Below are 113,280 nucleotides of genomic sequence, written 5' to 3'. Positions count from 1 at the left end.
CGGGCACGCGTGCTGGGGGTGCAGTGCGCGTGCCCGCCAGGCAGGCGTTGCGGGAGCTCTGCGAGATCGGCGTCACCGCCCCCGCCGGGAGATCGGGTTCAGACCAGGTCGAACCGATCGAGGTTCATCACCTTGTCCCACGCGGCCACGAAGTCACGCACGAACTTGTGTCCCGCGTCCTGGGCCGCGTAGACCTCTGATACGGCTCGGAGCTGGGAGTGTGAACCGAAGACGAGGTCGACCGCGGTGGCGGTCCACTTGAGTTCGCCCGTGGCGCTGTCCCGGCCCTCGAACACGTTCTCGTCCGACGTCGACGCCTGCCACTCCGTGCCCATGTCGAGCAGGTTGACGAAGAAGTCGTTGGTCAATGTCTCCGGCCGGTGGGTGAAGACACCGTGTGGGGATCGCTCGAAGCCCGTGTTCAGGATCCGCATGCCGCCGATCAGCACCGTCATCTCGGGAGCGGTCAGTGTCAACAGGTTGGCGCGGTCCAGCAGAAGTGTTTCCGGCGCCAGCTTCTCTCCCGCCCGGAGGTAGTTGCGGAACCCGTCGGCCCCGGGTTCGAGCACGGCGAACGACTCCACGTCGGTCTGTTCCTGCGAGGCGTCCGTGCGTCCCGGCGCGAACGGGACGGTGATGTCGTAACCGGCGTTCTTCGCGGCCTGCTCGACGGCTGCGCATCCGCCCAGGACGATCAGGTCGGCGAGCGAGACCCTGGTACCGCCGGCCTGTGAGTGGTTGAAGTCCTGCCGGATCTGCTCCAGCTTCTGCAGCACCTCGTCCACCTCGGGCAGGCGGTTGACCTCCCAGTCCCGTTGCGGCGCGAGGCGGATCCTTGCCCCGTTGGCCCCGCCCCGCTTGTCGGTGCCGCGGAAACTCGCCGCGGACGCCCAGGCGGTGGTGACCAGTTGCGAGACGGACAGGCCCGAGGCGACGATCCTGCTCTTGAGAGCGGCGATGTCCCCGTCCACGACGAGGTCGTGATCGACCTCGGGGACGGGGTCCTGCCACAGCTGCGGCTCGGGAACCCACGGGCCGAGGTAGCGCGTGACGGGCCCCATGTCACGGTGCAGCAGCTTGTACCACGCCTTCGCGAAGGCTTCCGCGAGTCGGTCCGGGTTCTCGTGGAAGCTCTTCGAGATGGGGCCGTAGACCGGATCCAGCTTCAGTGCGAGGTCCGTCGTCAGCATCATGGGAGCATGACTCCGCGACGGATCATGAGCGTCGGGCACCGTGGCCCTGGCCGAAGGATCCGTGGGAGTCCACTGCTTGGCGCCGGCGGGGCTCGTCGTCAGCTCCCATTCGTACCCGAACAGGTTGTCCAGGTACCCGTTGTCCCACCGGGTCGGCTCGGAGGTCCATGCGCCCTCGAGCCCGCTGGTGAGCGCGTCGGCGCCCTTGCCGCTGCCGTACGTGTTGCGCCAGCCGAGACCCTGGTGCTCGACGGGTGCGGCCTCGGGTTCCGGGCCGATATGCGCGGGGTCGACCGCACCGTGGCACTTGCCGAACGTGTGGCCGCCGACGATGAGCGCGACCGTCTCCTCGTCGTTCATCGCCATGCGCCCGAATGTCTCGCGAATGTCCCGGGCGGCGGTCAGCGGATCCGGATTGCCGTTGGGCCCCTCCGGATTGACGTAGATAAGTCCCATCTGCACGGCACCGAAGGGAGCGGTGAGTTCCCTGTCGCCGCTGTAGCGCTCGTCTCCGAGCCAGATGTCCTCGGGCCCCCAGAAGATTTCTTCGGGTTCCCAGATGTCCTCTCGCCCGAATCCGAACCCGAAGGTCTTGAACCCCATTGATTCCATGGCACAGTTACCGGCGAAAACCAGAAGATCGGCCCAGGAGATTTTCTGTCCGTACTTCTGTTTGACCGGCCACAACAAACGGCGCGCCTTGTCGAGGCTCGCGTTGTCCGGCCAACTGTTGAGCGGGGCGAAACGCTGAGCGCCGCTGCCGCCACCGCCCCGGCCATCGGCGACACGGTATGTACCCGCGGCGTGCCAGCTCATCCGGATGAAGAGCGGTCCGTAGTGGCCGTAGTCAGCAGGCCACCAGTCCTTCGATGTCGTCATCATGTCGAAGACGTCCTGCTTCAGCGCGTCGAGGTCGAGGGTCGCGAACTCTCTCGCGTAGTCGAAGTCCTCGTCCATGGGATTGGAGCGGGGCGAGTGCTGGTGGAGAATTTGAAGGTCCAGCTGATTCGGCCACCAGTCCCGGTTGGTCCTGGGCCGAGTCGGTGTGGGGGTGGGGGAGGGGATTGCCGGATTTTCGCTTTCACTGCCGGACACGTCGTCCTTCTTTCTGTCTTGGTGTTTCCCTGCACCATGTCGATGAATGTGATGTCGGTGTCCGTATGGTCGCGCACCGCACACGGCACCGCGACGAAACACGCAGGGCACGACCGCATGACAAACGTGCGAGGAACGCCTTCTTTTCGTGCCGGTCGCGACGAGCTCGGTGTCGCGGAGTTCCTCGCCCGCCGCCCGGGAACCCGTCGGACCAGTAGGAGAAGAGGTTCCGGTCCTCGGTGGGCGCGCCGAGCCAGGTCACAGATGACGTGGGCCGGCGGCGGGAAGCCGAATGAACCCCTTGGAGAGCCCGGCCGGGTCGAGCGGACCAACGACGTGGTGCCGGCGTGGCCGACGCTGCCGTAGCACTCGCAGCCCCGAGCGATGGACCGCCCGGGGCTGGGCCTGCGGGCCTCGCAGCACCGAGAGTTCCTCCGCGAGCACCCGCAGCGTCGCCGTGGGGAACAGGGCGGCGAGGGAGCCCAGCCGTCCGGAACGCCCACTACTGCACGCTGGCGACGGCGTTCCGACGACGACGCCACCGTCCGCCAGGTCGCGGCCCTGCTGGGCTTCCTGTTCGGCATGGAGAGCCTGACCTAGTCCCTCGGCTGCGACCGCGCCCAACCCAACTCGAACTCGTCCTCGCCCCAGTCCCACCCGGTCGAGCCCTCCGCACCGCACTGCTCCCTCCGATGGAGCTCCCCGAATGCTCCACATCGGCGCAGGGTGGCGTGACCGCTCTCGAACACGATGACCACGCGCAGCAGTTCGCGCACCGCTTCAACCTTGTCCCAGTCGATGCAGGTTTGAGCCCCGCAACTCCAGGAGCCACCGGTCGGTCTCCGGGGACTCGCTCGGGTCGAAGCGGACCGTCAGCGGGATGGCGCCCTCTGCCTTCGGGGGGCGGGTCGCGAAGCGGTTGCGCTGCGAACGACGGCACCGTCGCGGTCGCTGCCGTCACCGCAGTCGCACGGGCCGCTGTCTCCCGCGCCTCCAGTATTCCCAGCACCGACGCCACCGCGCACCCCTCAACCACGAAGCGGAAACAAGACGCCGCATGCCTCCCTCTCTACGAGCGAAACCATGCCTGACCAGCAGAGATCAAGCGATCATGTTCGGTTGAGACCGGGATGAGTTCGCGGAACTGTCACACTTCCGGACGGACTTCTACGGGTGTCTGTCGGCGCGGTCGGACGCCTTCTTCGAGCTCACCGATGCCCTGCTGTGCGCGGACGGGCCGGTGAAGACGCCGGTGGAGCAGTCTCTGCTGGCCGAGCACCGTCGAGGTTACGGCTCGCTGTACGGTGCGCTGAATCACGGCCGCCTGGACGTGCACCGGCTGCGGGGCCTTCTGGTGTCGCTGCCCCTGCCACGCTTCAGCGGGCGGCTCGTGCTCACCGTGGACGTCTCCCCGTGGCTGCGCTCGGACGCCGCGTGCTCGCCGGAGCGGTTGTTCTGCCACGTCCACGGCCGCTCCAAGGCAACCGCGCAGATCATCCCGGGCTTGGCCGTACTCTGTCGTCGCCGCCCTGATGCCGGACCGCACATGCTGGACCGCAGTGCTGGACGCGGTCCGCCTGGGGCCCGCCGCCGATGCGGCGGCCGTCAACGACCCAGCACCCTCTACGAACGAGACCAAGCCAAACGTTAAGGATCAAGCTCAGGCGGCGGCCTAGCTGACAGGATGGTTTGCCTGATTTGCACCAGCCTGTACCGATGTGAGTCTCATCGGAGTTGGCGTTTCTCATCAATGTCTGCCGTGACCGATGAGTTTTGTGCGGATCCGTGGTCGACACGGCTGGATACACCGACAGCGGTGGGCCTGTGCTGGGGACGTTCCAGCGTGGGAGGAAGCAGATGGAGGCTGTGATGAGCGTCGACGACTCCGAGCAGGAGCACACCATCCGGACTGGCGAGTCGGGGACGCGGGTGAGCAGTCCCAGGGTGTTGGTGGCGGGAGCGAGTATCGCGGGACCCGCGCTGGCCCACTGGCTGCGCCGGCGGGGGGCTGAGGTGACCGTGGTGGAGCGGGCTCCCGAGCTGCGTCCCGGCGGGCAGGCGGTGGACGCGCGCGGGGTCGCCAAGGAGGTCATCGGGCGCATGGGGCTGGACGCGGCGGTGCGCGCGGCGTGCACCGACACCGCCGGCGCGCACACCGTGGACGCGGACGGGCAGGTGCTGGAGACCTTCCGTGCCGACGATGACGGTGGCGACGGGTTCATCGCGGACATCGAGATCCTGCGCGGGGACCTGTCCCAGGTGCTCTACGACGACACCCGCGACGGCGTCGAGTACGTCTTCGGCGACCGAATCGCCGAGCTCACCCAGGACGCGGACGGGGTCGACGTGGTCTTCGCGGGCGGCAACCGGCGGCGCTTCGACTTGGTGGTCGGGGCAGACGGGCTGCACTCGGAGCTGCGAGCGATGGCCTTCGGGCCGCACGAGCGGTTCCTTCGCCACCTCGGGCACGTGCTGGCCTTCTACAGTGTGCCCAACGAGTTCGGGCTGGACCGCTGGCTGCTGGAGTACCAGGATCAGGAGTCCGGGCGCTCCGCCCTCCTGCGGCCCATCCAGGACGCCACCCGGGCGATGGCCATGTTCTACTCCGCCTCGGCTGACTTCGACGTCGACCACCGTGACGTCGCGGCCCAGAAGGTCCTGCTGCGGGAGCGGATGGCGGGCCTGGGCTGGTTGACCCCGGACATCCTCGCGCACCTGGACGACACTCCGGACTTCTATCTCGACCAGGTCGCCCAGGTGGTGATGGACCGCTGGTCGAGTGGACGGGTGGGGTTGCTCGGGGATGCGGCGTTCAGCTCGTCGCCGATGTCCGGGCAGGGCACCGGGCTGGCCCTGGTCGGTGCCTACCTGCTGGCCGGAGAGCTGGCCGCTGCCGGATGGGACCCCGACGCCGGGTTCGCCCGCTACGAGGCGCGGATGCGCTCGTTCGTCGAGGCCAACCAGGAGATCGGCCGGTTGAACGCCCGCAGCCGCGACGTCCCCGGGCCAGACGCCGAGCCGCGCCCTGATTTCGCGGGCGAATGGTTCACCGAGCTGGTCGGGCGCGCGATCAACGGCGTCGAGCTGCCCGACTACGCGGGGGTGCTGGACTCCGCAGCCCCGGCCGGATCGCCGATCACCTCGTCGGCCAAGTCGTAGGTGTCACATAACGTGTCGAGAGGGAGCACGCTTCGGTAGGGCACCGCCGGACGGCCTCCGCTCATGCCGCATGGTGTGCGTTGGAGCGCCCGTTCGGCGGCCAGGCCACGTTCCGATGAGGCGGTGTCGGTTCGGAAAACTGACAAGATCGATGAGATTCCACCGCGCGGGCTCTCTGTGGTTCTGTCACTTGCCTGGTCGGCGCTCACCGGAGCTGACAAGGCCATTGGGACATCGACCCCGTGACGTCCAAGCCTATTGATCCCCAGCCGGATCGCTCGCCCGTCCTGTCTCAAGGCAGTTGTCAGTGCACAGCTCGCCGACCTGGCTCCCTGACACGATGGATGAGAACGGAAACAGAGGGTCGACGGCCCGAGCCGCCCAGCGCGCACGGTCGAGGAGACGACACGGGCGCGAGACTCCAGCGTCCGACACATCGTGAGACAGCGGATGAAGTCGCAGGCCCATGAGGGCGGCATCCGACACGAGCGGCGAGAACCTACACCTGTGTGGGATCTCAAGTTCGGCTGCACAATCTCACCGCCCGCTCCACATCGACTGCACTCTCCGTGTTCCTCGACAAACTCGACCGTCTCACTCTCCGCGCGCGGATCATGGGTGAGCTATTCTCCGCGCATGCGCGGACAGTTCACCGGCTGGCCGGAGCAGGCCATGGACGTCTTGTGGCAGCTCCAGGGCGAACCGACCCACGCGACCCGCGAGCTCTACCGCGCGGACCGCGAACGCCTTGTCCGGCAGCCGATGATTGCCCTGCTCAACGAGGTCGCGGACACCGATCCCCGGTACGAAGACTTCTCCGTCTGGCACTACCGCACCGACTCCTGGTGGTGGCAGCACCAGGGCGCGGTGATCCGGCTCGGCCGCAAGATCGAGATCGGTCTCCGGTTCGCCCTGGAAGGCCTGCGGATCCAGGGCGCCTGGTGGTACCCCGACCCCGGCCAGGTGGACATGTTCCGCAAAGCCGTGGCCTCCGAGAGGAGCGGCCGCGAACTGTCCGCCATCGTCGAGGACGTGCGGAAGAAGGGCTACGACATCTCCGGGGACGTGATGAAACGCCCCCCGCGCGGCTATCCGACGGACCACTCCCGTGCGAACCTGCTGCGCCACCGTTCACTGATCGCCGCCCGGCCCCTCGGCTGCGAGGAGTGGCTGCATACCCCCGAGGCGGTCGACCGGGTCCTCTCGGCCGCCGCCGACCTGGACGCCCTGCTGATGTGGCTGGTCCGCCACGTGAAGCGCACCGCCTGACATCACGAGGGCGCCGCGCGGCACGGGAGGAACCACACCCGGGCCGCCAGCCCCCGCCCTCAGAAGACGCACACCTTCAGCGCCGACAGGTCGTCCATCGCCCGATAGCCGTTCGGCACCTCGGCCAGGGGACCCAGCACGGTCGAAGACCGGCCCCGGACCGAGGACTCGCCCGGCCCCTGAGCATGGGGTGTCGGCGGCGAGGAGATGTATGCCGTCCCAGTAGGAGTCGGTTCCCGCGCCATCGCAGGCGGTGAGCTTGCTGCCGGTTGAGTCGTCGCCTGTCGAGCCCGCAGCGCTGAGTCCCGTTGTACCAATGGGTGGAGGCGCAGTTCGCCAGTCGCTTCACCTTCGTCTGGGCCCAGCTGAAGTCGCCGCTGCACTTCGGCGCGGCTGCCAGGGCCGTTCCGGCGGTGATACCGAGCACGAACGCCACTGCGGTTACCACCGTGCCGAGGCGGATCCCGAAGCTGTGGACGGTCGAGCGCACGCTGGGCCGACTGGTGTTCCACCGACGCCTCCGGTACGACGTCGATCAGCCCCTTCGACCGCAGAAGCGCCCCGATGATCGTCGTGGGAGAGCACGCGCACACGCGCACTCACGCGACTTCAGCGAGGACGCCTACGATGCCGAAGGAGCTCCACGTCGTTCCCGACGCCGGCCACGTGGATCACTTACGACAGGACGGACCTGATCCCGTTCGACAAGGTGCCAGAGTTCTTCAGCAAGAACCTCGCGTGATCCCCTGCCGGCGGTCCCGGCGAGCGGTCACCGTCCGCCATCACCAGGCGCGAGCAGGCCGGTGACCTTAGCCGGGATAGCCGAGCAGGGTCGGACCAGTCAGGGTGTGGAGGGACAGCTGGTCAGGTGGAGCAGGATGAGCTGTTCGGGGTGGAGGCCGGGGATCCGGATGCCGACGTGTCCCAGGACGCTGCCGGGCAGGGTGACGCCGTCCTTGGTGCACCAGGCGGGTGTTCCGCGTTCCATGCCGGGGGCGTCGTCGGCCGGGGGCAGCGGGCGCAGGCGGTAGGTGGTGTTCGGGTCGAGGCCGGGCAGCCGTAGCGTGCCGGGTTGGGCGGCGACGGACGTGGCCACGGCATTCAACGCGAAGACGGCTTCTGTCCGGTCGGGGGAGATGACGCCGTGGGCCCACAGGGCCGGGTCGGCATGGTCGACGCGGACGACGCGGCCGGTGTGCAGCAGGCCGCGCAGTTGCTTGTGGAGAGTGATCCAGCGAGCGAGTTCGGCGCGGTCGCTCTCGCTCGCGCGGGTGAGGTCCCATTCGATGCCGAGGTGGCCGAAGAACGCGGTGCCCGCCCGGAAGGCGAGGTCGTGGGTGCGGCCGGTGGTGTGGGAGCGGGCGGCGCCGATGTGGGAGCCGACGAGTTCGGGCGGCAGGAGCAGCCCGGTCCAGCGGTTGATCGACTGGCGTTCCAGGGCGTCGTTGCAGTCGCTGGCCCAGACGCGGTCGGTGTGCTCCAGGATGGCGAGGTCGACCCGTCCGCCGCCGCTGGAGCAGGATTCGATCTCCAGGCCGGGGTGGCGTGCGCGCAGTTCGTCGAGCAGGGCGTAGACGGCGAGGGTCTGGGCGTGGACGGCGGGTTCGCCGTCGGGCGAGTGGCCGGCGTCGACGAGTTCGCGGTTGTGGTCCCACTTGAGGTAGGCGATGTCGTACTCGGTGAGCAGGGCGTCGAGCCGCTCCAGGATGTACGCGTACGCCTCGGGGTGGATGAGGTCCAGGACCTGCTGGGAGCGGCGGTCGGCGGGCGTGCGGCCACCGGTGGCCAGGATCCATTCGGGGTGGGCGCGGGCCAGGTCGGAGTCGGGGTTGACCATTTCCGGTTCGACCCACAGGCCGAACTCCATCCCGAGCGCGCGGACATGGTCGATCAGCGGACGCAGGCCGCTGGGCCAGACGGTCTCGTCCACGTACCAGTCGCCGAGCCCCGCCCGGTCGTCGCGGCGATGACGGAACCAGCCGTCGTCCAGGACGAAGCGTTCCACGCCGGCCTCCGCGCCGAGATCGGCGAGGTGGGTGAGCTTTTCGAGGTCGTGGTCGAAGTAGACGGCTTCCCAGGTGTTCAGCACCACCGGGCGGGGCCGGTGCGGGTGTCCGGGGCGGGCGCGGAGGTGGTCGTGGAAGCGGGCGGCCAGTCCGTCCAGGCCCCGGTCGCTGTGGGAGGCGTAGAGCCACGGGCCGGTGTACTGCTCGCCGGGGCCGAGGATCACCTCACCCGGAAGCAGCAGCTCACCGGCGGCGACGACCGGGCGGCCGGTGGGCAGCCGCTCGGCCAGGATCCGGTGGTTGCCGCTCCAGGCGAGGTGCAGGCCCCACACCTCGCCGTGGCCGAAGCCGAAACCCGGTGTGCCGGCCGTGAGGACCAGGGCGGCGTCGGGGCCGGTGCGCCCGCTGCGGGTCTCGCGCAGCCAGGTGCCGGCGTTGAAGGGATGGCGCTGCGGTGCGCGTTCACGGCACCAGCGGCCAGTGAGGTCGAGCAGTTCGGTGGCGGCATCGGGGACCGGCAGCGCGAGCATCAACCCGTCGAGCGTGTACGGCCGTACGGAGTCGTCGTTGCGTACGACAGCGCGCATCCGCACCAGCCCGGAGGCGGTGAGCCCGGCTTCCAGGACGAGACCCAGGCGCGCGGTCCGGTCGGTGGCCCGGATCCGTACCGAGGCGCTCTCGGCCTCCACCGAGTCGAGGGTGAACAGGGGCGACCAGTCGGCGCCTTGGCGGTGCCCGGTCAATCCCGGCTGTCCTGGCCAGCCGGTGCTGTGCTCGGGCAGCAACGACACCCGCGGCACGACGTCATCGGATCCCGGCATGTTCGGCATGGTGACGGCCTCGGCCAGCTGTGACAGCTCATGCTGTGTGAGGTCGCCGAGATCGGCGCCCCAGTGGAGCACGGTGGGCAGGCGGTTGCCCCGCAGGTCGAGCACCAGGCTCACGCCTGCTGCTCGGAGATGGATGAGTCCTTCGGTTGCGGCACCGGTGGGGCTCTTCATAGCGCGGATCGTCCTTGCGTGTCAGGGGCGGGATCAGGAGGTGGCGTACGGCAGTTCGCGGGTGCACGGCCTGTTGTTACTGCTGGTCGGTGACCGGCTCGGCCCAGGTGGTTCCGGTGCTGCCGTCGCCGCCCTTGGCCTCCCACACGGCGAGGTGCTCCGTGACCCGGTTGTGGCCCGTCCTTATCGGGCGACGTAGCCGCCGTCGACGGGGAGGGCGACGCCGACGACGAAGCCGGCTCCGGGGCTGCACAGCCACAGTCCGGCCTGGGCGATCTCCTCGGCGGTGCCGAGCCGATTGATGGGCTGGTTGGCCTCAGCCTCGGCACGGTCGAGTTCCCCCTTGGCGATCATGTCGCTGACCATCGGAGTGTCGATGGTCCCGGGGCAGACGGCGTTGATGCGGATGCCACGCGGGGCGTACTCCAGGGCCGCGCTGGAGGTCAAGCCGATCACTCCGTGCTTGGAGGCGTGGTAAGAGGCACGGCCGGGCAGGCCGACCAGGCCGCCGAGGGAGGAGCAGTTGACGATGGCGCCGCTGCCCTGGGCGCGCATGTGCCGCAGCTCGTGCTTCATGCAGGTCCACACGCCGCGGAGATTGATGGCGTTGACGCGGTCGAAGCGTTCGGCGGGTTCGTCGGCTGCGTCGCTGGGCGGGATCTGGATGCCGGCGTTGTTGTAGGCCATGTCCAGGCGGCCGAAGGTCTCGACCGTGCGGTCGACCACGGCGGCGGCCTGGTCCTCGTCGCTGACGTCGCAGGTGAGGGCGAGGACGTGGTGGCCGGCGTCGGTGAGTTCCTTCGCGGCGGCGTCGAGGGCCGCTTCGTCGATGTCGGTGAGGGCGACGGCGGCCCCGGACTCGGCGAAGGCGCGGGCGGTCGCCAGGCCCATGCCGGCACCGGCCCCGGTGACGAGGGCGACCTGGCCGGTGAAGTCGTAGGTGGGGTTCATGGTGGATCCTCTCGTGCGGTGCGGCGGGGATACGGCGTCGATTCGTGGCGGATGCCGGCCGGACTCAGTGATGTGACGGCGTCCGTGCGGGTTGGTCACTCGGCGCGTGGGCCGGGGCGGTGCGCTGGGTGACGATGCGGCTCTTGCCGGAGGTGCCGCGGACGGCGAGGACGATGAGCGGGAGCAGGGTGAGTACGGCGATGACCGTGCCCACCAGGGGCGGGCCGGTCAGCCCGAGGGACGAGTCCAGGGCGGTACCGGCGATCCAGGAGCCGCCGGCCACGCCGACGTTGAAGGCGGAGGTGGTCAGCGCGGACGTGAGGGTGGGGGCGTCGCCGGCGAAGCGCATGGCGAGCGAGGTGACGACGGGGTTCACCGTGAATCCGGTCAGGCCCATGAGGAAGACGAGGACGGTGGCCGTGACCGCGTTGGTGGACAGCGGGATCATCAGGAACAGGACCAGGGCGGTGGCCGCGGCGGCGGTGATGGTGGTGCTCATCGGACGGCGCTCACCCAGACGGCCACCGGTGGTGGTGCCACCAAGGGCGCCGACGCCGAAGGCGACGAGGACGAACGGGACGGCGCCCGCCGGTATCCCGGCGCGGTCGGTCAGCAGCGGGGTGACATAGCTGTACGTCGCCAGGACACCGCCCATGATCAGCATGGCGGCGCTGAGGGCCAGCCACAGCCGGCCCTGGCGCAGGGCGCCGAACTCGGCGCGCAGTGAGACGGTCGCGCGCTGCTCCTGGGTGGGGATGAAGCGGCCGATGCAGACGGCGGCGAGCGCGGAGAGGGCGGCCAGGGCCCAGAACGGGCCGCGCCAGCCGACGAACTGGCCGGCGAAGGAGCCAATGGGCACGCCGACGACGTTGGCCAGAGTCAGCCCGCCGATCATGACGCCGGTCGCGCGCGTGGCCCTTTGCGGGCCCGCAGCGGTGGTGGCGACGACGAAACCGACGGACCAGAACGCCCCGGTGGCCAGGGCGGTGACGACGCGGGCGGCGAGGACGACGGTGAAGGAGGTGCTGAGGGCCGCCACCACGTGACCGAGGCTGAAGACGGACAGGGCCAGGACCAACGTCTGGCGCTGGGGCAGGCGCAGGGTGGCCATTGCCATGGTCGGCGCCCCGATGATCATGCCGACGGCGAAGGCGGTGATCAGCAGACCGGCCTGGGAGGTGCTCACACCGAGGCCGGTGGACAGTTCGGGCAGCAGTCCGGCGATGACGAACTCGGTGGTGCCCATCAGGAACGTGCCGGCGGCCAGCACCCAGACGACGAAGGGAAGCTTGCCGGGGGTGGTCCCGGATGTGGAAGGCATACGGAAGGTTTCTCCTTGAGCGGAAGGGCGGACACGGGTTGTGGTCAGGCCATGGGGAGGCTGTCGGAGCGGACGGGGGCGGACCTGGCTGCCGAAGGTCAGGAGGCGGCTTCGATGGTGATGCGGTCGGCCGTGCCGAGCCGGTCGGCGTCGGCGTCGACGTGGCCGAGGATGAGCAGGTCGGCGTTGGCGGAGTCGCCGTCGCGGTAGTAGAGAGCCAGGTTGCCCCAGGGCGCGTAGTAGGCCAGGTCACCGACCCGGGGCACGTCGGGGTCCGGAGCGCCCGAGGTGGTCAGCCTGCGCGGCAGGTCCGCGATCCGCTCTGTCTGGTGGAAGTCCTCCAGATCCAGGGTCAGCGGGAGCAGATCGGCGAAGTCGCGGGCGGCAGGGCTGTCGTTCAGAGTGGCGTCGACGGGCCGGCCGTCGATGGTGACTCGGATGGCCATGGCAGTGTTCCTGTCGGCTGATGCAATGGGTGCGGCGGATGAAGATGCCTCCTGCTGCCCCGAGGACGCCGGGGAGGAGGACGCCGGGGAGGAGGACGCGGAGTGCGGCGTGGCTCCGGACGAGTCGCCGGCACAGGCGGTCACGGCCAGCAGGAGAGCGGCTACCGGGACGGCGCGGACCAGGGCGCGGCGGGCGGCAAAGTTCATGGCAGTGCTCCGGGTCTCAGTCGGGCAGGGGCTCGGAGTAGTGGCGGAAGCTGTCACGCTCGCGGTGGATGTCGTACAGGCGCCGGGCCAGGGCGTCGGGGCTGTTGTGTTCGGCGTCGGGCCGGATGGCGCCGGGGACGATCAGCTGGGCGACGTGGATGTTCTGCGGGGCGAGGGTGTCGTGGAGCATGCGGGCGTAGGCGCTTTCGGCGGCGAAGGCGACGGAGGTGCCGGCGACGTTCGGGTTGGGGCGTACGGCGCTGGAGCCGTTGACGAACAGCAGCGTGCCGCGACCGAGCTCCCGCATGCCGGGCAGGACGGCGTTCACCGCGGTGACGGGGCCCTTGACAGAGAACGCGAGCGGCGCGTCGAGGTCATCGGCACTGGTGTCCAGGACCGGCTGCATGAAGTCGGCCCGGGGCACCGGGCTGTACTGGAGGATCTCGACGGTCCCCAGGGAGGTACCGGCCGTGTACAGGGCCGCGGTCAGGGACTCGATGTCGAGGACGTCGGCGGCGAAGCCGCGGGCCTCGATGCCGTCGCCGGCCAGTTCGGCTGTCAGGCTGGCCAGCTTCTCCGTGTTGCGGGCGATGAGGGCGATGGAGTGGCCGGCGGTTCCGAAGAGGCGGGCGGTGGCGAGCCCGAGGCCGGGTCCGGCACCGATGAGAGCGAAAGTGGTCACGGTGAGTCCTTGGTGGCGAGGGGGAGCGCCGGGTCCGGGCTTTGGATGCCAGGCCCCGGCGGCTGGACGGTGTGCGGTCAGGGCTTGAGGAGGGCCTTGATGGCGCGGCGTTCGTCCATCGCCTTGTAGCCCTCGGCGACCTGGTCCAGGGGCAGGGTGAGGTCGAAGACCTTGCCCGGATTGATCCGGCCGGACAGGACCCGGTCGATCAGGTCGGGCAGGTAGCGGCGCACCGGGGCGGGGCCACCGCGCAGGCCGACCTGGGAGAAGAACAGCTCCTGGCCCTCGACCGAAACCTCGTGCGGGACGCCGACGAAGCCCACGTTGCCGCCGGGGCGGGCGGAGTGCAGAGCCTGCCGCATGGACTCGGCGGTGCCGACGCACTCCAGAACCGAGTCGGCGCCGATGCCGCCGGTGAGGTCCTTGACGCGGGCGATGCCTTCGTCGCCGCGTCCGCTGATGATGTCGGTGGCGCCGAACTCGAGGGCCAGCTTCTGCCGGGACTCGTGGCGGCTCATGGCGATGATCCGCTCCGCGCCCAGTTCCCTGGCGGCGATGACACCGCACAGACCGACCGCTCCGTCACCGACGACGACGGCGGTGGAGCCTGGCTTCACCTCGGCGGCGAGGGCGGCGTACCAGCCGGTGCCCATCACGTCGGAGACCGCGAGCAGGCTGGGCACCATCTCGGCGTCGGGGTGCTCGTCGGTGGCGACGAGGGTGCCGTGGGCGTTGGGGATGCGGACGTAGTCGGCCTGACAGGTGCTCATGAACTCACGGTGCAGGCAGGAGGACTGCCAGCCGTTCAGACAGTTCGGGCAGGTGTTGTCCGAGGTGGCGAACGACCCGACGACGAACTGGCCCGGCTTGACGTGGGCGACCTCGCTGCCGACCTCCTCGACGATGCCGACGTACTCGTGCCCCATGGGATGGGGCTCGTCCACCGGTTCAGCGCCGCGGTAGGGCCACAGGTCCGAGCCGCACACGCAGGTGGCGACCGTGCGGATGATCGCGTCGGTCGGACGGCTGATCTTCGGGTCGTCCAGGGTCTCGAAGCGCACGTCGCCGGGGGCGTGAATGACTGCTCCGCGCATGATGGGGTGCTTCCTTCGGTACGAGGGTGCTGAACCGCAGCCAAAGGCAGGACTGGCTGCTCACGATCGAGCCTCACACTCGAGGGCGGGCGTGAAAAGCGGAGGAATCTATCGGGGGAGAGGAACATCCAGGGAGGAAATTCTCCCCCCTTCCCGGATGCGATCGATTTAATTCTCGGAAGCATGAGCAGCAATGTCACCCTGAATGAACTGGGAGATTTCCTCAAGCGGCGCCGCTCAAAATTGAGCCCGCTCACGGTCGGACTTCCGTCGACCACCCGGCCGCGTCGGGTCGAGGGACTGCGCCGTGAGGAGGTCGCCCAGCTCGCCTCGATCAGCACGGACTACTACACGCGTCTTGAGCAGGGCCGTATGCAGGCGTCCGCTCCTGTGCTGGACAAACCATCGCCCGTGTCCTCCATCTGGACGACGAGGGCGGCTATCTCTTCCAGCTCGCGGGCAAAACCACGGTCCGCCGGCCGCGCTGGGCTGGTCACTGACTTTTCCCGTATCCCGGAGAAGCATCGCAACTACCCGCGTCTCCTTTTCATGGATCCGGTGATGCGTGGTCTGTGCGCCGACGGGGAGACGGCTGCGCAGGTGACGGTGGCGCAGCTGCGGATGGAGGCGGCGAAGTATCCCGAGGACCCCCGCCTGATCGAGCTGGTCGGTGAACTGTTCATGCGGGACAAGCAGTTCGCGAAGTGGTGGGGAGATCGCTGCGTCGCCTCCCGCACCGTGGGCACGAAGACCCTCAACCATCCGGTCGTCGGCGAACTCGTTCTGGATTGGGACACCCTCACCGCCAACACCGATCCCGACCAGAACCTGACCGTCTGGACCGCCGCCCCCGGTTCTGCCACCCGCGAGCGGCTGCGCATCCTCGCCTCCTGGGCCGCCGACCAGAACATGGTGCCCTCTTCGTCCCTCCGCTGACCGGTGACGCGCCCACACCGACGGACGGTGACCCTGCCGGGCCGACCGCACGCTCTGCCGGTCCGCGGCGTGACCTGCTGCGCGCACGTGGGACGAGCCAAGCGCCGCGTCAGCCGAGGTCCTGAAGTCCGCACCCGATCGCCTGTTCTGTGGCTGCTCGGGGCTGAGGCGGGGGCGTCTCGGAGCGGGTGGCGCGCATCAGCGCGAGTACGGCCAGGGGTACGAGGGTGAGCGCGACCGCCACGGTGCCGACCAGCGGGGGCCCTGCCTGCGCCAGCGGTGAGGTCAGGGCGATGCCCGCCGTCCAGGAGCCGACGGCGATGCCCACGTTGGGCGCCGCGCCGCTGAGGCCGGAGACCAGGGTGGGCGCGGAACTGGAGAAGCGCAGGGCAAGCGCGCCGAGCACCGGGGTCGCGGCGAAGCCGGTCATCCCCATGAGTGTCACCAGGACGACGGCCGCCACCGGGTTCGGGGAGAGCCAGGTCAACAACAGCAGCACCAGCGTGGTCGTGCCGGCAGAGGTGAGGAGCGTGGCAAGGGGGCGGCGGTCGCCCAGGCGCCCGCCGACCGTGGTGCCCAGCAGGGCGCCCAGGCCGTAGCCGGTCAAAACCATGGGCACGGCTCCATTGGGGATGCCGGCCCGTTCGGTGAGCAGGGGCGAGATGTAGGTATACGTCGCCAGGACACCGCCCATCAGCAGCGTCATGGCACTCAGCGTCAGCCAGACCCGGACATCCCGCAGCGCGGCGAACTCGGCCCGGACGGAAGGTGCTTCGCTTCGCACGTCGGTGGGGATGTACTGGCCGATGACCGCCGCCGCCCCGGCCGACAGTACGGCGAGCACCCAGAACGGGCCGCGCCAGCCCGACAGCTGCCCCAGCCACGCGCCCAGAGGTACGCCGGCCACGGTGGCCACGGTCAGACCTCCCAGGAGCATGCCTAGGGCCCGTGACGTCGCTGCCGGCCCTGCCGCGGTCGTGGCCACGAGGGCGCCGACGCACCAGAAGGTGCCGGTGGCCAGCGCGGTCACCACGCGGGCGGTGAGCACGAGTGTGAAGGACGAGCTGAGCGCGGCGACCAGGTGGCCGAGGGCGAAGACGGCGAGCGCGAGGATCAGTGTGGAGCGCCGGGGCAGGCGCAGCGTCGCGATCGCCATCGCCGGCGCCCCGACGATCATTCCTGCCGCGAACGCTGTGATCAGCAGACCCGCGTGAGACACGCTGACATTCAGATCGTCGGCGATCTCGGGCAGCAGGCCCGCGACGACGAATTCGGTGGTACCCATGAGAAATGTCCCAGCGGACAGCACCAGGACGACGAAAGGCAGCTTGCGGGGTCGGCCGTCGGTCGTGGATGGCATTCGGTGGCATTCCCTTTTCAGGACGATGTACGACCGCCGCGGGGTGGGGACGCCGTAGAGCATCGCACTGCACGGGCGTTGTGTGAGGGGGAGGATTTTCTCCCTGCTTCGTGGCGAAGCAGGGAGTGATCTCCCCGGGGAACGACTCCCGGTTCCCCTGAGACACCGCCAGGTCGTATAGGACGACGGTCGCGGGCAGCAGCTCCCGCGGCACAGGCCTGGAGCGGCGTGCCCCACGGGGCCAGGGTCCGGGCGGAGTTTCGTCTGTGGCGGCAGGACGAGGCGGAGGAGGTGGTCGGTGACGCCGCCTGGGACCAGGACTGGGCCGCCATCGAGTCTCTTTACCGGTATCTGATCCGGATTGGTGTCGTCACCCGGCAGCCCTGGCGGGCGACACCGCAGCGTGACAACCTCGCCAGCAGAATCCGCCCTGACCTGCGCGTACGGCACATGGAGCTTGACCAGTACCTCTACGTGAGGGACGTCGGATTCGGGGGACTGGCTCCGGACGCCGGGCTGGATGTCTCGTTCAGGGGCTGGCGGCCCCACCGAAACCGCGCGGCCTGCGAATTGGCGCTGATGACGGGGATGCGGATCCAGGAGTGGTCCACTTTGCTCCTGCCCGAGCTCGGTCTGGTGGATGGCCTGCGGCCGGCGTTCACGGACGTCGAGCTGAAGGCTTGCGCCAAGTTCGGACGGCCGCGCTCTGTCTATGTCGCGCCGGACCCGATGGAACTGCTCGATCCCTACCTGCCGCTCGAACGTCCGGAGATCGTGGCGAAGGCCCAGCGCTCGCTTCGACGGCCATCCTGACACGAGCGGCCCCTGCGGTGCTTGATCTTTTCTGGGGGCACAGACGCGAGCTGATGTCTCCTGAGACACATCGAAGTCTGGAGAACGACGGCTACCGGGCACTCGTGGGCTGATGGCCGCGTGCTGATCCGCTCCCGCGTCGGCGGTGACCTGGCCGATGCCTTTCCCGAGATCCTTCTCGAACCGCCGGACGCGGCCACTTGCCATCGACCGACGATCCCCGTATGGTCGTACGAACGTAAGGCATACGACCGTACGACATACGGGCGTACTCTAAAACCAAGGGAGCTTGTGATGGCGACAACCCAGCCGGTGGCACTCGTGACAGGCGCGTCCACCGGTATCGGAAAGGCAGCAGCTCTCGCGCTTGCCGCAGCGGGTTTCGAGACGGTGGGAACGAGCCGGAAGACGTCGGGAGCCGACCGTCGTGACGGCGTGACGTTCCTCGCCCTCGACGTGGGCAGCGACGAATCGGTCGCTGCCGCGGTCGAGCAGGTGATCGAGCGGTTCGGGCGGATCGACGTCCTGGTCAACAACGCGGGCATCGGCTCCTCGGGCGCGTGGGAGGAAAACTCTCTCGCTCAGGCCGAGCGCCTCTTCAACATCAACGTCTTCGGTGTGATGCGCATGACCAAGGCCGTTCTCCCGCACATGCGCTCCCAGGGAAGCGGGCGCATCATCAACATCTCGTCCGTCCTCGGCTTCCTCCCCGCGCCCTACATGGCCAACTACTCGGCGTCCAAGCACGCGCTCGAGGGGTACACCGAGTCCCTGGACCACGAGATCCGCGAACAGGGGGTCCGTGCCCTTATCGTCCAGCCGGGCGGCACCAAGTCCTCCTTCGAGGCGAACACTGTCGAGCCCGACATGCCCATGGACATCTACGCGGAGCAGCGGCGCATCGCCGACAAGCTGGCGCTGGCGGTCAACGAGGAGGGCGACGACCCCGACGTCGTCGCGAAGGCAATCGTCGCGGCCGCCACCGACTCCAAGCCGAAGGTGCGGTACACCGCCGGCCGGCAAGCCCGGCTCGTCAGCGCGGCGCACCGTATCCTTCCCGCCGGGGTCTTCGACGGACAGGTCCGCAAGACCAACAAGCTCGCCGGCTGAGATCTGCAGCCGGTGAACCGCCCCGGTATCGGTGGAGGCTTCGGACTGCCCCGAGTTGGGTGGAGTCGAGTAGCCCGTGGCCGCCGCCAGGGACGGCATGGTCGGGCACTGAGCGGCTTCGTGCACATGGCGGCGGACGAGCGGATCGGCGCCCTGGGTCCGATGCTCACGAAGAACTTCGACCAGGACCACCCCGATCTGTTCGTCGCACGCGAGCGGCTGATGGAACTGGTCGGGCATCGGCCGTGACCGTGGAGGACATGCGACGAGCGTGACTGATCCGGTCGGTCAGATCGATATCGACTAGTTCGGGGCTCGGCGCTCGGCGCCGGTCAGTAGTCGTGACCAGTAACCACCTCGTACAAAGCTTTCGGCCGTCGACGATGACGAGCCGTCCTGCCCCTGGCTAGATGTCCCGACGTCTCGCTGTCTCGATCTTCGTCTCCAGCTTTGTCTCTCTGAACTTCTCTCATCGCTTTTCGCCACGAAAGTCCCGAAGTGGGTATCCCCATGTCTGAAACGGCTCAGGCCACCGCCAAGGCGGCAGCCGACTCCCATTCCAACCGCTGGAAAGCGCTCGGCTTCATCGCGCTCGCCCAGCTGATGGTCGTGCTGGACGCAACCATCGTGAACATCGCGTTGCCGTCCGCCCAGCAGGACCTGGGCATATCCGACGGCAACCGCCAGTGGGTCATCACGGCGTACGCCCTGGCCTTCGGCGGCCTCCTGCTCTTCGGCGGCCGTATCGCGGATCTCTGGGGCCGCAAGCGCACCTTCGTCGCCGGTCTGATCGGCTTCGCCGCCGCGTCCGCCCTCGGCGGCGCGGCCACCAACGAGGCGACGATGCTCGGCGCCCGTGCCCTCCAGGGTGCCTTCGGCGCGCTGCTCGCGCCCGCCGCGCTCTCCCTGCTCGCCGTGATGTTCACGGAGCCCAAGGAGCGCGCCAAGGCGTTCGGCATCTACGGCGCGATCGCCGGTGGCGGCGGCGCCGTGGGCTTCATCCTCGGCGGCGTCCTGACCGAGTACCTGGACTGGCGCTGGACGTTCTTCGTGAACATCCCGTTCGCGGTCATCGCCGCGCTCGGCGCGTACTTCGTCATCCGTGAGCCGTCCGGCAGCCGCAACCGCTCGCCGCTCGACATCCCGGGCGTCGTCCTGTCCATCCTCGGTCTGGTCACGCTCGTCTACGCCTTCACCCGCGCCGAGTCCGACGGCTGGGGCGACTCCACGACAGTCGGCCTGTTCTTCGCCGCAGCGGTGCTGCTCGCCGCGTTCGTCTTCACCGAGTCCAAGGTCAAGGCCCCGCTGCTGCCGCTGCGCGTCATCACCGAGCGCAACCGCGGAGGCGTCTACCTCTCCCTCGGCCTCGCGATCATCGCGTTGTTCGGCCTGTTCCTCTTCCTGACCTACTACATGCAGCTCGTGAAGGGCTACTCGCCGGTCAAGACCGGCCTCGCCTTCCTTCCGTTGATCGGCGGCCTGATGGTGGGCTCCACGCAGATCGGCACCCGCCTGATAACCCGGGTTCCCCCGCGCCTGCTGATGGCTCCGGGCTTCCTGCTCGCCGGGACCGGCATGTTCTTCCTCACCCGGCTGGAGATCGACACCTCGTACGCCAGTGTCATCCTGCCGGGGCTGGTGCTGCTCGGCCTCGGCATGGGTACGGCGTTCATGCCCGCCCTCTCCCTGTCCACGCACGGTGTCGAGCCGCGTGACTCCGGTGTCGCCTCCGCGATGGTCAACACCTCGCAGCAGGTGGGCGGCGCGATAGGTACGGCCCTGCTGAACACGATCGCCGCCTCCGCGACGACCTCGTACATCAAGGACCACATCGCCGGCGCGGGCTCCAGGACCCAGCAGCAGCTGGTCCAGCTGGAGGGTCAGGTGCACGGGTACACCAACGCGATCTGGTTCGCCGTCGGCATCCTCGTGCTCGCCGCGACGATCGCCGCGACCTTCATCAACACCGGCAAGCCGGAAGTCGGTCCGGCCTCCGGCGAGGGTGCCGAGGACGAGATGAAGATCCCGGTGATGGCCCACTGACGGCCCGTACACCGGGTAAGCCCGGTACTTCGGGTACTGCGATCACTTCGGGTACTTCCCGTACTTCGTGTACGGCGCGGGGTGGGGACGCCTCGCCGTACACGATGCAGGGTCAGCCCCGGCTCCGAGAGCGACGGAGCCGGGGCTGACCCGTGTTCGGGCCCCCAGGGCTCGCCATGACGGGCCCTGGATGCAGATAACCTGCGCGGAGCCGACGGCAGCTCAAGCGGCCGAACCGAAGGACATCGGCCTGCAGACCGAAAACGTCCTGACCAACGGCATGCCCTAGGACCTCGCCGCCGCGATCCATTTCCAGGTCGACCAACGACGAGCCGGAAGCGGCTCCTTGATGCGGGCATCGACCTCCGCGGTCCACTTCGCGCCAGCCGGCCAAGAAGCCACCATGAACGCGGCCACCGCATCGCTGCCTCACCCACTGCGACCGCGCAGCTTGGGAAGGCATCGCGATCTTCCACGAACTCATCCGCCTCACGTTCGAGGACACCGACCCCCTCTCCGCGCACCCGGACATTCTGGCTCTCGTCCACTCCGACCACCGAGGCCGCTACGCCACCGTCCTCGCGCCCGGCTGGCACCCGATCAGGCGACCGCGTTCAACGGTGCGGTGCCGTCTGGCCCTGCCTGGGCTCCGCCGTCTGGGCCCCTGCGCAACACACCACCAGCTTCGAAGTTGGGATACGCGCGCTTGGCCGCCCCTTGCTTCCTGGCGGTAGGGGCCTCTTGCCATGCATGCAGGACAGGGGCTGGCAGTTCGCCGGCGCAGTAGCCAGGCTGGTACATAGGGAGAAAAATCAACAAAGTGGACCAAAAGAGACTATGCGGGGAAGATCGGCCGACGAATCCGGCTCGTCGTGCGCCCATGGCCTTTCCCGTGCCACGCCCCGCGTTTCCCGGATCCTTCTCGAATCACCGGGCGTAACCACTTGCCATCCACCGACGACCCCCCTATGGTCGTACGTACGTAAGACATACGAACGTAAGACATACGGGAGTACGTCAAATCAAGGGAGCTCGTGATGGCTGCAAATCGACCGGTAGTGCTCGTGACAGGTGCCTCATCGGGAGTCGGCAAGGAGACGGCCCGCGCCTTCGCCACGGCGGGCTTCGAGGTGATCGGAACCGCCCGCAACACTGCGCGGGTCACCGCGCCCGACGGGGTGACCTACCTCGACCTCGACGTGACCAGCGACGAATCGGTCGCTGCCGTGGTCAAGCAGGTGATCGACCGGTTCGGACGCATCGATGTCCTGGTCAACAATGCCGGCGTCGGCGCCAACGGCGCCGGCGAGGAGTTCTCCGTCGCCCGGACGCAAGAGGTCTTCGACGTCAACGTCTACGGCATCATGCGGATGACCAAGGCAGTCCTGCCGCACATGCGCACGCAACGGAGCGGACGCGTCATCAACGTCTCCTCCCTCAGCGGGTTCGTCCCCAGCCCGTTCATGTCCATCTACACCTCGACCAAGCACGCGGTCGAGGGCTACTCCGGGTCGCTGGATCACGAGGTCCGCGAACACGGCGTGCGGATCCTGCTCGTCGAGCCCGGCCCGATCAACACCCCGTTCGGGGACCACAGCGTGCAGGGTGACACCCCCATGCCGCTCTACGCGTCGGGACGGCGCACCTTCGACGAGGTGCTGGCCAAGAACACCAGCGGCGGCGACGATCCCGCCACCGTGGCCAAGGTGATCGTCGCGGCGGCCACCGACCGCAACCCGAAACTGCGGCGCACCGCCGGCACGACGGCCGCAGGCATCAGCGTGTTCCACCGCGTCCTTCCGGCCCGGATCTTCGACCGCATCGTCCGCAGGTTCAACCGGATGCCGAACTGACCCTCACCCTTCGCGTGCCCCGACCCGCCCGAAAACGACGGCGCGACTTCGGCGAGGTGATCGCGGATGCGATGAAGGACGGCGACGCCCCGGCCGTCGTCGCCAAACGATCGACACCGCGGCCACCGACAAGAAGCCGAAGCTGCGCTACATCGCCGGCCCTGCGGCCTCACGCGTCACCACGGCACGCCGTCTTGTCCCTGCCGGAACGTTCGACAAGCAGATCCGCGAGAACAACCCTCTGCCCGCCTGACATCCGGTCCGGCTCCACGGGCGCCCATTCCGCCCGACCTCCCCGATGTACCCGACCTCCCCGATGTCTCCGATGTCCCCCAAAGCCCATTGATCAGTCACTTGTTGATTTGCCAAGGAGAGTCATGCAGCAGCAACACCAGCACACGGCCCGGCGCAGTGCATCGAGCGCACAGCGTTTCTTGAAGAAGAACATCGGCATCGCGTTGGCGGTCACCGCGGCGGCGGCCGTCCTGGCGTCGGCGCCGTCCGCGTCCGCATGGACGGGAGGCTCGGATGGCGGATCCGTGGTCACCGATGTACGGACCGCGGCGAAGTTCGACTTCGCGGCCGGTGAGATCCCCGAGAACATCACCGCCAACCCCGACGGCTCGGTGACCCTGTCCATGCTGGGCAGCTGCGCGGTGTGCGAGCGCACCCACGGACCGGAGCTGATGCGTATCTCCGCGTCCGGAGAGCGCACCGTGCTCGCCGCCGGGCAGGTGGGCGAGGCGATCAGCGGCAACGCCCGGGGCAGTGACGGAACGGTCTACTACGCGTTGTGGGCCCCGGGCAACGCGGCCCGCAACGGCGTGTACAAGCTGCTCGCGGACGGCACCCCGCAGCGCGTCGCCGCTCTGCCCGCCGACTCGGGCCCCAACGGGCTGGCCGTCGATGCGGCCGGCCGCACCCTCTACATCGCGGACAGCCTCAAGGGCATCATCTGGTCCGTCCCGGTCTCGGGCGGAACGGCGACGCCGTGGCTGACAGACGCCGCGCTCGCCCCGATACCCACCGAGGCCCTGCCGATCGGCGCCAACGGACTCAGGTTCCACAACGGCGCCCTGTGGATCAGCAACTTCAACAAGGGAACACTGCTGCGGATCCCGGTCACCCCCGCCGGCGCGCCCGGTCCCGTCCGCCAGGTCGCGGGCGGCCTGCCCAACATCGACGACCTCAGCTTCCTCACCCCCCGCTCCGATGTGGTGTTCGCGGCGCAGAACGGCTCCTCCTCGAACAACGGCCCGGACAGGGTCGTGGTGATCTACCCCAACGGCACCTACAAGCCCGTCCTGACCAGCGCGGACGGTCTCGCCTCACCCTCCGCCACCGCCGTGCGAGGCGACCGGCTGTACATCACCGACGGTGGGGTCCCCGAGCCCCACGACCCGAAACTGCAGACCGCCAGGATCAACTTCCCCGCTCTCCTGGCAGGCGCGGCACACTGACCCGACCAGCGGCAGCCGGGGCGCAAGCCCCGGCTGCCAGGAGGAACACATAGGGAATCTGGTGCGAACCCGTCGACGCCAACACCGACTACGTCCTCCTGCACACTCACGCCGGGGGCTCCGTGCTGGCGTCGGCACACGTCGACCGGAAGCTCGCGGGCCATATCGCCAAGGCCGCCGGGGCCCCGGTACTGGTCCTGGACTTCCGGCGGGCGCCGGAACACAAGTACCCGGCTCAGGTCGACGACGCGGAAGCGGCCTTCAACTGGCTGCTCTCCGAAGGGTATGAGCCCGGAAACATCATCACGATCGGCCACTCGATCGGCGGGTTCATCGCCGTCGCCCTGGCGCTTCGCCTCCGCGACCAGAAGCAGCCCCTGCCCGGCGCCATTGTGTCGATCTCCCCCTGGTGCGACCTCGAAATCGCCAACGAGACCATCACGACCAACGCCAGCACGGACAAGATCCTCAGCAAGGAACTGCTGACCTTCTTCCGGGACGCCTGGATCGGCGGCACCGGCATCGAACACACGGACACCCGGATCAACCTGAACCGGGCCGACCTGAGCGGCCTGCCTCCCACCCTCGTCTCCTGGGGCACGTACGAGGTCCTGGCCGGCGAGGACGAGGAGTTCGCCGCCCGCGTCAAGGACGCCGGAATCGACACGACGACCGTCGTGGTCCCAGGAGGCCAGCACTCCTACGTCTACGGCGCCGGCCGGGTTCCGGAGACCGACGCCGCCATCGCACAGATCGGAGCCTGGGTCCGGGACAAGACCAAGATCTGACCGAGCGGTCCGGGCGCGGCAATCGCACGATCCGCACGCCTGCGTATCCGCCGCGCTACGGACACCCGTCGTGATGTGGGCAACGGGTGAAACCGACGTCTCACTGCCCGATCCGATCCGCGAGAGTCTCACGCAGCTGCGCGCCGGCCTTCCCCTAGTCGGTGTCGCACCGGGTTCACCACCGTCCCCACTCCCGACGCCGGCCACCCGCCGGGGGGCCGGACCATCCCGTACCCCCTCGATGAGGGGAAAGAACGAGGACCCAATGAGCGCCTTCCACCCCGATCTCAGACGAGGTCGCTTCATCCCCAATGTGTCCTACGGCCGTCTGTCGTCGCGCATCGTGCGGAGCGTGAAATGGCGCTCGACCGATCCAGGGCCGGACATCACGGTTCAGGAGATCGTCGTGCCCGGGCCCAAGGGCGCGCCGTCCGTCTCGCTTCGCGTCTTCCAGCCGACCGGCCTGAAGGCGGCGGCTCCGGCGCTGCTCTGGATTCACGGAGGCGGGCTGATCTTCGGCGCGCCCGAGCAGGACGACCGGACGAACATCGCCTTCGCCCGCGAGCTCGGCATCACCGTCGCCGCGGTCCGCTATCGACTGGGTCCTGACCATCCCGCGCCCGCCGCGGTCGAGGACGCCTACGCCGGGCTGCGCGGACTGGCCGAGCGCGCGGACGACCTGCACATCGACATCGACCGCATCGCCATCGGCGGTGCCAGCGCAGGCGGCGGAATCGCCGCGGCCCTCGCGCTGCTCGCCCATGACCGGGCCGAGATCCGGCCGGTGTTCCAACTGCTCCTCTACCCCATGCTGGACGACCGCACGACGACGAGAACCGACCTGGACACCCTCAAGGTGCGCGTCTGGACGCCCAAGAGCAACCGGTACGGCTGGTCGTCCTACCTCGGCGACGCCGTCGCAGGCCCGGACGTCTCCCCCTACGCCGCCGCAGCCCGCCGCGAGGATCTCACCGGTCTCCCGCCGGCCTGGATCGGCGTCGGCACCCTCGACCTCTTCCACGACGAAGACATCGAGTACGCGCGCCGGCTCAGTGACAGCGGCGTCCCCTGCGACCTCCACGTCATCCCCGGCGCTTTCCACGGCTTCGACCTCGTGTTTCCCAAGGCCGAGATCTCGCGGGAGTTCTGGCGCCGCCAGGCACGGGCGCTGAAGGGCGCACTGTGACACCGACCGAAAATCACGGCAGACCGACTCCTCACGGAGACAGCAACGGGATCGGGCGGACCTTTCAACCGCGGCTGAGCCGCAAGCGGCGCCCGTTGCCCGCCTACTCCGTTCGGGAGTGGAAGGCGCTGACGGCGTCGGCCGAGGAGGCGGTGGCTCAGGCGTGGGACGCTCACCGGCAGGCGCTGCGGGACGCGGCGCGGGGCCAGGATCTGGCCGACGGGCTGTCGCGCGAGAACATCCAGTTCTCTCTGCTGCACCATGGTCCGCAGGCCCTGGGCAGATCCTCGCGCCACGGCTAACCAGGGCGCACCTGGCGGGTGGGGGACTTCTACCCGGGTGGCGCTCCGGAGGCGGTGTCTGCTCTATTTCCCAGAGCGTCGGTGGCCTTCGCCTACCGGCTGTTGTTCGGGATCCGTACCGGCATCGTCCCGGACGGGCTTGCGGACCTGGGCCTGGGAAACGTGCGGTGGAGCGGGGATGCCACGCTGCTGCTCGACTACGTCAAGGGCCGCACCAGCCGGGAGTCGTTGACGCTGTCGCGGCCTGCGGTGCGACTGCTGAAGCAGTGGCTTGAGCATTCAGCCGTTGCCCGACGGTTCGCTCCACCGGAGCTGCGGGAGCAGCTGTGGCTGCGCTACTGGTCGGGCGCCGGCAACGGCTGGTCGGCGGGCCGGTTCGAGGCCGATGCACGGGCCGCGTGGGTACGGACGTACGAGCTCGTCGACGATGCCGGACAGCCCCTGCGGATCCATCTGCACCGGATCCGGACCACTGTCGGGGCGTCGCGGGACCGGACGTCCTGGCGCGGCAGCAGCCGGGCCACGATCGACCCCAACCACACCCCCGCCGTGGAGGGCGACCACTACCTGACCGGGCAGAGTCCGGCGCAAAAGGCCGCCACAGAGAACGTGATCGAGGACGCCCAACGTGATCTGGTCCGCCGGGGCCACCCGCAGGCCGTGGTGGTTGCCGCCCACGAGGACCTCGCGGACTTCGTCCGCAACTTCCCCCCAGGCGGCCCGGGAGCTGCAGTTGGATGACAAGGCGCTGGCCGAACTGTTGGGTGGAGAGCGGGATGTGTTCGCGGCAAGTTGCGCGGATCAACTGTCGGGACTGCACGGGCCTGCGGGCAAGCCGTTTCCGGCGAGACCATGGGTGTGTCTGCTGTGTCCGCTAGCCGTGTTCGCTCCCCGCCACCTGCCCAATCTGATGCGGCTGCGGGCGTACTTCGCCCGGCAGTGGCACTTGATGCCCGCCGCGGCGTTCCTCAGCGTCTTCGGCCCCTACGCACAGCGGCTGGACGAACTGCTCACCCCTGCCTGCTTCGAGGAACGCGCGGTGCAGCACGCCGCCTCATAGGTGACCGACTGCGACAGCGAACTGCCGCTGCGCCCCGAGGAGTACACCGCATGAACCTCGAGCCTGCCCGAGCGTGGCCAGAGCCTCCGTTCGCCGGGGCGGACATCTGCACCGTCGCGGGGCTGCCGGTGCGGCGCGGTCAGCTCGGTCCGCGCTTCGAACAGGACCGCTGGGACTTCACCGTGGTCCACCAGCTGCCCCGCTCCATTTCCCGGGGCGTGCTGATCTGGGACTTCCGCGAGATTCATAATCCGGGCTGGCGAGTGCTGGCCAAGGAGTACCTGACGGCGCTGTGTGCCCCCGTCCACGAACGCGTCCGCGTCCTTCCCGCCGCGCACCGGGTGCCGCGTACGGTGCGGACCTGCCATGACCGGTTCCAGCAGCTGATCCGGTGGCTGAACTGCCTGACCGCCCAGGGCGTGACCTCGCTGGAGGAGGTGACCCAGCATCACTGCACCGTGCACCTCGCACACCGGTGTGCCGGCCGGGATGCCGACATGGCCCGGTCCGGGAAAAGATCCTCACAGCTGGTGGTGGTCCAGGTGCTGCAGGAACTCGCCGACTACGGCGAGTTGTTCACCACGGACCGCTACCCGAGCGGCTTTCGTCCCTGGGGCGGACAGCTCGCCCACGTGGTCGCGGGGGTGTCGAAGATCGGTGGGGAGAACAAGTCGCCTCCGGCCCGCGCCGAAGTCATGAGCCCACTGCTGACCGCCACCCTGTTCCTCATCCACACCATCGCTCCGCTGGCGCTCGCCCTGCGCACGACGTGCGATACCCCGCAGCCGCCGGGGCCGGTCCGCACCGCCACAACGGCCCGGTTCCGGCGGGCCGTTCGCGCCCACCTGGCCGCCGGGGAGCCGCTCGAACAGGACGAGGAGCGGGCGGTCCGCTCCAAGCTCACCCACGGTTGGAACCCCACGGACCCGCTACTGCGCGTCAGCTTCGCGGCGCTTACTCTGGAGGGCGGCGTGCGGACGCGCAGCGGGAAACCCTTTCGGCCGGGCCCCGGCTTCCTGCACGACCCGCGCACCGCCGCCGTACGCCCCCTGCTGGAGCAGGCCATCGCGCAGGTGGGCATCGAGCCGCGCTGGGGCCGGCAGGCGGACCTGGTCGCCCGCGCCGACGACACCGGCACGGTCCCCTGGACCCTGCCGATCACCCAGGACGGGCTGGCGCGGCTGCTCGGCCACATCCGCACGGCCTGCATCCTCACGATCGCCGCGCTGAGCGGCATGCGGACCAGCGAGCTGGTCGAACTGCCCCTGGACTGCCAACTTGCGCCCCACTCCTACGGCACGGACCGGGTGCGGCACCGCTTGAAGAGCAAGGTCATCAAAAGCCGCGGTCACGGCGGGAGTTGGGACGAATGGGTCGTGGTGGCCGAGGCATACGAGGCCGCCGGCGTTGCCTGCCAGCTCGCCGATCCCGGCGCCACGCATCTCTTTCCCGGCCACCTCGACCTGTGCCGCCGCTACCGGGACTTGCGGGCGTGGGTCAACAGCGACGAGGGACAGCGCCTGGGCCTGCCCCGCCTGCCCGCCGACGCCATCACCCCACGCATCCTGCGCCGCACCCTGGCCGTCGAACTCGCCCACCGGCCTGGCGGCCTGTTCGCGGCGAAGTTGCAGCTCAAGCACCTGTCCGTCACCGCCACCGAGGGATATGCGAACCGTCCCGGCGGCGCCCAGGCCCGCTTCCTGGCCGAGGTCGGCAAGGAAGAAGAGTCCCGCGATCTGTCCCTGACCCTGCGGGCGTTCCGCGACTACCGGGCCGGCCGTCGTCCCCCCGGACCCGGCGCCCGGGACCTGTTGGCGTTCTTCGCCAGCGTCGAGCGCCAGCTGGAGGAACTGGGCGTGTCCGCTCCGGCGGTGAAACGCAGCGACCAGGAAGTGATCAACTTGCTGGCCCATCGGGCGGGCGCCCTGCACCTGGGGCTCGCGAACTACTGCTGGTTCCTCGACCCGGACAAGGCCCTGTGTCTCAAGCTCGCCGACAGTGCCGACCGCAGTCGTCCGCTGGCCGGCATGTGTGACTCGGCCCGCTGCCCGCAGGCCACCCACCACTCCTGTCACCGCGACGCATGGGCGACCGCGGCCGTCAGCGGCCAGGCCTTCATCGGCAAGATCGGACGAGGGCAGAAGACCGAACGGGCACGGCTGATGGTCGAAGTCGAACGTGCCGAGCACATCGTCGCCGCGATCGACGCCGCAGATCACGGAGGACCGCGTGGGACAGATCAGTAGTGCCGAACGCCGCCGCAACGAAGAGGCCATCCGGGCCGCGATGGACCGGCTCCTGAAGGGTGACCTCCCGCCCGGCGGCAGCTGCGACTTGAAGACGCTGGCCACCGAGGCTGGTGTAACTCGCACCGCGTTCTACCCGAAGAAGAACCGTGACGGCACGCCCCGCCCCGGCCCCTATACCAGCACCTCGCCGAAGAGTTCGAGCGGCGCCTTCGTACTCTGCGGGAGGCAGGAGAGGTCGTCGACCCGCGGATCGCGCAGATCGAACGACTCAAGGCCAAGGTCGCCGAGCTCAAGGAACGCCTGGCGCAGCGGGACGAGACCATTGCCGAGCTCACCACGTTCAAGGAACTGGCCCGCTCGCGCTTGGCCGCACAGCATGACGAGATCGTGCGTCTACGGGAACAGGCCGCGGCCCTCGGCAACGTCCGCCGCCTGCCCGCCTCCGGCACGCCGATGCGCGGGTAGGCCGCCTGCAGCTTGGCGGCGAGAGGTCGCGAACCTGCGCCAGGTCCCGGCTGGGCCTTCGGCCGCGGTTGGTTACAGGGAAGACCGGTCATGAGGTAAGTCGATGAACTCACCTCATGAAACGTAACCCATGCGCCACTCTGGAGACAAGTACTCACTTACCATTTTGGGGGGCTGATCAACGTGTGACGGGGCTGGTCGGTGCGGCATGGCGGACGAGCACTTGATCGCGATGCTGGCCGCCGGGCTCGGAGGGAGGGGCCTGCAACTGACCGGCGAGGGCGGGTGTCGCAGCGGCTGACCAGGCGCGTGGTGGCGTTTTCCCTGGTGGGCGAGATCGCGGATGCACATCGGCCATCAGGAGCGCGAGGCGGGGCGCCTCATTGTTCGCGGGTGGTGCAGTTCGCGAAAGTGCAGCTCCACGGCGTCCAGCGTTTCGCCAGGTGGTGGCCCTCATGCCCCCCCCCACGACCTCACGATGGGGACAACTTCAATACGCGAGTGCAGCCGATTGAAGTTGCCGCAAACAGGCGCCCGCGCCTGCCCGCCCGGCATCTGTTTGCCTGGTCCAGGAGCGCTGATTCGTCAGCAGGATGCGCCCATTGGTGAGCGGCAAGGGCGGCCGGCGCCGTTCGGGGAATGTTCGGGCAGGGCTGCCGCCTGCCCGGGGGACCTCAGCGCGCTCGAGGGAAAAGCCGCTCGACAGCGGTCACCACCGCGGCGCGGCGGGCGGCGATGGTGGGGTCCACGGCGTGTGCGGCGGCGGCCTCGCTGTGTTCGGGTTGCGACGCCCAGGTCGTGGCGATCTGGTTGACCAGGGCGAGGACGTCGGCCGGGTCCCAGGCGGGGTCGAGCTGTCCAGCCTGTTGCGCCTGGCGGAGCTGGTCGATCTTGCGGGCGATCGTTGCCTGGGCGGTGTCGTCGGCAACGGCTTCGGTGCCCGGCAGTTCGAGGCGGCCCCAGGTGATCAGGCGGTAGTGGTCGGGACGGGCGACGAAGTAGTCGAACAGGCGGCCCGCGTAGCCAGGGAGGTCGGACGGGTCGATCTGGGTGGCCTCCGCGATGACGACGTGCTCCCGTGTAGCGACGTTGGCATAGAGCGCATCTTTGCTGCGGAAGTAGGCGTAGACGCGTTCCTTGCTGGTCTTGGCGAGCTTGGCGATGCGGTCCACACGGGCGCCGGCGATGCCGTGACGGGTGAACTCCTCCATGGCAGCGGTAAGAATGCGCTCGCGCGTGGTGTCGCCGCCGCCGGCGGCGGGCGCTGCGGTCTGGCCGGAGTCGCGGGACTGGGACATGACCCCAGGATAGAGCACCGAACCGTCTGGTTTGGCAGCAGGGCGATCGGCGTGTAGGGTCAAACGGAACAGTTCGGTTTTACCTCTGCGGGTGAAGCCGGCGAAACACTGAGGGAGCGAACTCATGCAGCACCGCAATCTGGGCTCTCAGGGTCTGCGCGTCTCGGCGCTCGGCCTGGGGACCATGGGCATGTCCATGGCCTACGGCGCCTCGAACGACGACGAGGGCATCGCGACCATCCGCCGTGCCCACGAAATCGGTATCGACTTCTTCGACACCGCCGAGCTGTACGGCGCCGGTACCGGCAGCAACGAGATGCTCCTCGGCAAGGCAGTCGAAGACTTCCGCGACGAGGTGGTCCTCGCCACCAAGTTCGGCTTCGACATGACCGCCCCGGCGATCAGCCCCGCCTTCAACAGCCGCCCGGAAAACATCCGCAAGGTCGCCGAGAACAGCCTGCGCTACCTGCAGAGCGACCACATCGACCTCTTCTACCAGCACATCTCCGACCCCGACATTCCGGTCGAGGAGGTCGCCGGCGTGGTCGGCGAACTGATCACCGAAGGCAAGGTGAAGTACTTCGGCCTGAGCAACGTCGGCCCCCAGTACATCCGCCGCGCCCACGCCGTCACCCCGGTCTCCGTGCTCCAGTACGAGTACTCGCTCTTCGAGCGGGAGGTCGAGGAGAAGATCCTTCCCGTTCTGCGGGAACTCGGCATCGGCCTGGTGCCCTACTCCCCGCTCGGCCGCGGCTTCCTCACCGGCCAGGTCAAGCCCGCGAGCGAGTACCCCGCGGACGACATGCGCAGCTGGGACGAACGCTGGCAGGGCGAGAACTACACGTACAACCTGCGCGCCACCCAACAGCTCAAGAATCTGGCCGACACCAGGGGCATCACTACGGCCCAACTTGCGCTGGCCTGGCTGCTCGCCCAGGGCGAGGACGTCGCGCCCATTCCCGGCACCCGCAGCACCAAGCGCCTGGAGGAGAACGCCGGCGCCGTCGACGTCCAGCTCTCCGCCGCAGATCTGGCCCGCATCACTGAGATCCTTCCCCACGGCTCGGCAGGCAGCCGCCTCCCGGCCGCGCTACTGCCCCGCTTCAGCACAGACTGACCGTGCCGGCACCCGCGCATGCGAGGCCCGGGCGCGTCGGCCATAGGCGGCGCGCGGTCTGGTAGCGATGGCAGGGGGTAGCGGGCGGGGGAGGTCCTTCGAGGCGGGAGTTCGGGTGGTCCTCGCTGATATCGACCTGCCGGCGGTTACCGCCGAATGGCTTCCATTCACGCTGCCAGGACCCCGATACGTCGCCCCTGCCGGGACCGGTACAGATATGGGCGGCTCGACCGACAACGCATACAGGCGAGCGCGAGCGGTCCTTCCAGTAGTCAACAGCGGCCGACCGCTGAGTCCGGACCGTGGCCTCTCGGTACTGCCGACGTGTGCCCCCGGCGTCTCGCTCGGTGGCGCGACCTCCGACAAGTGATCGACGAAATCTTCCAGCACGTGCGAACCCGGGGCGACGTCGGCCCTGCCGTGACGGTGTTGGCCTTCTGCTGCGGCGACCACCGCGGCTGCACCGGGTTACTCAGCGCCACCCGCAGACAGCACGTGATCTGAAAAAGATCATCATCCGCGAGCGCCGCGAAGCAAGACGCGCTGTGTCAGGCCGGAGTCCTCTGGTCCTGTCCTACGTGCCTGATGGCGCCCCCCTGAAGAGAACGAGCCCTCGGGCGAACCGGAGGAATGACACGGTGGAGATCGAGCTGCGGATCAACGGATCCGCCCAACGGCTGGACGTCTTGCCACAGGTGAGTCTGCTCGACGCGCTGCGCGAGTACTTGGGCCTGACCGGTACGAAGAAGGGTTGCGACCAGGGCGCGTGCGGTGCCTGCACGGTGCTCGCGGACGGCCGGCGGATCAACGCGTGCCTCGCGCTGGCGGTGCAGTACCAGGGCCGCGAGATAACGACCATCGAAGGGGTCGACCACCCGTTGCAGGCGGCGTTCGTCCGCACGGACGGATTCCAGTGCGGCTACTGCACGCCGGGCCAGATCTGTTCGGCGATCGGCATGCTCGCCGAACACAAGGAAGGCGCGCCCAGCGCGGCGACCGAGCACCTCGCCGCCACCGGCGGAGAGCTGGACGACGCGGAGATCCGGGAGCGGATGAGCGGCAACCTGTGCCGCTGCGGCGCCTACAACGGCATCGTCTCGGCGATCAGGGAGGTCGCGAAGTGAAGTCGTTCTCCTACGTCAGCGCACCGGACACGGCCACGGCGCTGCGCACGATCGCCGATGGCGAGGACGTGAAGTTCCTCGCGGGCGGGACGAATCTCGTGGACCTCATGCGTGAGGGCATCGAACAGCCGCCGACGGTCGTGGACATCACCCGCCTGCCGCTGACCGGGATCGAGGAGCTGGCAGGCGGCGGGATCCGGGTCGGCGCGCTGGTGAGCAACAGCCGGCTCGCGGCGGACCCCCTCATCCGGACCCGCTACCCGGTGCTGGCGCAGGCGATCCTGCACGGGGCGTCCGCCCAGCTGCGGAACATGGCGACCGTAGGTGGGAACCTGCTGCAGCGCACCCGCTGCATGTACTTCTACGACGAGACCGCCGCGTGCAACAAGCGTGCGCCCGGCAGTGGTTGTGGCGCGATCGGCGGGTTCTCCCGCGGCGGCGCGGTCCTGGGAGCGAGCGAGCACTGCATCGCGACGCATCCCTCGGACATGGCGGTGGCGCTGGTGATGCTCGACGCGGTCGTCGAGGTGGAGAGCCTGCACGGCGTCCGGCGTATACCGGTCGCCGAGTTCCACCGGCTGCCCGGCGACACGCCCCACCTCGAGACGGTGCTGGCCGCCGACGAGCTGATCACAGCCGTCGAGCTGCCGCCGGTTGCGGTCGCGGCGAACTCGCGCTACCGCAAGGTGCGCGACCGCGCGTCCTACGCGTTCGCCCTCGTCTCCGTCGCCGCCGCGCTGGCCGTCGAGGACGGGGTGGTCACCGAGGTCCGCCTCGCGCTGGGCGGGGTCGGCACCAAATCCTGGCGCGCCACCGAGGCCGAACGCGTGCTGCTCGGCCGGCTGGCGACCGAGGGGGCCTTCCAGCGGGCAGCGGAAGCCGAACTCGCCGCCGCTGAGGGCGGACCACAGAACGCGTTCAAGATCGAACTCGCGCAGCGCACGATCGTGGCGACCCTGCGGCAGCTCCTGACCGACGGGAGCGCTGCCTGATGCCGAGGTCGAAGACAGCCACCGCGAGAACCACTCCTGCCCGGCTCGCGCGCCTTCCGCACAGCGGGCGACAGGACGACCGTACGGAAGAAGGCGGGGCGGCATGACCACGATCGGACAACCGCTCGACCGCATCGACGGCATCGTCAAGACGACTGGCGCGGCCAAGTTCGCCGCCGAGCACTTCTATCCCGGCCTCACGCACGCCGTGCTCGTGCACGCCACCATCAGCCGCGGCCGGATCACCGCCCTGCACACCGACGAGGCGAGCGCGGTGCCGGGCGTGGTCGCCGTCCTCACCCACCTCAACGCGCCCCCCATGAAACCGGCGCCGAAGCCCGGAACGTTCAACCTCACCAGCATGTTCTCCGGCACCTCGGTGAACTATCTGCAGAGCGACGAGGTGCACTGGGAGGGGCAGCCGATCGCGGTGGTCGTCGCGGAGACCTCCGCCGCCGCCCGCGAGGCAGCAGCGCTCGTGCGCGCCGAGTACCGGGTCACCGAATCCGTGGTGGACTTCGAAGGGGCCGAACAGGACGCACAGCCGCAGCCGAACAACTCGTTCTTCCCCCGGGGAGCCAAGAGGGGCGACGCGGAGGCCGCGCTCGCCACCGCGCAGGTGTCGCTGGACCTGCGCTACACCACCCCACCGCACAACCACAACGCGCTGGAGCTACACGCCACCACCGCCGTCTGGGACGGCGACCGGCTCACCGTCCACGACGCGACGCAGGCCATCGACTGGTTCCGCACCCACCTCGCGCTGCGGTTCTCCGTGCCCATGACGAACGTACGGGTGCTGGCGCCCTTCGTCGGCGGCGCTTTCGGCGGCAAGATCGCGATGTGGCCCGGCACGATCCTGGCGGCGCTGGCGGCACGGGCGACCAGCAGGCCCGTACGGCTGGTGCTGTCGCGGGAGGCGGTCTACCGGACGGTGGGCGGGCGCACCCCGTCCGTCCAGCGGGTCGCGCTGGGTGCGGACCGCGACGGCAGACTGACCTCGCTCGTGCACACCAGCGTCATCCGCACCGGCAAGGTCGGCGGTCTCTTCGAGCAGGTCACCGCCCCGTCGAGCCATCTCTACGCGTCCGAGAACATCCTCACGCGGCACGACATCGTGCGGCTCGACCTGCTGCCGAACCACTTCATGCGGGCGCCGGGCGAAGCGATCGGCACCTTCGCGCTGGAGTCCGCGATCGACGAACTGGCCTACGAACTGGGCATCGACCCAATCGAGCTGCGCCTGCGCAACGAGACCGCGGTCGACCCGATCGACGGCAAGAAGAAGTTCTCGCACCGCAGGCTGCCGGAGATGTACGCGCTGGGCGCGGAGCGGTTCGGCTGGCACGACCGCAACCCCGAACCGCGCTCGACGCTCGACGGGCGGTGGCTGGTCGGGACAGGCATGGCAACGGCGTTCCACCCGGGGTTGTCGACGCCGGTCAACGTCACGGTCCGCCTGTCCGCCGACGGCAGCGTGCGGCTGCGCTGCGCCTTCCAGGAGATGGGCATGGGTGCGGCCACGGCCCAGGCCCAGATAACGGCCGACGCGCTGGGTGTGCCGTTCGAGGCCGTCCGCGTGGAGTACGGCGATTCCGATCTGCCGATGGGGCCGGCCGCCGGTGTATCCGTCCAGACCGCGAGCACCGCCGCCAGTGTTATGCAGGCGTGCGAGGAACTGAAGCAGACGCTGAAGTCCATGGCACGCAAGACCGGCGGCGACAGCAACGAGGAGATTCTCCGGCGCGCGAAAGTGCCGCACGTCGAGGCCGTCATCGGATCGGAGACGCGGCTGGGCCGGATCGCCGGGCGGATACGGTTCCTTCCGAAATTCATGCGCGAGGGCCAGCGGTGGATCAAGGCCGCCTCCGGCGTGCAGTTCTGCGAGGTGCGCGTGGATGCCGAGACCGGTGAGACGCGGGTGTCCAGGTGGGTCGGGGTGTTCGACATCGGCAGGGTGATCAACGCGAAGACGGCGGCCAGCCAGGTGCGCGGCGGCATCGTGATGGGCCTCGGCCTGGCGATGGCCGAGGAGACCCTCGTCGACCCGCGCACCGGACGGATCATGAACCCCAGCCTGGCCGAGTACCACGTCCCCGTCCACGCCGACATCCCCCCGGTCGACGTGTCCTTCCTGGACGACCCGGACCCGACCACACCGCTCGGCATCCTCGGCGCCGGCGAGGTGGGCATCACCGGTGTCGGAGCGGCCGTGGCCAACGCCGTGTATCACGCGACCGGCAAGCGGGTGCGGGACCTGCCGATCACGCTGGACAAGCTGCTCTGAGCCGACGGTGGGTGCGGGCCGCCGCCGCGCCCGGCCTTCCGGGTGCCGTATGCGCGACGACGGCCCGTCCCCTCCCCTCCCCCCGACAAGAAGGAACACACGTGCTGGACCTCGCGGACGAGCTGAACCGGTGGCTCGAGGAAGGGCGGGACTTCGCCGTCGCCACGGTCGTGGCCGTCAGCGGCAGCGCCCCGCGCGGGCCGGGCGCCGCCCTCGCCGTCGACGCCGACGGCACCGCCATCGGCTCGGTCTCCGGCGGCTGCGTCGAAGGCGCCGTCTACGACCTGTGCGCCCAGGCCCTCCAGGACGGCCAGGCGGTACGCGAACGGTTCGGCTACAGCGACGAGGACGCCTTCGCCGTCGGACTGACCTGCGGCGGCATCCTCGACATCCTGGTCACCCCGGTGCCCGCCGACGGACCGGACAGGAAGGTACTCCAGGTGGCGCTGTCGGCCGCCGCCCGGGGCGAGGCGACGGCGCTCGCCCGCGTGGTCCGAGGCCCGGCAGTGGTCCTGGGGCGGGCGCTGGCAGTCCGCCCCGACGGCTCGTACGAAGGCCAACTCGGCGGACACCCCGACCTGGACCGCGCCGTCGCCGACGAATCCCTCTCCCTGCTGAACGCCGGCCGCACCGGCACCTTCGACATCGCGCGGGACGGAACCCACTGCGAGCCGGACCTGACCCTGCTCGTCGAGTCGAGCGTGCCGCCGCCCCGCATGCTCGTCTTCGGCGCCATCGACTTCGCCGCGGCCCTGGTACACGTCGGCAAGTTCCTCGGCTACCACGTCACCGTGTGCGACGCCCGACCCGTCTTCGCCACCCGGACGCGCTTCCCCGACGCCGACGACATCGTCGTCGACTGGCCGCACCGCTACCTGCACCACACCCACACCGACGACCGCACAGTGGTGTGCGTCCTCACCCACGACGCCAAGTTCGACGTTCCCCTGCTGGAAGCGGCCCTGCGCCTCCCGGCCGCCTACATCGGCGCGATGGGCTCCCGCCGAACCCACGAAGACCGCGACCGCAGACTCCGCGAGACCGGCCTCACCGAAGCCGAACTGACCCGGCTCCGCTCGCCCATCGGCCTCGACCTCGGCGCCTGCACGCCCGAGGAGACCGCCCTGTCCATCGCCGCCGAGATCATCGCCACCCGCCAGGGCGGAACAGGTCTTCCGCTGAGCGGTTCGCACACACCGATCCATCACGACACCGAAGGGCGCCGGTCCGGATCCGCATCTCGGGTCGGGAGCTTCTGAACGGCCGGCTGAAGCCGCAATCGAACACATCTCGATCTCATAGAAAGGCAGGATCATGAATACGTTGATGACGGAAGGTCCGGGGTTCAGGATCCGGTGCGGTAGCGGGTGAGCATGAGGGCGACGGCTTCGTCGACGATCGTGGTGTCGGTGGGGTCGGGCGGGATGAAGTCGGTGCGTACGAGTTGGGGCCACAGGAGCTGGCCGCAGATCATGCCGAGGAACTGTTCGGCCACTGCGGATGCCGGCTGTGTCTGTCCGTCGGCCGATCGGAAGTCGAGTGTGCCGGCCTGTGCTTCGGCGTTCAGGTAGTCGCGGAGCCGGTCGAAGAAGGGTCCGCGGTCGATGGCGAAGCCGGTGCCGACGATGTCGGCGAGCTCCGGCATCTGGGGAAGCTCGGTGATGATGAGGCGGCACAGTGCCGCCGTGCCGGGCCGCGAGACGAGGCAGGCGTAGTCGCGGCCGATGTGGTCCAGACCGTACCGGGGATCACCGGGCGGGGGCGGTTCGGCGTACTGCACATCCAGCTGCCACTGCTCGGAGGTGACGGCCGCGAACAGCGCCGCCTTGGAGGGGTACCGCTTGAAGAGGGTGCCGGTGGAGACGCGCGCCTCCCGGGCGATCTGGGCCAGGGAGGTCTTGTCGTATCCCCGAGCGAGGAAGAGGTCGCGGGCGGCGCGGATGATCCGCGCGCGGTTCTCCGCTTTGATCTGCGCGTGATACCCGGCCTGGCACGTATCGCCACCGGTTTCCGCTCGGTCACGGTCCGCCACCGACATACCCACGCCCCTCGCCCGTCTCCCAGCCGCATCCTCGCTGTCAGAGAACGGTCTGGCCACCGTCCAGGATAAGGTCCTGGCCCACAGCGAAGGCGGAGACATCGGAGGCCAGGTACACGACGGCCTCCGCGACCTCCTCGGGCAGACCCATGCGCCCCAGCGGGATGCCGGAGCTGATCGCCTCCAGAACCGCCTTCTGCTGCGCGGGGTCCTCGATCCCGAGCTTGGAGCCGGAGTACAGCGGGGTGTCCACGGGGCCGGGGCTGACTGCGTTGAACCGGATGCCGTGCGACCTGAGCAGGTCCGCGTTCCACGACCGCATCAGGGAACCGATGGCTGCCTTCGTCGCGGCGTAGGCGTTCGACTGCCCGTAGCCGCCGTGCGCGCTGTTGGACGCGTTGAGGATGACGGAGGACGGGTTGGCCAGCACGGGCACCAGGGCCTGGGTGAGGAAGAAGACGCTCTTGACGTTGATGTCGAAGAGCCGGTCATAGCTGTCCTCCGTGTGGTCCTCGAACGGCCGCCAGTCCGAGACACCGGCGTTCAGGAACGCCACGTCCAGCTTCCCGAAGTGCTCACGCACCCGCTCCGCCAGGCCGCGCTGCGCATCGAGATCGCGCGCATCGGCCTGCACCACCGGCACCTTGTCCCCGAGGATCTGCCGCGCCTTGTCGATGCTGGCCGGGGTGACCCCTGTGACCAGCACGTCGGCGCCCTCCGCGATAAAACGCTGCGCGGTCTCCAGACCGATCCCACTCGTGCCGCCGGTGATGAGGGCGCGCTTGCCCGCAAGACGATTCATGTTCATTGTTCCTTGCCGAGTCGTGAGGTAAGTCGATGGACTCACCACCTGAAGGTAACTCCCGCACCACCCTTGAGGCAAGTCGATCCACTTACCATCGGAGCCTGGGGCGGTTCGGTCGCGCCGGAGTAGGCGGCCGACATCGGTTCGAAAGCCATGTCGCTGCCGTCCGCGTCCATCTGGGGGGCAAGGAGTGCCCTGGGGTCCGGTTCCCGCCCGGAGAACCCGTCGGCCAGCTGCCGTCGGATTTCTGGCAGGGTCGGAAAACAGCGCCTAGCGTCTCCTCGACGGGTGTGTTCTCTCCTTCGGGAGGGACGAGGAGTAGGTGAACCTCATCCTCGGATGCGGCGCAAGCTCGGGTGAGTGCACGTCACGGACAAGTCGGGCGCGCTGTCTTCACTCCTCCGGCCGTGATGATTCTTCGTGGGTGTCGGCCGGTCAGCCGCGTTGCCGGCGAGCACGTAGAGCGGCCCAGTGGCGCAGGCGCTCGGTGATCTGGGCTTCGTAGCCGTTGCGGGTGGGCTGGTAGTACGTCTCGCGGTGCATGTCGTTGGGGAAGTAGTCGTCACCGGAGAAGCCGTCGGCTGTGTCCGGGTCGTACTGGTAGTCCTTGCCGTAGCCGAGGTTCTTCATCAGTCGGGTCGGGGCGTTGAGGATGTGGGCGGGTGGCATGAGTGAGCCGGTGTGCCGGGCTGATCGGTGTGCGGCGTTGAAGCCGCGGTAGACGGCGATGGACTTGGGGGCAGTGGCGAGGTAGACGACGGCCTGGGCGATCGCCAACTCGCCCTCGGGGGAGCCGAGTCGCTCGTACACGTCCCAGGCGGCCAGGGCCTGCTGGACGGCGTGCGGGTCGGCCATGCCGATGTCCTCGTTCGCGAAGCGGACCAGGCGGCGGGCCACGAACAGCGGGTCCTCGCCGCCGTCGAGCATGCGGGCGAGCCAGTACAGGGCCGCGTCCGGGTCGGAGCCGCGCATCGACTTGTGCAGCGCGGAGATCAGGTTGTAGTGGCCCTCCTGCGCCTTGTCGTACAGCGGGGCCCGCTGCTGGATGTGATGGGCGAGCGCGGCCGTGTCCAGGGGGGTCTCGGTGTCGGGGAGGGCCTGGAGCTGTTCGGCCATGTTGAGGAGGTAGCGGCCGTCGCCGTCCGCCATGGCGATCAGGGCGCGGCGGGCGTCGTCGTCCAGGGGCAGACGGTGGCCGGTGAGCTGCTCGGCGCGGTCGAGGAGCGTGGACAGTGCGGCTTCGTCGAGGAGTTTGAGGACGAGGACCTGGGTGCGGGACAGGAGGGCGCCGTTGAGTTCGAAGCTCGGGTTCTCCGTGGTGGCGCCGATCAGGGTGATCGTGCCGTCCTCGACGTAGGGCAGGAAGCTGTCCTGCTGGGCGCGGTTGAAGCGGTGGATCTCGTCGACGAACAGCAGGGTGCCCTGGCCGATGCCGCGTCGGCTGCGCGCGGCGGCGAACACCTTCCGCAGATCAGCCACGCCGGAGAAGGTGGCCGACACCGGTTCGAAGGCCAGGTTGCCGGCGTCCGCGAGGAGCCGGGCGATGGTCGTCTTCCCGACGCCGGGCGGACCCCACAGAATGGCGGAGCTGAGGCGCTGCTGGGCGACCATGCGGCCCAGCGGGGCATCCGGGCCAAGGAGGTGGTCCTGCCCGACGACATCTTCCAGCTGGGTGGGGCGCAGGCGGTCGGCGAGGGGCCGGGCGGGCTCCTCGTCGAAGAGCGGCAGGGTCGCTTCGGTCGGTTCCATCGGTCTCTCGGATCGCAGGTGGACGTGTGCGGACGTGGCGAGCCTTGCACGGGGCACTGACAGGCGTCGGCTCAGCCGCTCGTGGGGAAGCTCGCGGCGTTCATCGGGCACCGGGGCGGTCGCGTCGCGGCAGCCGCTCGACGGCTAGGTCGTAGGAATCCTCGACCGCGTCGGTGATCAGCCGCTCGGTGATGCCGGGGCCAGGCCCGAGCGAGATCCAGTGGCGTTTGTCGAGGTAGCGGCCCGGTGTGATCGAGGCGTGGCCGCGTACGTGCGCGCGGGCGTGTTCGGGTTCGCACTTGACCGTGATGATCTGATCGTCCGGGTCGTCGGTGACGATCAGGAACACCCTGCCCGCGACCTTGTACACGTCGAGGCCGGGGGTGAAGGGGTAGCCGTGGCTGACGTCGGGGAGGGTCAGGGCCGCCTGGCGGGCGGCGTCCTGGAGCCGGTCGCCGGCCGCGCTCACCGGGCCGCCCGCGTGCCGGTGCCGTAGGTGTGCGGGTCGACGGGCTGCTCGGCCTTGGGCAGGTGGGAGACGACGAGCCGGTAGGAGTCGGTGACGAGCTCCCTGACGAGCTCCTGGTCGACGCCTTCTCCGCTCTCCAGGGTGATCCAGTGCTTCTTGTTCATGTGGTAGCCGGGGGTGATGTGGCTGTACTGCTCCCGCAGGGCGTGGGCCTCGCCGGGGTCCGCCTTGAGGATCACGACGGGACGCCCGGGGACCTCGGTCATCAGCATGAACACCTTGCCGCGTACTTTGAAGACCTCCCAGTCGTCACCGAAGGGATGCTCAACCCGGGCTCCGGGAAGCTCCTCGGCGCAGGCGGCGGCGGTCTTGTGCAGGGCCGTTCCGTTCATGAACGTTTCCTTCATCGGGTGAGCGCGGGCTGGGCACCCATGACGCGAGTGGCGCGCCGCGCGGTCGTGGCGGCACCTCCCACTCTCTCCCCGAAACCGGCATAAGGCGCAGTAGACTGCGGACACATGATGGTCGACAAGCGACACCCCAGCCCAAGCGGATGGGCTGAACCGGCCGCGGTTCCGCTGTACGGTTTCCAGCCCCCGGTCGGTACTCCGTACGGCCTGGAGGTGAACACCATCGAGGACTTCTTCGCCCAGCACGACGACTGGCCGTGGAGCCCGCCCCGTCCGGTCCGCGCCACCTTCCACTACCTCATCGCGGTCACCGAGGGCGAGCTGCGGCACGACGTCGACCACGTCACACGGACCGTCGCCCCCACCCAGTGGCTGTGGGTGCGTCCCGGACACACGCTGTGCTGGCATCCGCCCGGCTCCGCCCGCGGCCCGTTCGTCCTGTTCGAACCGGATGTACTGCGGCCCGACATCGCCCGTCTGCTGGCCCCGCTCACCGCGCACGACGCCCCGGCCGTGCTGGGCCCGCAAGCCGACGACGCCGCCTGGCTCCAGCAGACGGCGCTCCAGCTCCTGGACGAACACCGCGCACTCGGGCGCCGCTCCCTCGACATCCACCACGCTCTGCGCCGCAGCCTGCTCGAATCGCTGCTGCTGCGCCTGACCAACGTCCCGGGCATCGCCCCCATCGGTACGGCCACGGCCGGCACGGGCCGCACCGACAGGTACGGACGCTTCCTGGACGCCCTGGAACTGCACTTCCGGGAGCTGCATCAAGCCGCGGACTACGCCGAGCTGCTCGGCTGTTCGGTCCGCACCCTGAGCCGCGCGGCCCGGGACGTCACCGGCAAGGGGGTACGTGAACTCATCGACGAACGCCGCCTCTTGGAAGCCCGGCGTCTGCTGGGAGGTGCCCGGTGGGACGCCCGGACGGTGGCCGTCCACCTGGGCTTCAGCGATCCCGCGAACTTCGGCCGCTTCTTCCGCGACCGCACCGGTCTCACCCCGGCCGCCTTCGCTGCCCGCGAGGCGAGGACCGGCGCGTGACGCAACGCGGCGGAGACGCCTTGCCCGTCAGGAGGAGATGGCTGCCTTCGCGGTCTGCGTGAACGCCCAGCGAAAGTGCCCGACATGCCACTCGTCGTCGAAAGGTGCGGGTCGATTCCAGGTCGGTCACGGTGAAGGAGCTGTAGGCGTCGGTTGCGTTGTCGGTGATCATGGGATCCTGACGTTCGGTCATTCGGGTGCGCTGGTGTCGCGGGGCGTGTCTCGGAGCTGATCGGTGCGGCTGGGACGACCACTGGCCGAATGCCGGCGGCACAGGCGGGGCCCCGCTCGCCATGCCGGAGGAACCCGGTCAGGCTGGGGACCACAGGCTGCGCCGCGGTCAGGAGGCGATCCTTTCGGTCACGGTCTGGGAGAACGCCCAGTTGGAGTGCACGATGAACCACTGGCCGTCGACGAGCCGGTAGCCGTGCGTGGCGTTCCAGGCGCGCCGCTGCTTCTCGTTGCCGTCCTCGTCGAGCACGTAGGTCTTCAGGTTGTAAGCCAGGACGGCGAAGTCGCCGCTGTCGCCGACGTGGACCGTCGGGTTGAGGTACTCGCTGCGCACGATGTGCGGGTTGGAGTAGATGGACGACAGCCACGCGACGGTCTTCTCCTTGCCGACGACGATGTTCTCGAGGATCGGGTCGAAGTAGCTCACCTCGTCCGCGAAGCCGTCCAGGTAGCCGCCCGGGTCGCCGACGCTGAAGCGTTCGTTGTACGACTTCTCCAGCTCGATGATGGTCTTGCTGACTTCTTCCTTGTTGACGCCCACGGCGTCCTCCCTTTCTTTGTGCACGCCCCAGCCGGTGCCTGTCGGCGAACCAGGGGATGTGTTTCTTTCAGTCGTCCAGGACGACGACGTGCTTGCCCGGCGTGGTGCCGGATTCGAGGTCGGCCTGGGCGTCTCGGACTTGTTCCAGGCCGTGGTAGACCTTCGCGACCGGGACGTTGAGGCGTCCTGCGGCGATGGCCTGGAGCTGGTGGGCGAAGACGTCGGCCGGGAGGTCGCTGGCCTGACCGCCGTAGGAGGTCAGGCGTACCCCGAACGGGATCATGAACGGGGTGAAGTCCGGGATGGACCACTGGCCTGCCAGGGCTCCGGTGAAGCAGACGGTGCCGTGCCGGCGGACGGTGCGGAGGGTGTCGGGGAGGACCGAGCAGCCGACCAGTTCCAGGGCGGCGTCGACGCCGTCCGGGATCAGCTCGCGCACCTGGTCGGCGAGGGTGCCGTTGTCGACGAGGGGATGGTCGACGCCCGCGGCCCGCAGTTCCCCGGCCCGGCCGGGGCTGCGGGTGGTGGAGATGACGGTGGCGCCGAGGTCCTTCGCGATGGTGGCCGCGCTCAGCCCGACCGAGGAGGTGCCGCCGCGGATCAGCAGCGTCTGCCCGGCTTTGAGGTCCAGGCCGCGGGTCAGGGATCCGTAGGCGGTCTGGAACATCTCGGGCAGCGCGCCGACGACGTCCCACGGCAGGCTGGTCTCGAACGGGATGACCTGCCCGGCGGGGACGGTGACGTACTGGGCGTACGCGCCGTCGTACGAGCGGCCCATGCCGCCCATCATCGTGGCCACCTGCTGTCCCGGCCGCAGCCCGCTGTCCTCGTCGGCCTCGTCGACCACGCCGACGCCCTCGATGCCGGGCACCCGCGGGTAGGTGACCACCGCGTCCGACTCGCCCTTGCGGGTGGTGACCTCGGACTCGTTGACGCCGAACGCCTTCACCTTGATCCGCACCCAGCCGGGCTTGCGGACGGGCACCGGCACATCCTCGATCTCCAGTGCGTCGAGGCCGCCGGGCCGGGTGACGACGACGGCCCGCATCGTCGCCGGTGCGGCGCCGCCGGTTGCTGTCGATTGGCTCATGCCGAGCTCCTTGTTCTGTTCGTCCCCGGGAATGTGAAAACGGAGCCGGGGCTCCAGGCACAGGTGCCCGGGTGATCAGTCAGTGGTGACCCTGCGCCGTTGCGCATCTCGGGATCGCGCGGTGACCGTCAGGGGCGGTCGATGCCCTCCCACAGGTCGAGGGCCGCCTGGTAGTGGGCATGGGCCTCGAAGGGAGGGTTGCCGACGCTTCCCGAGGTGGGTTTGTCCGTGACAGCGGGCCACAGCCGGGTCTGCTCACCGGTGGCGAAGTCGAGCACGATGTCGCGGATCCGCGTGTCACGCTCGGCCTGTTCGGGGCTGCGGCCCGGCTGTTCCTGGCCGACCAGGGCGTACATCTCGGTGCCGTGCACCGCGGGCGCGCCCTCGGCGGGCCCGATCATCAGGAGATGGGCGTTGCCGCCCGCGGCGGCGTGCGCCAGGGCGCCGCGGGCGGCCGGGAGCGCGAAGAGGTAGTCCGCCATGACCGCGGCGCGGACCTCGGCCGGGGTACGGCCGCCCTGGTCGTAGGCGTCGACGATCTTCTTCGCGCGGGAGCAGGAAATACGCCACCCCGCGACCTCGTCGACGACGCGGTCGAGGGTGTGCGGGTCGAAACGGTCGAGGTCGTTCGCCACCCACCACCCCATGTCGTCACTCGCCATGCTCAGCAGCACGTCGACATCGCGGTGCGCGCCCGAGTTAAGGACGTCCATGGGATGGGCGTGCACCACCGCGCCAGGCTGTCCGATGTCCAGGACGACACCGGTGGCCTTGTTGTCCACCCCGCCGCGGACTCCGAGGTCCGTCGGGGCGACCTTGCGCAGGGCGTCCCTCAGGGAGACCGCGTCGAGGTCGAGCAGCTTCTCCGGGTTGTCCGCGACGCCGAGTTCGGTGACGAACAGGTGCGCGAGCTCCTCGGCCCACCAGGCCGGGACGCTACGAGCGGGCCCGCCGGAGAACCCGGCCAGTCGCCGGTACAGGCCGTCGGCGGAGGAGGCGCCGAGCAGACCGAAGGTGGAGTAGGCGCCGGCGCTGTGGCCGTAGACCGTGACCTGGTCGGGGTCGCCGCCGAAGTGGGCGATGTTGCGCTGGATCCAGGTGAGCGCGGCGGTGACGTCCTGGAGGAAGAGGTTGCTGGCCTCAGCCAGGGCGCCGCCGTACTGCGAGAGCGAGAGCGCGCCCAGGGCGCCGAGCCGGTAGTTGACCGACACGCCCACCACGCGCCCCGTCGCGGCGAGACCGGAGGCGTTGGAGGTGATCTGGGTGTTCGCGCCGTACTCGAATCCGCCGCCATGGATGTACACGGTCACCGGGAGCGCCTTGTCGGCCGGCTGCTCAGGGGCCCACAGGTTCAGGTTCAGGCAGTCCTCGCCCATCCCGCTGTCCGCTTCGAGCCAGTCGCCGCTGTCGGGCTGGACAGAGACGACGCCCTTGCGGTCATAGGGTCGGTCTGGATCGAAGTCCGCGACCACGGGGCGGCGATACCGCTCGGCGGTGGCGTACGGGATCCCCCACCAGGACCGCACCCCTGGTGCAGTCGGAGCCTTGGAAGCGGTCGCGGTCATGACGTGTCCTTCCAGCGCGGTTCGGGTGTTTCCCGCGGTGTGTCGGTGGCCGGTTGCGAGCGGTGACGTCCCCCATCGTTTCCTGCGATCCGACAAAGCGCCCGACGAGTGGCGGTCACCTGATGGTCAGCAGGTGACACTTCCTTGCTTCACTTCTTCTCGTAGCCCACGCCGCCGACGAGAGGCCCGGGCGATCCGGGATCTGCCATCAGCGGGCCCGGTGGATCCCGGCCAGAGAAAGCCGGCCGAGCAGACACTGCATGGCGCCACCGGTGCGCTGCCGCCGAGGTCAAGCAACAGCGGTGCGGCAAACGGCAGAAGGGCCAGGCGTTCGATCACTCACCTACACCAGCCGGTCTTCGCCAAGACAGCCTGTTGTCCCAACGCGACAGCCAGTTGCTGGCAGCCCATGCCCTCCTGGGCTGCTTCAGACTCCAGCACCGACAAGATCCGCTGGTAGTCCTGCGCGAGGGTTCTCGCCACCACGCCCGACTCCCGCCGGGGCGCCGTCGAGCGCGCCACCGCGCTTTCCGTCGACCCCATGACCACCAAAGGCGGCCCGGCCGGCACCCCGGTCACCGCCACCCGGGCATCCACCAGCCGCTGAAGTTCGAGTTCCGCCTCACCGAGGGCGGCCTGCACCCGCAACCGCGTGATCTCCTCCCGGCCCCTCTTCTCTCTGGCCTCCAGCAGACCGAACACCGACGCCACCAGCGACCTCCACGAGCCAGATGAGCGGAAGCACCACACCCATCTCTCCCGTCACGAGCGGGAGTTCATTCACACCCACCCGAACTAAACGATCATGTTCGGAGAGCGGATGGCGTCTCAGTCACGCAGCCCACAACAGAAAAGGCACACGATGGTTCACCGCAACGCGACACGAGTCGAAGGCCCAGAGCTGGTGTAAAGCGACACGACCTGCGAGGGACACGGTCTCTGCCGACACAACAGCCCTGCGCTGGCCACGACCACCCAGTACGCCCAGCGACTGGCCTCGATAGTGCGCGAACGCCGCAGCGAGCACCTGGCCCTCGACGTCTGGCTCGCCGATGTCCGCCTCGACGGACAACGAGAACTCCGTACCCTGGCCGCCGGCATACGGCGCGACCGCGCAGCCGTGCTCGCCGCCCTGACCACCACCTTCACCTCGGGAGCGGTCGAGGGCAACGTCACCAGAATCAAGCTGCTGAAGAGACAGATGTACGGCCGGGCCAACCTCGACCTCCTGCGCCGCCGCATCCTCCTGTCACCTTGATCAACCAGCCGCCACCCCCAAATCAGCGACAGAGCACGGAACTTGCGCCAGACCCGCCGAAAACGACGTCGCAGCCAATGACGTGTTGCGCGGGTGCGGGTCGGTTGGGCCTGGGCTGAGGGCCTTGTTCCGCCGCCAGCTGACGGGGATCATGACCGCGTGCAGCACCGAGAGGAACTCCACGAACTGCTCGTACGCGCCGGGCTCACGGTCGTCGAGGACGTGCGCCCGGGAAGCCTGTTCCCGCCGGAGGCCGGCTGGCGGATCGCGCAGGGGATCGCGGCGCCGGACGGCGTGGCCCGGGAAGCGCTCGATGCTGGGTGGTGGCGCCGTCTTTGCGATGTCGACGGCGAGTTCCTGGTGGCCGTCCTCAGGCACCGGATCGGCGGCAACGACTCCTGGTGGACCCGGGTCCGCTACGCCGGTGGCCATATCCCGGAGCTGACCGGCGACCCCGGGTTCGTGGCGCTCTCCCTCGACGGGCAGGTGCTGCTGGCGGAGGTGCCCGGCGTGGGCGGGCCTCGGGTGACGGCCCTCGACCGACTGCCGGAGCGGCTGGAGGAGGCCGCCGCGGCCGCCGGGCGCGAGACGGAGGTCGAGCGCGCCGAGGTGTGGGCGGCGGTGCCCGGCCGACATGCGTGGCCTCTGCACTGGGCGGTGGGGATCGGGTCGAATCCGGCCGCGCCGGACGAGCTGCTGATCCGGCTGCTGGATGTGGAGGCTGGCTTCCTGCATGACTGCGACCGGCCCGCCGTCCTCGACGCCGCCGTGGCGCACCCCGATCCGCAGGTGCGATCGTCACCCGCCGACACCTTCAGGCCCAAGCTCACGTCCGATCAGTGGGTACGCCTGGTCCGTGCCGAACCGTCGCCGAGCCGGCGCGTGCTCTGGGCAGAGCGTGCCTGCATCTGGGGCGCCGAACTCCCCGAGGACCTGTACGACGACTTCCTCGCCGGCCCGTCCCGCGCCCTGGCCGCCGAACTCCCGGGGCTCCCCGCACGCCACCTCCCCAGCTTCGCGACCGACGCCGACCCTCGAGTGCGGACAGCGAGCTGCGGCCGGTGGGAAGACCTCGCCGCGCCGCTGCGGGCGCGGCTACTGGCCGACACCGACAACGCGGTGCGCACGGCGGCGCTGCTCGCCCACCACACCGGCGTCCCCATGCCGCGCGAGATCTTCGGCGCGCTGGCCGCGCCGCTGCGGGCGCTCGAACGGTGCCGCCTCGCGCACGAGTTGGAGGCGGAGCTGGTCCGGGACGGGGACGCGGAGGCACGCCGGGCGCTGGCCGCCAACCCGGGCCTGGGTGCGTACGGCGTTGCCGTCCTGGCGGAGGACCCGCACGACGACATCCGCTCCGCGGTGGCGCTGCGCCCCGACCTCACCGAGGAGCAACGTGCCGCGGTGCGCCACAACTTCGCCCCGACGTCGATGTCGCACACCCTGCCCTGGGTCGAGGACCTGCACGGCGACACCGACGCGATGCGCCGACTCGCAACGTCGTCCCATCCCCTGATCCGCCGCAGTGTGGCCCGCGCCCGGCATCTCCCGCCAGACGTCGTGGAGCGTCTGGCACGGGACGAAGACCGGACGGTCCGCCTGTTCCTCGCCGAATCGTGCGACGACGCGCCGACCGACATGCTGCTGGAGGTCTGGCGCTGGTGGGACGGCAGCTTCAGCCACCCCGACCGCCCCCGCAGCCACCCCAACTTTCCCCGTACGGGCCTGCTGCGCTACGTCGACGACCCCAGCGGGCGGATGCGCCGCCTGGCCCTGGACGATCCGGAGTCGACACCGGCCGACGTCGCGCGCCTGGCCCGGGACCCGGAAGCCGAGGTGCGCCGCCACGCGGCCAAGGACCACCGGCTGTCACCGACCGACGCGGTGCGGCTGCTGAACGACCCGGAGGCTTACGTCCGCGGCACCGCAGTGCGCAATCCGCGGCTGCCGGCCCGCGTCCTGGCCGGGCTGCTGCACGACCGCGACACGGCATGCGCAGCGGTCACCAACCCGGCGATCCCGATCCCCGTCCTGCACCGTATCCTGGCCGCGGCCGCGAAAGCCGTGGCAGCCCCGCGCTGAACACTGACACCCCGCACGGCGGCCGTGGCGGCCTGACGCTGAACTCCGGTGCCCTTGGCCGGTCACCACTACGCCAACCCCGCGAACACCCGCCGGGGCCCCGCTGTTCCTACATACGCCGCTGGCGCACCTGCGGGGTTGGCTGCGACGTCGTTCGGCTGGCGACGGCACAGATCTTGGAGAGCCGTCACGGCGGGCCACTGATGCAACATCTTCCACGCCCTGGACGACGTGCTCGGCCTGTATCTGCCCTGCCCTGTAAGCGGTCCAGGAGGAGACGGTGAGGGACACCCTGGGGCCCGCTAGGCTGCGATTCTTCGACGGATGGGGGCATGACATGTGGCAGCGGGGGATACGGGTGGTCGTGCTCGGCGCGGCCCTGGTAGTCCTGGCCGGCTGCGGTTCCAAGATCGCCGAGACCGATGAGGAGGCGACAGGCGCGGCCACGGCCTCCGCCTGGACGCTCGCCGCTCCGATTCGCATCGACGGCGTCCGTACCGCCGACGGCGGCCGGTCCCTGGTGGTCGATGCCGAAGTGCCCGACGGGGCACGTGACTGCGTGCGCAGCCTGCGCGGTGAGCTCGACACCGTCGAGCACGGCACGGTATACGCGAAGGTCACGTACGAGACCCGCTCCCTGGACCAGGACTCCGGCTGCGCCGGCACGCGGCGGGTCAAAGCGACGGTGAAGCTGGGCGAGCCCCTGGGCTCCCGCAGGGTCATGGTGAACAGCATGGACGTGTACACCCCCGTCGGTGCCACGCCACCCGCCCTGCGGCAGTGCGGCGAGAACGGCTGCGACCCCACGCCGCCACGTTGCACCTCGTCCTCGTACCAGCAGGCGGTCAACGACACGGACATCCCCAAGCACACGAGCTGGGAGGAACGCGGCTGCGACGACACGTGGCTGGTGCTGGACCTGTCGACCCGGATGGGGCCGGCGTGCGGTGACGCCGACGACGGATGCTCCTCCTCTGGTGTCTCCCAGCGCTGGTTCTACCGGGCCGAGTCCTCAGGCTGGCGGCCGGTCGCCACGAACGGCGATGCGGGGTGCGCCGGGATCCACAAAGTCCTGCCGGAATTGCCCGAGCACCTCTGCGCGTCGCTGCCGCGGCTCGACCGCGGCTGATCCCCCGAGCCTGCGGCTGCTTGGCTACTGGAGCAGGATCCGGGTCTTTGACGACAGAAGCGGTTGGGTTGTTGTACGTGTACAACAACCCAACCGCTTCCAGGGCAGAGAGCCTGACTGGAGTCAGGGCTCCTCGGTCCGCTTCCTCCGAACACACCGCGACAAGCTCGCTGATACCGCGGGCCCGCTCGATGATGTCGAAGTCCGCGCGGTTCAGGTTCTCTACCGCGATGGTCTGGCCCTCTACCTTGTGGAGCGAGTCATTTCAGGTCGCTTGTCCGAGGGGCGATCTGAGGGAGAGACGACGAGGAGTGGGCATCGGACGCAAGCGTGCTCTTCTCTGAACTAAGGGTTGGTCGAGCGGCCGCGGGGTCGTGGGGGTCTCATTCCCCGCGGCCCCGTAGCCGCTACTTGGTGGCTTCGCTGATGCGAGCGGTGGGCCGGGAGAGGCTAGGTAGGCCCAGGAAGACGGGGGACTGCTTCTTCTCTTGCTGAGCTTCAATCTGGGCGATCTTGTCCTCGGCAGCGGCGAGGCTGGTGGACAGGCCTTCGACTTCGCCGAACCATCTCTCGCGTTCGGCTTCGGCGATCCGCGCTGCGCAAGCTCGTTGTCCCGTCCGGCAACAACAAGGGCGAGCACCCTTCGGTGGCCACCGACTAGGCACTCGCCGAGGACGACAGTCCCGAACCCACCGTCTGTGCTTCACAGCTACATGCCGGTCGGTCTCGTTCGTTGGCGGCGCCCCCCGTTCCAGCTGGCTCCGAACCGGTCAGGCGGCTGGCTGCAGTCGGACGCAGCATCGCCCCGGGCTGGGCGCCAGGCGTGCCTCGAGTCCGGCCTCATCCAGACCATTGAGGACACCGCGTAGCAGGTGGAGGTTCATGCCACACACCGTCTCGGTGTGCTCCCGGGCAAGCGCGTGGAAGGGGCAGTTGGCCAGAACGATGGCATCGCCCTCGCAGCGTGGCTCGAAGCCGTACCGCTCCAGAAGGTCGAAGACCTCCGTCTTGTTCTGCTCGCCCAGGTGCGTGCCGAGTTCTTGGGCCTTGCGGTGCAGGACCTCGCGCACCGGCGCACCGGTCGCGTCAGACTCCTCCACGGCTTGCGCGAGCAGCCGGCCGGCCAGCTCGTAGCGGCGGTCCGGCAGGTTGACGGCGACCTGCTTCGTCGAGCGGCGGTAGAGCTTGGCCGGCCTTCCCGCGCCCGGTCCGGAGCGTCCGCTGCGGCGCTCGAAGACGACGTCGAGCAGGGATTCGTCGGCGAGCCGGTCCAGGTGGAACGCGGCGGTCTGCCGCGCCAGGCCGAGGGCGGCGGCCGCCTCGTCCCGGCTGACGGGGCTCGGCCGGCGCACCACGTGGTCGTACAGCCTCCTGCGGGTCGGCTCATCAAGGGCGGCGATGGCGGAGACGTTGGGGTCGCGTACTTCCTTCGAGGTGTCCACGAACACCAGTGTAAAACCAACAGCCATTGACTAAAGAGCGAAGCAGGGCTTCTATTGTTAATGAACCTCGCCGATAGAAGGAGAGGGCCATGTCCTCCGTAACCACAAGCACCACCTCCGCCGCCCCGCGGCGGGCGGTGCTCACCGACCCCGGCTACCAGGCGTTCGTGATCCTGCGTATCGGCTTCACGGTGGCGCCGATCCTGTTCGGGCTGGACAAGTTCGCCAACCTGCTAGTGGACTGGCCCACCTACCTCGCGCCGTGGATCGACGACATCGTCCCCGGCAGCGCCCAGGCGGCCATGTACGCGGTAGGGGCGATCGAGATCGTGGCCGGCATCGCCGTGGCGCTGGCTCCGCGCTTCGGGGGCTGGCTCGTCGCCGGCTGGCTGGCTGGCATCATCGTCAACCTGCTGACCATCCCGGGCCACTACGATGTCGCGCTGCGCGACTTCGGACTGCTCCTCGGCGCCGTCGCGCTAGCACGGCTCGCCCAGCGCTACCACGCCAAGCGGCAGCGGTGAACAGGCGCGGAGCGCACTGAATCCACCCGGCGCGTGGAGCCTCACGGATCCACCCGCCCGCGCCGCCCTCCTCTGATCGCCCAGAATCCTGGTCAGCCGGGTGCGAGAGCGAGAGCGCAGGCCCGGTGAGATGGTGAAGCCGTGGGGACTGATCCCAGAACCGATCGTCATCGCGCGGCCTTCCTCGGCGGCTTCCTCACCGGCCTGCAGGCATCTGGGATCGATGCGGTCCCCGCCTCTCACAGGGGACGGTGTTGTGTGGAACCACGCGCCGCAGTCGGCGGAACGAGCGTGCCCGGCCCTGCCACCGGGGGTGTGCGAAAGAGTTCTCGCCGGCCCTCAGAGGATCCAGAAGAAACCTGGAGACGGCATCCCACGACGACGCATGGGAGAAGATCATGAGTGAGAACCTGGACCGGCTGGCCGCCGAAGGCGTAGCGGTCTGGCTCGATGATCTGAGCCGGCAGCGGCTCACCGGTGGCGGGCTGGCCGACTTGGTGCGTGAGCAGCAGGTGGTGGGTATCACCAGCAATCCGACGATCTTCGCCAAGGCTATCCGTTCGGGTGCCCGCTACGACGCGCAGGTCGGTGATCTGGCCCGGCGCGGAGTACGGGTGGAGGAGGCCGTCAGGCTGCTGACCGCGTTCGACGTGCGGTGGGCCTGCGACGTGCTGCGACCGGTGTACGACGCCAGCGACGGGGTGGACGGACGGGTATCGCTCGAGGTGGACCCGCGCGTCGCTCACGACACGGCGGCGACGATCGCCGAGGCACGGGCCCTGTGGTGGCTGGTGGACCGGCCGAACCTGTTCGTGAAGATCCCCGCGACCCAGCCCAGCCTGGAGGCGATCAGCACCGCGCTCGCCGAAGGCATCAGCATCAACGTGACGCTGATCTTCTCCCTCAACCGCTACGACCAGGTGCTCCGCGCCTTCCTGGACGGCATGGGTAAGGCCCATGCGGCGGGGCGTGATCTGGCGTCCATCGCATCGGTGGCCTCCTTCTTCGTTAGCCGGGTGGACACCGAGGTCGACAGCCGGCTGGACAAGATCGGCGCACCGGAGGCGCTGGCGCTGCGGGGGCGGGCCGCGATCGCCAACGCGCGCCTGGCCTACCAGCACTTCGAGCAGGCCACCGCATCCGAGGAGTGGCAGGCTCTGGCCGCGGCCGGGATGCGCCCACAGCGCCCGCTGTGGGCCTCCACCGGCGTTAAGGACCCCTCCTACGACGACACCCGCTACATCGACGAACTGGTGGCGCCCGGGGTGGTCAACACCATGCCCGAGCAGACCCTGCATGCGGTCGCGGACCACGGCCGTATCCAGGGCGACACCATCCATGGCACCTACGCGTCATCCCAGCAGGTACTGGATGACCTGGAGACGGTCGGTGTGTCCTACGACGACGTGGTGCGTGTGCTGGAGGACGAGGGTATCGCCAAGTTCACCGCCTCCGGCAACGAGCTGTTCGACCAACTGGAGGCCGAACTGCACACCAGGCGCACCGCCGCCTGACGCAGCCGGCCGCCCGCTGCCAACGAACGGTCCCAGCGCCACCTTCTGCGGCGACGACCGCTCGGCAGACACGCCAGGAAACAAATCAACCGCTGACAGGGCACGGCTATCGACAACGATGGCCTGGCCACGGGCGACGCCCGGCGGGTAGTGGATCGCCATTAGATCGACCCCACCACTGGTGCCTTCCTCGGCAACCTGCCCCAGGGCCTGTCCCACCTGGCCCTGATCAGCGCCACCGGCGCAATCGGGGAGGCCACACGATGAGCATCTGGGCCGCTCTGGCAGGCGGGTTCACCGGCACCCTGGTCCTGCTACGGGCCTGCGCGCAGCCAACGCCTTCAACCTCACCCGTATCGACCTGCCGTTCCTGCTCGGCACCGCCTTCACCAGCAACCGCACCCGCGCCAAGGCATACGGCTACGGCGCACACTTCATCAACGGCCAGATCTTCGCCCTGAGCTACTACGCGATCTTCGTCGCCATCGGCTACAGCAGCTGGTGGCTGGGATGTCTCTTCGGCCTCGTCCACGGCCTGTTCGCCGCCACCGCCCTGGTCAACATTCTGCTGCCTCTCGTCCACCCCGCATGGGCACACCCGAAACCAGCGCCCCCCACGTCGCGCTACTCGAACCACCCGGCTTCCTCATGCTCAACTACGGTCCAGGCACCCCCACTGTCACCCTCGCCGCACACCTCGCCTACGGCACCATCATCGGAGGCTTCCTAACCCGGCCAGGCTGAGCACCCCAAGCCTGTATGGGGCCGGGGGCCTGCCACGCGGTTCGGGCGGGCGCGACGCGAGCCGGGTAGCGTGGAAAGCGGGACCAGCCACACCAGCGACGAAGCCTTCGCGTCGCAGCCCGTAGGCGGAAGGGTTCTCATGGCGCATCCCCGCGAAACGACACCGTCCCAGCCGCACCATGCGAGGCTTCCGGCGAATGCCGAGCCGGCCGGCAACGGAGCGGATACACGCGGGCCGCAGTTGGCCTCGGTCGTGTTGTTCGTCCACGACCACGACGAGTCGGCGGACTTCTACGGCGACCTGCTGAACATGGAGGTCACGGTCCGCACCGCCACAGCCGCGCTGCTCGTCGGCCCTGGCGGATTCCAGGTATACCTACGCTCCGTGGGGCCGAACGCCTCCCACCCGGTCGGCCACGTCGGCGCCCAGTACGTGATCTGGACAGCGGACGGCCCCGACGACTTCCAGCGTTGCGAACGCGTACTGCGAGCCCGATCCGACCATGTGTCCACCAGGCCCGGCGAGGGCTTCACCGTCATCGAAGGCCGGGACCCCAACGGCCTGCCAGTCCTGGTGGCCTACCCGGGCCCGGACGAAGTGGCACGCCCTGAGATCATCGCCCGTTACTACGTGTAGCGGAGCAGTCAGTCGCGAGGAGGTCTCATGGCCCGCAAGAAGATGGTGCATGTCCGCCGGGTCTACGAGGCTCCGGCGCAGGCAGACGGGGCCAGAGTGCTGGTCGACCGCATCTGGCCCCGGGGGCTGACCAAGGAGAAGGCCCAGCTCGACGAGTGGTGCAAGCAGGTCGCCCCCTCCACAGAGCTGCGCAAGTGGTATGGCCACGACCCCGAGCGGTTCACAGAATTCAGCCGCCGCTACCGCAACGAGCTCAAGGATCCCGAACACGCAGACGCCCTGGCGCACCTGAGCGACCTCGCCAAAGACCGGTCCTTGACGCTACTCACCGCGACCAAGCAGCCCGAGATCAGCGAAGCCGAGGTGCTCGCCGACCTGCTCCGGAGCTGACCGGGGTCAAACGGCACCGGGGTCCAAAAGGGGCCCCGCCGGATGCGTCGCACCCCTTGTCGATTGTCGAGTGGAGAATCAACCCTTGTCGCAGTCGCAACCGGCGACGTTCTTCCTGGACCACGCTCGCTACCGCCCGCATCGTCCCCTTATATATGCGCGATGCTGTGCACCGAGGGGAGAGCTCTCCCTCCCGGACCCGCCCTTGAGTCCTTCACACTGCGTGAACCGGTGCGGATGCGGTGCGCATTCCCGCACGGCGATGCGCACCACCGTGCGGGGAATGCCCTGCACCGTGCGCACCGGACCGGGAGTGAACCGCACCGGATGCGCACCATCCGGTGGGGGAGTGCGTCGCATCGTGCACGACTCATCGCGCCGTGCGTACCCGGTGCGCGCCAGTGCCCCGCGGACTCGGGTCCCCGGCGCGTGTGGCGCGCGGCCGTCGGCGCATTGGCTCGACGATCCGCCCGTGGGACAGACCCCGGCACAGAAGGCCGCCCAGGCGGCAGGCGGGCAGGAGCCGAAGAAGAGGCCCGGCAAGCGGGAGCTGGTCATCAGCGGCGAGTTCAAGGAGCGCGAGCGTGCCGGCATCCTGCGCCGCGGCACGCGGCGCACCGGCAAGCTTCGAGTACCGCGCCGTCCTGCCCAGCGAGATCAACGCCGAAGGCGCCAAGCCGCGCCACATCGAGATCACAGCCGGACAGGAAAGCGACACCTCCTCCGCCGGGGGCAGCCAGGAGACTGGCACTTCGTCAGCAGAGGGCTGGATCGCCCGCAGCCCTGGAGCCGGTCAGGTCAGCTCCAGGGCTGCTCATGAGTTTCCGTATCCGGGCGCCAGGAGGGCGCTGTGGTGGGCAGCCATCACCTCTCCAGCGGCAGACGTCCGCCTGGTCGGCTCACGAGGCGGTGCGGGCTTCGGCGGCGGAGACGACCTCCTGGCGGCGGCGGTGGAGCCGCTCGTACTTCAGGACCTGGCGGGCGACGCCGGCGGGGACGTTCTGCAGCTGGGTGGTGATCTTGTCGGGGTGCATGGTGTCGTAGCCGTCCCAGGGTTCGCTGCCGCGCAGCTGCTCGATGCTGTCCAGGACCGGGGGCCGGTTGGAGTGGGTGCGTTCGTATCCCTCGATGACCGTCAGGTCCCACTGGGACAGCGGGCGCAGCTGCTGCAGGATCTCCTCGACGCCGAGCCGGCTGAAGCGGGGGATCGGCAGCTCCTGCTCCCGGGTCACCGCTCCCTGGACCTCTTGGGCCATGCGGGTCGCGTCGGGCATCTCCCGTACGGCGCCCGCGGCCGCGCCCCTGGCCCTCCGGCCGCCGATCCGGGCGGCGTCCTGTACCCGGTCGGTGGCGGTCCGCAGTGCGCCGGCGAGCGCGTCGGCCAGGCCGACGCCGTTCTCCTGGACGAAGCCGTTGGCCGCGGCGGCCACGGCCCGCGCGCGGTCGGCGATACTGTCCTCCAGTTGTTCGAGCAGTTCCTCGTCCTGGCGGCGCAGCGCGGCGAGCAGGTCGGCGGTGGCCTGGTCACGGGCCTCTTCGGCGATGGTCTGTCCGGCCCGGCAGGTTGCCAGCGCCCGGGCAGTGACCGCGTACTCGTCTTCGGCGTTTCTCAGCAGCCGCCGTTCGTCGTTCGGCTGCCGCCCGCGCAGCATGTCCGTCACGAGCGTGGATCCGATGGTCAGCGGCACCATGGCGGTGCGCATGGCGCTGCGGGAGATGGACCGCGCCATATCCACGGTGTCTGCGACAAGCCCGCCGCTGGACCGCAGTTCACGCACCTGGTGCTCGATGGGCTGGAGGCTGTCCTGGACGCAGTACACGTGGCGCTCGAGCATCTGCCGGTAGGGGCCAGGCGGAGTGATGGTCACATCCGCCCTGAACCGGTCGACGACCGCCTCATGCGCCTCACGGGCATCCTCCAGCGCCGGTACGAGCGAGTCCGTCATCACTGCCATGGGTGCTCCCTGGGGTGTGGGGGTCAGGCGGCCGGCCACAGGGCCGCGCAGGGGGAATCGGCTGCCCGCCGGGCCGTTCCCCGCGGCCAGGCAACCGGAGACCATCCTTCCGGACCCCGGCCAAGATCGCCGGGAGGCTGGCCCGTTCGCGTCCGTACAGCTGCTATCGGCTGGCACCTTTCCCGCTCGCTTGCTGCCCTCTTGGCCATGGCAACAGGCGGGGAGGGCAGGTTGTGGACCGGGTCCTGGCCTTGCGGCCCGGGGGTGGGGGCCGTTGTGAGGGGCGGTGGGCTGAACGGGTGGTGACGGCGGTTGCGCTGTGTCGGAAGTCTTGATCACGCGTTGGTCCGGTCGTGAATCCTCGCGTGGATGACGCTGTGCCGTGTGCGGTACCCCCAAGGCTTTCTGGCTCTCGGCCCGGGCGGGGTGAGACGGGCGCCGGCGTCCGGCGGGAGGGCGGGTGGGGCCGGGCCGTGATGGTCATCTATGCAGCGGTGCTTGTGGCGGCTGCTGTGGTGCTTGCTGTTGCGGACCGGCTCGCTTGACGGATTCAGTGATGGGTGATCAGGGTGGGCCGGATGGTCTGCGGGGAGCCGGGTTCGATGCGGGTGTGGGCCTGCGTGACCAGCTGGCCGAGGCGATCGCCTCCCTCCGCTGGCAGACAGCGTTGATGCTGTCGCACACCCCCGGCCGTGTGAGCGGAGCCGAGGTCGCCGCGCCAGAGGGCGAGTCATCACGCCGCAGCGACGCTGAACTGCTGGGCGGGCGGTGGAGGCCCTGAACCTTGTTGGCGGGCCATGACTGCCCAGGGCCAAGCTCTCCGAGGTGGGAGCCGGCTGGGGAACTGGTACGTGAACTTAGACCACCCCGCCCGCGGTAGGGCGGACGGGTCGACACCTTCGATCTGACCGTGGACCTGGTCGTCGACCCGACTTCAGTGCCCTCCTTGGACGAAGACGAGTGCGCCCACGTGCGACGGCTCGGCATCATCACCGTCGAGGAACGCTTCGGCCCGTTCGCGAACGCTGGCGCGTGGGCGTCCTGGCGGTGGGATCCGGTTTGGTCTGTTCCGCGCCTGCCGAAGGCCTGATTCTCGCTGCCGAACACGCGGAAATCTGTGTTGGCTGGAGTAGACATTGGGTGGTGTCCTGGTTATGGTTTCTCTCGTAGCCCGGAGAGACAGCAGGGCCTGGCAGACACGAACTGCCGGGCAGCAGTACCGCAGTTGCAGTGCGCAGGACGGTGCGGTGGTGGAGTTCCGAAGCCAGGTTGGTTGCAGGACGGCGACGGGACTGACGGCCGGACCGGGTGGCCCGCAGTGATCAGGGGCCGCCTGTAGGTGTAGTTCGCAGTACCCAGCAGCGAAGTCGGTGAGCAGTACCTCGGTGAAGGCGTCGGCTGCGGACGCGCGCACCGGGAGGTTCGGCAGCGGGGTTCTGAGCCAGAGCAGACGCAGGACGGGCGACGGGGCTGGCTGCCGAAGAGTGGCGCTGGCGCAGGCCACCGGTAGGCAAGTGATTGTCCCAGAGGGAAGAACGGAGGAATGAGCGCCATCAGGATCGCCCGGGAGGAAGTGCTGGGCCCGGGTACCGCGGGACATCGACAGTGAGGTGGTCTTCGGTCAAGCAGCAGCGATCCCCGCGCACTCGACAGCTTCACGGTCGGGTCCGCGGACACAGAAGGCCGGTGCAGCATCAGGGCCGGCAGATGGTGTAGCAGTTCCTTCGGGGCCCTGGTGCCGGTACGGCACCAGGGCCCCTCCACGTATTCCACACAGAGGTGCAGATGACAGCAGACGACTCCTACGGCCGTCTCGATGACGACGACTACCCCGCGTACACCATGGGCCGAGCCGCCGCCATGCTCGGCACCACCCAGGGCTTCCTGCGCGCCATCGGAGAAGCCCGCCTCATCACCCCGCTCCGATCCGAGGGCGGCCACCGCCGCTACTCCCGCTACCAGCTGCGCATCGCCGCCCGCGCCCGGGAACTCGTCGACAGGGGCACCCCCATCGACGCCGCCTGCCGCATCATCGTCCTCGAAGACCAGCTCGAAGAAGCCCAGCGCATCAACGCCGAACACCGCCGCGCCGCCAAATCGGCGAACTCAAAGGCCGCCGCTTGATACGGCCGAGCAGTTGAACCTGGAGTGCAGCCTTGCCGCTCCAGCGGGGAGCGTGCGGTGTTCGAGCGGCGCAGGGAGGCGATGGATCCGTCCTTGTCTCCCAGGTGCCAGCGCACGTGTGCCTCGTGGAAGAAGTAGGCGGCCTGGTCGTATCCGCCTACGGCGTCGCGCCGGTCGTCGGCGCGGGACAGCGCGTTCTCCGCCTCACGGAGCCGGGCCAGGGCGGTCGTGCGGGAGTTGGTCATCGCGGCGGCGGCCTGCTGGCCGCGCGGGAATGCCACCAGTCGCGGGCCTGCGGAGGGCGTGGCCTCGGCGGCGGCGTCGGCGAGTTCCAGGCCCTTCTTGCCGTGGCCCAGATGTGTGGCCTGCAGGCTCATGCCGCGCAGGGTGCGGCAGTAGGTGACGTGGTCTTCGGCGGCGCCGGCGAGTTCGAGGGCGCGCAGGTAGTACTTCTGGCCCAGGCCCTCTTGGCCTTCGTACATGGCCATCCAGCCGGTGAGGTGCACGAAGTCCGCGACGGCGGCGCGCATGTCGGGGGTGACGCCGTCGGTTCCGCTGGCGCGCAGGTAGGGGCCCGGCGGTGTTGACCAGGAAGGCGGCGGCCATCGGGCGGGCGTGGCCGGCCCCGACCTGGTCCAGGATGTCGGCGACCTTGTCGGTCATGGTGCGGACGGTCTCGACGTCGGACCGGCCGATGTGCACGGTCCGCCCGGCCGTCACCGCCTCCACCCGCCCGGCCACGTCCTCGAACCGCGGCACGGCCAGGGCTGCGGCGTACATGCCGGTCTTGAGCACTCCGCGGCGTGTGGGATCCATGTCTGCCCGGCTCAGGTCGATCACTCCTGCCACGAAGTCGTGTTCTCCAGTCGGCTTCTGGCCGGTCTCCCAGCCGGACTCCGCGCACGTTACGGGCCGCCCGAGCAGCCGTGAGAGTGCCTCGGTGAGGGCGGGCTGAGCCTCGGCTTGGGGACGGATCCGGCGAGCCAGTGGGACACGCTGGTCTTGTCGTAGTGCAGGCGGAGCCCGAGTTCGCGGCCGGCGGCGTTCACCCGGCGTGCGAGCCGTGCGTTTCCGATTCCTCCTGACTGCATCAGGGCCGCAAGGTGTGTGTTCGGCGTACGCGGTCGACGTGCCATCGAAGACCCCCGGGTGCGTTCAACCAGTTCAACCGTGCCTCCACTGTCCTCCCTTACCCGGTATCGCGCACGGGAGTTGAGTGATTACCGGCCGTTCGGTGACTGCTCCCGGAAGGCCGTCGACGGCCCGGTCCGTCTCTCCGCCCCCGACAGGGGCGGACCGGGCACCCAGACGATGAAGAGGCGCTCCACGATGACCCCAAGACCGCACACCCAGGAGACCGCTGCCGCCCCCCGCGTCGGCCACGACAGGAGCGCAACGCAGGGCCTGATGCACCGCGACCACCCCTGGATGGGCCGGGACGTCGAAGACACCGCGACGGGCCGCCGGGGAATCCTGCGGGCCATCGCCCCGGACATCGACCGGCCGCGTCCGGTGGCCTGGCCGATGCCGGCAGGCGGCGGGACGGAGTGGACCACGCTCCTGTCGGCTCCCCCATCCTTGATGCGGAGGGAACCGTTCCGGCATAGTGCGGCATCTGGCCCGGCGTGGGTCTCGCGATGTTGTTCTTCGGACTGATCTTTATGGGTGGGTGGGCGGCGGCCATCGCTGCGATGGTGTATGCCCTCGTTACGCTGGTACGCATCTGGTCGCAGGACGGGGTGCGACACCACGGACACCCGGCGGTACGACTGCTGGTGCCGACGCCCGCGTACCTGCGCCTCGACGTAGCACTCGCCGTGGTCGCTGTCTTGGCCGATCTGTGGCTCGTGTCGGCAGCCATCGTGTTCGGGTCGGACGGCATCTTCACCGAGGACTGGATGGGCTACCCCGGCATGATGGATCCCACCGGGCAGAACTACCAGGCCGGAGTGGTGAGCGCACTGCACACGACAGCACGGTGGACCTTCGGTATCGCTGTTCTGTGCCGGTGCTGGACCACGGCCGGCGTGCAGGTGTGCGTCCTGCCGTTGGCCGCATGGTGGATCGGATCGTTCGACACCTACTACACCTGACGTGTGACGGCCGGAGAGGGCCCCGGCCCCACATACCCGAGCCCAGCGCAGCGCCCCTGACCCCAGTTCAGAGAAGGTCGCGATTCCGGTCCAGCTCTACGCGGCTACCGAAGAGCACACCGTGCGGCTCCATGAGATCCACACCGCTGACGGCAGCCGTGTTCAGCACCGCCGCTTCTGTGCTGCCGAGGGCCGGGAGATCAGCTATTCCGAGGCCGGGCGGGGCGTCGCCCTGCCGGACGGCCGCATGCTGCCGCTCTCCGAGGACGACCTGGCCCGCCTGCCGCTGCCGACCAAGCGCACTATCACAGTGGTGGGGTTCATCGACCCGAAGGGAGTGATCCCGATCAGCTACGACCGGCCGTACTACATCGCCCCCGCAGCACCGCTCGCAGAGCGCCCGTACTCCCTGACGACTTCCCTGATGATCGAGTGAGTTCAAGCGTCAGGGGAGGCGTGGAGTGTGAGCGAGTGCCAAGTTTAGGTGGTGTCGTAGGGCTGCCAGGTGGGTTGTCGGCAGGTTGGGCAGGTGCCGGTCCAGGTGGCGATGAGGTGTTGGAGGAGGTCCAGGGCCTGGTAGAGGGTCAGGCCCTGGCAGGGGCTTTTGGGCAGGTCTGCTGTTCGGTGAGGAAGAGGTGGGCGGCGGTGACGAGGAGGACGTGGCGGTGCCAGCCGGTGAAGGTACGGCCCTCGAAGTGGTCCAGGCCCAGGCCCGTTTTCAGCTCGCGGTAGTCATGCTCGATCCGCCAGCGGGCTTTCGCCAGGCGGACCAGATCCTTCGCGGGGATGTCGGTCGGCAGGTTCGAGATCCAGTACGTCGGGGACAAGGATGCGTTCGTCGATCTCATCGACCGTGCGCAAGCCCTTGCGGGTGGGGCAGGCACCGAGGGGAGAGCTGAAGGAGAACGACTCGGCCACCGGCATCTGGAAGTACGCCTGGCCGACGGGGCAGGTCTGCCAGCCGTTCTCATCCGTCGTGCCGGTGCCGACCTCCGCCAGGGTCGGCGTGGAGCGGCGGCCGTTGGGGCAGCGGTGTTCGCCGACGCGCGTGTACAGCAGGTGCACCAGGTTGTACGTCTGGGTCAGCGTGCCGACGGTGGAGTGCCGACCCGGAACCGGCGGGCGCTGGCGCAGTGCGATCGCCGAGAGTACGTGGGTGACGGTGTCGACCGGCGGCGGGGGCGCCTGCTTGACGCGTTCCTTCAGCTGGCCCGCTGCCTTCCCCTGTCCCGGATCGACCACGTCATGGCCCGCTCGGCGACGCTCCCCCACGTCCGAACACTGCCCGCCACCGGCAGCGACCACCTGCCCGTCGCCGCCGGCATCACGCTCGGCTCCTGATCGCGCGTCAGCCGTTCCGCTGCTTCCAGTCGGCCTGCGCGGTGTTGAGCTGGTCGGCGAGGTCGTCCAGGAAGTTCTTCGCGCTGGCCTTTCCGAGCATGACCTTCTGGAAGGCGGGTTCGTTGTCGGCCTTGGAGATCGTGTTCCAGTCCGGCAGGTAGTACGGCAGTTGAACGATCGTGGTGGTGGGAGAGTTGAGCGCCTCGGCGGCCAGGCGTGTCGGCTCGGACTTCTCGATCCAGGCGTCCTTGGCCGCCGCGTTGTTGGCCGGGATCAGGCCCGCGGACTCGTTGAACTTGGAGCTCGCCTTGTGGGAGGAGGCGTACTCGATGAACTTCCAGGCGGCCTTCTTCTTGGTGCTGGTCTTGAAGATCGACAGTCCGTCGATCGGGTTGGACACCTGGACGCGCTTGCCGCCCGCGGCCTTCGGGTTCGGAAGGCCGCGGAACTTTCCGGTGCCGAGGGCCTTCACATGGTCCTGGTAGGAGCCCAGGTTGTGGCTGAGCATGCCGATCTGGCCGCTGTCCCACTGGGCGACCATCTGCGTGAAGTTGTTGTTGAGGTCGGCGGCCGGCGTCACCTTCTTGTAGAGGGCCATGTACTTCTCGAGAGCGGCGACGTTCCGGGGATCGTTGACCGTGGTCTTCGTCTCGTCGGCGTTCCAGAAGGACTCGATGCCGCTCTGCCCGTACATCGCGTCCAGGGCCGGGGCGATGGACCCCACGCCGCCGCGAATGGTGTAGCCGAACCGGTTCTTGTCCTGGGAGGTGAGGCGGTCCGCCGCCTCGTAGAACTTGTTCCAGGTGGTCGGCGCGTCCAGGTCGGCGGCCTTGAAGAGGTCGGTGCGGTAGTACATGACACCGTTGTTCGCGGACGTCGGGACCATGAACAGCTGAGAGGTGCCGCCCGCCGAGGCCGTCGACTTGAGCATGCTCTCGCTGAGCTCGCCCTCCAGCGGGCTCTCGGCCAGCCGGTCCTGCAGCGGCTCCAGGGCGTCCTGCGCGGCGATCCCGGCGAGCATGGCGGCGCCCACGCAGCCGACGTCCGGCAGGCCGCCGCCCTGGATGGCGGTGTCGTACTTCGACTGGGCGTTCTCGGCGGGAACGCCGACGTACTGGACCTTGATGTCGGGGTACTCGTTCTCGAAGTCCCTGATGATCTCCAGCCAGATGTCGCGGCGGACGGCCGTGTTGTTGTCCCAGAAGGTGATCGTCCCTTTGCCGCCCTCCCCACCCGCGATGCCGGAGCCGTTGTCACCGCACGCGGTGGCGGTGAGACCGAGGAGGGCGGTCAGGGTGATGGCTGTCGGGGCGGATCGGCGGGTGCCCTTGCGGGTGCGGGAACGCATGATGGGTCCTCTTCTCCTCTGAACAGCCCCTGCCCGGGGCGGATGTCCGTCGCATACGGCATACCGCGTCTCATATATGACATATGAAATGTGGCGAGTTGAAGCTAGAAGCAGATAGGCGATTCGTCAACGCGTCTGACAAAACTCGTGAGTTCGACTTGGACGTGTGGGGCAGGAGGAGGCCATTGATCTGTGAGGGAGGGGATGGGGCATATCGGCGAAGCCACCCCCAACTGGCGCGGCACCTGACCCGGGACCAAACACACCGAAAGCCCGCTGGCGGATCGAGCATGACTACCGCGAGCTGAAAACGGGCCTGGGCCTGGACCACTTCGAGGGCCGTACCTTCACCGGCTGGCACCGCCACGTCCTCCTCGTCACCGCCGCCCACCTCTTCCTCACCGAACAGCAGACCTGCCCAAAAGCCCCTGCCAGGGCCTGACCCTCTACCAGGCCCTGGACCTCCTCCAACACCTCATCGCCACCTGGACCGGCACCTGCCCAACCTGCCGACAACCCACCTGGCAGCCCTACGACACCACCTGACAAAGCACTACTGGAGGCTGCTCGTTGATCACCTATGTCGCCACGCTCGACGTCCCGCGCCACGTGGCGGAGTTCCTCGCTCGCCTGCTGGAAACCCACCGGCGCCAGATTGGAACTCCCAGACGCTCCCGGGCGCTGGGACCGTTTCGGCAGGCCGTGCTGGTGCTGCGCTGGTTCCGCGACCGCGGTTGTGTGCACTGCTTGGCCCGCGACGCCGGTGTCTCCCAGGCCACCGGCTACCGCTACCTACACGAAGGCATCGACGTCCTCGCCGACCAGGCCTCTGACCTGCACGAAGTCCTGAGCCAGTGTCAGCGCCGAGGCAAACGACCTGTGCTTCAGCCAGAAGCACAAGGCGTTCGGCGGCAACATCCAGTTCCTGTCGGCCCCCGATGGCACGCCGCTTTGGGTCTCCGACGTCGAACCGGGCTCCACCCCGGACATCACCGCCGCCCGCATCCATGCCCTGCCCGCGCTCTACGTACTCGGCCCAGTCGCGTCTGGCGTAGGCGACCGAGCGGAGTGCGGTGTGACGGTGCATCCCGGTCACGTCCGCGAGGATCGGGCTGGGGAGATCAGCAGCGAGAGCGGCCAACGCGCCGTTGCGGGCGGTGCGAACCGGGATGCCGTGACAGCGCGACGGGCCGCCGGTCCGGAGATCTTCTCCCCGGCGGCCATGCGGTCGCGGGCCTTCCGGAACAGGCCATCCCCCAGGACCCGCAGGGTGAGCTCGGCATGGCCCGGTTCACTACATGCTCAAGAGTGGTGCTGGCACCCTCTGGCAGCTCGGTGTCCATCCAGCGCTTCAGTGAGCTCAGCCTGCCGCAACTGCTCGGCAATCTGCCTCAGTCCGGGACGGCATTGTCCTGTTCGACAACCCCGACGCCCTCCTGATCTGCGCATTCAAGCGCGAGACGGCATTGTGCGAACCGGCACCGAACGCGACCTCGCCGAATGTGCTCGACTGCCGGGCAGGCTGCGCAAACACGGCCCGCACCGACACTCACGCCAGTCAACTGCGTGATCGCGCCGACGAGATAGACCAGCTCGCCGCGCACGCACCCAGCCACATCGGCAACCGGCTGCGGGCCAACGCAGCCCGGCTCCGCCAGGCCGCCGTCACCCACGCCGCCACCGCCGAGACCGCCAAGGTCTTGAGATGACCGAGCAACCCACCGACGAGCGCACGCGCATCCGCGAGGCCATGGACCGCCTCCTGGCCGGGCAGGCCACCGCCTCCACCGGGAGTCTCACCATCGCGGCCCTCGCCGTCGAGGCCGACGTCCACCGCATGGCGCTGATGAAGCGGCACGCGGATCTGAAGAACGAATTCTATGAGCGGGTACGCACCGAAGCGCAGCAGGTCCCCGAGGCGGAGCGCCAACTGCGCGAGTCCGTGGTCAAGCTCAAGGAGACCGTCTCGAACCAGCGAAGGGAGATCAAGGAACTGCGGGAGCTGGTCACCCGGCTCAGCCTCGCCCGCTGCGGTCCTCACCGACCAGCAAAGCCAGTCGGCGCCCCGCTCGCAGGTCCCAGACAACATCGTTGCCTTCCGTCCGGCCGAGGAATGACGCTGCGGGCCCGCTCGAGGGCGATGCCCAGGTGGCGCCAGGCGCATCAGGCCCAAGCCCTGATCAGCCACTATCGCCGACGATGCGACCCTCTGCCACATGATCTCGACGGCGCTTCGGTCATGCACCGTTCCTTTGCGTGCCAGGACGTCGGGCGGCGGTCACGCCGCCGCGTTCAACAGATCGGCGAGGATGCCGGGCCGTTCCAGCGCGATAAAGTGGCCCGCTCCCGGCACCTGCGTGAAATCGGCGGCAGGCAGCAGCTCCTTGTTGGCCTCCCGGTCCGACGTCCGGGACCAGTCCTTCTCCCCGTAGACGAGGTGGACGGATGCCTTGACCTCGGGGTAGCGCGAGCGGGCCGCGATGAGGCTGGGCAGGCTCTGGTACACGGCCCGGGCGACGGTCGGGTAGCCGGGGCGGCTGCCTACCTGGAGGAGCTCGTCGACGTAGTCTGCCCGCAAAGCGGTCTTGTCGCCGAGGCCGCCCTGAAGGATCTTGCTGAGGGCGGCCTTGGGCTCCACCCCGGCGATCACCGGGCCCACTCCCGGCGTGAGGACACCGCTGACAACCACGCGGGCGAGGAGACTCGACCGCGCGATCCCGCCGGGGAAGTCGTACGTGTTGACCGCGACGACGCGCCGTACCCGCTCCGGAAGATCGGCCGCGGAGGTCAGGGCGAGCACCGCCCCCATGGACTCCCCGACCAACGTCACGTCGTGGAGGTCCAGTTCGGTGAGGAGCCGCTTGACGCCCGCGCGCATCGCCGGCTCGTCGTACGAGGCGCCGGGCACGATCTCGGAGTAGCCCATCCCCGGCAGGTCCAGGGCATACACGGTGTACTGGTCCGAGATCAACGGGATGAGGGAGCGGAAGTGCTCGGCCTGCGTGCGCACGGTGTGCAGCAGGACCACGGGAGCACCGGTGCCCGCCTTGAGGTAGCGCAGCGTTCCCTCACGGCTGTGGCGTCCGTGGGGGGCGATGGTGTGGCTGGTGGTCCCCGGAATGTGAATCGTGGGACGTGGCTCTGGGCTGGGCATCTCGCTGGCTTCCCTTTGTGCGAACTGCTGCGGACAGGTGATTCGGATACGGCCAGCCCGAAGGGGGCGTGACCTCGGCCAGCCCTTGGATTCGTTGAGAAACCGACCGGTTTCCATCATCGTAAACCGATCGGTTTCCGCGCGCAAGGCTGAGGTTGTCATCCGCAGCAACAGGGTCAGTGCACAGGAGAGGCGCGAAAGCGTCATCCGCGCAGCGGTCGCCGAGTTCGCACTCAAGCTGCGGCACCTCTGAACGCTCCAGATGCAGGTGCAGGGCTACGCCGCCGCGGCAGCGGCCGAGGCCCAGGGCGATGTGGCGAAGTGGTCCGGGCCGGCTGGATGAGGCTTTGGGGAACCGTGCACCCGGCGTTGGGTGCTGGTGTCGACGAGATGACGGCCTTCCTGGCGCGCGGCATGCTCGTCAACACCCTTACGGCCATCAAGCTCCCCTCCGATTGCCGGGAGTCAGGGACATGAAGCCATCAACCCGGGGAGCGCACGGTCACGGCACCTGCTCGAAAAGGGATGCGTCAGCGCATGCCTGCCGCGCCGAGCAGGGTGGCCACCGTGGGCGCGACGAGCCCGGTCAGTTTGTCGGCGCCGATCCCGGCGCGGGCGCTGGCGCCGTCGAAGACCAAGATGAGCTGCCGGGCCAGCAGGTCGGGATCGCTCGCCCCGCCCTGTTCGGCCTCGGCGCGGAAGAAGGCTGCCAAGTTCGCCTTGACCCGGTGGGCCACCCGGCTCGCGGGGTGACTCTGGTCTTTGAGCTCGATCTGAGCAGCCAGGTATCGGCAGCCTTGGAATTCGGGCGCACCCGCCTGTTCCTCCAACTGGTCGAAGACGTGCAGGATCCGCTCGCGAGGTGACCGACCGTCGTCCGCCGCGGGCAGGAGGGTCGCCACGAAGGCGGAGGAGCGCTCCTCCAGACTCGCCGCGAGCAGTTCGTCCTTGCTCTCGAACAGCTGGTACAGGGAGCGCTTCGACACTCCGGCTGCCTTGCACACGGCGTCGATGCCGATGCCGACACCGTCTCGGTAGGTGAGCGTGGCCGCTGCCTCCAGCAGCCGCTCTCTGGTACTTGGCTTCACTTCGGTGGTCATACCGCGAGGTTAACTCGATGTGGACAAATTGAAAACCGATCGGTTTACGGCGCTTTGCCGGGGCGCTCTTCGCGCCGCCCACGGGCCAGTCGGGCATGTGAGTACGGTTCCGCCAGGCCGGGGCGGAGGCCTTCTCGGGGCTTCGTCCGGGCGGGAGCGCGGTGCAGCCCCTGGCGGCCGCCCGTCACCCCCGAAGCCGGAGAGTGCGGCCGCGATGAGGCCGACGGCCATCCACACCCAGCCCCTGGCCGGGCTCGCGCCCACTGGGCGCCGTTGTAGAGGATCGAGCGGATACCGCCGGTGTCCTGCCGCAGTGGCTCGAACTCTGCGAGGAAGCGGTAGCGGAACGGGCAGCACCTTGAGCCCACCGGTCCCGGAGATCGCGATGGCGCACACCGGGTACAGCCACAGCAGCGGCAGACAGGAGGCGCACATCCCCATGAGGCCGGCCGCGCCCGCCCGAGTGGTGTGACCATCGGCCCCGGAAATGCAGCCCATCGTGGATCTGACGCCGTGTTGACGGAAGGTGCCCGCTACCTGCGAGGATCAGTTCTCTGAAGACAGATCGGCGCATAGCGGTGGGCACCATCTCGGAGACTGCCCTGCCTTCCTGCGCTGATCTGTGCCTTGAGGACACCAAACAGCGCAGGTAGCAGGGCATTTCCCGCAGTCCACTCATTGTGGCAGGGGTGTATCCCCGGTGGATTCAGGCTCAGTGGGCGATCACGGGCTCGCCATCCGACGGCGCCAGGGCCGAATTCGGCAACAGGAACGCCGCGAGCACGGCACCGACGGCGAAGATCCCGGCGCCCCACGCCAGTGTGGCCGTGTAGCTCTCGACCCCGGCCTGGGCCACGGTCAGCGCGCCGGGCTTGTGCGAGGACAGGTAGTCGGTCGCGGCCGATGAGGCAACGGTGGTCAGCAGTGCCGTGCTGATCGAGCCGCCCACCTGCTGGCTGGTGTTGATCAGCGCCGAGGCGACGCCCGCGTCCTCGTGGTGCACGCCTGCGGTCGCACCCTGGAACGCGGTGGTCATCACCCCACCGATACCGAGACCCAAAAGGATCATGCCCGGCATGATGTTGGCGACGTAGCCACTGTCCAGCGTGAGCTGGGTCAGCAGGGCCATGCCGGATGCGGAGACCAGGAAGCTGACGCTGACCACAGCCTTCGGGCCGACCTTGGGCAGCAGCAGTGAAGGCACCGTGGTCGACGAGGCGACGATGCCGCCGACCATCGGCAGGAAGGACAGACCGGCCTCGATCGGCGAGTAGCCGATGCTGGCCTCCAGGTAGTAGGTCAGGAACAGGAAGATCGAGAACATTCCCATGCCCAGGACGAACACGGCCAGGAACGAACCGCCTCGGGTCCGGTCCAGCACGACGCGCAGCGGCAGCAGCGGATGCGCGACCCTGAGCTCCAGCCATGCGAAGACCGCGAGCAGCACCACGCCGCTGGTCACGGAGCCGAGGGCGACCGGGTCGGTCCAACTGGTGGATTCGACGTGCGCGAACCCGTAGACGATGCCGAACAGTGCGGCGCTCACTGTGACGGCGCCCGGAATGTCGATTTTGGGTCGCTCGGTGACCACGGGCTTGGCCAGCAACAGCAGCGCACCGGCCAGCGCGACGGCCGCGAAGATGACGTTCACGTACATCACCCAGCGCCACGACGCCCATTCGGTCAGCATGCCGCCGAGCAGGAGTCCGACCGCTGCGCCCGCACCGGACAACGCACTGAAGATGCCGAAGGCTTTCGGCCTTTCGGTCGGCTGGGTGAAGGTCACGCTGAGCAGTGAGAGAGCCGCGGGTGCGAGCAGCGCGGCGAAGAGGCCCTGGGCCACGCGTGCCGCGACGAGTATTTCGAAGCTGGTGGCCGCGCCGCCGACGACGGATGCGGCCGCGAAACCGATCAGGCCAGCCACGAAGGTCGTGCGTCGGCCGAACAGGTCGCCGAGTCGGCCCCCGAGGAGCAGCAGGCTGCCGAACGCCAGGGCGTACCCCGTGATGACCCACTGCCGGCTGCCGTCGCTGAAACCGAGGTCGTGTTGCGCTTCGGGCAGCGCGATGTTCACGACGGTCGCATCGAGCGTGACCATGAGCTGCGCCATGCCCAGCACGACGAGCACCCACCAGCGCGCGGCATGTGAGCCGCGGCGGCCCGAGTCTGTTTTCCCGGAGGCGGGTGCCTCATGGTCGAAGGTGGTAGTCATGTCTTCCCTTTGTTGCTGGTCATAGGCTGAACACCGACCGGAAACCGATCTGTTTCCACTCAGGAAAACAGATCGGTTTCCATGGCGCAAGTGAGCGGGGAGCCGCTGACCTGTGAGCGATCCGAAAACGCGCACGCCCGCGCAGGCCGCCGTTCTCTGCCCGAAGGCCAATGCCTTCCAGCTGCGCCGCTGCAAGAAGGCCGTGCGGTCGACGATGGCGAGCAAGGGTGCCTGGTGCCGGCTCGGGCGCGGCTTGCTGCGGCGTCGGGCCGTTGTGGTGGTGGGCACGGTGGGCCTGCTGCTGGCGCTCGGCGCGCCGTTCATGCGGATCGAGTTCGGCTCCATCAACGTGCAGCAACTGTCGAGCAGTTGTTAGGGCCGCCAGGTCTTCGACACCATGGATCGCGCCTTCGACAGCGACGCGGTGAAGTCCATCGACTCGCTGCCTGTGCTGAAGTTCGACGCAACCTCGAAGGAGGAAGGCGCGGCGCCCCGGCGTACGCCGAGCAGCTCGGCGCCACGAGCGCCAAGATCACCGACGCCGAGGGCGCCACGGCCCGGACGGATGTGCTCTGTGATGGAGCGTCGACAAACGTCCCTCCCAGCCAAACGGGAGGAAGGCGCAGGGCTCCGGCCGCACGGGTTCAACCCGTTGCGAAGAGTCCGGTGCCGGCCGACGCATGTCTGCCGGGTTGCGGACCACGACCGGGCGCCGGTGCAGGGGTTTCCGGGTCTCCGGTCATCCAGGCTGCCTGGCACCTGCATCTGTCCTGGCCGACCGTGATGGGCGCCTTCCGTGCCCAGGGTCGCGAGGTCGTCGAGACGCCACTGCCTGAGACCTTGCCGCACGGAAATCGATCGGTGTAACGTATTTGAAACCGATCGGTTTCCCAAAGGGATTCTCGATCGCGGGGCTGATGTGGATCAGTCTCGAACGCACCGCGTCCATCGCGTACTGATCGCGTGCGTACTCAACCTCCGGAGTCGAATGCCATGTCTTCTCACGCCACCTCCAATATCTTCGTGATCGGCGGTACAGGGGCTCAAGGAATGCCCATCGTCCGATCTCTTGTCGCCGACAAGAAATACTCCGTCCGGGTTCTCACTCGCGATCCCAGCTCCCCCCGAGCCCAAGAGCTCGTAACACGATCATGGTCGTGCCTTCTTGAGGCGTCGCCAGCAGATGAGGCCGCAGGCCAACGAGACGAAGGCGTCGTGGAGTTCGGTTCGGCGTTCCCAGCGGACGGCGAGGCGTTTGAACTGGTGGAGCAGGGCGAAGGTCTGCTCGACGACGTAGCGGAGTTTGCCCAGGCCCTTGATGTTCGGGGCGCCTTTGCGGGAGATGACCGGCAGGATCCTGCGGCGTCGCAGCTCATGGCGCACGGCCTTCGAGTCGTATGCCTTGTCGCCGAGGAGCGAGTCGGGGCGTCTGCGCGGGCGGCCGGGCCGTCCGGCGACGGGCGGGATGCCGTCGACGAGGGCGAGGGTCCGGGTGACGTCGTTGACGTTGGCCGCAGTGGTGATGACCTTGAGCGGGGTGCCGCGTCCGTCGCAGATCAGGTGGTGCTTGCTGCCCGTCTTCCGCCGGTCGACCGGCGACGGACCGGTGTCGGCTCCCCTTTTTTCGCGCGGATGTGGGAGCCGTCCACACACGCGCGGGACCAGTCGAGTTCGCCGGCCGCGTTCAGCTCCCCGAGCAGAATGCGGTGCAGTTGCTCGAAGACTCCGGCCTTCTGCCACCGCTCCAGGCGCCGCCAGCAGGTCTGTCCCGAGCCGAACCCCAGCTCCAGCGGCAGGAGTTGCCAGGCTATGTCGTTGTGGAGCACGTACAGGATGCCCTGCAGACACAGCCGGTCCGCCACCGGCCGCGGCCCCGGCGACTTCTGCGGCCAGGGCGGCAGCAACGGCTCGATCAGCGCCCACAAGTCGTCGTCCACGATCCACGGCCGAGTGCTCACAACATCTCGAACGGCGGAATCGTCACATCGGTCACGCCCGACCAGGGCACTTCAACAAGATCGTGTTACGAGCTCCAAGCGCTCCTCGCGCTCGGCAACGTCTCCCTCCTCGAAGGGTCGTTCGCCGACGAGGACGTGCTGCGGGAAGGGTTTCGAAGCTGTGACGGCGTATTCATCAACATCGACGGGTTCAACACCGGTGAGAAGACGGAGACCTACTGGGCGATCCGCAGTTACGAGATAGCGATTGAAGAAGGAATCAAGTTCTTCGTCTACGGAAACCTCGACTACACCCTCAAGAAGTCCGGCTACGACTCGAGGTTCCGCACCGGGCATTATGACGGTAAAGGCCGCATGGCCGAATGGGTGCTGTTTCAAAATGAAAAGAACAGGGACCGGTTGGGAGCAGCGGTCTTCACGTCAGGTCCCTACATTGAGATGGTGATCTCACCGCTCACGCCCATGACACCCAGCGTTGAAAACGGTGTCGTCACGTGGCGAGTTCCTCTCGGCGAGGGAGCCGTTCCTCACGTGGCCCTCGAAGACTGCGGCTTCTACGTTCGCTGGCTCTTCGACCATCCGGAGCGCGCGAATGGCATGGACCTTGAAGTCGCCATCGAGCACATGACATATGCTGACATGGCTGCAGCGTTCGAGAAGGTCACCGGGTATCCGGCGCAGTACATCGACACTGATCTGGACACTTATTGGAACGCGCCGGACGTGAAGGGCATTGCTGATCAGCCTGCCGGTTACAACGCCGACCCCAACGACAAAAGCACCATGAGCTTCCGGGACAACTTCACGGGCTTCTGGAATACGTGGAAGCATGGAATCATCACCAGGGACTACGCTCTGCTCGACGAAATCCACCCCAACAGGATCAGGAGTGCTGAGGAGTGGTTCCGCCGGGAGGACCAGGTGGGAAGGGAACTCGGTAAAGGTAGTCTCTGGGAGAGGGTCCAACCGGAGAACTGGAGCCTCGACTCTGCGATCCTCAAGAGCAGTGCTGATATGAGGACGGGCAAGTTGTAAACGGGTGAGCGGTATGGCGGCTCGGTAGATGATGAGCGATGAGTTGAATGTTCGCGATCTTCGCCGGGAGTTGCTGCCGGGGAGCGTACGGCTCCGCGGCGGTTCGTCCGACGGCGACGGCCGTGTCGGCGCAGGTCGTGCGCGTACGTGGTGACGGGGCTGGGGGCAGGTCCGGGATGGCCCCGTACTCGCCGATCCCGGCGTCGCGGATGGCATCCGTGAAGCGGCCTGCCGGAGCTGGGCAGCGGTGACAGCCGTGACGGCGGGACCGAGCCGACGAGCGTCCGGCACTGCGGTCCACGAGGTGCGGCGAGGCGACGCAGCACGGCCATCGTCGACCGGCTGACCTTCACGGTGCGATCATCCAGACCGGGACGGAGTCCTACTGCCTCGCCCACACCAAGGCGCAGGCCGAACGCGCCGCGGCCAGCTGAGTTCATCCCTGGTGAGGACGGCGGCTCCGGCGGTCCGATGGCCCGCCGCCCCACCCACTCATGGCTGCCGGCATGCCTTTCCCGGACTGACCCCTGGAACGAGTGCGCCGCGTCGAGGCGGCGGTTGCCGATCAGGGTTCAGGGGCAGGCGTGGTCCGAGAAGGTCTCGATCTTCAGGCCGGCTGCGTGCCGGTGCTGATCTGTTGGGTGAGCTTGAGCAGTTCTTCGACGTGGTAGATCTCGGTGATCTTGCCGTCGACAACGCGGAGGATATCGGTGCCGGTGATGTCGACCGGGTTGCCGCTGGCGGCGAACCCGAAGGCGTCTCCGGTGTGGGTCCCGGTCATCCGCCAGTGGAGGACAACCCGGCCGCCGGGGAGCTCCTGCTGGAACAGGATCCGGTGCTGCGTGTCGGTGAATCCGTCGCGGACCGCGGCGATCAGCACTCGCATGCCGTCGAGGCCCGAGGCGGCGCCGTCAGCGGGGTTGTGGTCGATCACGTCGGGGGCGAACACCTCGTCCGCCCCGGCGACGTTGCCGGTGTCGTAGAGCTCAAGGTTGCGCGCGGCGACCCGCAACGCGGTGGTCGTGGCCGAGCGCACCATCTCGCTCGCGGTGTTGGCCGTACTGATCGCGGTCATGAGGTCCTCCACGGTGTGGGGTGCGGGCTGCTCCGGCTATGGTTCCCCGAGGGAATCAGTTCCCTCAAATGAACTAATGGGGAGAGTATGAGTGAGCTGGATCACCCTTTGCCGGAATGTCCGATCGCTCGATTCCTGACCGTGCTGGACGGGCCCTGGGCGACGCTGATCGTGAGGGAGCTGCTGACCGGCCCGAAACGCTTCACCGAGCTGCGCGCCGGACTTCCGGGGATCAGTCCCAAGACCCTGTCCTCACGGCTGCGGCGATTCGTACTCCTAGGGCTGGTCACCCGCACGGCCTATCCGGAGATCCCGCCCCGCGTGGAGTACGAACTCACCCCGGCAGGCGCACGACTCGAGGTCGTGCTGGCCACCATGGGCGCCTGGGCCGAACAAGACCTTCCCCGCACTGGCGCGTTCCTCTTGGAGAAGACGGGCCCGCAGACAAGCACTGATGCAGCGGCACAGTGACATCGATTCCCATCGACATTGATCATAAAAACGCGCGCCAGGTGACTCCCGAACTCAGGTCGAAACGACATTCACGGAAAGTGACACAGCCAGACACCCGCACAGCAGTGTCCAGCCAACTCCTAGTCAGTCCGCCCAACTGAACACAAGGACTTGACAGGGAACGTGAAGTCCGCGGCCGACGCCTGGCTCCGGGAGCTCGGTAAGCAGGCCGACTTCGAGTCTGCCCGGCCGGAGGGGGTACCGATCGGCTCGGTGGTGGACATCCGCTTCCGGCGCCGCGGACTGCGCGTGCACTTGGACCAGGCGGTGGAGCCGGCATGGGATGAGGGCGGCCGGGAGCCGGTTCTGGGAGTGTCGGTGCCGGTGGACCGGGACACGCTGATCGACCGCTGGTGCGTCCACCGCATTCGTCTGGACAGCGAAGGCACCATGCGGCGGGTGAGCATCGGCACCGAGGCGTTCGCGCGGCCCACCGAGTGGTTCGGCCTGGACGACTGAGTGGCCCTTTTCCTCTGGAGACTTTGACCAGTCCTCGGCTCTGTAGGGCCTGGCAGCTGAGCTTGTGCGCCTCTCCCTGCCATATACCCTCAGGGCAGCCTTGCCCGACCCACCGCAGCACCTGCAGTTGACGCTCGTTCAACTGACGCGGCACCTGACCCCCTACTGTGCGAACTTGCCCGCCAGCATTTTCGCAGCTGAGCCCTCGCGGCGTGGACTGATGAGCGTAGATGCGCACTGAAGGCGCCGTGGGCCACCAGCAGGGTGACAGGCAGGGCTGTCGCAGAACAACGTAGGGAGCTCTTACTTCGTCGCCCTCTGGGGACCTGCGGGGAATTCCGCGTCCCGGGTGTGGGTACGAGGAGAATCGCGGCAGGCGGGAACGCCAGGTAGATCTCCGCATCTCACGAACGATCGCTACTCGGCGGCCTGGCCGTCGTCCCTGGCCAGAACCCCTCCCGCCATCGAGCGAGCTCGTGTCGAACGGCCAGGGTGTGGGGGTGGTCCGGGCCCAGTACCCGCAGGTAGTCCGCCAGCAGTTCGTCGAGGGCCGCAGCGGCGCCAGCCGTGTCCCCCGCGCTCCTTCGCCACCAGGCGAGGCTGCGCCTCGCGGCCAGGGTATGTGGGTGGTCGGGGCCGAGTAGGCGTGTGCGGTCATTCAGCAAGTCGGTGAAGGCACTTGTGGCCCCAGCGGCATCACCGGCTACCCCTCGCCATCGGGCGAGTTCGTGCCGGACGGCCAGGGTGTGGGAGTGGTTCGGGCCCAGGACGCGCAGGTAGTCCGCCAGCAGTTCGGCGAGGGTTGAGGCGGCGCCGGCCGCGTCCCCCGCCTTCCCGTGCCACCGGGCAAGGTGACCCCGGGTGGTGAGGGTGTCCGGGTGGTCGGGGCCGAGTAGGCGTGTGCGGTCATTCAGCAAGTCGGTGAAGGGGTTTGTGGCTCCAGCGGTATCACCGGCGGCTCCTCGCCATCGGGCGAGTTCGTGTCGGACGGTCAGGGTGTGGGGGTGGTTCGGGCCCAGTACTCGTAGGTAGTCCTCCAGTAGTTCATCGAGGGCCGAGGCGGCGCCGGCCGCGTCCTTCGCGCTCCCCTGCCACTGGGCAAGGCTGTGTCTCGCAGTCAGGGTGCAGAGGTGGTCGGGCCCAAGGCGCAGAAGGGAGAGGTCGGCTAGCTGCCGGTAGTGGGCGACAGCGGCAGTGAACTGTCCGGTCTCGCCGAGGCTGTTGCCGGTTCGGTACAGCACGGCATGTGCGTCGGGGCGGTACAGGGCGTCTTCGACGCAGGCGGTGAGGGCGGCGGTGTTGGCGCGCAGGGCCTGGGCGAAAGCGGTGTCGCGTTCGATCTCGGGCCATGCGGCGAGCAAAGCGTCGGCGGCGGTGCGGGCGTACTGGTCGTGCTGGGCGGGGGTGAGGGTGTCGCGGGTGGCGCGCTGAATGAGCTGGTGGACACGGACGGCCTGGTGCGGAGTGCCGGGGGCGTGGTCGATGAGGCTGAGGGGTCCTTTCAGAATGCTGGATTCTTCCGGGCCAGGGTCATGCAGTGGGCGAGCTGGAGGAAGGCGTCGTGCATGTCGTCGCGTGCTTCCCAGCGGGTTCGTAGGCGGCGGGGGCCGTGGAGCCAGGCGATGGCGGACTCGGCAACCCACCGGACTTTGCCCAGGCCGGAGCCGTGCGGCTGGCCGCGCCGGGCGATCTTCGGTGTGATGCCGCGCTCGCGCAGACGGCGGCGGTAGATGTCGTGGTCGTAGCCGCGGTCGGCGTATAACGTGCGGGGCTTGCGCCGGGGCCGGCCCCGCTTGCCGCGTACCGGTGCCAGCCCGTCGACCAGCGGCAGGAGCTGGGTGACGTCGTTGCGGTGACCGCCGGTCAGGGACACCCGCAGCGGGATGCCGTGCGCCTCGGTCAGCACGTGATGCTTCGAGCCCGGCCGCGCGCGGTCAACCGGGCTCGGACCGACTTTTGGGCTGCTGCGCCCCCGCTTGGCCTGCACGTGCGAGGCGTCGATCGTGGCGCGGGAGAAGTCGAGGCGATCAGCCGCCCGAAGCCGGTCCAGCAGCACCCGCTGGAGTTCCTCCCACACCCCGGCCTCCTGCCACTCGGCCAGCCGCCGCCAGCACGTGGGACCCGAACCGAACCCCAACTCCTGCGGCAGGAACTCCCACTGGACACCGGTGTACAGGACGAACAGCACCCCCTGGAGCGTCTTGCGGTCATCGATCCGCTTGCGCCCCGGGTGCCGGAACCGCCGCTCATGCTTCGGCAGCAGCGGCTCGATCACCGCCCACAACTCGTCACTGACCTCCCACGGCTTCCGCCGCGCCATGATCACACCCCACAAAACACGGAGTCACATACAACCCCACCGTGCCACAAGAGGATCATTCTGCAAGGACCCCTGAGCCGGTACAGGGCCCGCAGCGCGCGCACGGCGTCGCGGGGAGAGACCGGGTCCGGTTCTTCAGCGGGGTCGTGGCCGGTCCGGGCGCGGTGTGCGGTGAGGTGGGTGAGCGCGGAGGCAGTGGTCAGCACGTCCTGGGGAATGCCGTTGGCATCGAGCAGGGCGGCCAGGTGGAGCAGGGGACGGGCCAGACCGACGGGGCGGAGGGTGTCGGCGCGGCCGATGGACAGGGACCAGGCGGCGGCCAGCGGCAGGGTCTGTTCGTCGGGTAGCGCGTCGGGGGCGGCATCGGCGAGGGCGGTGGTGCGGTCGGTCAGCAAGTCGCGGTAGGCGGCTACGTCGTCGCCGGAGTCAACCAGGTAGGCAGCGGCCTGGGCCAGGGCCAGGGGACCCTGGTCGACCAGCTCGGCCAGGAAGGCGTCAAGGCCGCCGCGTTCCCCGCCGACGTGATGGACCGTGCCTCGCTCACCGACGCCCTGGACGCGGCCAAGGCCCACGTCGGTGGCATCGACCTACTGGAGTACTCCCCGGCCCCGCACTCCCCGGTACCCGGCCTCACCATGGCTGCCGCCTCGGAGGTCACGGTGGACAATCTGCAGCCACAGATCGAGTACACCCTCCACGGCGCCGTCACGGCTGCCCAGGCGGACTGCCCGCCATGCGCAAGGCGGGCGCCGGGACGCTGCTGTTCACCACCGGCGGCGGCTCCGTTCACCCCGTGCCGATGTTCGGCAACGTCAACGCCGCCGCTACGGCCCTGCGTAACTGGGTGATCAACCTCCACAACGAGCTGACCGGCACCGGCGTGCACGCCGCGCACGTGGCCGTCAACATCTTGATCGGCGACGGCGGGCAGCCAGGTTTCCCGACGGCCACACCCGAGCAGATCGCTCCCCTGTACTGGGACCTGTATGAACGCAACCACCGCTCCGAAATTGTCTTCAGCGGCTGACAGTTTGTCCTCGGGGGCGAGCAGCGCCTGCCCTCACCCTTTGACGCCGCCCTGACCTGCTCATCGCGTTCTAGGGTGAGTGGCTGGAACGGTCCCCCGATGGCGCCGACACGAGATCAGTGCTGCGCAGTATCCGCTCCAAGGACCAGTGAATGAAGGAGTCGGGCCGCCCCGCTGCGGTAGCGGGGCGGGGCGGGGGAGTGGGGCGGGGCGGATCAGAAGGTGAGGAGCACCTTGGTGGCGCGCCGCTCGTCCATGGCCCTGTAACCCTCGGCGGCCTGCTCCAGCGGCAGGGTGAGGTCGAAGACCTTGCCCGGGTCGATCTTGCGGTCCCAGATGAGCTGGATCAGGTCGGGCAGGAACCGGCGCACCGGGGCGGGGCCGCCCTCCACGTGGATGCCGGCGAAGAACAGGTCGATGCCCTTGATCGTGACGTCGTAGTTGACGCCGACGAAGCCCAGGTGCCCGCCGGGCCGGGTGGCGCCGATCGCCTGCATCGTCGATTCCTGGGTTCCGACGGCCTCGACCACCGAGTGCGCGCCGAGCCCGCCCGTGAGTTCCTTGATCTTCGCGACGCCCTCGTCGCCGCGCTCCTCGACGATGTCGGTCGCGCCGTAGAAGCGGGCCAGTTCCTGGCGCTCGGGGTGGCGGGACATCGCGATGATCCGCTCTGCGCCCAGCTGCTTGGCGGCGAGGATGGCCATCAGGCCGACTGCGCCGTCGCCGACGACCGCGACCGTCTAACTCGCTCCGAATGCACGTCAGTCGTCGCTCCGACACCGTGAGTCGGTTCGCTTGCCCGATGATGCTCGACCGCAGGGCTGCGGCAGGCGGGCACAGGGCGCGGCACGTTCAGTCAGCGGGTGCGCGCCGTGCGGTGTCCGTGTCCGGAGGCGGGGCCGCTGTCCAACTGGAGAGGAGTTTGAGCCGGTCTTCGGAGGGGGTGCCCGGCTCGGCGGTGTAGAAGGTCAGGTCGTGGACCGTCCGGTTCGGCATGGGCAGGTCCAGGGACCGGCAGCCGCGCAGCCATGGCCTGGATGGACTTGCGCCGACCGTCCGTCCTCAGTCCCCGCGGACAGCAGTCGCCCTTGGCCCGCTGGTCCTTGCGCGGCACCGAGGAGAACACATCAGCCACGAACAACGCCAACTCGCCCGGGCACGTTTCACTTCATGTGCGTCCATGCCCCACCATGCCGCTGAACACCACCAACAGAAAGACCTAACGGAGTCCTAGTAGATGGCTCTCACCACGGGTGGTGCCTGGTTCACCGAGTCCGACGGCGCTGGAGGATCTTGCCGGGCGTCCCCCGCCACGTCAGGAGTCAGGAGTAATGAGGAACTCGAGCTCGGGACGGTCCCATCCCACAGCGGGTGGATTCGAGGACACGGTCCCGGTGCGCACGGCACCCACGCTGCGGTAGAAGCCCTCGGCGGGAGGGTGCGACACCACCCGGACGCGGTCGAGCCCGGCGGCGCGGGCCTCGGACTTCATGTGCGCGACGAGGAGCCGTCCGATGCCATGTCCTTGGGCTGCGTCGGCGACGAACAGCAGGTCGAGCTCCGGTGGGACACGAAAGAGCGAGTAGAACCCGAGGACACGGCTTTCGTGCTCGTCGGCGGAGACGGCTACGAAGACGTGGTGGGTCTCGATGTAGGCGGGACCGACCCGGTAGCTCGCGACCATGGCCGCGTACTGCCCTTCGTAGGCGCGTGAGCCACGTACGAGTCGCGTGAGCCGTTTGGCGTCCCGCGCGACGGCCCTGCGTATCGTCGTCGGCCCACTCCTGGTTGTCATGCCTGAATTCACCAGGGGAGTATCACGTACCGGGAAACACCTTCATGCGGCGGGTGCGGCACGGGGAGGATCCTCGTCTCCTGGTGGTACTCGGGCGCCGTACCTTCTGCCCTGCGTAGATGACGGCGGCTCGCGTCCCGCCCGCAGAGCGAGTCCATAAGTACCGGCCGCTCACCAGCAGGCCGCGCGACAGCTCTGGCCACCTGCCGCTGGAGGTCGCAGCCGCTGTCACTCGCAAGCGAGCGTCGCCCGCGAAGTCCTCACCTCTGCCCAGCATGGACCCCGTATGACCCCGTCGCCCACGCCACTCGGCCGCCTCGGACCGTCGTAGTCATCGGCGCCCGCCTGGCGGCCCACTTCAGCGTGCCCGCAGAGCTCCGCAGCAGCCCTGGCTACGCCGGAGTGTTCGAGCACTGGCTGGTCATCGCGGCCGTGCTGGTGCAAGGGGTGGTGGCGGCCTTCGTCACCGCACGGCTGTACCGTGCGCACGGCCGCCCCGCGGTGCTCTTCGGGCTGATGGCGGTGTCCAATCTGCTCGAACGCGCCGCGGACCGGAACGCCGCGGCGTGATCAGGGTCGACGAGGGGGCGGGTACGGCCCGCTGTGCTGTCAGCCGCGGGGGAAGCCGTCGGCGTCGAGCCTGAAGACGAGCTCGGCCTCGTCCCGCTTGGTGGTGTGCAGGTCCCAGTAGAGGGGGGTGATCTGCTCGGGCCTGGCCGCCTCCACCCCAGGGATGACGGACACACCGATCGACGAGTCGATGCCGACGTGGGCGGCCTGGACTCCGGTGCCGGCGTCGGCCAGTTCCTTGTGCAGGTTCATCGCCCAGTTGCGCAGCGCCGCGGCGGCGGCGTTCACATTGGCGACCCGCGGGTCGGGCCAGATCGAACCGGCACCCGTGGTGTAGAGCAGGGTGCCGGCGCCGGCCTCGCGCATCGCGGGCAGCACTGCCTGGGTGGCGGCGATGGCCCCGTAGAGCTGGAAGTTCATCTCGAACTCCACGTCCGAGGGTTCGGTGGTGGCCGGAGCGGTCAGAGTGGTGACGCCGAACGTCCCCACCGGGGAGTACTCCAGGACGTCGATCCCGCCGAACTTCGCGGACGCGTCCTTGAGCGCCTGGGTGAGCCCGGCGCGGTCGAGGACGTCCGCGGGGAACGCGGCGGCGGTGATGCCCTCGGCGGCGAGCTTGCCGACGAGGTCGTCGAGCTTCTCGCGGTTGCGGGAGATCAGGGCGACGTGGAAGCCCTGGGAGCCGAAGGCGCGGGCGATGGCCAGGCCCATCTGGGGGCCGGCTCCGACGATGGCGATGCTGGTCACAGCGAGATCCTTTCGGGAAGGGTGGCACTGGAAGGCCAAGATCTGGATAGATCTATCCGAATCGTCTATTCGGATAGGCCTTTCCGGTTCACTGTCGTCACCGTATCACAGAACTGGATAGGGTCATCCGATTGCCTGTCGTCGTGTTAGTCCTGGCGCTCGCCACCGCGACGATGCCGCAGTCAACTGCGCCGAGCGGCACCGAAGCCAACCGGGGCGCGGATCCTCGCCGCTGCTCGCGAAGCACCGGATGCCCTACGCCGCATCCCCAGGAGAGGCTGCTCGCGGAACTGGGCTTTGGCTCGGGCGTGACCTGCTGGCAGCGGCTGCCGGTCTGCAACAGCGCCGAGGGCCCGGCAGTGGCTGCCTGAGGTACCGCTGGCGGAGGTCCGGGGGCGGACCGGGGCATGTCCCGGTGCTCGACAGGCTGACGTTCACGGAGCGGCGGCCGGCGAGAGTCGCCCGAACGGCCGGGTGAGGTTCGCGGGCTGCAGGATCATGTCCAGTTGGGCGGTGGTGAGCAGGCCGGCTTCGGTGGCGAGGTCCTTGATGGTGCGGCCGGTGGCGAGGGCCTGGCGGGCCAGCGTGGTGCTGGCGGCGTAGCCGATGTGCGGGGCGAGCGCGGTGACGAGGCCGATGGAGCGGTGGACCGTGTCGTGGAGGTGTTGGTGATTGGCGGTAATGCCGGGGACGCAGCGGGTGGCAAGGGTGTCGCAGGCGGCGCGCAGGTGGGTCAGGGAGCGCAGCAGGCTGTAGGCGATGACGGGTTCGAAGGCGTTGAGCTGGAGCTGTCCGGCTTCGGCGGCCATGGTGACGGTCAGGTCGTTGCCGATGACCTCGAAGGCGACCTGGTTGACGACCTCGGGGATCACGGGATTGACCTTGCCGGGCATGATCGACGAACCCGCTTGCACCGGTGGCAGGTTGATCTCGCCGAGTCCGGCGGTGGGGCCGGACGAGGTCAGGCGCAGATCGTTGCAGGTCTTGGAGAGTTTCACCGCGACGCGCTTGAGGACGCCGGAAAGCTGGACGAAGGCGCCGCAGTCCTGGGTGGCCTCGATGAAGTCGCCCGCGGGCCGGACGGGTTCGCCGCTGATCTCGGCAAGGTATGCGCAGGCGAGCTCGGCGTAGCGGGGGTGGCCGTTGATGCCGGTGCCGATGGCTGTGCCGCCGAGGTTGGACTCCAGCAGCAGTGCGGCGGCCTCGGTGAGGCGCTGGCGGTCCTCCTCGATCATGACGGCGTACGTCGTGAACTCCTGACCCAGCGTCATGGGGACGGCGTCCTGTAGCTGGGTGCGGCCCATCTTCAGCACGTCACCGAACTCCGCCGCCTTCTCGGCGAAGGCCGCTGCCAACACCCGCAAGGATTCGCTGAGTTGACGCAGTGAGATGACCAGGGCCAGGCGTACGGCGGTGGGGTAGACGTCGTTGGTGCTCTGGCCGAGGTTGACGTGGTCGAGGGGATGAATCACGTCGTAGAAGCCGCGGGGGTGGCCGAGGATCTCCAACGCCCGGTTGGCGATGACCTCGTTGGCGTTCATGTTGGTCGAGGTGCCGGCCCCGCCCTGGACGGGGTCGACGACGAACTGCTCGCTGAGCCGTCCGGCGCGGATCTCCTCGCACGCGCCGATGACCGCTTCGGCGATGTCCGGAGGCAGGAGGCCGAGGTCGCGGTTGGCCTGAGCGGCCGCCTGCTTGACCGCGGCCAGGGCGGCGATCAGGTCGGGGAACTGGGCAATGGTCGAGCCGGTGATTGCGAAGTTCTCTACGGCCCGCACGGTGTGCACGCCGTAGTAGGCGTCGGCCGGGACCTCCTTGTCTCCCACCAGGTCGTGCTCGATGCGTGTGGCCTCCGTCATCTGCTGCCCCATCTGATGCTCCTCGTCGCTGCCGCCGGCCCTGAGCCGGGATGCCGACACGGGACCCCTTGACAGGCCACCGCTTCCGGCCTCAGTGTTGCCGACCAACATGCAGAACGCAATATATTGCGTATGGCAGGAGGTCTCATGGACACCGCTCGTCCCCGTCCCACCAGCACAGACACCCCACCGACCCGGCCCGCAGGCTTCTGGCGGCGATGCCGGAAGACGCCGATCGGAGTGCAGTCGATCATCGCCGTCGGCCTCGGCGCCCTCATCGGATCCCTCGCCCCGTCCGCGGGCGAGCAGATGAAGATCCTCGGCGACGTGTTCCTGAACCTGGTGCAGGTCGTGGTCCTGCCCCTGGTCTTCCCGCTTATCGTGCTGGGCATCGCCCGCATGGAGTCGGTCAAGAAGGTCGGCCGGATCGCCGGCAAGGCGATCCTCTACTTCGAGCTCGTCACCACCGTCATCCTGCTGATCGCGGTCGGGCTGGCCAAGCTCACCGGCATCGGCAAGGGCGCCCCCGTCCACGGGGCCGACGCCACGGACCTGGAAGGCCTGGGCCAGGGCATCGACTTCCACGAGCTGGTCCTGCACGCCGTACCGAAGAACATCTTCGCCGCGTTCGGCGAGGGCAACCTGCTCGGCGCGATCGTCTTCGCCCTGCTGGTGGGCGTGGCGATGGCCGCGATCGGGGAGAAGTCCGAACCCTTCGCCGCCGTCCTTGAGTCCGTCGCCGCGGTGATGTTCAAGGTCGTCGGCTACGTCATCCGGGTCGCGCCGCTCGGCGTGCTCGGCTTCATCTCGTACGACGTCGCGTACTACGGCTTCGGCAACCTGCGCAGCCTGCTGGGCTTCATCGCCGTGGTCTACGCGGGCCTGGCCATCGTCATCGGCGCGCTCTTCCCGCTGATCGCCGCGATCTACCGCATCCGGTACGTCGAACTGCTCAGGTCCATCGGCGGGTTGGCCGGAATCGCCTTCGTCACCCGCAGCTCGGAGTCCGTACTGGCCCCGCTGATGGGCAAGCTGGAGGCATTCGGCGTCAGCAGGTCGACGACCTCCTTCGTCGTCCCCCTGGGGTACTCCTTCAACACCGACGGCTCTGTCCTCTACCAGGCCGCCGCGCTGGTCTTCCTCGCCAACGCCTACGGCGCTGACACCTCTCTGCCCGCCCTGCTCCTGATGGTCGGCGTGCTGGTGATTCTCTCCAAGGGTATGGCCGGGGTGGCCTCCGCCTCCATCGTCGTCCTCATCGCCGCGGGCAACTCCATCGGCCTGCCCGCCGAGGGCATCGCCCTGCTCCTCGGCGTCGACTTCATCGTCGACATGGCCCGCACCGGCGTGAACGTCATCGGCAACTCCCTCGCGGCCGCAGTCGTCGACAGCTCCGAGAACCGGCGCGCAGCCAAGCACGCCGCCCGCGAAACCCCGACTGAGCGCGGGGTCACCGTCCTGGAGAAGGAACCCGCACAGTGAGCACCTCCACCAAGGCGGAGATCATCGGCATCCTCGGCGGCATGGGCCCGGCCGCCACCGCCGACTTCTACGCCAAACTCGTCGCGATCACCCCCGGCTCCAGCGACCAGGACCATCTCCGTACGGTCATCTGGTCCGACCCCACCATCCCCGACCGCACCGAGGCCCTGCTGGGCGGCGGACCCGACCCCACCCCGTGGCTCCTGGACGGCAGCCGTGTTCTGCGCGAGGCCGGCGCCACCGTCATCGCCATCCCGTGCAACACCGCACATGCCTTCGTGCCGCGCATCGCCGACCGTGTCGGCCTGCCCATCGTCCACATGATCGGCGAGGTCGCCAGGCATCTCAGCGAGTTGACCCCTCGTATCCACACCGCCGGACTGCTCGCCACCACCGGCACCATCCGCGCAGGCCTGTACCAAGAGTGGCTGGACCGCCTCGGCATCCGCCTCGTGCTCCCCGACGCCTCCAGCCAGGACCGCGAGGTCATGACCGCCGTCCGAGCGGTGAAGGCCGGTGCCCGCGACGACTCGACGACCGCGCTACTGGCCCGCGCCGCACACCGCTTGGCCGAGCAGGGTGCGCAGGCGGTCATCGCCGGCTGCACGGAAATCCCGCTCGGCCTGCCGACGGACGCGGTGGACGTCCCCCTCGTCGACCCGGCGCTCGTGCTGGCTCGCGCCCTGGTCCGCCGGGCCACGACCACAGGCGGAGCCGGATAGGGCAAGCAAAGGCGATGTACTGTACGCAATATGTCACTCGACCACCCTGTCTCCCGCCGCCTCCTCAGTGACGAGGTGTTCCACCGACTGCGCGACTCCATCGTGCACGGGGAACTGGTCCCCGGTGAGAAGGTCAAGGACGGTGACCTCGCCGAGCGCCTCGGCCTCAGCCGCACCCCGGTGCGTGAGGCGCTCGCCCGGCTCGCCGACATCGGACTGGTCGAGGCCAAGCCCGGCGTCTACACCCGGATCACCACCCTCAACCGCCGCGACGTCGAAAAGACCCTCGCCGTCCTGCGCTCCCTCGACCAACTCGCCATCGAGACAGCCGTGCCGGTCATGACCGGGCAGGACCTGGAGCGCATGCGCGAGGCCAACCGCGACTTCGAACGGGCCGTCGCCGCCAACGACACCTCCGCCGCGCTCGCCGCCGATGACCGTTTCCACGCCGTCCCCATCGCGGCCGCGGACAACCCCGTGCTCAGCCGGATCGTCGAGCAGCTCCACCCGCAGATCCACCGCATCCTCTACCGCAAGTTCTCCACGCTGCTCGGCGGTCGCAACACCATCGAGCACCACGACCAGCTCGTCACCGTCTGCGCCGGCGGCGACGCCCGCGCCGCCGCCGAACTCTCCGGACAGCACTGGTCCGAACTCGGCGGCCACATCAACCAGCTCTTCGACACCAACCAGTTCGCCGAGACCTCCGCCGGCTAGGACGTCAGTCCTTGCCGACGATTGGTCAGGCTGGGGGAGTGATCGCGGACATCATGGGCAGCGCTGTGTGCGCGTGACGCTGCGGGCAGTTCGTCCTGCGAACTGAAAATGCTTGGGCTGTTATTCTTGACCAATGGACAATGACAAGGGGCGGATGGGGATTGCGTCCGGGCTTGTCCGGATCTCGTTCCTGGTGAACGCCGTGTATGCCGAGTCGGCGCGAGAACACGGTCTCACCCCACAGCAGGGGCAGTTGCTGTGCGCGCTGATGGCGCGGCCGTACTTCATGGGGGAACTGGGCTCAGTGCTGGGCCTGGCCAAGTCGAGCCTGACCGGGCTGGTGGACCGGACCGAGCGCAACGGCCTGGTCCGGCGGGAGCCGGACCCGCAGGATACGCGGGCGGTCCGGGTCATGTTCACGCCGGAAGGCCGCAAGGCGGCGGATGAGTTCTATATGGACACCTGTCGTCGGATCGACCGGCTCCCGGATGGTCTCGACGCTGCCGATCGGGACGTGCTCGCCGACCTGCTCGGCCGGCTCGTGCGGCACAACGAGGTTCCGGTGGTGTTCATGGAGCTGACCGAGAAGAGCTTGTAGTTCGTAGTGCGAACTTATATTGTTCGTACTGCGAACTGCGACCAGGGGTGTGCTCGTGAACGAGAAGACCTTCTTCGGTTTCTGTGCGAACAACGGGTTCGGCAAGGTGCCAGATCTGCTGAGGGCGGTCCGGCAGGCCGACCGTGACGGACTCGAACTCGTCTCGATGTTCGACCATCCGTACGTCGGAGAATTCCTGGACACCTACGCGACTCTCGGGTTCACGCTGGGTGCGACGCAACGGATCACCGGCTTCGCCGACGTCACCAATCTGCCGACCCGGCCCGCACCCATGCCGGCGCGCACACTGACGTCGTTGTCGGAACTCTCCGGTGGCCGCGTGGTACTCGGCCTGGGTGCGGGCTTCCACTGGGACCGCATCTCCGACATGGGCGTCCCGCGGCTTTCGCCCGGCGACGCCGTCAACGCCTTCGAGGAAGCGATCGTCCTGATCAAGAAGCTCTCTGGGGGCGGTCCGGCGGTCACGTACGAAGGCAAGCACTACCGGGTGAACCAGATCGAGCCGGCGCCCGTTGCCGCGCCACTCGTCTGGACCGGATCGGGCGGCGCGAAATCCCTGGCCGCGACCGGCCGCGTGGCTGACGGCTGGCTGCCTCCCTTCACCGCGGACTGGCTCAGCGAGACGTATCGCACGGGCCGGCCGATCATCGACGAGGCCGCTGCGTCCGTCGGCCGTGATCCGGGCGAGATCCGCACGATCTGCAACATCCCCGGCCGTATCACCGACCACCCGCTGGGCAAGACGCGTGACGACGACAACCGCTGGGTCGGCGGGTCGGTGGAGCAATGGATCGAGGAGCTGACCGGGGCCGTGCTGGAGCATGGCGCGGCCGGCTTCAATTTCGCCGAACCCAGTGGTTTCGTGGAGGACCTGACCACCCTCGGTCGCTGGGCCACCGAGATCGTCCCGGCCGTGCGCGAAGGGATCGCCAAGGAAGGGGCAGGGTCGGTGGCCGACTGAAGGCGTGGGCGCCGCCCGGACCGGGGTGTCCTGCTCGCACCGGGCCCTGGGGCGGCCGATGGTCGACAACACCGTCGTGGCCAGGAAGATGCTCGACGCGATCGTGGTGGCCACGGCCTTCGCGAGCTCGGACATCGCCTGGTTCCTGCTGACGAGCGATCGCGGCCCGTGCGCCGAGTGCGTACCCGGAAGTGCTGCGCGTAACGGAAGTTGATGCCGCCTGGAGCGGAAGTCGTTGACGCCGCCTTCGCCGGGCCTTCGACCGACCGGATGACGGCGACCTGTGGGTGGTGTCGGCGCGACGCACCCACCGGTGGCATCGGTTCTGGCCGTCAGTCGCCCGGCGGGCGTTGCCTGTCGGTGAAAGCCTCGCATCGTCGGCGAGTCCGCGAGGGCCACCTGCCGCTCTCCCGTGCCCGAGTCCTGCCGCATTCACTTCCGCCGTCGGCGGCGTGATGTTCGGCGCCGAAGAGCAACGCCGGGCGGAGGAAGAGCAGCAGCAGGCCGAGCAGCGCGTCAGTGAGCTCGCCCGGCAGCTTCAGGATGCCGAACGTGATCAGCAGCGGGCGCGGGAGGCCGCCCGGAAGGCCCACGACCGCACACGGGATACGGACCGGGCGGTGCGTGACGCCCGGCGCCGGGCCAAGGCCGCCGCCGCACACGCCCGCAAGCTCGCCGAACCGGTGCTCTTTTCACTCGCGCGGCAGGGGCGCGCATGGGAGGCGCGAACCCGTCAGGGAGCCACGTAGAGGAACTCCGGCCCGTAGTTCTTGCCGCTGCTGGGGAGCGGGCGCGCCATCAGCTGTTGTGCTGGATCCTGCAGGGCGGACATCTGTGCGATCGCCTCGAACAGTAGCCCCTCCGCCTCGCCCGCGTCGTCCCGCCGCCACGCCTCCTGCAGCAGCCGCAGCAGTTTGCTGTACGCCTGGTTGAACTCGTCGAGGAGCTGTGTCGTCCCGGCGTCCGGTGCGGAAGGTCCCGTCCGGGGCCAGCCCCCAGCGGGAACGATCCCCATCGGCAGGGTGTCCGGCATCGGGATCTCCGCTCCCGTGAACTCGAACTCCCCGGTGCCGGGGTTCTTCCTGAGCCTGCGCTTGTGGAAGATCTCCCGGAAGGCGTAGTAGTGGGCGAGTTCTCCCGCCGCCCCAGGGTGCGGGTTCTCGGGCGACGCGGACGTGCCCTCGCCCTGTTCCTTGATCACGCCGATCGCCTTCTCGACGGCGGCGAGCGTGGCGAGGGGCACGACGGGGTTCCCCGCGCCGTGACCGAAGTGCAGGGTCAGCTGCCGGGCACCGGTGATCCGCTCCGGGTGCGCACGGAACGCCTCCAGGAGCGCGGTGTAGAAGGCCCCGATCGAGGGGTGCGGCGCCGCGTCCCTCGCGAGCGGCTGGTCCGGCTGCTCGACGAGGGAGAACATCTCTGCCGCGTCCGTCGTCAGCCCGCTGAGGAAGACCGTGAGTTCGGGCCGCACGCCTCCCGGCAGAGGCCCCGGGTACGTCGGCACCACCGACGCGTCGTCGAGCACGGGAGTCCCGCCGAGCGTGTTGAGCAGGTTGCACGCCAGACCGAAGTGCGACATCTCGTCGAAGACGATCTCGCGCAGCGTGCGGAGGACGGAGCCGTCGCCGGTCGACGTGTCGATCGACCACATGCCGCACAGATACGGGGGGAGCGTGGCGAGTTCCAGCAGGATCGCCTGCTGCGCCGCGTCCCGCATCCAGTCGGCGTCACGCCGCTCCGCGGGCTGCTCCATCAGTTCGACGATCCGGTTCTCGCTCCGGGCATACGGAAGCGTGTTCACCACCGGTCTCCTTTCGGTCGGGTCCCTGGAAGCGGTCCGCCCCCCGCCGTCATCGCGCCCTCCCGTCATCGCTTTGTCCCGTCACTGCTGTGTCTGGAGAGTCATCCGCGCGAACCGCACGGACGGTTCGACACCGAGCTCCGCGCGCAGCAGGTGCCGGAAACGAGCCGAGGAGGGAGGGAGGAGGAAGAGGGGTTCATCTGCCGTCCTGGACGGTGGTCCCGAGACCGAGATTTCGCTCTTCACCGCCATCACCCATGGTAGGGCGGACCACGACCAACGGCGCGTCGCCGCGACCCGTACGACATGCGGGAGGCGCGGGAGCGGAGGATGAAAGGGGCAGGGGACGGTTCACCGACGGGGGAGAGGCCTTCCTCCGACCCCGCCCGCGTGAGGCCCGGAAGGGAGGGTACGTCGTGAACGAGTCACGACACCAGGACCGGCGACCGGAACAGGCCCGCCCGACGACCCTGTAGCCGCGGGCGAGGCACTGCTGGAGGTCGTCGACTCCGACAACCCGCCGCTGCGGGTCTTCTTCGGCACCCAGGGCAACCAGATGCTCCCGCAGGTCTACGCCGACCGGCTCAAGACCTGGGCGGACCGGGCGGACCTGTCCGACCGGGCGCAGGGCGGCGGACAGGCGGCTTGACTCAAGGGACCCGGTTCTCGAACAGGACCATCCCGGCCGCCGTGTTCGACGCGGGCACATGGTAGGTCTCGTACACACGGCGCAGCCGGGGACCCAGCGCGCCGCGCATGATCAGCCACATGATCAGCTCGATGCCCTCGGAACCGGCCTCACGGATGTACTCCTCGCGCGTCAGCGCGGCCAGTTTCTCGGGGTCGTGTTCGATCGCGTCGAGGAACATCCGGTCGAAGTCCTGGTTGATCAGGCCCGCGCGGGCGCCCGCGAGCTGGTGGGACATGCCTCCGGTGCCGAAGACGGCGACCTTGAGGTCCTCGGGATAGGACCGGATCGCCTCACCGAGCGCGCGGCCGAGGGCCAGGCACCGAGCGGCGGTGGGCTGCGGGTACTGGATGACGTTCACCAGGAGGGGAACGACCGCACACGGCCAACTCTCCCCGGGGTCCGGGCAGTACACCGACAGGGGCACGGTCAGCCCGTGGTCGACATCGAGCTCCTGGTACACCGCCATGTCGAAGGAGGCGTCTATCAGGCCCTCGACCAGGTGGTCGGAGAACTCCGGGGCGCCGCGGACGACCGGAACAGGGCGGCTGCCCCACCCCTCGTCGGCCACTCGGTACGACTCCGCCGTCCCGAGCGCGAAGGTCGGGGTGATGCTCAGGTCCAGGGCGTTGGCGTGGTCGTTGTAGATGACGACCGCGACATCAGGGGTGTGCCGGGCCATCCACTCCCGCGCCGGCGCGTACCCGTCGAACAGAGGTTTCCAGTACGGGTCCTCGGTCTTCCCGTGGTCCATGGCCGCACCGATCGACGGTACGTGCGAAGTGGCCAGACCCCAGATCACCTCAGCCAAAGCTCCGCCCTCCCGCCTTCAACGCGTCCGCGAACTCCTCGGTGGTCATACCGGTGAACACCCCGCCGAGGTACTGCATTGACCTCTGGTCGAGCACGGCGAGCTTGAAGATGTAGAAGATGGAGCCGCCCAGCTCCATCATCCGCGTCCAGTCCCGTCTCAGGACGGCGTCGCGCTGCTGTGCGTCAAGCCCGTACGCATGGCAGTACACGGCTTCGTCGGCCTTGAACCGCGCGCGGCTCTCGGCGTCCTTCAGGGATCCGCAGAGCCGGTTCAGTGCTCGGCCGCGGCGGCTCTCGGCGGCGTCGAAGACGTAGGTGCCGGGGACCTGGGGTGTGGTGCTGGACATCCCGTTCCTCTCCCTTCCCTTCCCTTGTTTCCATTGTTCTTTGTGCTGTCGTGCCGGTCAGTGAAGGAGGCCGCCGCCGTCGCAGACGAAGGTCTGGCCGGTGACCATGGCCGCGTCCGGCGAGGCGAGGTAGGAGACGAGCCCCGCGAAGTGCTCCGGGGTGACGAACTCCTTGATCGCCTGCCGGCGCATGGTCGTGGTGAACACCTCGTCGTCGGAGTGGGCTCGGGTCCCCGGGGTCGCGACCTGCGCGGGCGCCACCGCGTTGACCGTGATCCCGTACTCGCCCAGTTCGCGCGCCATCACCCGGGTCATGCCGATGAGCGCGCCCTTGCTGGCCACGTAGGCGATCTGTCCCGGCGACCCGGTGAAGAACGTGCGGGAGGCGACATTGATGATCCGACCCCGGTACGGGCTCTCGCGCAGCCAGGATGCGCACGCCTGCACCATGAGCAGCGGGCCGACGGCGTTGACGTCGAAGAAGCGGTGCAGCTCCTGCGGGGTCGTCTCCAGCAGAGTGGCCCGGCCGGACAGCAGGCCGGCGTTGTTGACCAGTACGTCGATACCGCCGCCGTAGGCCCCTGCGATCTCTTCCACCGTCTGGCGGGTCGCGGCCGGATCGCTGACATCGCAGCGCCAACTCCGCACTTCGGCAAAGCCGCTGGTGCCGTCCGCTTCCGGTTCGGCGATGTCCAGTGCGGCGACGTTGAATCCGTCCGCGGCCAGTCTGCGGACGATGGCGAGCCCGAGGCCGCCGGCGGCACCCGTGACCACCGCGACCCGTGGGCCGGTGTCGTCCGGACCGGTCATGGCGCCTTCTCCTGCGGATGGGTGGCGAGCGCCTCCACGGTGATGTCCATCCACTTCCACATCGGCAGCGAGACCAGCGCGTCGTGCAGCTCCGCCGGATCGGACGCCTCGTACAGGCCGACGGTGGCGTTGCGGCCCGGAACCCGCCACAGCCGTTTGAGGATTCCTGCCTCGCGGAGTTGTCGTGCTCGTTCGCGTTCGCTGGTGCGCAGGTCTTCGCGGACGTCGCCGGGGGTGTCCGGGGGCAGGGTGTTCTCGGTACGGACGAGGAATTCCATACGGCGTCCTCTCAGGGGTCGGGTCACGTTGCCGCGATCCGCAGCAGCAGTTCGGCCAGTTCGACGGGGGCCGTGACCATGGCCTCGTGCCCGGTGGCGATCTCGTGGACCGGCCAGCCGCGGGCGGCGGCCCGCTCGGCGTGCGGGGTGAACACCCGCATCCAGTCGGTGCACTCGATGAAGGCACCGGAAACCTGGTCCGCCTTGCCGGTGAGTCGCAGTGGCTCGGTGTAGGTCAGCCACGGGTGCGGAGTCAGCCGGGGGCCGAGCCAGTCGAGGTCCGCCTGCTCCTCGACTCCGAGCACACTCAGCGAGCGCACCGGAATCAGCCAGCCGAAGCCGGGTCCGGACACGGACTCCCGGTAGTGCCCGGCGATACGGGCGGGCAGCAGGTCGATCGCCGCGTCGCCGTCGTCGCCGACGAAGGCGTCGAGGTGGACCCGCTTCGCCAGCCGCTCCGGGATCCGGTCCGCGACGCCGGTGACGACCTGGCCGGCGTAACTGTGCCCGACGAGTACGACGTCCCGGGCGTCGTGGGCCTCGATCAGCGCCACGACGTCCTGGACGTGCGTGCCGAGTCCGACCTGGGGGCTGAGCAGATGGGCGCGGTCGCTCACCCCGGTCAGCGTGGGGGAGTGCACCTCGTGTCCGGCCGCCCGCAGCAGCGGTGTCACGCGCTGCCAGACCCAGCCGCCGTGCCAGGCTCCGTGCAGCAGGACGAAGACGCTCATACGGACTCCGTGGGGCGGGCAGTGCGGTCGCCCTGCTGTCCGGGTTGGCCGTGCTGTTCGCGGGCGAGCATCTTCATCAGCGAGCGGCGACCGCGGAGCGCGGCGAGGTCGGACTTGATGCTGGACTCGGCGGTGCCGCCGGGGTCGGTGGCGTACATCAACTCCTGGGCCTCCAGGGCGTCGACGTCCTCCTGCATCACGGCGAGCTGCTGCTCGTGCTGGAACGTCGTCAGCTCCTCGTCGTCGATGAGGTAGTCGCGACCCAGGGCGTAGAAGTCGTGCGTCTCGTTGCCGCGCGCGGGCGTCATCCCGTACAGCACCCGCATGTGGAAGCCCTCCGGTTCCTCTGTGCCGGTGGCCGCCACGCGGATGTGGAGGATGAAGACCCCCGGGGGGTGGAACTCGCCGTCCTGCCAGCGGTCCACCGGCGAGGTCAGACCGCAGGACTTCTCGTAGAAGGGAGGAGCCTCGATGCCGGTCATGCGGCGGCTGAAGCCGACTCGGTCGCCGTCCACGGTCACGTCGATCGGGGTGGCGGCGACGGCGGCGTTGCCGATGCTCGTCGGGTGCAGGAACGTCTCGTGGGTGAGATCGAGCAGGTTTTCCAGGAGCAGCAGGTGCCGGGCCTTCAGCGGTACGACGCCGTGCACATGGGTCCACCCGGGATCGTTCAGCCACGACGTGTCGGGCAGGAGGCTCTCGTCGGCCAGCTCCGGGTCGCCGGGCCAGATCCATATCGCGCCGTCCCGCTCGACCAGTGGGAACCGGCGCAGTGCCGCCTTGGGCCGGTCGGTCTGCTCGGCGACCCCGACGCACGCGCCCCGGCCGTCGAAGCGATAGCCGTGGTAGTCGCACTGGAGTGTGCCCTCGTCGTCCAAGTGACCCAGCGACAAGGGGTACTTGCGGTGGGGGCAGCGGTCTTCGACGGCGGTGACGGTCTGGTCGGGCAGCCGATAGAAGCAGACCGGCATGTCCGTGATCCAGCGCTGCTTGAGCGTCCGGCCGATTTCGTGGGACCAGGCTCCCAAGTACCAGCCGTTGCGCACATGTTGGGACATGGCGGCAGCTCCTCTCTCTTCATGAGGTCTCTTCTCATGAGGTCTCGTCATGCGGGTGCGGAGAGTCAGAGGTCCAGGACGAGACGTCCGCCGCGCGCACGGGAGACGCAGATCAGCATCGTGTCGCCCGCGGCCCGCTCGTCCTCGGTGAGCAGGGAGTCGCGGTGGTCGATCTCGCCCTCGATGACAGCGGTCTCGCAGGAACCGCAGATGCCTTCCTCGCAGGAGGACAGAACCGGAACGCCGGCATGCTCCACGGCCTTGAGGACCGACAGCTGCGGCGGAACGGTCAGCGTCATTCCGGATGCCCGCAGCTCGACCTCGATCGGTGGGTTGTTCTCGCCGCCGACGGGCTGCTGCCCGGTCACCGCGGCGAACCGCTCCACGTTCAGGGACCCCGCCGGCCAGCTCGCGCAGCGCGCCTCGACCGCGTCGATCAGCCCTGCCGGGCCGCAGCAGTAGACGAGGGCGGAAGGGTCGGGATCGCCGAGGAAGCCGGCGAGATCGGGCAGTCCGTGCTGGTCCTGCGGCCGTACGTCGACGCGCTCGCCGTACGGCTCCAGTTCGGGCAGGAACGCCATGGACGCGTGCGTCCGGCCGCCGTAGAGCAGGGACCAGTCGGCCCCCGCCGCCTCGGCCTCGGCGATCATCGGGAGCAGCGGGGTGATGCCGATGCCGCCGCCGACGAACAGGTAGCGCGCCGCGGGTCGCAGCGGGAAGTTGTTGCGCGGACCGCGCACCCGGAGTTCGGTTCCCTCGTGGACGTTGTCGTGGATCCACTGCGATCCGCCGCGTCCGTCGGGCTCCCGCAGCACCGCGATGCGCCACCGTGAGGTGTGTCCCGCCGGTCCGCAGAGCGAGTACTGCCGGGTGATGCCCGTGGGCAGGACGACGTCGATGTGCGCTCCCGGCCGCCAGGCCGGCAGAGGTTCGCCTTCCCCTTCACCTCCCCCCTCCCCTTCGCCGGAGCGCGGCCCGAGTTCGAGTGACACGACTCCGGCCGCCACGTTCCGCCGGGACAGTACGACAAGGGTGCCGTCGAATCCGGCCTCGTGCCGCGAGGCGGTTCCGGCTTCGGTGGTGGTGAGCGTGTCCAGGACAGCGGCTGACGGGTCCGTCATCGATCATCTCCTCAGCACTGCCGGTCGGATCGTCGCGACCGCGGTCGGCCAGGGGGGCAGGGGTACGCGATCGACGCTATGTGGCGTGGAACGCGGGGTCATCGCTCGGATGACCGGAGCCCGGCGGCACATGGTCATGGCCGGGATACGTCATCCGTCGCGGGTCAGTCGGCCGTGCGGTCCGCGGGGGACTGGTCGAGGTGGATCCGCACCGGGCGGCTGGTGCTCCACAAGGCCTCGACCACGGTGTGCAGGTCACGGGCGTCGACGCGCCACAACGGCTCGCCGTAGCGGGAGTCCCGGGTGACGTCGCCCCGCGACAGGGCACCGGCCAGAAGGGCTTGCAGGCCCGGCGTCCCGTCGGCTCCGTCCGGGAAGGCCACGTAGAGGGACGTGTCGCGGAAGGGAACCCAGACGTGGGTCACCCCGGACTGCTTCACGGTGCTCTCCGCTGTCTCCGCTGTCTCCGCGCTCTCTGCCGCCTCCGCCGTCACGCCAGGGTCCCTGTCGCCTCAGGGTAGAGCCGTACGTATGCCTCGGCCATGGTCGCGTGTGTCAGGCCCAGGTTCGGGCCGGTGTTCCGCTTCAGTTGTACGCCCCGGCGCTTGGCGAGGTCGGTGTAGTAGTCCCACATGTGCTGCTGGGCGGCCAGGCACTCCATCGCCTTGCGCTTCCTGTCGAAGACGGAGGTGATGTCCAGCAGGACGTTCGGCTTGAAGTCGCACTGCTCCGGCTGGTGCGGCTCGAAGAAGAACACCGGGGGTGCGCCGAGGGGCTCACCGGGGGCCTCGTAGCCGATCGCCTGGGCGAGTACGCGTGCCTGGAGCGCCATGCGGGAGGCCGCCGGGTGGTCGCCGTTGTACGGGTCGGCCGGCGGGTGGGTGAGTACGACGGCGGGGTCGACCTCGCGGTAGACCCGGACGATGCGGTCCACCAGCTCAGGCGTTTCGATAAGTGGGTAGTCCCCGGCGTCCAGGAACTCGATCTCCGCACCCAGCGCCGCGGCGGCGCTCGAAGCCTCCGTGCGGCGCAGCTCCTTGATCTCGCCGAGGCCGAGGCCGTCCCGCCAGGCGCGGGCCGACTCCCCGCGCTCACCGAAGCTCAGGCACAGCACCTTGGCACGCTGCCCGCGTTCGGCGGCCAGCGCGATGGCGCCGCCGGCCCGCCAGACGAAGTCGCCGGCGTGGGCGCTGATCACCAGCAACGACCCTTCGGACGGGCTGGAGGTGTTGGGGGGCATCGGGGCTCCTTGGGCTTGCGGAAGAGGAGAATGTCTCGGGCGAGCGTCAGGTTGCGGCCGCGTCGGAGTCCTGGGCCGTCTTCCTGGCCCAAGCGACTTCGAGCTTGCCGGTCGGCGTCCGGGGCAGGGCATCCGTGAGGACGACAGAACGCGGCACCTTGTAGCCGGCGAGGCTCCGCCGGGCCCAGTCGCGCAGTTCCTCGCCGGTGACGGCGGTGCCCGGCGGGACCGCGACGACGGCTGCCACCCGCTCGCCCCAGGTCTCGTCGGGGACGCCGACGACGACACAGTCGGTCACACCGGGGTGCGTGAGCAGGACGCTCTCGACTTCCTGGGGGTGCACCTTCTCCCCGCCCGTGTTGATCACGCCTGAGCCGCGCCCGAGGAAACGGATCGCGCCGTCGGCCTCGAGTCGGGCGAGGTCTCCGGCGATCGCGTACCGGACCCCGTCGATGGTGCGGAACGTCGTCGCGCTCTTCTCGGTGTCCTTGTAGTAGCCGAGCGGCATGGGCCCGCGGTAGGCGAGATACCCGGTTTCGTCGCTGCCGGGTTCGACGAAGCGGTCGTCCGTGCCGATCACGCGTGTCGCGGATACGGGGAAGAAGCGGGCCGGCAGATCTCGTACCGACGAGGTGATCGCGAAGGCGAAAGGGCCCCCTTCGCTCGACGCGATGGCGTCGATGACCGTGACGTCGGCACGTTCGTGCAGTGCCATCTTGAGCGGATCGCTGAGAGCGGTGCCGGAGCTGAGGATCCTGCGCACGGAGCGCAGGTCGTACGGCGTCCCGGTCTGTTCCGCACGGACGAGTTCGTCGACGAGCGGTCGGCACACGGCGTTGCCCGCGACGATGAAGGTGTCGACCCGCTGCTCGGCGATCGTGCGCCAGACGTGTTCCGGGTCGAGACCCCCCGGCCGCGCCGTGACAGCCCGGCCTCCCGTCATCAGGGCGCCCATGGTGTTGAACAGTCCGGTGGCGTGCATCAGCGGCACGACGGGCATGGTGATCGGCGCGCGGCCCCCGTGGTGGGCCTCGGTCGCGATCGCCACGGCCTCGTCGAGGGTCGCCGGGAGGTCGGTGACACCGAGCGGGTGGAAGATCGGGACCACGAGGGAGTGCAGAAGATCGCTCTGTCGCCACACCACGCCCTTCGGTCTACCCGTGGTCCCGCCGGTGTACATGAAGAGCCGGTCCGAACCGGGCCGCGACCGCGGCGCACGTGGTGCGTGCGCCGCCAGCAGGTCCTCCAGCTCGGGCACGTCGGGCCCGGCAGGGCCGTCGGCCGGCGGATCGCCCGCTCGCACGAGCAGCTTCAGGGTGGGCACGTGACCGGCGGCGTGCGTGACCCGGTCGGCCAGGGCGCCGCTGAAGACGAGCGCGGCCGCGTCGGCGTCGGCGAGGAGTTCGGAGAGCTCCTCACCGGTGTAGCGGTAGTTGGCGTTCACCGGCACGGCGCCGAGTTTGAAGGCGGCGAAGACGGTCTCCAGGTAGGCGGCTCCGTTGTACAGGTAACAGGCCACGGTGTCGCCCTCCCCTACCCCGGCCCTCTCCAGTGCCGCGGCCAGCCGTGACGCGCGCTCGTCGAACTCCCGGTAGGTGGTCTCACGACCGGGCTCGGCAACGGCGACGGCATCGGGCAGCGTCCGGGAGACCGCCTCCCAGATGGTGCCGATGGACACGTCCATGCCTCAGACCTCCTCGTCCTCGGGGGTGTGCACAGACCGCGTGGCCGTTCGCACCTGTCGGGCGGCCCGCGGATCCGGCGGGGGAGCAGGCCGGATCCGCGGGTGCCCTCCTCAAGGTAGACAGCGGCTCTCTCCACGGGAACGCGCGCAATGACTCAACCGGCGCGGCGCTTCGACCGGGCGGCGATCACGTCGAATACCTGGCGGTGAACAGGTCGAATGACGTAGACCCGCTCCGAATGCACCGGGCTACGATGCTCTGGTCGACCGTCGGTCGCCCCCGTCCGCCCACCAGCCGCCCGATCTGCCGACCCGTTCGACACCTGCTGCGTTGCCTGCTTCGACGTGTCGACGTCGCACGGCGGTTTTCAGGGCTGGGTTCGCCGCTCGTCAACGATGACGATGATGAGGAGATCGGTCATGTCCGGTTCGGCGCTGCCGCTCGTGGGCTGGGACGACGTCGCTGCCGTCGCACCGGACGGTCTCGCGGTCCTGGACTGCGCGGGCCGATTCGTCCGGCTGAACCCGGCGGCGGTCGCGTTGTGCGGCGCGGGCGAGGAGGCCGAACTGCTCGGCACGCAGGCCCCGTTCGCGCTGGTGGCGGGAGCCGCCGCGTGTCAGGTGGAGCTGCTGGAGTACCAGTCGGACGAGCAGGTGGCCCACTGGATGCCCGCCTCCGGAACCCGGCGCGAGTTCGCCTACCGGGCTCGCGGCCTGCCGGACGACCCCAAAATCACGATCGTGTCGTTCCGCGACGTGACCGACGAACGGCATCGGCAGCGCAGGATCGCGGCGATCGCCCAGACGTCGATCGCACTGGCCGCGGAGGGGTCGCTCGGCTCGACCCTGGACGCCGTGGCCCAGCAGATCGTCCAGGCCGACGGCCTGGCCGGCGCACAGATCCTCATCCTGGACGGCACGGGCCGGGAACTGCGGCTGATGGGCTCCGCGGGGCTGCGGCACTGGGACGCGTTCCTCGACCGTCTGCTGGAGTGCCAGGACCGGGGCGCCCGGCTGAGCATGCTGGACGCCTTGAGGGAGCGCGAGCCGATCGTCGTCCCTCACCGGTGGGCCCAGATCCTCGCGGACCCGGCCTGGGCACCGCTGCACTCCTACCTCGGCGAGCTGAACTGGGACTCCTTCGTCAGCGTCCCGCTGATGGCCCGCGGCCGTCCCGAAGGCGTGCTGAACGCGTACTTCGCACCCGGGCAGGAGATCGGCGGCCGGACCCTGGAATTCCTCGCCGCCATGGCGGAACAGGCAGCCCTCGCCGTCGACTACGCCGCGCTGCTGCAGCGCGAGCGCGAAGGGGCCCGTCGCAACGAACGCCAGCGCCTCGCTCGCGATCTGCACGACTCGATCGTCCAGCAAGTGTTCTCCATCGGCATGCAGGCCAACGCCATCGGAGTACTGGGCGCGCGTGGCGGACCGGTTCCCGCGGAGGCCGTCCGCGCCTTCGCGGAGGAGATCGGAGCGCTCTCGCAGACCGTCCGCGCCGACCTCCGGGCGATGGTGCACGAACTGCGCCCGTCCTCCTCCACCCGGCTCGGCCTGGAAGACGCGGTGAGCGCGCTCGTCAAGAGCACCGAGAACCGGACGGGTCTCGGCATCCGGCTGCTGTACGGAAAGGAAGTGACGGATGTCGAACCGGAACTGGCCGAGGACATGTACCGGATCGTCGCGGAGGCCATCCACAACGTGGTCAAGCACGCGGAGGCCACCACGATCACCATCCGCCTCGGTGTACGCGACCACACACTGACCGCGAGCGTCCGCGACGACGGTCGCGGACTGCCGGAACCCGGCGGGCGAAAGACCCCGCCGGACGGGCAGGGCGGGGAAAGCGGCCGGACGGCCGGTACTGCCTGGGACCACGGCTACGGCTACGGACTGACGACCATGCGGGAAAGGGCGGAGCGATGGGGCGGCACCATGAGGATCAGATCCCGCGCGAAGAGCGGTACGACCGTGCGGATCGTCATTCCCCTGCCTGTACGGGTGCCGGAGCCGCCTCCCACGGCCTCGGACGGTTCCCGGAGCAACCCACCGGCGGTGCCGCTCCGGATGGCGCCGGGCCCCACGCCATCCGAGTGCTGATCGTCGACGACCATGCCGTCGTACGCCGCGGGATCCGCGCCTATCTAGAGGTCCTGGACGACATGGAGGTGGCCGCGGAAGCCGCGGACGGGCAGGAGGCGCTCACCAGGCTCGACGCGATGGCAGCGCATCGGGAACTTCCGGACGTGGTGCTGATCGACCTGCTGATGCCGAAGCTGGACGGGGTGACGGCGATCGGGATGATCAAGAAGCGTCACCCGGATGTCCGGGTCGTGGTGCTGACCAGTTTCGGCGAGATGGAACGCGTCCACGCCGCACTCGAGCAGGGCGCCGCCGGCTACCTGCTCAAGGACGCCGAAGCGGGCGAAGTGGTCGCCGCCATCCGCGCGGCCGCCTGCGGCGAGGTCTACCTCGATCCCGCGGTGGCCAGGGGGCTCACCCGGGAGATCGTCTCCCCGCCGACCGGCCTCGCTTCGCTCACCGGCCGGGAACGCGATGTCCTCGTCCTTGTCGCCGAAGGGCGGTCGAACCAGCAGATCGCCGACGAACTGGTGATCAGCGAGCGCACCGCCCGCACACACGTGAGCAACGTGCTGCGCAAACTCCGGCTCACGTCACGGACCCAGGCCGCATTGCTCGCCGTACGACAGGGACTGGTACCGCCGCGCGGCTGACTGCCGTAGAGGGGTGGTGCCGCGACGGATGTCCCGGACCGGCCGGGACACAGGTCGGCGGCAGGTGCCGTCATCGGCGGGATCCCTGCGAGCCCGGGCGTTCCTACGCTCAGGGAGTCGCTGTACCGGCTCCCAGCTCAGGAGGACATCATGCTCGACGGCCGAGTCGCCATTGTGACGGGAGCGGGCCGAGGCCTGGGACGGGCCTACGCCCGCGCGCTGGGGGCGGCGGGTGCCGCCGTCGTCGTGAACGACCTGGACGCCGAGGTGGCCGAGGAGACGGCCGACGCGATCGCGGGCGCGGGCGGAGCGGCCGTCGCCCATGTCGGCGCGGTCGGCGGTTCCGAGTTCGCCGACGTGTTGGTGCGGCGGGCGGTCGACGAGTTCGGCCGCCTCGATGTGATGGTCACCAACGCCGGCGCGCTGCGCGACAAAACCCTGCGCAACACCACCGACGACGACTTCGACCTCGTCGTCACCAGCCATCTGCGTGGCACGTTCACGTGCGGCCGTGCCGCGGCGGCCCGCTTCCGCGAACAGGGCGCGGGCGGGCGGCTCATCCTGGTGGGATCGCCCGCCGGCCAGCGGGCCAGCTTCGGCCAGACCGCGTACTCGGCGTCCAAGGGGGCGATCGTCGCGATGACACGTACCTGGGCGGTCGAGCTCGCGAAGATCGACGTCACCGTCAACGCCATCGTGCCGACCGCGCTGACCCGCATGGTGGCGACCATCCCCACCCTCGGGGACCTGGTCGCCAAGGTCGACGCGGGGGAGCCGGTTCCCGAGGCGGCCCGGCGACAGGGCCTGGGGTCGCCGGACGACGTCGCACCGGTCATCGTGTACCTGGCGTCGAAGGAGTCGGCCCACATCACCGGACAGGCCATCGCGGCCGGGGGCGACCGGATCGCCCTGTGGACGCACCCCGGCGAGGTCGAGGAGCGGTTCCGGCCGGGCGGCTGGACCACCGAGTCGGTCGGTGAGCTGTTCGCCGGTGCCTATGCGGACCGGCTGCAGGAGTTCAGGCCCACGCCGCTCGATCTTGAGGCCATCGAGAATGCGTGACGGCGGCCGTCGAGCAGGCGTGACGCGCACCGGACGGATATCCGTTCGGGGCCCGTCGTCTCAGGCGTGCGGTACCGCGGAGGTGCGAGCAAAGTCAGCGCTGATGTCTCCCGCAGTCTGCAACAGCAGCGGCAGATGCGCCTCCACGAGCCGCTCGACCGATGTCTCGGCCGCGTGGCAGTTGACGTTGAGGGCCGCGACGACCCGGCCGGAGCCGTCCCGCAGCGGGGCCGCGACCGACCGGATGCCGGGCGCCAACTGTTCGTCGGGCAGCGCCCATCCGCGGGCCCGTACCTCCCGCAGAACCGCGTCGCGTTCCTCCCGGTCGGGCTGCCAGCACGGCGTCACCCCCGAGCGCGACGGTTCGGCGAGCTCCCGCGTCAGTTCATCGGCCGACAGAGCCGCGAGCAGCACCTTGCCCAAGGAGGTCTGCAAGGCCGGGAAACGCGTTCCGATCCGCACTGACAGCGTCACCAGCTTGGGGACGGCCACCCGGGCGACGTAGATGATGTCCGATCCGTCCAGTTGGGCCACGGAGCAGGACTCGTCGGTCCGCTCCACCAGCCGCTCGATATGGGGCCGCGCGATGTCCCACAAACCCATGGACTGCACGTAGGCGACCCCGAGTTCGAGCACTCTCGGGGTCAGTGCGAACCCCGTCTCGCCCGAACGGACATAGCCGAGTTCTTCGAGGGTGAGCAGAATCAGGCGGGCGGTCGGCCTGGCGAGTCCGGTCGCGCCGGCCACCTGGGACAGTGACATCTGGGCTTGCCCGGGGGGAACGCGGCGATGACCTCCAGACCCCGGGGACAGGGGTGTCTTCCTGGGCTTCTCCGTCGAGGTGTTGACGCGCCGTGCGGGTGCAGTGACTCTTTCTTCCGCCTGTCCGTCATGCGGATATCTGTCCGTTGATCAGGACTCAGTTCTCAGCTTTTCCTCCACTTGATCCCTTGGAGAGCCGCATGTCCGAGAAACTCGAAACAGAACCAGCGCAGACCCGGGCGGACACCGTTCGTACCGGACTGTTCATCGACGGCAAGACCGTCGAGACCGACCACTGGGCAGCCGTCCACGACCCGGCCTCTCCCGACCGGATCGTGGGCCATGCCGCCGCGGCGACTCCCGACCACGCCCGCGCGGCGGTGGCGGCCGCAGACGCGGCGTTCCCCGGCTGGGCCGCGACGCCCGCCCGGCGACGAGCTGAGATCATCGGTCAGGCGCTCACCCTGCTCGACGACAGCGCGGCCGAGCGAGCGACCCTGATGACCCGCGAGAACGGCAAGATCGCCTTCGAGAGCCAGGTCGAGATGGGGGTCTTCGTCGCGAGGACCCGGGCGGCGATGGACCTGGTCGACTCCCTCGACCAGGTACGACGCCTCGACGGCCCGCCGCTGACCTCGCACGTCCACCGGCTGCCCATAGGCGTCGTCACCATCATCGTGCCGTTCAACTGGCCGATCGCGATCCTCGGCGCGAGCCTGCCGTACGCGCTCCTGGCGGGGAACACCGTCGTGGTCAAGCCCCCGCCCACCGTGCCGCTGGCCATGGTCCGCACCCTGGAACTGTTCGCCGCGGGACTGCCCGACGGCGTGCTGAACGTCGTGACCGGCACGAACGAAGCGGTCGCCCCCCTGCTCACCGATCCCCGAGTCCGGAAGATCGTCTTCACCGGCAGCACGGCCGCCGGCAAGCACATCATGGCCGCCGCCGCACAGAACCTCGCCTCGGTGACTTTGGAACTCGGCGGCAACGACCCCGCGATCGTCCTGGACGACGCCGACCTCGACCAAGAGCACATCGGACGGCTTGTCCAAGGCGTGTTCCTGACGAGCGGCCAGGTCTGCATGGCGGTGAAGCGGCTGTACGTCCACCGGTCCCGCTACGACGAACTCGTCGACGCGCTCGCCGCCGCCCTCGGCAGCCAGCGGGTGGGCCCTGGCTCCGACCCGGCCTCGACCATGGGCCCGCTCAACAGCGCCGCCCAGCGCGACAAGGTCACCGCCATGCTGGCCGAGGCGGCCGACGCCGGAGCCGAGATCCGTGAACTGGGCACCCTGGCCCCCGGCGCCGCCGCCTCCTCCGGAGGACACTTCCTGCGCCCCGCACTCGTCCTCGATCCCGACCCCGGTCTGCGGATCGTCACCGAGGAGCAGTTCGGCCCCGCCCTGCCGATCCTGCCCTTCGACGACGTCGATTCCGTACTGGACCAGGTCAACAACGACTGGTCGGGGCTGTGCTCCTCGGTCTGGAGCGCCGACCCCGCCCGCGCGGCCGCCTTGGCGCAGAGGCTGCGGACCGGCACCACCTGGATCAATCACGCCAACGCCGTCGCGTGCGACGACCGGGCTCCCTTCGGTGGCTTCCGCCAGAGCGGCATCGGACGCGAAATGGGCCCGGAGGGCCTGCTCTCCTTCACCGAACCGCACACCATCACGGTGCACGGCTGAGCGGCACGCATGGCCATAGGTCACGCAAGCGGCCGTACGTCACAACAGCGGCACGGACACCGCGTTGTAGGGCGTGTTCTCATCCCGGTCCGGGGTGGTGAAACGCGAGTTGGGAAGGTACAGGCGGCCCTTGTAGGCGGCGGCCGTGGTGGGCAGGTCGAAGCGGCCGTCCCTGATCACGTCGATCGCGGTGCCCCGCGCGCCCGCTCAACAGCGCGCGGGGAGGCCGGGAGGCCGGTGCCGTACCGCCGACCCAGGGCTGTCGCCCCGAGCACTGTGCCGGCGCCGAGAAGCTGCCTGCGTGAGAGAGAACGGGTCATGGAACTTCCTTCCTCGGAAATCGCCGGTTCCACTTGGCACCCGCTCCCAATTATTGAGAGTTCAAGGGCATCGGCGCAGTGACGAATACCCGTTCGGGTGATCTTCTTCAGGGCGCGGTCCAGGCGCGGGGCGCGAGCGGCCAGCCGCGAGCGCGATGGTGGCGATCTCCCCCGCGGGCAGGGCCCGCCACCGCGAGCCGATCTTCTTCAGGTGGCCGCGTACCAGACTGGCGAGCCAGTTCAGGCTCGCACTCGACAGCGGCAGGCGTGCGGTGCAAGCAAGGCCGTCAGGGCTCCCGGCGAGAGGTTTTTTCTTCACCCCAAACTCAACTGCCGCCGGGGACCCGCCGGTCAGGACCGCGAAGAACATAACGGGGGCACCTCGCCGGCCTCTACGTGGACATCCCCGAGCAGGGCGACAGGGCGGGCAACGCCCTGTTGACCGTCGACGAGAGCGAGAGAGCCGCGCCCTTGGTCTACGCACATGTGACCGTCTAGCACGCGGTTCCCGCCACCGGGGCGGTCACGTGAGGATGTCGTCGTTGGAGTCGAACTGGTGGCTCTCGAAGGGGAGGTCGGGGAAGTACTCGGTGTCGGTCTCGCCTGTCAGGACGGACAGCAGGAAGGAGGCGCACTGACCGGGGTGGCGTTCCCATTCGGGACCCCGGCCTTCGTTGAGCAGGATCGTCCACTCGTCCGGTTTCTGGGCCGGCCGCCACAGCCAGTACAGATACGCGCCGCTCTCCTCGATGTAGGCCCAGGGCAGGACCTGCGCTTCGGGATCGTCCTGAAGCTCCGTCGGCCTGGCTTCGGTCTGCCACAGCTCGGCGAGGATCTCGGCACGTGCCGTGGCCTGGTCGAGGAGGTTGTAGTCGTCGTCGGGGCATCCCGGGTCCAACAGCCAGACGGTCTCGTCGAAGACGCCGCCTCCGTAGAGCTCGACGAGTTCCTTGTAGTCCTCCGGCAGAGGTGTGCCGAGCCGCTGCTCGGCAGCCGCCCAGTCGCGTGAGCGGCGCGGGGTTCCAGGCGGGATGATCTCGGTCAGGCGTTCTACCGCGGGGTGCATGGCGGCCGGATCCCTTCTGCAGCGGTGACTGCGGTGACTGCGGGTACCAAGAGGTTGCTAGTGCTTGGGAACGTTCAGGATAGTGACGGAGTTCGTCGCGCTGCCGCCTTCGTAGGGGGTGAAGGAGAAGCCGTTGCTGCCCCGGGCGTTCAGGGTGAGGCCCAGTGGTACGACGTCGCTCGGATCCTCGGACCGGTAGACGGGGGTGACGGAGTACTCGATGGTCTCGCCCCGGTCGACCGCGGCCCTGATCTGGTCCTCGACCTTCCGCATGACCGGCGAGTTGGCGAATCGGTGCATGGTGACGAAATTGCGTACGTCCTTGTTCGAGCCGCCTATCTGGGCGCCGAGCAGGTGCGTCTTGTTGAGCTTCATGTACTTCTGGTAACCCGGCACGTTGACCTGGGGGTTGGTCTTCCCTCCCGTCATGTCCGCCTCGATGGTGGCGTCCATGCCGGTGGCACGGCCGCCGGGTCCGGGAGCACCGTAGCGGACGCGACCGCCCCAGGTGACATCGGCCTCGTCGCAGGGCGTGAGCCCCAGGGGGTCGCACAGGGTGTGCGGGTTGTCGACGTAGGCGACGGGGTTCGGCGCCGGGTCGAGGCCGAGCGGGTCCAGGGTGAGGTAGCGGGCGGTTTCCGGGTCGTAGTGGCGGAAGTAGTTGTGGTGCAGACCGGTTTCGGGGTCGAAGTACTGGCCTGGGAAGCGCAGCGGGGTGTACGCGGTGGCGTCCCGATTCCATGTCGTCGTGCCCCACAGAGTGGATCGGGTCCGCCACGCGACGTTGCCGTCCTCGTCGACGAGTTCGGTGGGAGTGCCGATCTGGTCCGTGACGATGGCGAAGAAACGCTGGTCGATGACCTCTTGCGGGGCCGAGGCCGACGATCTGGTCTCCGTCTGCGCGAGCGGCGCCAGCCCGTCGTGGTCCCACGTCAGCGTGACGAGTTCCGCCGCCCCGGTGACGCGGGTGGTCTGCTCGGTGAGGGTGCTGCCGTCCCAGGCGAAACGGGTCTCCTCCGCCACGGTGCCGTCTGCGGCGAGGCGCTGCTTGGCGATGCGGCGGCCGAGCGGGTCGTAGACGTAGTTCCAGACGGTGCCGTCGGGTGTGGTGACCGAGGTGAGGCGGTCCTCCGCGTCCCAGGTGTAGCGCCAGGTGTCGGGTTTGCGTGACAGACGCGTCCTCTGCCGCAGAATCGTGCGGCCCGCCGCGTCGTACTCGTAGCGGGTGCCGCCGGTGCTGGTCAGGCGGGTGCCCGTGTAGCTTCGCGGGCCGTGGGCCTCGGTGCCGGGATGATCGTCCGGCCACGAGGCGTGGGTCTGGTTGCCCGCTTCGTCGTAGGCGTAGGACTCCGCCCAGTCCGCCGCGCGAACGGCGGTGACGCGGCCGGCCCGGTCGAGAGTGAAGGTGCGGCTGCCGGTGTGCTCGTCGGTGATGGAGGTCAGGTGTCCGTCGCCACGGTAGGCGTACGTCCGGTGGATCCGCGCCTGGTCCGCGCCGGGGAGGGTGAGGGTCTGACCGGTGAAGCGGCCCTGTTCGTTCCAGGCGAAGGCGAGCGTGAACCGGTCGCCCAGGGTGCGCTGGATCTCACGACCCGCCGCGTCGTGGGTGAAGGAGAGCGTGCGGCCCGACATGGTGAGGGCCTCGTAGTTTCCGCCGGGGCGGTAGGAGTACGTCGTCGTGACGCCGGAGGGGGTGGTGCGCCGGGTGCGGCGTCCGGCGGCGTCGCTTGAGGTGGCGAGGACACGGCCGTCGACGGTCTCGGCCACGACGCGTCCCACCGAGTCGTACTGGTATTCCAGTGTCGAGTCGGGGCCGGCGGCGCGGAGCAGGCGGCCGGTCGGGTCGTTCTCGAAGCGGGTGAGAAGGCCGTCGACGGCCTTCTCGACGAGCTGACCTGCACAGTCGTAGTCGTAGGCGACGATCTGACCGGCGGAATTGGTCCGCCGTACGAGCAGCCCTCCCGCGTTGTACTCGTACGTCATGGTGTGACCGTTGAAGTCGGTCTCCCCGACGAGCCGGCCGACAGGGTCGTACCGGTAGGTCCACGTGAGCCCCTGCGGGTCGGTGACCGTCGTCAGGCGTCGTGCGCTGTCGTAGGAGAACGTGTGACGCGTCCCGTCGGGGTCCACGCGGGCCGTCAGCAGGTCGAAGACGTCGTACTCCCAGTGCACGGTCGCCCCGAGCGGATCGGTGTGGCGCGTGCAGTTCCCTTCGCCGTCGTACACCCATTTCTCCGCCGAGCCGTCAGGGCCTGTACGGGAGATGAGCCGGCCCTCGACGGACCACATCAGCCGGGTCGTCGCTCCTCCGGGCCCCGTGACCAGCACCGGCCGTCCGAAGGCGTCGTACTCGTAGCGCTTCAGCGTCCGGGAGCCGGCGGAGACGGCCAGCGGGAGCCCGGCCGCGTTGGAAGCGATCTCCACGCGTTCACCGAGCGGGTTGGTGACACCCTTGATCGCGCCGTTGCGCCCGACGGCATAGCGGGTCGCCTCGTCGGCGGGGTCGATGACGGCGGTGCGGTTGCCGCGTTCGTCGTGTTCGTAGCGCCAGACGGCGCCATCGGGTTCCGTCACGGCCGTGGGCAGACCGAGGTCGTCGTACTCCGTGCGGATCTCGCCGCCATCGGGGCGGACGACGCCGCACAGGCGTCCGACCTCGTCGTAGAGCGGGCGGGTTGTCTGCCCCAGGGGATCGGTGACGGCCACCAGCCGGTGCTGTCCGTCCCACTCCTGGCGGGTGACGTGCCCGAGCGGGTCGATGGTGCGGATGAGGCGCAACGCCTCGTCGTGCTCGTACCGGGTGACGTTGCCCAGCGCGTCGGTGGTGGTCGTGGAGCGGGTGGCGTCCTCGTAGGCGAGCGTGCCGGACAGATAACCGCCGCTGCCCTCGGCACGGACGACACGGCCGCGTACGTCGTAGGTGTAGGTGTACGACGTGTTGTTGCGGTCGGTCCAGGAGGTGATCCGCCCCTCGGCGTCGTAGGTGAACCGTAGAGGCAGACCGGAGGAGTTGGTGACCTCGGTGAGGTGGCCGTCCGTGTCGTAGCCGTACGTCAGCAGGGTGGTTCCGTGCCTGTCCGCGCCGTCCGGGTCCAGCAGACGCAGGCCCGCGACGCGGGGCAGTTCGCGGTGCCGGTCGATCGCGATGCGGTAGCCGCCGGAGTGCGTGATGCCCACGGGCGTGCCGTTGGCGGCGTACTGGACCGTGATGCGGTGTCCGTTGCGGTCGACGACGAACTGGAGCGGCAGCTCTACCGCGTTGCCGTCGTCGGCGGGCCCCGGAGTGTGGAAGACGTAGGAGACACCAGTGCCGGGGTCGAGCAGGCGCAGGGCGCCGTCGACCTCGGTGTCCCAGGACAGCGGCATCCGGGGACCGGCCTTCGGATAGACGGGCTCGTCGGTGTCGGAGGCCAGGAGCGGATAGACGAGCCGGGAGCCGTCCGGTGCCGCGTACGTGATGGAGTCGTCGTCCGCCTGCAGACGCTGGTCGAGCGTGGAGGCCCAGGACGGCCCGAACCAGCCACCGCACCGGTAGGAGGAGATGTGGGTGCGCCGCAGCAACAGCGGCAGGACGCCGGGCAGTTCGACGTCGGTCTGTGGCAGCAGCATGTCGCCGGTGGCCACGTCGATCGGGTCGAGCTTGCACTCCTTCTCCGCCGCCTGGATCGCGGCTTCGAGCTCCTCGGCTTCACCGGGCCGCAGTTTCAGCCGTGACAAGTCGTTTCCACCGAGCTTCAACGCCTTTGCCAGCTTGGCGAGTTCGCTGGGCTTGAGCGCCTTCAGACCCTTCCCGAGGGTCTTGCCGAGGACACCGAACCCGATGCCGACGAGCGCGCCCTCGGTCAAGATCCCCGCCAGCTTCTCCGGGTCCGTGAACGCCGCCGGGTCCTTGAGCAGCGTCTCGAACGCGGAGAACTTCGCCCCGTCCATCGCCATCTTCCCGACGGCCGCCACGCCCCGGATCTCCTTGAGCGCCTTCAGGGCCCGCTCGACGTTCCGGATCACCTCCAGCACCCCGCGCACGACGGATCCGAGGGCCGTGCCCTCCTCCTCGATCCGGCCGATCAGCGCGATCACCTTCAGCGCCCGCTCGCCCGCGATCAGCGTCGACGCGACCTCCGAGGCACCGGCGGTCAGGATGGACAGGGCCAGGCCGGCGATCTCGAACTCGACGATCTCCGCGAGGATCACACCGATCTCGGACAGCAACTCATGCGCCTTGTCCGCGAAGTCGTCCAGCGCCTTCGCGCCCTCCCGCAGCGAGTGCGCCATCTCCGTCGCACTCTTGCCGGCCGCCTTGGACCGCTTGTGGAAGGCTTTGGCCGCCTTCCCCTCCCACACCACGTCTGCCAACGCGCCGTCAGCGGCAGCCGACGCGTCCTCCAGACCGGTCGCGAGCTGCCGCCACTTCTTCGCGATCTCCCGTATCCCGTCTGGATCCACCGCCGGATCCGAGATCCCCAGGAACTCCAGACCACTGGCGACCGAGTCGCCGAACATGTGGTTGAACTTGTTGATGTAATGCAGCGGGTTCAGGTCCACCATGAGCCGGCCGCTCAGCTCTTCTTCGCCCGGGCCTGCGCCGCCAGCAGCAGATCCAGCAGATCGAAGGCGTCGGACACGTCACCGATCAACTTCGCCTGCGCCTCCCACTCCTCCTCCAGCTGCCTGGTCAGCTTGGACAGAGTGGTCATGCCCTTCTCGATCTCGCCCTTCGCACCCAGCAACGACCCCAGCGCCCCCAACGCGCCCAGGTCGTACGAGGCCGCAGTGAAGTCCTGCAGAGGCTTGGCCGTGTGCTGCCCGACTGTCCGCAGCCCCGACGCGGCCTTGTGCATCGACGTGGCTTCCTTCTTCAGATCCGACACAGGATCAGCCCCCGTACTCCGTCGTGCATCTCGTTGTGCACATGCCGATCGACACTATTGAGAGGGGTTATGCGGCGGGTATGCGTGACGCCAAGGCGAAGCAAAGATCACCGCCTCGCCCGCCGCTGTGCGGCGGGGTGAGGTGCTGTCAGGGGCCCGGCCCTCGGTCGGCCTCAGAAACAAGGAACGTCACGGACCAGCGAATGCAGAACAGCTGTCACCCGCCGCTGAAGCCATTCCCCACCTGCAGGAGAGAGCACGACCATGGCACTGATTCTGGTGACCGGAGCCTCCAGCGGGCTCGGACGCGGTACGGCGAACGCGCTGGCCGACGACGGACACGAGGTGGTCGTCCGCAACCCAGCCCGCCTGGCCGATGCCGGTGACGCCACCCGGTGGAAGCGTCGTCACCGGTGACCTCGCCGATTTCGGTGACATCACCAAGAGTCGCCCGGCAGGCCGGCACGTACGGACGGTTCGACACGGTCGTCCACAACGCCGG

Annotated in this window: 109 protein-coding genes and 10 pseudogenes (1 of these 119 running past the window's edge); 62 read left to right on the top strand and 57 right to left on the bottom strand. The window is 69.0% G+C overall.

Annotated features, from left to right (window positions below; genetic code table 11):
• Positions 1–98: 98 nt before the first annotated feature.
• On the bottom strand, positions 99–2,288 hold the full coding sequence (katG, locus tag OG734_RS01195) for a catalase/peroxidase HPI (protein WP_330285576.1): 2,190 nt from the start codon (positions 2,286–2,288) through the stop codon (positions 99–101).
• A gap of 497 nt (positions 2,289–2,785) precedes the next feature.
• Between katG and OG734_RS01190 the strand changes: the two are divergent.
• The 4 genes and pseudogenes from OG734_RS01190 to OG734_RS01175 all read left to right on the top strand — a co-directional run.
• A pseudogene (locus tag OG734_RS01190) lies at positions 2,786–2,990 on the top strand (hypothetical protein); the annotation flags it as partial.
• Between the two features lie 442 nt (positions 2,991–3,432).
• Positions 3,433–3,895, top strand: a pseudogene (locus OG734_RS01185) (transposase); the annotation flags it as partial.
• A gap of 262 nt (positions 3,896–4,157) precedes the next feature.
• Positions 4,158–5,447 carry an FAD-dependent monooxygenase gene (locus OG734_RS01180; protein ID WP_330285575.1) on the top strand — a complete coding sequence of 430 codons (1,290 nt, stop codon included), beginning with the start codon at positions 4,158–4,160 and terminating at the stop codon, positions 5,445–5,447.
• Between the two features lie 636 nt (positions 5,448–6,083).
• The gene (locus tag OG734_RS01175; protein WP_330285574.1) at positions 6,084–6,716 is read left to right on the top strand and encodes a DUF2461 family protein; all 633 of its coding nucleotides are present in this window, start codon (positions 6,084–6,086) and stop codon (positions 6,714–6,716) included.
• 59 nt (positions 6,717–6,775) lie between these two features.
• On the opposite strand, the gene OG734_RS01170 is transcribed toward OG734_RS01175, so the two are convergent.
• The 7 genes from OG734_RS01170 to OG734_RS01140 form a co-directional block, all read right to left on the bottom strand.
• Complete coding sequence (locus OG734_RS01170; protein ID WP_330285573.1) at positions 6,776–6,961, bottom strand: hypothetical protein; 186 nt, start codon at positions 6,959–6,961, stop codon at positions 6,776–6,778.
• A 596-nt stretch (positions 6,962–7,557) separates the two neighbouring features.
• Positions 7,558–9,723 (bottom strand): alpha-galactosidase, encoded by a 2,166-nt coding sequence (locus tag OG734_RS01165; protein WP_330285572.1) that lies wholly within the window; start codon positions 9,721–9,723, stop codon positions 7,558–7,560.
• 183 nt (positions 9,724–9,906) lie between these two features.
• Positions 9,907–10,674, bottom strand: coding sequence for an SDR family NAD(P)-dependent oxidoreductase (locus tag OG734_RS01160; protein ID WP_330285571.1), 768 nt, complete (start codon positions 10,672–10,674; stop codon positions 9,907–9,909).
• A 64-nt stretch (positions 10,675–10,738) separates the two neighbouring features.
• Complete coding sequence (locus tag OG734_RS01155; protein WP_330285570.1) at positions 10,739–11,995, bottom strand: MFS transporter; 1,257 nt, start codon at positions 11,993–11,995, stop codon at positions 10,739–10,741.
• A 98-nt stretch (positions 11,996–12,093) separates the two neighbouring features.
• On the bottom strand, positions 12,094–12,648 hold the full coding sequence (locus OG734_RS01150; protein WP_330285569.1) for a cyclophilin-like fold protein: 555 nt from the start codon (positions 12,646–12,648) through the stop codon (positions 12,094–12,096).
• A gap of 16 nt (positions 12,649–12,664) precedes the next feature.
• Positions 12,665–13,330: an SDR family NAD(P)-dependent oxidoreductase gene (locus OG734_RS01145; protein WP_330285568.1), complete on the bottom strand. Its 666-nt coding sequence runs from the start codon at positions 13,328–13,330 to the stop codon at positions 12,665–12,667.
• 77 nt (positions 13,331–13,407) lie between these two features.
• Positions 13,408–14,424: a zinc-dependent alcohol dehydrogenase family protein gene (locus tag OG734_RS01140; protein WP_330285567.1), complete on the bottom strand. Its 1,017-nt coding sequence runs from the start codon at positions 14,422–14,424 to the stop codon at positions 13,408–13,410.
• 183 nt (positions 14,425–14,607) lie between these two features.
• Here OG734_RS01140 and OG734_RS01135 point away from each other — a divergent pair.
• Positions 14,608–15,360 (top strand): annotated as a pseudogene (locus tag OG734_RS01135) (helix-turn-helix domain-containing protein).
• Between the two features lie 109 nt (positions 15,361–15,469).
• Here OG734_RS01135 and OG734_RS01130 read toward each other — a convergent pair.
• Positions 15,470–16,720: an MFS transporter gene (locus tag OG734_RS01130; RefSeq protein WP_330285566.1), complete on the bottom strand. Its 1,251-nt coding sequence runs from the start codon at positions 16,718–16,720 to the stop codon at positions 15,470–15,472.
• 291 nt (positions 16,721–17,011) lie between these two features.
• Between OG734_RS01130 and OG734_RS01125 the strand changes: the two genes are divergently transcribed.
• From OG734_RS01125 to OG734_RS01060, 13 genes and pseudogenes are all read left to right on the top strand, one after another.
• Complete coding sequence (locus tag OG734_RS01125; RefSeq protein WP_330285565.1) at positions 17,012–17,533, top strand: hypothetical protein; 522 nt, start codon at positions 17,012–17,014, stop codon at positions 17,531–17,533.
• 294 nt (positions 17,534–17,827) lie between these two features.
• Entirely contained in the window at positions 17,828–18,643 is an 816-nt protein-coding gene (locus tag OG734_RS01120; RefSeq protein ID WP_330285564.1) for an oxidoreductase, read from the top strand.
• Between the two features lie 126 nt (positions 18,644–18,769).
• Complete coding sequence (locus tag OG734_RS01115) at positions 18,770–18,892, top strand: hypothetical protein (protein WP_443064812.1); 123 nt, start codon at positions 18,770–18,772, stop codon at positions 18,890–18,892.
• Positions 18,893–19,153: 261 nt separating this feature from the next.
• Positions 19,154–20,686: an MFS transporter gene (locus OG734_RS01110; protein ID WP_330285563.1), complete on the top strand. Its 1,533-nt coding sequence runs from the start codon at positions 19,154–19,156 to the stop codon at positions 20,684–20,686.
• Between the two features lie 226 nt (positions 20,687–20,912).
• Positions 20,913–21,391: pseudogene (locus tag OG734_RS01105) on the top strand (ADP-ribosylglycohydrolase family protein); the annotation flags it as partial.
• A 332-nt stretch (positions 21,392–21,723) separates the two neighbouring features.
• Positions 21,724–22,539, top strand: coding sequence for an oxidoreductase (locus OG734_RS01100; protein ID WP_330285562.1), 816 nt, complete (start codon positions 21,724–21,726; stop codon positions 22,537–22,539).
• Positions 22,540–22,916: 377 nt separating this feature from the next.
• Positions 22,917–23,999 carry an SMP-30/gluconolactonase/LRE family protein gene (locus OG734_RS01090; protein ID WP_330285561.1) on the top strand — a complete coding sequence of 361 codons (1,083 nt, stop codon included), beginning with the start codon at positions 22,917–22,919 and terminating at the stop codon, positions 23,997–23,999.
• A 56-nt stretch (positions 24,000–24,055) separates the two neighbouring features.
• Positions 24,056–24,787 (top strand): alpha/beta hydrolase, encoded by a 732-nt coding sequence (locus OG734_RS01085; protein WP_330293526.1) that lies wholly within the window; start codon positions 24,056–24,058, stop codon positions 24,785–24,787.
• A gap of 352 nt (positions 24,788–25,139) precedes the next feature.
• Positions 25,140–25,973 (top strand): alpha/beta hydrolase, encoded by an 834-nt coding sequence (locus tag OG734_RS01080; RefSeq protein WP_330285560.1) that lies wholly within the window; start codon positions 25,140–25,142, stop codon positions 25,971–25,973.
• A 95-nt stretch (positions 25,974–26,068) separates the two neighbouring features.
• Complete coding sequence (locus OG734_RS01075; RefSeq protein WP_330285559.1) at positions 26,069–26,275, top strand: hypothetical protein; 207 nt, start codon at positions 26,069–26,071, stop codon at positions 26,273–26,275.
• Between the two features lie 81 nt (positions 26,276–26,356).
• Entirely contained in the window at positions 26,357–27,016 is a 660-nt protein-coding gene (locus OG734_RS01070) for a hypothetical protein (RefSeq protein ID WP_330285558.1), read from the top strand.
• Complete coding sequence (locus OG734_RS01065; protein ID WP_330285557.1) at positions 27,009–27,335, top strand: hypothetical protein; 327 nt, start codon at positions 27,009–27,011, stop codon at positions 27,333–27,335. The genes OG734_RS01070 and OG734_RS01065 overlap by 8 nt, the downstream gene beginning before the upstream one ends.
• A gap of 50 nt (positions 27,336–27,385) precedes the next feature.
• Positions 27,386–29,581, top strand: a complete 2,196-nt coding sequence (locus tag OG734_RS01060; protein ID WP_330285556.1) for a site-specific integrase — start codon at positions 27,386–27,388, stop codon at positions 29,579–29,581.
• A gap of 174 nt (positions 29,582–29,755) precedes the next feature.
• On the opposite strand, the gene OG734_RS01055 is transcribed toward OG734_RS01060, so the two are convergent.
• Both OG734_RS01055 and OG734_RS01050 read right to left on the bottom strand, forming a co-directional pair.
• A complete protein-coding gene (locus OG734_RS01055) occupies positions 29,756–29,962 on the bottom strand; it encodes a hypothetical protein (protein WP_330285555.1) in 207 nt (68 codons plus the stop codon).
• A 761-nt stretch (positions 29,963–30,723) separates the two neighbouring features.
• Positions 30,724–31,347: a TetR family transcriptional regulator gene (locus OG734_RS01050; RefSeq protein ID WP_330285554.1), complete on the bottom strand. Its 624-nt coding sequence runs from the start codon at positions 31,345–31,347 to the stop codon at positions 30,724–30,726.
• Between the two features lie 124 nt (positions 31,348–31,471).
• Between OG734_RS01050 and OG734_RS01045 the strand changes: the two genes are divergently transcribed.
• The 5 genes from OG734_RS01045 (at position 31,472) to OG734_RS01025 (ending at position 38,126) form a co-directional block, all read left to right on the top strand.
• Positions 31,472–32,464 (top strand): aldo/keto reductase, encoded by a 993-nt coding sequence (locus tag OG734_RS01045; RefSeq protein ID WP_330285553.1) that lies wholly within the window; start codon positions 31,472–31,474, stop codon positions 32,462–32,464.
• 638 nt (positions 32,465–33,102) lie between these two features.
• On the top strand, positions 33,103–33,588 hold the full coding sequence (locus OG734_RS01040) for a 2Fe-2S iron-sulfur cluster-binding protein (protein ID WP_330285552.1): 486 nt from the start codon (positions 33,103–33,105) through the stop codon (positions 33,586–33,588).
• Positions 33,585–34,580: an FAD binding domain-containing protein gene (locus OG734_RS01035; protein ID WP_330285551.1), complete on the top strand. Its 996-nt coding sequence runs from the start codon at positions 33,585–33,587 to the stop codon at positions 34,578–34,580. The genes OG734_RS01040 and OG734_RS01035 overlap by 4 nt, the downstream gene beginning before the upstream one ends.
• A gap of 103 nt (positions 34,581–34,683) precedes the next feature.
• Entirely contained in the window at positions 34,684–36,867 is a 2,184-nt protein-coding gene (locus tag OG734_RS01030) for a xanthine dehydrogenase family protein molybdopterin-binding subunit (RefSeq protein ID WP_330285550.1), read from the top strand.
• 101 nt (positions 36,868–36,968) lie between these two features.
• The gene (locus tag OG734_RS01025) at positions 36,969–38,126 is read left to right on the top strand and encodes an XdhC family protein (protein ID WP_330285549.1); all 1,158 of its coding nucleotides are present in this window, start codon (positions 36,969–36,971) and stop codon (positions 38,124–38,126) included.
• Between the two features lie 86 nt (positions 38,127–38,212).
• On the opposite strand, the gene OG734_RS01020 is transcribed toward OG734_RS01025, so the two are convergent.
• From OG734_RS01020 to OG734_RS01000, 5 genes are all read right to left on the bottom strand, one after another.
• Positions 38,213–38,905, bottom strand: coding sequence for a TetR/AcrR family transcriptional regulator (locus tag OG734_RS01020; protein WP_330285548.1), 693 nt, complete (start codon positions 38,903–38,905; stop codon positions 38,213–38,215).
• Between the two features lie 40 nt (positions 38,906–38,945).
• Positions 38,946–39,707: an SDR family oxidoreductase gene (locus OG734_RS01015; protein ID WP_330285547.1), complete on the bottom strand. Its 762-nt coding sequence runs from the start codon at positions 39,705–39,707 to the stop codon at positions 38,946–38,948.
• A gap of 438 nt (positions 39,708–40,145) precedes the next feature.
• On the bottom strand, positions 40,146–41,459 hold the full coding sequence (locus OG734_RS01010; protein ID WP_330285546.1) for a replication-associated recombination protein A: 1,314 nt from the start codon (positions 41,457–41,459) through the stop codon (positions 40,146–40,148).
• A 100-nt stretch (positions 41,460–41,559) separates the two neighbouring features.
• Positions 41,560–41,928, bottom strand: a complete 369-nt coding sequence (locus tag OG734_RS01005; RefSeq protein WP_330285545.1) for an MmcQ/YjbR family DNA-binding protein — start codon at positions 41,926–41,928, stop codon at positions 41,560–41,562.
• Complete coding sequence (locus OG734_RS01000) at positions 41,925–42,320, bottom strand: MmcQ/YjbR family DNA-binding protein (protein ID WP_330285544.1); 396 nt, start codon at positions 42,318–42,320, stop codon at positions 41,925–41,927. The genes OG734_RS01005 and OG734_RS01000 overlap by 4 nt, the downstream gene beginning before the upstream one ends.
• A 126-nt stretch (positions 42,321–42,446) precedes the next feature.
• On the opposite strand from OG734_RS01000, the gene OG734_RS00995 reads away from it, so the two are divergent.
• Positions 42,447–43,382 (top strand): helix-turn-helix domain-containing protein, encoded by a 936-nt coding sequence (locus OG734_RS00995; RefSeq protein WP_330285543.1) that lies wholly within the window; start codon positions 42,447–42,449, stop codon positions 43,380–43,382.
• Between the two features lie 340 nt (positions 43,383–43,722).
• Here the strand turns inward: OG734_RS00995 and OG734_RS00990 are convergent, their stop codons facing one another.
• From OG734_RS00990 to OG734_RS00975, 4 genes are all read right to left on the bottom strand, one after another.
• Positions 43,723–44,154: a YybH family protein gene (locus OG734_RS00990; protein WP_330285542.1), complete on the bottom strand. Its 432-nt coding sequence runs from the start codon at positions 44,152–44,154 to the stop codon at positions 43,723–43,725.
• Between the two features lie 67 nt (positions 44,155–44,221).
• Entirely contained in the window at positions 44,222–45,244 is a 1,023-nt protein-coding gene (locus OG734_RS00985; RefSeq protein ID WP_330285541.1) for an alcohol dehydrogenase catalytic domain-containing protein, read from the bottom strand.
• Between the two features lie 128 nt (positions 45,245–45,372).
• Positions 45,373–46,809 (bottom strand): carboxylesterase family protein, encoded by a 1,437-nt coding sequence (locus OG734_RS00980; protein ID WP_330285540.1) that lies wholly within the window; start codon positions 46,807–46,809, stop codon positions 45,373–45,375.
• 339 nt (positions 46,810–47,148) lie between these two features.
• Positions 47,149–47,520, bottom strand: a complete 372-nt coding sequence (locus tag OG734_RS00975) for a hypothetical protein (protein WP_330285539.1) — start codon at positions 47,518–47,520, stop codon at positions 47,149–47,151.
• Between the two features lie 247 nt (positions 47,521–47,767).
• Here OG734_RS00975 and OG734_RS00970 point away from each other — a divergent pair.
• The 3 genes and pseudogenes from OG734_RS00970 to OG734_RS00960 form a co-directional block, all read left to right on the top strand.
• A pseudogene (locus tag OG734_RS00970) lies at positions 47,768–48,067 on the top strand (transposase); the annotation flags it as partial.
• A 159-nt stretch (positions 48,068–48,226) separates the two neighbouring features.
• Entirely contained in the window at positions 48,227–50,146 is a 1,920-nt protein-coding gene (locus OG734_RS00965; RefSeq protein WP_330285538.1) for a hypothetical protein, read from the top strand.
• Between the two features lie 280 nt (positions 50,147–50,426).
• A complete protein-coding gene (locus tag OG734_RS00960) occupies positions 50,427–51,275 on the top strand; it encodes a hypothetical protein (protein WP_330285537.1) in 849 nt (282 codons plus the stop codon).
• 770 nt (positions 51,276–52,045) lie between these two features.
• Here OG734_RS00960 and OG734_RS00955 read toward each other — a convergent pair.
• Positions 52,046–52,723, bottom strand: a complete 678-nt coding sequence (locus OG734_RS00955; RefSeq protein ID WP_330293525.1) for a helix-turn-helix transcriptional regulator — start codon at positions 52,721–52,723, stop codon at positions 52,046–52,048.
• Between the two features lie 83 nt (positions 52,724–52,806).
• Between OG734_RS00955 and OG734_RS00950 the strand changes: the two genes are divergently transcribed.
• The 5 genes from OG734_RS00950 to OG734_RS00930 all read left to right on the top strand — a co-directional run bounded on the left by OG734_RS00950 (position 52,807) and on the right by OG734_RS00930 (position 56,526).
• A complete protein-coding gene (locus OG734_RS00950) occupies positions 52,807–53,241 on the top strand; it encodes a hypothetical protein (RefSeq protein WP_330285536.1) in 435 nt (144 codons plus the stop codon).
• Between the two features lie 398 nt (positions 53,242–53,639).
• The gene (gene tal / locus OG734_RS00945) at positions 53,640–54,755 is read left to right on the top strand and encodes a transaldolase (RefSeq protein WP_330285535.1); all 1,116 of its coding nucleotides are present in this window, start codon (positions 53,640–53,642) and stop codon (positions 54,753–54,755) included.
• A gap of 588 nt (positions 54,756–55,343) precedes the next feature.
• Positions 55,344–55,499, top strand: a complete 156-nt coding sequence (locus tag OG734_RS00940) for a hypothetical protein (protein ID WP_330285534.1) — start codon at positions 55,344–55,346, stop codon at positions 55,497–55,499.
• Between the two features lie 139 nt (positions 55,500–55,638).
• Positions 55,639–56,136, top strand: a complete 498-nt coding sequence (locus OG734_RS00935) for a VOC family protein (protein ID WP_330285533.1) — start codon at positions 55,639–55,641, stop codon at positions 56,134–56,136.
• A 27-nt stretch (positions 56,137–56,163) separates the two neighbouring features.
• Positions 56,164–56,526, top strand: a complete 363-nt coding sequence (locus OG734_RS00930) for a DUF488 domain-containing protein (protein WP_330285532.1) — start codon at positions 56,164–56,166, stop codon at positions 56,524–56,526.
• Positions 56,527–57,425: 899 nt separating this feature from the next.
• Here OG734_RS00930 and OG734_RS00925 read toward each other — a convergent pair.
• On the bottom strand, positions 57,426–58,481 hold the full coding sequence (locus OG734_RS00925) for a hypothetical protein (RefSeq protein ID WP_330285531.1): 1,056 nt from the start codon (positions 58,479–58,481) through the stop codon (positions 57,426–57,428).
• A gap of 556 nt (positions 58,482–59,037) precedes the next feature.
• Here OG734_RS00925 and OG734_RS00920 point away from each other — a divergent pair.
• The 6 genes from OG734_RS00920 (at position 59,038) to OG734_RS00895 (ending at position 63,134) form a co-directional block, all read left to right on the top strand.
• Positions 59,038–59,262, top strand: a complete 225-nt coding sequence (locus OG734_RS00920) for a hypothetical protein (RefSeq protein ID WP_330285530.1) — start codon at positions 59,038–59,040, stop codon at positions 59,260–59,262.
• A 129-nt stretch (positions 59,263–59,391) separates the two neighbouring features.
• The gene (locus tag OG734_RS00915) at positions 59,392–59,571 is read left to right on the top strand and encodes a hypothetical protein (RefSeq protein WP_330285529.1); all 180 of its coding nucleotides are present in this window, start codon (positions 59,392–59,394) and stop codon (positions 59,569–59,571) included.
• Between the two features lie 695 nt (positions 59,572–60,266).
• Positions 60,267–60,605, top strand: coding sequence for a MerR family transcriptional regulator (locus tag OG734_RS00910; protein ID WP_330285528.1), 339 nt, complete (start codon positions 60,267–60,269; stop codon positions 60,603–60,605).
• A 125-nt stretch (positions 60,606–60,730) separates the two neighbouring features.
• Positions 60,731–61,192, top strand: coding sequence for a hypothetical protein (locus OG734_RS00905; RefSeq protein WP_330285527.1), 462 nt, complete (start codon positions 60,731–60,733; stop codon positions 61,190–61,192).
• A 1,104-nt stretch (positions 61,193–62,296) separates the two neighbouring features.
• The gene (locus OG734_RS00900; RefSeq protein WP_330285526.1) at positions 62,297–62,698 is read left to right on the top strand and encodes a hypothetical protein; all 402 of its coding nucleotides are present in this window, start codon (positions 62,297–62,299) and stop codon (positions 62,696–62,698) included.
• 82 nt (positions 62,699–62,780) lie between these two features.
• A complete protein-coding gene (locus OG734_RS00895; RefSeq protein WP_330293524.1) occupies positions 62,781–63,134 on the top strand; it encodes a Ku protein in 354 nt (117 codons plus the stop codon).
• Positions 63,135–63,282: 148 nt separating this feature from the next.
• Here the strand turns inward: OG734_RS00895 and OG734_RS00890 are convergent, their stop codons facing one another.
• The gene (locus OG734_RS00890; RefSeq protein ID WP_330285525.1) at positions 63,283–63,669 is read right to left on the bottom strand and encodes a transposase; all 387 of its coding nucleotides are present in this window, start codon (positions 63,667–63,669) and stop codon (positions 63,283–63,285) included.
• A gap of 181 nt (positions 63,670–63,850) precedes the next feature.
• Between OG734_RS00890 and OG734_RS00885 the strand changes: the two genes are divergently transcribed.
• Positions 63,851–64,039 carry a hypothetical protein gene (locus tag OG734_RS00885; protein WP_443064811.1) on the top strand — a complete coding sequence of 63 codons (189 nt, stop codon included), beginning with the start codon at positions 63,851–63,853 and terminating at the stop codon, positions 64,037–64,039.
• 7 nt (positions 64,040–64,046) lie between these two features.
• On the opposite strand, the gene OG734_RS00880 is transcribed toward OG734_RS00885, so the two are convergent.
• Positions 64,047–65,387 (bottom strand): ABC transporter substrate-binding protein, encoded by a 1,341-nt coding sequence (locus OG734_RS00880; RefSeq protein ID WP_330285524.1) that lies wholly within the window; start codon positions 65,385–65,387, stop codon positions 64,047–64,049.
• Positions 65,388–65,655: 268 nt separating this feature from the next.
• Between OG734_RS00880 and OG734_RS00875 the strand changes: the two are divergent.
• Positions 65,656–65,829, top strand: a pseudogene (locus OG734_RS00875) (transposase); the annotation flags it as partial.
• Positions 65,830–66,179: 350 nt separating this feature from the next.
• On the opposite strand, the gene OG734_RS00870 reads toward OG734_RS00875, so the two are convergent.
• Positions 66,180–66,392: a hypothetical protein gene (locus tag OG734_RS00870; RefSeq protein ID WP_330285523.1), complete on the bottom strand. Its 213-nt coding sequence runs from the start codon at positions 66,390–66,392 to the stop codon at positions 66,180–66,182.
• Here OG734_RS00870 and OG734_RS47825 point away from each other — a divergent pair.
• Positions 66,304–66,957, top strand: coding sequence for a hypothetical protein (locus tag OG734_RS47825; RefSeq protein WP_443065055.1), 654 nt, complete (start codon positions 66,304–66,306; stop codon positions 66,955–66,957). The two genes, OG734_RS00870 and OG734_RS47825, sit on opposite strands and share 89 nt — an antisense overlap.
• Here the strand turns inward: OG734_RS47825 and OG734_RS00865 are convergent.
• The 4 genes from OG734_RS00865 to OG734_RS00850 form a co-directional block, all read right to left on the bottom strand.
• Positions 66,946–67,476: a hypothetical protein gene (locus OG734_RS00865; protein WP_330285522.1), complete on the bottom strand. Its 531-nt coding sequence runs from the start codon at positions 67,474–67,476 to the stop codon at positions 66,946–66,948. The genes OG734_RS47825 and OG734_RS00865 overlap by 12 nt on opposite strands.
• A 189-nt stretch (positions 67,477–67,665) precedes the next feature.
• Positions 67,666–68,541, bottom strand: a complete 876-nt coding sequence (locus OG734_RS00860) for an alpha/beta fold hydrolase (protein WP_330285521.1) — start codon at positions 68,539–68,541, stop codon at positions 67,666–67,668.
• Positions 68,542–69,071: 530 nt separating this feature from the next.
• Positions 69,072–69,641 carry a TetR/AcrR family transcriptional regulator gene (locus tag OG734_RS00855; RefSeq protein ID WP_330285520.1) on the bottom strand — a complete coding sequence of 190 codons (570 nt, stop codon included), beginning with the start codon at positions 69,639–69,641 and terminating at the stop codon, positions 69,072–69,074.
• A 712-nt stretch (positions 69,642–70,353) separates the two neighbouring features.
• Entirely contained in the window at positions 70,354–71,853 is a 1,500-nt protein-coding gene (locus OG734_RS00850) for an MFS transporter (protein WP_330293523.1), read from the bottom strand.
• A 112-nt stretch (positions 71,854–71,965) separates the two neighbouring features.
• Between OG734_RS00850 and OG734_RS00845 the strand changes: the two genes are divergently transcribed.
• A complete protein-coding gene (locus tag OG734_RS00845; RefSeq protein ID WP_330285519.1) occupies positions 71,966–72,229 on the top strand; it encodes a hypothetical protein in 264 nt (87 codons plus the stop codon).
• 617 nt (positions 72,230–72,846) lie between these two features.
• Positions 72,847–72,981: pseudogene (locus OG734_RS00840) on the top strand (NmrA family NAD(P)-binding protein); the annotation flags it as partial.
• Between the two features lie 21 nt (positions 72,982–73,002).
• On the opposite strand, the gene OG734_RS00835 reads toward OG734_RS00840, so the two are convergent.
• Positions 73,003–73,793, bottom strand: a protein-coding gene (locus tag OG734_RS00835; protein WP_443065054.1) for an IS5 family transposase whose coding sequence is annotated in 2 segments (ribosomal slippage) — positions 73,003–73,487 and positions 73,487–73,793 — 792 coding nt in all. Because the reading frame shifts where the segments join, the coding sequence is not laid out codon by codon here.
• Here OG734_RS00835 and OG734_RS00830 point away from each other — a divergent pair.
• Positions 73,692–74,846: an NmrA family NAD(P)-binding protein gene (locus OG734_RS00830; protein WP_330293522.1), complete on the top strand. Its 1,155-nt coding sequence runs from the start codon at positions 73,692–73,694 to the stop codon at positions 74,844–74,846. The two genes, OG734_RS00835 and OG734_RS00830, sit on opposite strands and share 102 nt — an antisense overlap.
• 607 nt (positions 74,847–75,453) lie before the next feature.
• Here the strand turns inward: OG734_RS00830 and OG734_RS00825 are convergent.
• Positions 75,454–75,921, bottom strand: a complete 468-nt coding sequence (locus OG734_RS00825; RefSeq protein ID WP_330285518.1) for an ester cyclase — start codon at positions 75,919–75,921, stop codon at positions 75,454–75,456.
• Positions 75,922–76,008: 87 nt separating this feature from the next.
• On the opposite strand from OG734_RS00825, the gene OG734_RS00820 reads away from it, so the two are divergent.
• Together OG734_RS00820 and OG734_RS00815 are read left to right on the top strand one after the other, a co-directional pair.
• On the top strand, positions 76,009–76,392 hold the full coding sequence (locus OG734_RS00820; RefSeq protein WP_330285517.1) for a winged helix-turn-helix transcriptional regulator: 384 nt from the start codon (positions 76,009–76,011) through the stop codon (positions 76,390–76,392).
• A 153-nt stretch (positions 76,393–76,545) separates the two neighbouring features.
• The gene (locus OG734_RS00815; RefSeq protein ID WP_330285516.1) at positions 76,546–76,893 is read left to right on the top strand and encodes a hypothetical protein; all 348 of its coding nucleotides are present in this window, start codon (positions 76,546–76,548) and stop codon (positions 76,891–76,893) included.
• 404 nt (positions 76,894–77,297) lie between these two features.
• Here the strand turns inward: OG734_RS00815 and OG734_RS00810 are convergent, their stop codons facing one another.
• From OG734_RS00810 to OG734_RS00800, 3 genes are all read right to left on the bottom strand, one after another.
• Complete coding sequence (locus OG734_RS00810) at positions 77,298–78,254, bottom strand: tetratricopeptide repeat protein (RefSeq protein WP_330285515.1); 957 nt, start codon at positions 78,252–78,254, stop codon at positions 77,298–77,300.
• Between the two features lie 140 nt (positions 78,255–78,394).
• On the bottom strand, positions 78,395–79,213 hold the full coding sequence (locus tag OG734_RS00805) for an IS5 family transposase (RefSeq protein ID WP_330285514.1): 819 nt from the start codon (positions 79,211–79,213) through the stop codon (positions 78,395–78,397).
• Between the two features lie 2 nt (positions 79,214–79,215).
• Positions 79,216–79,785, bottom strand: a complete 570-nt coding sequence (locus OG734_RS00800) for a hypothetical protein (RefSeq protein ID WP_330285513.1) — start codon at positions 79,783–79,785, stop codon at positions 79,216–79,218.
• On the opposite strand from OG734_RS00800, the gene OG734_RS00795 reads away from it, so the two are divergent.
• Positions 79,735–80,061, top strand: coding sequence for a hypothetical protein (locus OG734_RS00795; RefSeq protein ID WP_330285512.1), 327 nt, complete (start codon positions 79,735–79,737; stop codon positions 80,059–80,061). The two genes, OG734_RS00800 and OG734_RS00795, sit on opposite strands and share 51 nt — an antisense overlap.
• On the top strand, positions 79,947–80,240 hold the full coding sequence (locus OG734_RS00790) for a hypothetical protein (RefSeq protein ID WP_330294034.1): 294 nt from the start codon (positions 79,947–79,949) through the stop codon (positions 80,238–80,240). The genes OG734_RS00795 and OG734_RS00790 overlap by 115 nt, the downstream gene beginning before the upstream one ends.
• A 215-nt stretch (positions 80,241–80,455) precedes the next feature.
• On the opposite strand, the pseudogene OG734_RS00785 reads toward OG734_RS00790, so the two are convergent.
• The 4 genes and pseudogenes from OG734_RS00785 to OG734_RS00770 all read right to left on the bottom strand — a co-directional run.
• Positions 80,456–80,980, bottom strand: a pseudogene (locus OG734_RS00785) (zinc-binding dehydrogenase); the annotation flags it as partial.
• A 112-nt stretch (positions 80,981–81,092) separates the two neighbouring features.
• Entirely contained in the window at positions 81,093–81,236 is a 144-nt protein-coding gene (locus OG734_RS00780) for a hypothetical protein (protein ID WP_330294033.1), read from the bottom strand.
• 16 nt (positions 81,237–81,252) lie between these two features.
• Positions 81,253–81,422, bottom strand: a pseudogene (locus OG734_RS00775) (IS701 family transposase); the annotation flags it as partial.
• A 133-nt stretch (positions 81,423–81,555) separates the two neighbouring features.
• Positions 81,556–82,035: a GNAT family N-acetyltransferase gene (locus tag OG734_RS00770; RefSeq protein ID WP_330285511.1), complete on the bottom strand. Its 480-nt coding sequence runs from the start codon at positions 82,033–82,035 to the stop codon at positions 81,556–81,558.
• A gap of 363 nt (positions 82,036–82,398) precedes the next feature.
• On the opposite strand from OG734_RS00770, the gene OG734_RS00765 reads away from it, so the two are divergent.
• Entirely contained in the window at positions 82,399–82,605 is a 207-nt protein-coding gene (locus tag OG734_RS00765) for a hypothetical protein (RefSeq protein WP_330285510.1), read from the top strand.
• Between the two features lie 39 nt (positions 82,606–82,644).
• On the opposite strand, the gene OG734_RS00760 is transcribed toward OG734_RS00765, so the two are convergent.
• Together OG734_RS00760 and OG734_RS00755 are read right to left on the bottom strand one after the other, a co-directional pair.
• On the bottom strand, positions 82,645–83,352 hold the full coding sequence (locus OG734_RS00760; RefSeq protein ID WP_330285509.1) for an SDR family NAD(P)-dependent oxidoreductase: 708 nt from the start codon (positions 83,350–83,352) through the stop codon (positions 82,645–82,647).
• A gap of 434 nt (positions 83,353–83,786) precedes the next feature.
• The gene (locus OG734_RS00755; protein WP_330293521.1) at positions 83,787–85,211 is read right to left on the bottom strand and encodes an aspartate ammonia-lyase; all 1,425 of its coding nucleotides are present in this window, start codon (positions 85,209–85,211) and stop codon (positions 83,787–83,789) included.
• 147 nt (positions 85,212–85,358) lie between these two features.
• Here OG734_RS00755 and OG734_RS00750 point away from each other — a divergent pair, with 147 nt between their 5' ends.
• The 7 genes from OG734_RS00750 (at position 85,359) to OG734_RS00720 (ending at position 90,461) form a co-directional block, all read left to right on the top strand.
• A complete protein-coding gene (locus OG734_RS00750) occupies positions 85,359–86,693 on the top strand; it encodes a dicarboxylate/amino acid:cation symporter (protein ID WP_330285508.1) in 1,335 nt (444 codons plus the stop codon).
• Positions 86,690–87,415, top strand: coding sequence for an aspartate/glutamate racemase family protein (locus tag OG734_RS00745; RefSeq protein ID WP_330285507.1), 726 nt, complete (start codon positions 86,690–86,692; stop codon positions 87,413–87,415). Before OG734_RS00750 ends, OG734_RS00745 begins: the two co-directional genes overlap by 4 nt.
• Positions 87,416–87,445: 30 nt before the next feature.
• Positions 87,446–88,132, top strand: a complete 687-nt coding sequence (locus tag OG734_RS00740) for a GntR family transcriptional regulator (RefSeq protein ID WP_330285506.1) — start codon at positions 87,446–87,448, stop codon at positions 88,130–88,132.
• A 154-nt stretch (positions 88,133–88,286) separates the two neighbouring features.
• A complete protein-coding gene (locus OG734_RS00735; RefSeq protein WP_330293520.1) occupies positions 88,287–88,730 on the top strand; it encodes a MarR family winged helix-turn-helix transcriptional regulator in 444 nt (147 codons plus the stop codon).
• Positions 88,731–88,785: 55 nt separating this feature from the next.
• Positions 88,786–89,712: an LLM class flavin-dependent oxidoreductase gene (locus OG734_RS00730; protein ID WP_330285505.1), complete on the top strand. Its 927-nt coding sequence runs from the start codon at positions 88,786–88,788 to the stop codon at positions 89,710–89,712.
• Positions 89,713–89,716: 4 nt separating this feature from the next.
• Positions 89,717–89,926 (top strand): hypothetical protein, encoded by a 210-nt coding sequence (locus OG734_RS00725; protein WP_330285504.1) that lies wholly within the window; start codon positions 89,717–89,719, stop codon positions 89,924–89,926.
• 238 nt (positions 89,927–90,164) lie between these two features.
• Positions 90,165–90,461 (top strand): hypothetical protein, encoded by a 297-nt coding sequence (locus tag OG734_RS00720; protein WP_330285503.1) that lies wholly within the window; start codon positions 90,165–90,167, stop codon positions 90,459–90,461.
• Here OG734_RS00720 and OG734_RS00715 read toward each other — a convergent pair.
• From OG734_RS00715 to OG734_RS00665, 11 genes are all read right to left on the bottom strand, one after another.
• Positions 90,446–91,513, bottom strand: a complete 1,068-nt coding sequence (locus OG734_RS00715) for a ferritin-like domain-containing protein (protein WP_330285502.1) — start codon at positions 91,511–91,513, stop codon at positions 90,446–90,448. The two genes, OG734_RS00720 and OG734_RS00715, sit on opposite strands and share 16 nt — an antisense overlap.
• A gap of 650 nt (positions 91,514–92,163) precedes the next feature.
• Positions 92,164–93,003, bottom strand: coding sequence for a class III extradiol dioxygenase subunit beta (locus OG734_RS00710; RefSeq protein WP_330293519.1), 840 nt, complete (start codon positions 93,001–93,003; stop codon positions 92,164–92,166).
• 1 nt (position 93,004) lies between these two features.
• Positions 93,005–93,361, bottom strand: coding sequence for a protocatechuate 3,4-dioxygenase (locus tag OG734_RS00705; RefSeq protein ID WP_330285501.1), 357 nt, complete (start codon positions 93,359–93,361; stop codon positions 93,005–93,007).
• Positions 93,362–93,418: 57 nt separating this feature from the next.
• Positions 93,419–94,171: an SDR family NAD(P)-dependent oxidoreductase gene (locus OG734_RS00700; RefSeq protein WP_330285500.1), complete on the bottom strand. Its 753-nt coding sequence runs from the start codon at positions 94,169–94,171 to the stop codon at positions 93,419–93,421.
• Complete coding sequence (locus tag OG734_RS00695) at positions 94,168–94,449, bottom strand: muconolactone Delta-isomerase family protein (RefSeq protein WP_330285499.1); 282 nt, start codon at positions 94,447–94,449, stop codon at positions 94,168–94,170. Before OG734_RS00695 ends, OG734_RS00700 begins: the two co-directional genes overlap by 4 nt.
• A gap of 23 nt (positions 94,450–94,472) precedes the next feature.
• The gene (locus OG734_RS00690; RefSeq protein WP_330285498.1) at positions 94,473–95,180 is read right to left on the bottom strand and encodes an alpha/beta fold hydrolase; all 708 of its coding nucleotides are present in this window, start codon (positions 95,178–95,180) and stop codon (positions 94,473–94,475) included.
• A complete protein-coding gene (locus tag OG734_RS00685) occupies positions 95,177–96,238 on the bottom strand; it encodes an aromatic ring-hydroxylating dioxygenase subunit alpha (protein ID WP_330285497.1) in 1,062 nt (353 codons plus the stop codon). Before OG734_RS00685 ends, OG734_RS00690 begins: the two co-directional genes overlap by 4 nt.
• A gap of 65 nt (positions 96,239–96,303) precedes the next feature.
• On the bottom strand, positions 96,304–97,359 hold the full coding sequence (locus OG734_RS00680; RefSeq protein WP_330285496.1) for a PDR/VanB family oxidoreductase: 1,056 nt from the start codon (positions 97,357–97,359) through the stop codon (positions 96,304–96,306).
• Between the two features lie 164 nt (positions 97,360–97,523).
• A complete protein-coding gene (locus OG734_RS00675) occupies positions 97,524–97,853 on the bottom strand; it encodes a hypothetical protein (RefSeq protein WP_330285495.1) in 330 nt (109 codons plus the stop codon).
• Positions 97,850–98,599, bottom strand: coding sequence for a PIG-L deacetylase family protein (locus tag OG734_RS00670; RefSeq protein WP_330285494.1), 750 nt, complete (start codon positions 98,597–98,599; stop codon positions 97,850–97,852). Before OG734_RS00670 ends, OG734_RS00675 begins: the two co-directional genes overlap by 4 nt.
• Positions 98,600–98,645: 46 nt before the next feature.
• Entirely contained in the window at positions 98,646–100,283 is a 1,638-nt protein-coding gene (locus OG734_RS00665) for an AMP-binding protein (protein WP_330285493.1), read from the bottom strand.
• A 420-nt stretch (positions 100,284–100,703) separates the two neighbouring features.
• Between OG734_RS00665 and OG734_RS00660 the strand changes: the two genes are divergently transcribed.
• The 3 genes from OG734_RS00660 to OG734_RS00650 all read left to right on the top strand — a co-directional run bounded on the left by OG734_RS00660 (position 100,704) and on the right by OG734_RS00650 (position 104,077).
• Positions 100,704–102,380, top strand: coding sequence for a sensor histidine kinase (locus tag OG734_RS00660; RefSeq protein WP_330285492.1), 1,677 nt, complete (start codon positions 100,704–100,706; stop codon positions 102,378–102,380).
• Positions 102,374–103,015, top strand: coding sequence for a response regulator transcription factor (locus OG734_RS00655; RefSeq protein ID WP_330285491.1), 642 nt, complete (start codon positions 102,374–102,376; stop codon positions 103,013–103,015). The genes OG734_RS00660 and OG734_RS00655 overlap by 7 nt, the downstream gene beginning before the upstream one ends.
• A 150-nt stretch (positions 103,016–103,165) precedes the next feature.
• Positions 103,166–104,077, top strand: coding sequence for an SDR family NAD(P)-dependent oxidoreductase (locus OG734_RS00650; RefSeq protein ID WP_330285490.1), 912 nt, complete (start codon positions 103,166–103,168; stop codon positions 104,075–104,077).
• A 60-nt stretch (positions 104,078–104,137) separates the two neighbouring features.
• Here OG734_RS00650 and OG734_RS00645 read toward each other — a convergent pair whose 3' ends face one another.
• Entirely contained in the window at positions 104,138–104,839 is a 702-nt protein-coding gene (locus tag OG734_RS00645) for an IclR family transcriptional regulator domain-containing protein (RefSeq protein ID WP_330285489.1), read from the bottom strand.
• Positions 104,840–105,039: 200 nt separating this feature from the next.
• Here OG734_RS00645 and OG734_RS00640 point away from each other — a divergent pair, with 200 nt between their 5' ends.
• Positions 105,040–106,524 carry an aldehyde dehydrogenase family protein gene (locus OG734_RS00640; RefSeq protein WP_330285488.1) on the top strand — a complete coding sequence of 495 codons (1,485 nt, stop codon included), beginning with the start codon at positions 105,040–105,042 and terminating at the stop codon, positions 106,522–106,524.
• Between the two features lie 39 nt (positions 106,525–106,563).
• Here the strand turns inward: OG734_RS00640 and OG734_RS00635 are convergent, their stop codons facing one another.
• From OG734_RS00635 to OG734_RS00615, 5 genes and pseudogenes are all read right to left on the bottom strand, one after another.
• Positions 106,564–106,704 (bottom strand): hypothetical protein, encoded by a 141-nt coding sequence (locus OG734_RS00635; RefSeq protein WP_330285487.1) that lies wholly within the window; start codon positions 106,702–106,704, stop codon positions 106,564–106,566.
• 227 nt (positions 106,705–106,931) lie between these two features.
• A pseudogene (locus tag OG734_RS00630) lies at positions 106,932–107,163 on the bottom strand (IS5/IS1182 family transposase); the annotation flags it as partial.
• Positions 107,164–107,367: 204 nt separating this feature from the next.
• Entirely contained in the window at positions 107,368–107,910 is a 543-nt protein-coding gene (locus tag OG734_RS00625; protein WP_330285486.1) for an SMI1/KNR4 family protein, read from the bottom strand.
• 57 nt (positions 107,911–107,967) lie between these two features.
• Entirely contained in the window at positions 107,968–112,455 is a 4,488-nt protein-coding gene (locus tag OG734_RS00620; RefSeq protein WP_330285485.1) for a DUF6531 domain-containing protein, read from the bottom strand.
• Between the two features lie 11 nt (positions 112,456–112,466).
• The gene (locus tag OG734_RS00615) at positions 112,467–112,778 is read right to left on the bottom strand and encodes a hypothetical protein (RefSeq protein ID WP_330285484.1); all 312 of its coding nucleotides are present in this window, start codon (positions 112,776–112,778) and stop codon (positions 112,467–112,469) included.
• A gap of 264 nt (positions 112,779–113,042) precedes the next feature.
• Here OG734_RS00615 and OG734_RS00610 point away from each other — a divergent pair, with 264 nt between their 5' ends.
• Together OG734_RS00610 and OG734_RS00605 are read left to right on the top strand one after the other, a co-directional pair.
• The gene (locus tag OG734_RS00610; protein WP_330285483.1) at positions 113,043–113,195 is read left to right on the top strand and encodes an SDR family NAD(P)-dependent oxidoreductase; all 153 of its coding nucleotides are present in this window, start codon (positions 113,043–113,045) and stop codon (positions 113,193–113,195) included.
• Positions 113,196–113,209: 14 nt separating this feature from the next.
• A protein-coding gene (locus tag OG734_RS00605; protein WP_330285482.1) for a hypothetical protein crosses the window boundary here: on the top strand, positions 113,210–113,280 show its 5' portion. It continues 295 nt past the right edge of the window; the window shows 71 of its 366 coding nt (coding positions 1–71); the start codon lies at positions 113,210–113,212; its stop codon lies beyond the right edge, outside the window.

This window comes from Streptomyces sp. NBC_00576 (assembly GCF_036345175.1).
In the GTDB taxonomy this organism is placed as follows: domain Bacteria; phylum Actinomycetota; class Actinomycetes; order Streptomycetales; family Streptomycetaceae; genus Streptomyces.
Note: the sequence above shows the minus strand (reverse complement) of the source record. Positions and strands in the feature narration are given on the sequence as shown.

Excerpts from the sequence above, each read along its gene's own strand:
- OG734_RS00880 (WP_330285524.1), bottom strand. The coding sequence starts at position 65,387 with ATGCGTTCCCGCACCCGCAAGGGCACCCGCCGATCCGCCCCGACAGCC.
- OG734_RS00935 (WP_330285533.1), top strand. The coding sequence starts at position 55,639 with ATGGCGCATCCCCGCGAAACGACACCGTCCCAGCCGCACCATGCGAGG.
- OG734_RS00985 (WP_330285541.1), bottom strand. The coding sequence starts at position 45,244 with ATGAGCCAATCGACAGCAACCGGCGGCGCCGCACCGGCGACGATGCGG.
- OG734_RS00705 (WP_330285501.1), bottom strand. The coding sequence starts at position 93,361 with ATGTCCAGCACCACACCCCAGGTCCCCGGCACCTACGTCTTCGACGCC.
- OG734_RS01115 (WP_443064812.1), top strand. The coding sequence starts at position 18,770 with ATGGCGGCGGACGAGCGGATCGGCGCCCTGGGTCCGATGCTCACGAAG.
- OG734_RS01090 (WP_330285561.1), top strand. The coding sequence starts at position 22,917 with ATGCAGCAGCAACACCAGCACACGGCCCGGCGCAGTGCATCGAGCGCA.
- OG734_RS01050 (WP_330285554.1), bottom strand. The coding sequence starts at position 31,347 with ATGTCCCAGTCCCGCGACTCCGGCCAGACCGCAGCGCCCGCCGCCGGC.
- OG734_RS00820 (WP_330285517.1), top strand. The coding sequence starts at position 76,009 with ATGAGTGAGCTGGATCACCCTTTGCCGGAATGTCCGATCGCTCGATTC.
- OG734_RS00860 (WP_330285521.1), bottom strand. The coding sequence starts at position 68,541 with ATGCCCAGCCCAGAGCCACGTCCCACGATTCACATTCCGGGGACCACC.
- OG734_RS00870 (WP_330285523.1), bottom strand. The coding sequence starts at position 66,392 with ATGCGGGCGGCGGTGATGTCCGGGGTGGAGCCCGGTTCGACGTCGGAG.
- OG734_RS01130 (WP_330285566.1), bottom strand. The coding sequence starts at position 16,720 with ATGCCATCCACGACCGACGGCCGACCCCGCAAGCTGCCTTTCGTCGTC.
- OG734_RS01150 (WP_330285569.1), bottom strand. The coding sequence starts at position 12,648 with ATGAACTTTGCCGCCCGCCGCGCCCTGGTCCGCGCCGTCCCGGTAGCC.
- OG734_RS01010 (WP_330285546.1), bottom strand. The coding sequence starts at position 41,459 with ATGGAACCGACCGAAGCGACCCTGCCGCTCTTCGACGAGGAGCCCGCC.
- OG734_RS01155 (WP_330285570.1), bottom strand. The coding sequence starts at position 11,995 with ATGCCTTCCACATCCGGGACCACCCCCGGCAAGCTTCCCTTCGTCGTC.
- OG734_RS00805 (WP_330285514.1), bottom strand. The coding sequence starts at position 79,213 with ATGGCGCGGCGGAAGCCGTGGGAGGTCAGTGACGAGTTGTGGGCGGTG.
- OG734_RS00925 (WP_330285531.1), bottom strand. The coding sequence starts at position 58,481 with ATGGCAGTGATGACGGACTCGCTCGTACCGGCGCTGGAGGATGCCCGT.
- OG734_RS01100 (WP_330285562.1), top strand. The coding sequence starts at position 21,724 with ATGGCTGCAAATCGACCGGTAGTGCTCGTGACAGGTGCCTCATCGGGA.
- OG734_RS01140 (WP_330285567.1), bottom strand. The coding sequence starts at position 14,424 with ATGCGCGGAGCAGTCATTCACGCCCCCGGCGACGTGCGCTTCGAGACC.
- OG734_RS00920 (WP_330285530.1), top strand. The coding sequence starts at position 59,038 with ATGGGTGATCAGGGTGGGCCGGATGGTCTGCGGGGAGCCGGGTTCGAT.
- OG734_RS00640 (WP_330285488.1), top strand. The coding sequence starts at position 105,040 with ATGTCCGAGAAACTCGAAACAGAACCAGCGCAGACCCGGGCGGACACC.
- OG734_RS01045 (WP_330285553.1), top strand. The coding sequence starts at position 31,472 with ATGCAGCACCGCAATCTGGGCTCTCAGGGTCTGCGCGTCTCGGCGCTC.
- tal (WP_330285535.1), top strand. The coding sequence starts at position 53,640 with ATGAGTGAGAACCTGGACCGGCTGGCCGCCGAAGGCGTAGCGGTCTGG.
- OG734_RS00865 (WP_330285522.1), bottom strand. The coding sequence starts at position 67,476 with ATGTTGTCTGGGACCTGCGAGCGGGGCGCCGACTGGCTTTGCTGGTCG.
- OG734_RS00620 (WP_330285485.1), bottom strand. The coding sequence starts at position 112,455 with ATGGTGGACCTGAACCCGCTGCATTACATCAACAAGTTCAACCACATG.
- OG734_RS00995 (WP_330285543.1), top strand. The coding sequence starts at position 42,447 with ATGATGGTCGACAAGCGACACCCCAGCCCAAGCGGATGGGCTGAACCG.
- OG734_RS00645 (WP_330285489.1), bottom strand. The coding sequence starts at position 104,839 with ATGTCACTGTCCCAGGTGGCCGGCGCGACCGGACTCGCCAGGCCGACC.
- OG734_RS00780 (WP_330294033.1), bottom strand. The coding sequence starts at position 81,236 with ATGCCGAACCGGACGGTCCACGACCTGACCTTCTACACCGCCGAGCCG.
- OG734_RS00910 (WP_330285528.1), top strand. The coding sequence starts at position 60,267 with ATGACAGCAGACGACTCCTACGGCCGTCTCGATGACGACGACTACCCC.
- OG734_RS01000 (WP_330285544.1), bottom strand. The coding sequence starts at position 42,320 with ATGAACGGAACGGCCCTGCACAAGACCGCCGCCGCCTGCGCCGAGGAG.
- OG734_RS00685 (WP_330285497.1), bottom strand. The coding sequence starts at position 96,238 with ATGTCCCAACATGTGCGCAACGGCTGGTACTTGGGAGCCTGGTCCCAC.
- OG734_RS00670 (WP_330285494.1), bottom strand. The coding sequence starts at position 98,599 with ATGCCCCCCAACACCTCCAGCCCGTCCGAAGGGTCGTTGCTGGTGATC.
- OG734_RS01020 (WP_330285548.1), bottom strand. The coding sequence starts at position 38,905 with ATGTCGGTGGCGGACCGTGACCGAGCGGAAACCGGTGGCGATACGTGC.
- OG734_RS00660 (WP_330285492.1), top strand. The coding sequence starts at position 100,704 with ATGTCCGGTTCGGCGCTGCCGCTCGTGGGCTGGGACGACGTCGCTGCC.
- OG734_RS01015 (WP_330285547.1), bottom strand. The coding sequence starts at position 39,707 with ATGAATCGTCTTGCGGGCAAGCGCGCCCTCATCACCGGCGGCACGAGT.
- OG734_RS01165 (WP_330285572.1), bottom strand. The coding sequence starts at position 9,723 with ATGAAGAGCCCCACCGGTGCCGCAACCGAAGGACTCATCCATCTCCGA.
- OG734_RS00980 (WP_330285540.1), bottom strand. The coding sequence starts at position 46,809 with ATGACCGCGACCGCTTCCAAGGCTCCGACTGCACCAGGGGTGCGGTCC.
- OG734_RS00750 (WP_330285508.1), top strand. The coding sequence starts at position 85,359 with ATGGACACCGCTCGTCCCCGTCCCACCAGCACAGACACCCCACCGACC.
- OG734_RS00740 (WP_330285506.1), top strand. The coding sequence starts at position 87,446 with ATGTCACTCGACCACCCTGTCTCCCGCCGCCTCCTCAGTGACGAGGTG.
- OG734_RS00930 (WP_330285532.1), top strand. The coding sequence starts at position 56,164 with ATGGCCCGCAAGAAGATGGTGCATGTCCGCCGGGTCTACGAGGCTCCG.
- OG734_RS00650 (WP_330285490.1), top strand. The coding sequence starts at position 103,166 with ATGCTCGACGGCCGAGTCGCCATTGTGACGGGAGCGGGCCGAGGCCTG.
- OG734_RS00690 (WP_330285498.1), bottom strand. The coding sequence starts at position 95,180 with ATGAGCGTCTTCGTCCTGCTGCACGGAGCCTGGCACGGCGGCTGGGTC.
- OG734_RS00695 (WP_330285499.1), bottom strand. The coding sequence starts at position 94,449 with ATGGAATTCCTCGTCCGTACCGAGAACACCCTGCCCCCGGACACCCCC.
- OG734_RS00700 (WP_330285500.1), bottom strand. The coding sequence starts at position 94,171 with ATGACCGGTCCGGACGACACCGGCCCACGGGTCGCGGTGGTCACGGGT.
- OG734_RS00610 (WP_330285483.1), top strand. The coding sequence starts at position 113,043 with ATGGCACTGATTCTGGTGACCGGAGCCTCCAGCGGGCTCGGACGCGGT.
- OG734_RS00790 (WP_330294034.1), top strand. The coding sequence starts at position 79,947 with ATGCGCAAGGCGGGCGCCGGGACGCTGCTGTTCACCACCGGCGGCGGC.
- OG734_RS00850 (WP_330293523.1), bottom strand. The coding sequence starts at position 71,853 with ATGACTACCACCTTCGACCATGAGGCACCCGCCTCCGGGAAAACAGAC.
- OG734_RS00855 (WP_330285520.1), bottom strand. The coding sequence starts at position 69,641 with ATGACCACCGAAGTGAAGCCAAGTACCAGAGAGCGGCTGCTGGAGGCA.
- OG734_RS01160 (WP_330285571.1), bottom strand. The coding sequence starts at position 10,674 with ATGAACCCCACCTACGACTTCACCGGCCAGGTCGCCCTCGTCACCGGG.
- OG734_RS00900 (WP_330285526.1), top strand. The coding sequence starts at position 62,297 with ATGGTGTATGCCCTCGTTACGCTGGTACGCATCTGGTCGCAGGACGGG.
- OG734_RS01110 (WP_330285563.1), top strand. The coding sequence starts at position 19,154 with ATGTCTGAAACGGCTCAGGCCACCGCCAAGGCGGCAGCCGACTCCCAT.
- OG734_RS00770 (WP_330285511.1), bottom strand. The coding sequence starts at position 82,035 with ATGACAACCAGGAGTGGGCCGACGACGATACGCAGGGCCGTCGCGCGG.
- OG734_RS00665 (WP_330285493.1), bottom strand. The coding sequence starts at position 100,283 with ATGGACGTGTCCATCGGCACCATCTGGGAGGCGGTCTCCCGGACGCTG.
- OG734_RS01180 (WP_330285575.1), top strand. The coding sequence starts at position 4,158 with ATGAGCGTCGACGACTCCGAGCAGGAGCACACCATCCGGACTGGCGAG.
- OG734_RS00735 (WP_330293520.1), top strand. The coding sequence starts at position 88,287 with ATGGGGATTGCGTCCGGGCTTGTCCGGATCTCGTTCCTGGTGAACGCC.
- OG734_RS00940 (WP_330285534.1), top strand. The coding sequence starts at position 55,344 with ATGGGCACACCCGAAACCAGCGCCCCCCACGTCGCGCTACTCGAACCA.
- OG734_RS01175 (WP_330285574.1), top strand. The coding sequence starts at position 6,084 with ATGCGCGGACAGTTCACCGGCTGGCCGGAGCAGGCCATGGACGTCTTG.
- OG734_RS01060 (WP_330285556.1), top strand. The coding sequence starts at position 27,386 with ATGAACCTCGAGCCTGCCCGAGCGTGGCCAGAGCCTCCGTTCGCCGGG.
- OG734_RS01055 (WP_330285555.1), bottom strand. The coding sequence starts at position 29,962 with ATGCTGTGCGGCCAAGCGCGAGCGGGCCAGTTCCTTGAACGTGGTGAG.
- OG734_RS00825 (WP_330285518.1), bottom strand. The coding sequence starts at position 75,921 with ATGACCGCGATCAGTACGGCCAACACCGCGAGCGAGATGGTGCGCTCG.
- OG734_RS00680 (WP_330285496.1), bottom strand. The coding sequence starts at position 97,359 with ATGACGGACCCGTCAGCCGCTGTCCTGGACACGCTCACCACCACCGAA.
- OG734_RS01120 (WP_330285564.1), top strand. The coding sequence starts at position 17,828 with ATGGCGACAACCCAGCCGGTGGCACTCGTGACAGGCGCGTCCACCGGT.
- OG734_RS00890 (WP_330285525.1), bottom strand. The coding sequence starts at position 63,669 with ATGAGAACGGCTGGCAGACCTGCCCCGTCGGCCAGGCGTACTTCCAGA.
- OG734_RS01170 (WP_330285573.1), bottom strand. The coding sequence starts at position 6,961 with ATGGCGCGGGAACCGACTCCTACTGGGACGGCATACATCTCCTCGCCG.
- OG734_RS00755 (WP_330293521.1), bottom strand. The coding sequence starts at position 85,211 with ATGACGGAGGCCACACGCATCGAGCACGACCTGGTGGGAGACAAGGAG.
- OG734_RS01030 (WP_330285550.1), top strand. The coding sequence starts at position 34,684 with ATGACCACGATCGGACAACCGCTCGACCGCATCGACGGCATCGTCAAG.
- OG734_RS00950 (WP_330285536.1), top strand. The coding sequence starts at position 52,807 with ATGTCCTCCGTAACCACAAGCACCACCTCCGCCGCCCCGCGGCGGGCG.
- OG734_RS00625 (WP_330285486.1), bottom strand. The coding sequence starts at position 107,910 with ATGCACCCCGCGGTAGAACGCCTGACCGAGATCATCCCGCCTGGAACC.